We start from the raw sequence: 115,343 nt of genomic DNA, 5'->3' as shown, positions 1-115,343 counted from the left end.
GGTCGAGCGCGGCGCCGCCGAAGCGGTTCTCGCCCTCGCCGGCGGCGGCAGCAGCCCCACCACCGTCGGCAACCATCTGGGCGTCCTCGGGAAGCTTGAGCACGATCGGGTCGCGGGGCGCCATCGGGCTCTCGCCGCGCACGACGACGGTCTGGCGGAAGACCTGCTCAAGGATGCCGGCCATCTCGGGCTGCACGGCGGCCTGGCCCGAGATCACGCCGCGCAGGAACCAGCGCGGACCGTCGCAGCCGACGAAGCGCACCAGCTGCACGCCCTGGGTGCCGTCCGGGAGCTGCACCGGGACCTGAGCGCGGAGGTGCCAGCCCAGCGGGCCCTCCTCCTCGTCCACGATGCCGCCCTGCGAGGTGATGCCGTTGGCGATCTCCTCCCGGACCTCCCCCCAGATGCCCTCCGACTTCGGGGCCGCGAAGGCCTGGAGCTGGATGGCGCTGTTGCCGAGCACGAGGGTGGCGGCGACGATCGCGTCACCGGCGACCTCGACGCGCAGCTCCATACCCTCGACGCCGGGGACCAGCAGGCCCCCGAGGTCGACGCGGCCCTCCTCGGGGTTCTCCAGCTCGGAGTGGTCCCACGGGCCGTCCGGCCGCGGGGCCGGCGGCAGGCCGAACTTGTCGGCCGGGTCCAGCTCGGTCACGTTCTCGCTCTCGGCGGAACCTTCGACGTCATCGGCCGTCTCGTCGGCGCTGATGGCGTCGTCGGCGAGCTGCTCGACAGCGTCCTCGCTCTTCTGGCGACGACGGAACACGGTCACTGTCCTTCCCGGTCCAAGACCGATGCGAATACCTGCTCGGCTTCCTGCGAGGCCGCGGGAATGCTAGACCGCGGCGTGGCCGCCGGTCGACCCGAACCCGCCCTCGGCGCGTGCCGACCCGGGCAGCTCGGCCACCTCGTGGAAGCGGGCCTTCTCGACCTGCTGGATGACCAGCTGGGCGATCCGGTCCCCTCGGCGGAAGCTGACTCCCTCGCGCGGGTCCAGATTGACGACGATCACCTTGATCTCTCCACGGTACCCGGCATCGACCGTCCCCGGGGCGTTCACGAGCGCAACTCCGCAACGAGCTGCGAGCCCGGAGCGGGGATGGACGAAGGCCGCGTAGCCGTCCGGGAGGGCGATGGCGATGCCGGTGGGGAGCACCGCCCGCTCGCCGGGGGCCAGCTCGGCGTCGACGGTGGTGCGCAGATCGGCACCGGCGTCCCCGGGCTGCGCGTACTCGGGCAGCGGCAGCTCGGGGTCGACGCGCCTGATCAGGACGTCCAGCTGCGGGCGGGGGGTCTCGCTCAAGGGTTCACCTCAAAGGCTCGTGCGCGCTTCATCAGATCCGGGTCGTCGAGGACCTTCTCGATGTCCTCGGGGCGACCGTGCGTGGTGAAGTGTTCCAGCTTCACCTGGATGAAGAGCGCCTGAGCACGCACGGCGACCGGTCCGTCCGGGCCGCCGATCCGCGCCTCGGCGGCGCTGTAGATCTTGCGGCCGTGCACGCCGGTGACCCAGGCGCGCAGGTGCAGCACCGAGTCGACGGGCACCGGGCAGAGGAAGTCGGTCTCCAGCCGGCCGGTCACCGCGGGGGCGTGCAGCAGCCAGTTGAGCGTGCCGAGGGTCTCGTCCATCGCCGTCGTCAGCACGCCGCCGTGGGCCAACCCGGGGCCGCCCTGGTGAACGTCCCGGACGGTGAACTCGGCGGTGACGTCGAGTCCCTCGCCGGCGACCGCGTCGATCCGCAGGCCGCCGGGGTGCTGCGGGCCGCAGCCGAAGCAGTGCTCGTAGTGGGAGCCGAGCCGGGTGCCGGGGGCGGGCGCCTCGGCGGCCCGCGGCGGGAGGACGGCGTCCGGCGGCGGGGTGGTCGGGGTCGGCGGCAGCGCGGGCGCCGACCGGCCGGTGGGGGTGGTGGGGGGTGTCGTACCGGTCACGCCGACCCACCCTACCCAGGGGTAGCAAGGCCTCCGGTGGGGGTGGCGTCCCGCTCCGGGCGTCAGGGCGCCCACAATGGAGGGCATGTACGACGAACGCCTCACGGTGCCGCGCTCCTGGTGGCTGCTCCCGGTCGCAGTCGGCCTCACCCTCGCGCTGATCCTGATCCGGGTCAGCGGCCCGGCCGCGCTGGTCGGCCTGGTCGCCGGCATCGCCGCCGGCGCGGTGGCGATCAGCAGCTACGGCTCGGCCCGGATCCGCGTGGTCCAGGGCTCGCTGGTGGCGGGCCCCGCCCGGATCCCGGTGGAAGCGCTGGGCGCCGCCCACGCGCTGAGCCCCACCGAGGCCACGGCCTGGCGCGGCCCGAAGGCCGACCCCCGCGCCTTCATGCTGCTGCGCAGCTACGTCCCGACCGCGCTGCGGGTCGAGGTGGACGACCCGGCCGACCCGACGCCCTACCTCTACCTGTCGACCCGCTCGCCGATGAAGCTGGCCGACGCGCTCGAGGAGGCGCGGCGCGGCACCCGTACGTAAGGGACGCCGGGGCGAGGAGGCCGAGAAAACCGAGAGGGACGGTTCCGCTGTTGCGGGACCGTCCCTACGACTTTGTCCTGGCCGACGCCGTACTGGCTATTGCCATGGTTGCCAGTGCTGTACTGGCCGACGCGCCGCCGAACGACTCCGTCCTCCCGGGCCCGTCCCTGTGGACGGTCCGCGGACCTGCCGTCCGGCCCCGCTGCCCGGGGCCGGAAGGGGCGTTGTGCCGGTCCCGCGGGAACCACGGGTACCGGTCGCTGTCCGCTGCGGTGCTCAGGCGCCGCAGTCCCGGCAGATCGGGTTGCCGTTCTTCTCGCTGTAGAGCTGGCTGCGGTGGTGCACCAGGAAGCAGCTCATGCAGGTGAACTCGTCGGCCTGCTTCGGCAGCACGCGGACCGCGAGCTCCTCGCCCGAGAGGTCGGCTCCGGGGAGCTCCATGCCCTCGGCGGCCTCGAACTCGTCGACGTCGACCGAGCTGCCGCCCTTGTCGTTCCGCCGAGCCTTGAGTTCCTCGATGCTGTCTTCGTTGAGCTCGTCGTCGGTCTTGCGTGGGGTGTCGTAGTCCGTTGCCATTTTTCGCTCTCCCCCTCCGGGTTGTGCGGTGTGTGCGGTATCTCCAGCGCACGTAACGCATGGGAGGTCGGTCTTGTGCCCGACCCGAGGCGGAGATTTTGCCTTACTTCAAGCCCTGTTACTCAATCGACACTCAGCCAGGGCTCCGTTGGGGTGATCCCTCGGGGCTCCGGAGGCCTCACGCTGGGCCATCTCCGACCCGCCAAACGCCCGCCGGGTCGACGACGCTCTGTGAGGGAAGCCCGTACTGATGTCCGCCAAATCCCTTGCCCACCAGGGATGCCGACCAACCCTCCAGACCGTTGGCAGACCGGATTCCGGTCACGGACGGCGATCGGCACCCCCAATAGGGTGATCACTCTCCGGGTTCATGCGACGCCACGGAGCGACACAGTGTGAGCTTGGTCACGTTCAGAATATTCCGGGGCAAATCACGGAAAATCAACCCACTCCGCCCTCTCGACGACGAGCCGTCGCCGCGCCCTACTCGGCGCTGCGACGGGCCGCCCGGCGCGCCAGCATCGCGGCCTGGCGCTCATCGAACTTGCGCGCCTGGCCGTCCAGCCCGTCCAGGAACACGCCCAGCTCGTTCTGCGCCACCATGCCTTCCGGGCCGAGGCCCCCGATCTCCATCACGTGCAGTTTGCGCAGCACCGGCTGCAGCACGTCGTCGTGGTGGATGCGGAGGTTGTACACCCCGCCGAGGGCGATCTGCGCGGCGGCGCGCTCGAAGCCGGGGATCCCGTGGCCGGGCATCCGGAAGCCGGTGACCACGTCGGCGATGGCGCGCATGGCCTGGTCGGGGGCGATCTCCAGGGCGGCCTTCAGCAGGTTCCGGTAGAAGACCATGTGCAGGTTCTCGTCGTTGGCGATCTTCGCCAGCAGCTGCTCGCACAGCGGGTCGCCGGCGTACTTGCCGGTGTTGCGGTGCGCGATGCGGGTGGCCAGCTCCTGGAAGGCCACGTAGGCGATCGAGTGCAGCATGCTGTGCGCGTTGTCGGACTCGAAGCCCTCCGACATGTGGTTCATCCGGGCCCGCTCCAGCTCCACCGGGTCGACGGCCCGGGTGGCGAGCAGGAAGTCACGGATGGCTATCCCGTGTCGGCCCTCCTCGGCGGTCCAGCGGTGCACCCAGGTGCCCCAGGCACCCTCGCGGCCGAACATGGTCGCGATCTCGTGGTGGTAGCTGGGGAGGTTGTCCTCGGTCAGCAGGTTCACCACCAGCGACACCCGGCCGAGCGGGGTCACCTTCGACTGCTCGATGTTCCAGGCCTCGCCGCCCAGCACGCCGTCGAAGTCGCGGCCCTGGCTCCACGGGACGAACTCGTGCGGCATCCACTCCTTGGCCACGCCCAGGTGGCGGTTGAGCTCCTTCTCCACGACCTCTTCGAGGGCCAGGATCAGCCGCGTGTCGGTCCAGCCGCTCGATCCGAGCGAGGTACTGCTCTGCACAGGGGCGATGGTCACGGTCTTGCTCCTGGGGGACGGACACGCGCGGGACGGGCGCGTAGGGCGGGCACACGTCGTACGGAACCGTCGGCGGGACCCGCCGGCGGACGCACTTACGGCTGCGTAGGTTACGACACCGTAAGTTGCCCGGACCGCAAATGACAAGCCGCCCCCGCCAGGCCTTATGTCGTCTTGACAGGCTTGACGGGGGCGGCTGGGAACGGTCGCCCACGGGACGCGGCGCCCCAGGAGGTCCGTTACGGCTCGGGAACGGCCCAGGAGGCCGCTACGGCGTCGGGATGCGCACCCGCATGGTGAGGCCGCCGCCGGCGCGCGGGGTGGCCTCGATGGTGCCCCCGTGGGCGCGCACCACCGAGCGGACGATGGACAGGCCGAGCCCGACCCCCTTGTCGCTGCGGGTGCGGTCGGCGCCCTTGATCCGGCGGAACGGCTCGAAGATGTGCTCCAGCTCGTACCCGGGCACCACCGGGCCGGTGTTGGAGACCACCAGCTCGCCCCCGCCCGGCACCTCGCCGGTGGCCAGCTCGACCCAGCCGCCCGGGGTGTTGTAGCGGACGGCGTTCTGCAGCAGGTTGAGCGCGAGCCGCTCCAGCAGCACGCCGTTGCCCCCGACCACGGCCGGATCGAGCTTCGAGCGCAGCTCGACCTCGCGCTTGTCCGCCTCGGCCCGGGTCTGCTCCAGCGCCCGGGTGGCCACCTCGGACAGCTCCACCGGGCGGCGGTCGGTCAGCTCGTTCTCGCTGCGGGCGAGCAGCAGCAGGCCCTCGACCAGCTGCTCGCTGCGCTCGTTGGTGGCCAGCAGGGTCTTGCCGAGCTGCTGGAGGTCGGGCGAGGCCGCCGGGTCGGAGAGCTGGACCTCCAGCAGGGTGCGGTTGATCGCCAGCGGGGTGCGCAGCTCGTGCGAGGCGTTGGCGACGAAGCGGCGCTGGGAGTCGAAGGAGCGGTCCAGCCGGTCCAGCATGTCGTCGAAGGTGTCGGCGAGCTCCTTGAGCTCGTCGTCCGGCCCGTCCAGCTCGATCCGGCGGTGCAGGTCGGAGGAGGCGACGTCGCGGGCGGTGCGGGTGATCCGGCCGAGCGGGCGCAGCACCCGGCCGGCCATCGCGTAGCCGGCCGCGAAGGCGATCACGGCGAGGCAGACCAGGACGGTGAGCAGCTTGCGCAGCAGGTCGTTGAGGGCGGCGGCGGCCTGGATGGACTTGTAGTCGTTCAGCCACTGGTCCATCGTGGACTGGTTGGTGATGGTCAGGCCGTCCGGCGTCAGCACGGAGATGCCCTGCCCCTTGAGCACCAGGTGGGGCTGGCCGACCTGCTGGAGCGCCTGCTGGACGAAGAAGTACATCACCAGCAGCAGGACCACGCCGGCCATCAGGAACATCCCGCCGTAGAGCAGGGTGAGCCGCATCCGGATGGTCGGGCGGAAGGGGAGCCAGGCGAGCAGGCCGTCGCCGGGGACGTAGGTCTCGTGCTGGTTCGGCCGGGCCGGGCGCGGCGGGTGGACGGGCCTGGGCGGTACGGCGCGCGGGCCGCCGGCGGGCGCGCCGGAGGGCCCGCCGGCCGGGGGCGGGGTGGTCATGATGGTCCTCTCGGAGCGTCCGCGGGGCGGGCGCGGGGTGCGGCGGGGAGTCCTCGGGCGGGCTCCCGGGGGCGTGTTCCAGTCAGATCCGGTAGCCGGAACCGGGCACGGTGACGATCACCGGCGGGTCGCCGAGCTTGCGGCGCAGCGTCATCACGGTGACGCGCACCACGTTGGTGAACGGGTCGGTGTGCTCGTCCCAGGCCTTCTCCAGCAGCTGCTCGGCGGAGACGACGGCGCCGCCGGCCCGCATCAGCACCTCCAGGACGGCGAACTCCTTGGGGGCGAGCTGGACGGTGCGCCCCTCGCGGATCACCTCGCGGCGGCCGGGGTCGAGCGAGATGCCGGCCCGCTCCAGCACCGGGGGCAGCGGGATGGTCGCGCGGCGGCCCAGCGCCCGGACCCGGGCGACGAGTTCGCTGAAGGCGAACGGCTTCGGAAGGTAGTCGTCCGCGCCGATCTCCAGGCCCTCGACCCGGTCGCTGATGTCGCCGGAGGCGGTCAGCATGATCACCCGGGTGGCGAGGCCCTGTTCGACCACCTTGCGGCAGACGTCGTCGCCGTGCACCAGCGGGAGGTCGCGGTCCAGGACGACCACGTCGTAGTCGTTGACCGCGATGCGCTGGAGCGCGGCCTCCCCGTCGTACACCACGTCCACGGCCATCGCCTCGCGGCGCAGGCCGGTCGCGACGGCCTCGGCAAGCAGCTGCTCGTCCTCGACCACGAGAACCCGCACGGTCGTTGTCCCTTCTCCAGGCCGGCCCCGGAAGCGGACGCGCGGCTCCGACGGTGCCTCCATCCTGCCTGGTCCTGCGGTAAAGCAGCGATAAGCTGCCGCCCAGGCACGGAGCGCAGCCCCGCGGCGGTGACCGTTCGTACCGGGACCGCTCCGCTTGGACTGTGACACGGGCAACTTTCTCGTGGCGGGAGGTTTCCCCGGCCCCCGGGCGGGGAGGACAGCTGCACACCCGCGATCTGGCCGTTGGCCGATCGCACCCACCCGCCGTGCGTTCATCCGCGCCGGCCCTGGGGCTGGGATGTCACCGGGAGCGGCCGAAGGCCGTCTCCGCGCCCGACCGGAGATCCACCACCTGCCGGCCCGGACGCTTTCGCTGGCCAGACCTCCTCGGGGCGGAGAACGTACGACCGTGCACGTCCGACAAAGTAAGGGGGCCCGTATGGACGCCTTCAAGGCCGGAATCCTGCAGCGCATAGCCAACGCCGAGCAGGATCTGCACCGCGCGATCGAGGCCGGGGACGAGTTCCTCGCCGAGGTGGAGCAGTCCGAGCTGGACGACCTGCGTCGTCTGGCCGCCGAGCACGGTGTGGACACCGTGCTGGAGCGCCACCGCACCGCCGCCTGACCCGACGCCGGTCCTCCGGCACCTGCGGCCCTACGGGGGCCGTGCGAGACCCCAAGCCCTGGCATCCCCGTGTGCCAGGGCTCTTCGCATGTCCGGAGGGGTTTCGTCCCGGGGCTCCGTGGCGGCTTGCGCCGCCGGTCGCCCGGTCAGTCCGCCCAGGCGCGCAGCGCGGCCAGGCGCTCCTGCAGCGGCTCGTACACGCCCGGCGCGGCGGCCACGGTCAGCCGGCCGTCCGGGCCGTGCCCGGGGCGGCCGCCGACCAGCGCGCCGGCCTCGGCGGCGATCAGGCAGCCGGCCTCGTGGTCCCAGGGGGCGAGGCCGCGCTCGTAGTAGCCGTCCAGCCGCCCGGCGGCCACGTCGCACAGGTCCACCGCGGCCGCCCCGCCCCGGCGGACGTCCCGCACCTCGGGCATCAGGGCGAGCAGCACCTCGGCCTGGCGCACCCGCACCGACTGGACGTAGTTGAAGCCGGTGCCGATCAGCGCCTGGCCCCAGGGCGGGGCCGGGCGGGCCGAGACCGGACGGCCGTTGAGGCGGGCACCGCGGCCGAGGACGGCGTGGAACAGCTCGCCGCGCGCCGGGGCGTGGACGACCCCGACGACGGCGCGGCCGTCCACCTCCGCGGCCACGCTGACCGCCCAGGAGGGCAGCCCGTACAGGTAGTTGACCGTGCCGTCGAGCGGGTCGACGACCCAGCGCACCCCGCTGGTGCCGGGGCGCTCGGCGCCCTCCTCGCCGAGGTAGCCGTCCTCGGGACGGCGGTCGGCGATCAGCTCCACGAGGAGCTTCTCGGAGGCGAGGTCCATCTCGGTGACCACGTCGACCGGGCTGCTCTTGGTGCCGGCCACGCCGAGGTCGGCGGGACGGCCGTCGCGCAGCAGGGCGCCGGCCTGCCGGGCCGCGGCCAGGGCGACGTCGAGCAGGTCGTCGAGGAGCCGGTCGTCGGGCGGGGCGGGGGTGGACACGGGTTTCTCCTCCGGAGGGGGTCAGCGCTCGGCGGCGGCCGGGCGGGGCGCGCGCGGGTTGGGGCAGCAGGCCACCGCGCACACGTCGTGGCTGGGGCCGAGGAGGCCCAGCGCGCAGCGGGTCACGGTCTCGCCGCGCTCGGTGGCGGCCCGCTCCAGGACCAGCTCGCGCACGGCGGCGGTGAACCGCGGGTCGGCGCCGACGGTGGCGGCGCGGGCCACCGGCAGACCGAGTTCGGCGGCCTTGGCGACGGCCTCGGTGTCGAGGTCGTACTTGACCTCCATGTGGTCGGAGACGAAGCCGATCGGCACCATCACCACGGCCGGCGCGCCGTCGGCGTGCTGGGCCTCCAGGTGGTCGCAGATGTCGGGTTCCAGCCACGGGATGTGCGGGGCGCCGCTGCGGCTCTGGAACACCAGCTGCCACGGCCGGTCGGCCACGCCCGTGCGCTCGGCGACGGCCGCGGTGATCAGCCGGGCCACGTCCAGGTGCTGGGCGACGTACGCGCCGCCGGGCGTGCCGCGGGCCGGGTCGTCCGGGGCGCCGGCGGTCTCGGCCATCGCGTCCGGGATGGAGTGGGTGGTGAAGGCCAGCCGGGCGCCGGGGCGGACGTCCTCGGGCAGCTGCTCCAGGGCGGCCAGGGCGGCGTCGATCATCGGCTCGACGAAGCCGGGGTGGTTGTAGAAGTGCCGCAGCTTGTCGACGGTCAGCGCCGGGCTGCCCTCCTCGGCGAGGGTGGCGAGCGCGTCGGCCAGGTTCTCCCGGTACTGGCGGCAGCCCGAGTAGCCGGCGTAGGCGCTGGTGGCGAGCACGGCGATCCGGCGGTGGCCGTCGGCGGCCAGCTCCCGCAGGGTGTCCACCAGGTAGGGCGCCCAGTTCCGGTTGCCCCAGTAGACCGGCAGGTCCAGCCCGTGCTCGGCGAAGTCCTTCCGCAGGGCGGCGAGCAGCTCGCGGTTCTGCTCGTTGATCGGGCTGACCCCGCCGAACATGAAGTAGTGCTTGCCCACCTCCTTCAGGCGTTCCTTGGGGATGCCGCGGCCGCGGGTGACGTTCTCCAGGAACGGGACGACGTCCTCGGGGGCCTCGGGCCCGCCGAAGGAGAGCAGCAGCAGGGCGTCGTACGGGGCGGCGCCGGAGGGGGAGGGTTTGCGCGCGTCGGACATGGCACCGATCCTGCCACTGAGGGGGCAGGGCCCGGCGCCGGGGCCGCGCGGGTGTCCGGAAAATACCGTTTGCCAACGTGCGTAAGCTGTGTTCACCAGCCTTGTTCCTTACCCCCTGTCCGGAGCTCCCGTGCTGTCCAGCTACCGCCGAATATTCGCCCCCCCTGGCACCGCGGCCTTCTCCTCCGCCGGGTTCATCGCCCGTCTGCCGATCTCCATGGCCGGCATCGGCATCGTGACCATGCTCTCCCAGCTGACGGGGTCGTACGGGCTTGCGGGTGCGGTCTCGGCGACGATGGCGGTCGCCGCGGCGGCGCTCGGCCCGGCGGTCTCCTGGCTGGTCGACCGCCGCGGGCAACGCCGCATCGCCGTCCCGGCCACCGCGCTCACCGTCGCCGCCGCGACCGGGCTCCTGCTCTGCGCCCACTTCCACGCACCGTTCTGGACGCTGCTCCTCTTCGCCGTCGGCCTCGGCGTCATGCCCAGCGCCGGCGCCATGGTCCGCGCCCGCTGGGCCCACCTCTACCGCGACGACGCCGCCAAGCTGCACACCGCGTACTCCTTCGAGGCCGTCGTCGACGAGATCTGCTTCATCGTCGGCCCGATCCTCGCCATCGGCCTGGCCACCAACGTGTTCCCCGAGTCCGGCGTCCTCGTGGCCGTCGTCGCGCTCGCCGTCGGCATCGCCCTGTTCACCGCCCAGGGCCGCACCGAGCCGCCGGTCCATCCGGCCTCGGCCGACGGTGGCGGCAGCGCCATCCTCAACGGCGGCCTGATCGTCCTGGTACTGACCTTCGTCGCCACCGGCGCGATCTTCGGCTCGGTCGAGATCGTCACCGTCGCCTTCGCCGACGCCCAGGGGCACAAGGGGCTCTCCAGCGTCGTCCTGGCCGTCTGGGCCGTCGGCTCCGGCCTGGCCGGCGTCGTCTACGGAGCGCTCAAGCCCAGGAGCCCACTTTCCACCCGCTTCTTCGTCGGCGTGGTGATGATGGCGCTCAGCATGATCCCCGTCCTGCTCGTCGCCTCCACCATGCACGGCGTCGGCGGGCTGGTCGCGGCGGGCGCCGCCCTGTTGATCGCCGGCGTCGCCATCTCCCCCACCCTCATCTCCGCGATGGCCCTGGTCGAACGGCTCGTCCCGGCCGCCAAGCTCACCGAGGGCATGGCCTGGACCACCACCGGGCTCGCCCTCGGCGTGGCCTTCGGCTCCTCGGTCGGCGGCTGGGTGGTCGACGCCTCCGGCGCCTCGGCCGGCTACTGGGTTCCGCTGACCGCCGGCGCCCTCGGGGTGCTCGTCGCGCTGACCGGGCTCGGCCGCCTGCGCGCCGGAGTCGCCGCGACCGAGCCCGCGGAAGCGGTCCAACGACCCGTAGACGTCGAACGGTGAACTGACTAATCTCGCCCTACCCGTGGCCCTACCCGCGGGTAGGGCGGCCCACCGCCCCCCGGACCGCGCCGACCCGTTCGGCCACGGAGCAGGAGGCAGCGCCATGCCCCAGGCCAGTACCGCGACCCGCAGCCGGTGGACCAACTGGGCCGGGAACCAGAGCGCCCTCCCCAGCCGGACCGCCACCCCCGGCACCGCGGAGGAACTGGCCAAGGAGATCCTGCGCGCCGCCGACCAGGGCCGCACCGTCAAGGCCGTCGGCTCCGGCCACTCCTTCACCGCGATCGCCTCGGCCGGCGACGGCCTGCTGATCCGCCCGCACGCGCTCACCGCCGTCCGCGGGATCGACCGCACGGCCGGCACCGTCACCGTCGAATCCGGCCTCCCGCTGAACCGCCTCAACCGGCTCCTCGCCGCCGAGGGCCTCTCCCTCACCAACATGGGCGACATCGAGGTCCAGACCGTCGCCGGCGCCACCAGCACCGGCACCCACGGCACCGGCCGCGACTCCGGCTCGCTCGCCGCCCAGATCCGCGCCCTGGAGATCGTCCTCGCCGACGGCACCCTCAAGCACTGCTCCCCCACCGAGAACCCCCGGCTCTTCCAGGGCGCCCGCCTCGGCCTCGGAGCCCTCGGCGTGATCACCGCGCTCACCTTCGGCGTCGAACCCGCCTTCCTGCTCAGCGCGCACGAGCAGCCGATGGCCTTCGACGAGGTGCTGGAACGCCTCGACGACCTCACCGCCGTCAACGAGCACTTCGAGTTCTACTGGTTCCCGCACACCGACCGCTGCTCCACCAAGCGCAACAACCGCAGCCAGGGCCCGACCGCCCCGCTGCCCCGGTTCAAGGAGTGGCTGGAGGACGACTTCCTCTCCAACACCGTCTGGGAGGGCGCCTGCCGGATCGGCCGCCGCTTCCCCGGCTCCATCCCCTCGATCGCCGCGCTCGCCAGCCGCGCCTGGTCCGACCGCAGCTACACCGACACCGCGTACAAGGTGTTCACCAGCCCGCGCAAGGTCCGCTTCGTGGAGATGGAGTACGCCGTCCCGCGCGCGGCCGTCGCCGAGGTGCTGCGCGAACTGAAGGCCCTGCTCGAACGCTCCGACTGGAAGGTCAGCTTCCCCGTCGAGGTCCGCTTCGCCCCCGCCGACGACCTCTGGCTCTCCACCGCCTCCGGCCGGGACAGCGCCTACATCGCCGTCCACCTCTACCGGGGCACCGCCGACCAGGGCTACTTCACCGGTGTCGAACAGCTGATGACCGCCCATCAGGGCCGCCCGCACTGGGGCAAGCTACACACCCGCGACGCCGAGTACCTGGCCGGCGTCTACCCCCACTTCGGCGACTTCACCGCGCTGCGCGACGAGGTCGACCCGCAGCGCGTCTTCGGCAACGACTACCTGCGGCGGGTGCTGGGGGCCTAGGCCGCGGGGGTCCCGGCGGGCGGCGGGACGACCGTCGCGTCCGCCGGGGCGTTGCTCGGTGCGGGCGGCTGCGACGTGGCCTCACCGGCGGGCTTCCCGCCACCGCCCGCCGACGGCGAGGAACCGGCCGACGGGCTCGCGCTCGGACCCGCCGAGGGCGAGGCGCTCCCGCCCTGCCCGCCGACGCCGACGCTCGGGGTGGCGCTCGGCTCCCGGCTCGGCCGGGTCCTCGCCGGGGCCGAGGCACCGCCGGACGGCGTGACCTGCGAGCCGTGCCCGCCGCCCCCGGAGGACGGCCGCTCCGCCGGGGCGTCCTGCGGCGTCGAGGACTTGGGCGCCACCCCGCCACCGAACGACGTCCCGTTGCCGGACTCACCCTTCACCGTCGCCGACACCGGCTGCCCGGTGGCCAGCTCGAACGCCACGATCGGCGTCATCGCCAGGACGAACACCAGCCCGGACACCACCGCGTAGGTCTTCCAGGTCCACCGCCGGCGCGCCCGCACCACCTGCGGCTCGTTCCACTCCGAGGTGATCGCCGACGGCCCGGCCTGCCGCTCCGCGGGCTCCGCCGGATGCTCCGACCCAACCGGTACCTGGCGCAGCGTGTTCGCGGCCTGGTTCGGCCCCCGGTCCACCGCCTCGCGCAGCTGCTCGCCGGTCCGCCGGAAGACGTGCTGGAACACCGCACCGCCGGTGGTGGCCCCGATGCTCACCACGGCCGCGCCCATGATCGTGCCGTAGACGCCGAGTTCGGAGGCGAGCAGCGCGCCCACCACCGCGGCCAGCGCACTCGCCACGACCTGAGCCACACTCAGATCGATCCGCTTGCGCTCCTCCTTGCCGCCCTCCTCGGCGGGGCTCCACTCCGGCATCAACATCCCTCGGTCCGTACGACTGCTTCTCGAACAAGCCTCTCTATCTTGCCCAAAGAAGGACACAAGGGACGAAAATGCGGTTCTCCACTCCCCGATTGTGTGAAGATGATCACCGTTCATCCGACGGTGGTCCGCCATTGGGGGTGCGCGCTCTTGAGATTCCCGTGAATCGCGGGAGACTTGAGCGGCGAGCCGCCCCTCCGGATGCCACGAATGGAGTACTGTTCGTAAAGCCCGAGCCTTGGGTCGACTTGTCGACTGTGCCTACACCGACAGCTTGACGAAGAGCCACGGAACGGGCACGCACGGCGACGCCGGTCCCGGATCGTCGCGATCTCTGCTCGTGCGAGGACGGCCGGGACACCCAGGCGCGACGTCAACGGATGACGTGGCAAAAAGGCAACCGTGCCACAGCGGCGTGGCCGGGCGTGAGCCCGACACGCCGGGGAACTCAGCAAGGTTGTGGCCAGTCGCGAGTGGGCAGGCCACACTCAGTACGGGAGCAGCGACGCAGGTGACGTCGGCAGGCACCACCCGGGAGGTAACCGTGCCCGAACTGCGGGTTGTGGCCGTCAGCAACGACGGCACACGGCTGGTGCTCAAGGCTGCCGACAGCACGGAGTACACCCTCCCCATCGACGAGCGGCTGCGCGCCGCCATCCGCGGCGACCGGCCGCGCCTCGGCCAGATCGAGATCGAGGTCGAGAGCCATCTGCGCCCCCGGGACATCCAGGCCCGGATACGAGCCGGTGCCTCCGCCGAGGAGGTCGCCCAGGCCGCCGGGATCTCCGTCGACCGCGTCCGCCGCTTCGAGGGTCCGGTCCTCGCCGAGCGCGCCTTCATGGCCGAGCGCGCCCGCAAGACCGCCATCCGCCGCAACGGCGAGTCCCCCGGGCCGCAGCTCGGTGAGGCCGTAGCCGAGCGGCTCGCGCTGCGCGGCGCCGAGAAGGACACCGAGCGCTGGGACTCCTGGCGGCGCGACGACGGCACCTGGGAGGTCATCCTCTCCTACCGGGCCGACGGCGAGGGCCGCAGCGCGTCGTGGACGTACGACCCGCCCCGGCGCCTGGTCCAGCCCAACGACGACGAGGCCCGCGCGCTGATCGGCGAGACCGTCGAGCGCGAGGAGGACTCGGTCTTCCCGTTCATCCCGCGGATCGCCCGGCTCCCCCAGGACCGGCCGCCCCGCCCGATGATCGACCGCCCCTCCGCCGACCGCATCATGTCGGCCCGCGAGGTCCGCGAGTCACGGGAGGCCACCGCCGAGTCCCGGGACTCGCTGACCAGCCTGCTCGACGTGGTCCCCGCCTTCCGCGGTGACCTCGCCGTCAGCGGCCCCACCCCGATCGAACCGGTGCCCGCCGAGGTCGCCGAGGAGAGCGAGGGGCCGGCCGCGGCCGCCACCCCGGCGGTCGGCGCGGGCTCGGCCTACGCCGACATCCTGATGCCGCGGGCCGTCGCCCCGCACCGCGAGCGCCTGGTCGGCACCACCGACCGGCAGGCCGAGGCGGACGGCGTCCGGCCCGGTCGCCGGGCCACCGTGCCCAGCTGGGACGAGATCGTCTTCGGCAGCCGGCGCAAGAAGCAGGAGTAGGACGGACACCGAAGGGGCGGGAGGCCGAGCCTCCCGCCCCTTCGGTGCATCCGGAATCAGCCCGGCTGGTCCGTCACCGCGACCGGGCGGCTCTCGTCGCTCGACCACTCGCTCCACGAACCCGGGTACAGCGTGGCGTTCAGGCCCGCCACCTCCAGCGCCAGGATCTGGTGCGCCGCCGTCACGCCCGAACCGCAGTACACCGCGGTCTCCCGCTCGCCCGCGCCCAGCTCCCGGAACCGGGCCGCCAGCTCCGCGGCCGGCCGGAACCGCCCGTCCGGGCCCACGTTCTCCGCCGTCGGCGCCGACACCGCGCCCGGGATGTGGCCGGCCCGCGGGTCCACCGGCTCGGTCTCGCCCCGGTAGCGCTCCCCCGACCGGGCGTCCAGCAGCAGACCGGCGCGCGCCCAGGCCGCGGCGCCGTCCCCGTCCACCGTCGGCAGCTGCCCCGGGGCCGGCTCGAAGTCGCCCTCCCCCGGCTCCGGCGACTCCGCCGTCACCGGCAGACCGGCCGCCTGCCAGGCCGCGAAGCCGCCGTCCAGCACCCGGACGTCCCGGTGCCCGGCCCAGCGCAGCAGCCACCAGGCCCGGGCCGCCGCCATCGAGGCCGCGCCGTCGTACACCACGACCGGACGCTCCGTACTGACCCCGAAGCGGCGCATCGCGGCGCCGAACTCCTCCGGGTCCGGCAGCGGGTGGCGCCCGCCCCGGCCGGGGGCGCCGGGCGCGGCGGCGAGGTCCCGGTCCAACTCGACGAAGTGGGCATCGGGCAGGTGCCCCGCCCGGTACTCCTCGGCCGCGGTCGGGCCGCCCGGCACGGCGCCGACCAGCTGGTAGCGCACGTCCAGCAGCACCGGCGGACGCGCGGAGGCGAGCGCCTCCCGCAGCTCGGCCGCGGAGATCAGCGGGGAACCGTCGTTGTAGGTGGTCATGCCGGCCATTGTCGCGCAACGCACCCCGGGGCGGTTCCGGCGAATCCTTGCCGGACCCGCGACGCCGGCCCCGATCCGACAAAAACCACCGACACGCCCGAACCACCGCTCTTTGTGCGCTCTTTGCCGGATTTTCCGCGCGGCCCGAGGGTTGGGCGCGCGCCAGGGTGGAAGCATCACCCTCGCGCGCGAGGATTCCCGTGCGCCAACCACCCACGAGGAGGCCCGCATTGCCCGCGGTGGAACTCCGACTGGCCCAGGGCACGCCCTGCTGGGTCAGCCTGCTGACCGACGACCTGCCCGGCGCCCGCGCCTTCTACGGTGGGCTGCTCGGCTGGACGTACTCCCCCGGGCCGGGCCAACTCGGCGCCTACGTCCGGGCCGAGCTCGACGGGGAGCCCGTCGCCGGCCTCGGCGTCTCCACCGCCACCGGCTTCCCGGTGCAGTGGACCACCTACTTCGCCGTGGACGACGCCGACCGCACCACCCAACTGGTGCGCGAGTGCGGCGGTACCGTCGCCGTCGGGCCGCTGCAGGCCGAACGCGCCGGGCGGATGGCGATCGCCGCCGACGTCTCCGGCGCCGTCTTCGGCCTCTGGCAGGGCGAGGAGCACCTCGGCCACGAGGCCGGGGCGGAACCCGGCGGGCCCGCCTGGGCCGAACTGCTCACCCCGGACGCGGACGGCGCCGCCGTCTTCTACGCCGCCGTGCTCGACCGCCCGGTCCGGCCCGCCGACGGCGAGTCCGCGCTGCTGGTGCACGGGCGCCCGGTCGCGGGCATCCGCCACCACGCCGACCTGCGCGGCCACCCTTCGCGCTGGCGCACCCACTTCGCCGTCCGGGACACCGCGCTGACCGTCCATCACGCCGTCGAACTCGGCGGCCGCGTCCTGGTCGAACCGCACGACACCGCCCACGGCCGGGCCGCCCGGCTGGCCGACCCGCAGGGCGGGCACTTCTCAGTGCTCGAAACGCTGTGACTCGCCCACTCGCTGTGACGCGCCCGCTCGCCGGTCAGGCCTGCTGCTCCTCGAAGGGCAGCACGTCCGGGGAGAGCACCGAGGCGCGGGCGGTCGCGGCGGTCAGCCGACGACGGTGGTGCCGGCGGCACAGCACCTCGTAGCCGACCTCGTCCTCCTTCACCGAGATGTCGCCGATCACCACCTGGGCACCCTCGACGACCATCACCCCGCCGACCGTCCGGGCGTTGTGGGTCGCCCGGGCGCCGCACCAGCACAGGGCCTCGACCTGGAGCACCTCCACCCGGTCGGCCAGCTCGATCAGCCGCTGGGAACCGGGGAACAGCCGGGTGCGGAAGTCGGTGGTGATGCCGAAGGTGTAGACGTCGATGTCCAGCTCGTCCACCACCCGGGCCAGTTGGTCGACCTGCTCGGCGGCGAAGAACTGTGCCTCGTCGCAGATCAGGTAGTCCACCCGGCCGCCCGCCGACAGCCGCTGCACCACGTGCGCGTGGAAGTCGAAGTCGTCCGTCACCTCGACCGCGTCGGCGCGCAGGCCGAGGCGGCTGGAGATGGTCGCCGCGCCCGCGCGGTCGTTGCGGGTCAGGATGACGCCCTGCCGACCGCGCGCGGTGTGGTTGTGGTCCATCTGCAGCGCCAGCGTCGACTTGCCGCAGTCCATCGTGCCCGAGAAGAACACCAGTTCAGCCATGGGTGGAGCAAGGGCCTTTCACATCAGGGGGGTTCGGGCACAGGGAGGTCAAGGGACCGGATCAGCCGCGGACTTCGAGCAGCGGCACGAACTGCTCGACCGGGGTCATCGAGCCGTGCAGGCCGATCATCGCGGACTCGCCGGGTTCGTTGCGGGAGGCGGTGATCGCGATGTCGTCGCGGGCCGCGGCGACCACGTCGCCGATCCGCCGGTACACCCGCTCGTCCACGGTCGGGCCGAACCAGCCCGCCGCGATCGCCTGGTCCCGGGTGGCCACCCACATCCGGTCGCCCAGCACCTCGCTCCAGACCGCGTGCACATCGGCCGCGGCGCCCGGTACGGCGTACACGTGCCGGGCCCGGCCCTCGCCGCCGAGCAGGGCGACGCCCGCGCCGAGCTCCCAGTCCTCGTCGAAGTCGATCCGGCCCTCCGGCGCGATGTCGATCATGCCGTGGTCCGCGGTCACGTACATCGCCGAGCGCGGCGGCAGCTGCTCGGCCAGCCGGCGGGCCAGCCGGTCCACCGCGTCCAGCGTCATCCGCCACTCGTCGGAGTCCACGCCGAAGCGGTGGCCCGCGCCGTCCAGCTCGCTGACGTAGGTGTACACCAGCGCCCGGTCGTGCTCGGCCAGCCAGGAGGCGGCCAGGTCCATCCGCTCCTCGCCGGTGGTGCGGCCGAGGAAGGTGCCGCCGGAGAGCGCCACCTTGGTCAGCGGGGTCTGGGCGAACAGCGGGGAGGACACCTGGGCGGTCGCCACCCCGGCCCGGTGGGTACGGTCGAAGACCGTCGGGTACGGCTGCCAGGCCTGCGGGTCGGTGTGCGGCTGCCAGCGCAGCTGGTTCATCAGGTAGTCGGCGCCCGGTACCGCCACCGTGTACCCGGCCAGCCCGTGCAGGCCCGGCGGGGTGCCGGTGCCGACCGAGGCCAGCGAGGTCGCGGTGGTGGACGGGAAGCCCGCGGTCAGCGGACGGCCGGTGCCGCCCAGCGAGCTCCCGGCCAGCGAGGACAGGAAGGGCGCGTACTCCGGGTGGCGCAGCAGCAGCTCCCAGCCCAGGCCGTCCACCAGGAACACCACCGCCCGGTCGGCCGGGGCGATCGGCAGCGTCGCGGTGAACCCGGGGACGCCCAGACCCGCCGCCACCGAGGGCAGCAGGTCGCAGAGCGAGCCGCTGCCGTACGGGGGCGCGGGGGCCGCGGCCGGGTCGAGGATCTCGAAGGCGTCGTAGCCGTCGGAGGGTGCGAAGGACATGGAACCGGATTCGTAGCGGTCGGAAGCTGCGGAGCTCAGCGCGGGCCTGGCGGATCTCGTCGCGGACCCGGCGAGGATCCGCGGGGCGTGCCCTAGGGCCGTGGGCCGTTGTTGATCGTCGCGTCGGACAGCGCCCGGGCGAACACCAGCGCCTGGGCCACCGTCTCCGGGCCGTCGCCGGCCTCGCTCACCCGCAGTGAGAGGTCGTCAGCCGTCGCAGAACCGGTGTAGCCGTGGTCGGCCTCACAGTTCGGGTCCGAGCAGCCGGCCGGCTCCAGGTCCAGGCGCTGCACCGCACCCCAGCCGATCGTCAGCACCACCTCGCGGGGCAGCGTCCCCGGGGTGTACGTCTCCGGGTTGGCCACCATCCGGCTCACCACGACCGAGCCGATCCGGTCCAGCCGGACGCTCTCCGTCGAGGTCGTCGCGAACGGCACCGCGGGGCTGCCCTCGGCCCCCGACTGCTCGTCGGTGTGGCTCACCACGAACCGGGTCGCGGTCAGCACCAGCACCGTCACGTGCCGGCGCACCTCGTTGGAGTCGAAGGTCGTCTCCTGGTGCACCAGGTAGGAGCTGATCGGCTCCGGGCCCACCGCGGACTCCACCGCCTCGGACACCAGGGCCGGGTAGTAGCCGCTGCGCTCGATCGCCGAGCGCAGGTCCTGAGTGGTGGTGGTACCGGTCTTCGCCATAACTCCATCCTGGCATGGTCCGCCGACGAAGCGGGCGGCGCGGCGCCGAGCTTCGGACATCAGCGCCCACGGGCAGGCGCAACCAAGGAAGGTTACAGCGTGCTCATCGCGCGCGGGCCCAGATCGCTGCGGACGGGCAGTGGTGCGACCCGCACCCGCGCCCCCAGGATCGCCAGTCCGTGCGGGGCGACGACCACCGGTTCGAGGTCCACCGAGGCGATCTCCGGCACGTCGTCCACCAACTGGGACACCCGCAGCAGCAGCTCCTCCAGGGCGGCGGTGTCCACCGCCTCGGCCCCGCGCCAGCCGAACAGCAGCGGCGCCGCCCGGACCTCCCGGATCAGGCCCGCGACGTCCTGGTCGGTGGCCGGGACCAGGCGGTGGGCCACGTCACCCAGCAGTTCGGCCGGGGCTCCGGCCAGGCCGAAGGAGAGGATCGCGCCGACGGCCGGGTCCACCGTGGCGCCGATCACGGTGTCCACGCCGCGCGGGGCCATCCGCTGCACCACCAGCTCGGCCCCGGCCGCGCCGCCGAGCAGGGCGTCCAGCTCGCGGTGGGCGCGGCGCAGGCCCGGCTCGCCGGTCAGGTCGAGGCGGACGCTGCCCAGGTCGGGGCGGTGGCGAAGGTGCGGGGCGGTCGCCTTCAGGGCCACCGGGTAGCCGAGCTGCTCGGCGGCCTTGACGGCGCTCTTCTCGTCCGGGGCGGGCAGCGTGGGCGAGACGTCGATGCCGTAGCGCTCCAACAGCTCGTGGGTCTCGGCCTCGCTCAGGGTGATCCGGGCGCCGCCGGGCTGGGTGCGCGCGGCCACCGCGGCACGGGTGCTCAGCGCCGCCTCCACCAGGGTGCGGGCGCCGGGCTCGTCGATCCGGTCCAGCTCGGGGACGCGCGCGGTCTCCTCCGCCTCCGCGGTGCGGTGGCGCCACTGGGCGTAGTGCACGGCGTGCGCCAGGGCGCGCACGGCGCGCTCGGGCGCCGCGTAGGCCGGGATGCCGCCGGGGCGCAGCCGGGCCGGCAGGTCGGTCAGGGCCAGGTGGGCCAGCACCAGGGGCTTGCCCAACTCCCGTGCGCGCGTGCCCGCCTCGAGCAGGGCGGCGGCGATCTCCGGGTCGTCCGAGCCCATCTCGGGGTCGTCCGGGCCGGTCAGTCGGCCGCCCATGAAGGCGTGCGCGGAGGTGCCGATCGGCGGGATGGCGACAGCGATCACGGCGTCCACGGCGGGGTCGCTGAGCGCGACGTCCAGCGCGATCCGGAAGTTCTCGCCGGTCGCCGCCGTGGTGAGGTCGACCGGCGTGCGCGGGCGCAGGCCGGCGCTCAGGCAGGCGTCGTAGGTGAGCAGACCGAGCGAGTCGGAGTTGCCGACCACGGCGACCCGGTCGCCCGGCGGCAGCGGTTGCTGGGCGAGCAGTTCGCCGGTGTCGAAGAGCTCGGTGATGGTCGCCACCCTGGTCACGCCGGCCTGTTCGAACAGCGCGTCCACGGTGGCGTCGCGCAGGCCGGTGGCGGTGGCGGGGACGGCGTGGCCAGGCGGCAGGCTGCCGGTGTGCCGGGCGCCCTTGACCACGACGACCGGCTTGACGGCGGCCAGGCGGCGGGCGATCCGGGTGAACTTGCGGGGGTTGCCGAAGGACTCCAGGTAGAGCAGCACCACCTCGGTGGCCTCGTCCTCGGCCCAGTACTGGAGGAAGTCGTTGCCGGAGACGTCCGCGCGGTTGCCGACCGAGGCGAAGGAGGAGACTCCGAGGCCGCGCTTGTGGGCGGCCTCCAGCAGGGCCACGCCGATCGCACCGGATTGGCAGAAGATCCCGAAGCCGCCGCGGTCGGGCAGGTGCGGGGCTAGGGAGGCGTTCAGCGGGTGCCCGGGGTCGGTGTTGATCAGGCCGAAGGCGTTCGGGCCGACCACCCGCATGCCCGCCGCACGGGCCTGGCGGACCAGGGCGCGTTGACGGTCCCGGCCCTCCGGGCCGGTCTCCGCGTAGCCGGCGGTGACCACCACCAGGCCCTGCACCCCGCGCACGCCGCACTCGGCGACGGCCGCCGGGACGGCGCTCTCGGGGACGGCGATCACCGCGAGGTCGACCGGCCCGGGAATGTCCAGAATCGAACGGTGCACCGGGATGCCGTCCAGCTCGGTGCCGGGCGGGGCGTTGCGGTTCACCGCGTGGACGGCGCGCGGCTCGCCCTTGGGCTCGTACCGGCTCTCGAACTCGGTGTCGAAGCTGCCCAGCAGGTCGCGCAGGATGGCCCGGCCGACGGTCTGCGGGTTGCGGGAGACCCCGACCACGGCCACCGAGCGCGGGGTCAGCAGCCGCTGCACCGAGCGGGCCTCGGCGCGGTGCTCGCGGGCGCGCATCACGGCGAGCGAGCGGTCGGTCTGTTCGAGGTCGAACTCCAGGTGCACCACGCCGTCGGCGAAGCTGCGGTGCTGGGTGTAGCCGGCGTCGGTGAAGACCTTCACCATCTTGCGGTTCTCCGGCAGCACCTCGGCCTGGAAGCGGCGGATGCCGCGCTCCTGGGCGACGGCCGCGATGTGCTCCAGCAGGGCGGAGGCCACACCGCGGCCCTGGTGGGCGTCCTGGACCAGGAAGGCGACCTCGGCGTCCGTCCCCTGGTCGGAGGGTCGGCCGTCGGCGTCGATCCGGTCGTAGCGGACGGTGGCGATGAAGTGGTCCCGGACCACCACGGCGAGGCCGACCCGGTTCACGAAGTCGTGGTGGGTGAAGCGGCGGACGTCCTTGGCGGACAGACGCGGGTAGGGGGCGAAGAACCGGAAGTACTTGGACTGGTCCGAGACCTGCTCGTAGAACTCCACCAGCCGCCCGGCGTCGGCGGGGGTGATCGGCCGGATCCGGGCCGTGCCGCCGTCGCGCAGCAGGACGTCCGCTTCCCAGTGCTGCGGATAGTCGGGTTGCGCGGGGTTCGCCACCGCGGGGTCTTCCACATTCGTCAGGTTATCCGGCGGGGGGCCGAATGGCGCCGGTCGTGTGCTCGCGGCAGGGTGGACGGGGCCACCAGCCGGTCCTTATGCCCCGAAAAGAAACAATCACAACTCCCGAACGCGGCGGCTCGAAGGGGTTGCCTGCATGCAACACTGGTCTAGACAACACGGTCGTTTCCCCCGCTCCCCGAGCACGGCCGTGACCAGCTTCACCGGAAAGGCACGTCTCATGGCCGAGCGCCGCGTCACCATCGGTTGGGCCGAGGGCCTGCACGCCCGTCCCGCCTCCGTCTTCGTCCGGGCCGTCACGGCCACCGGCGTGCCGATCACCATCGCCAAGCCGGGCGGCAACCCGGTCAACGCCGCCTCCATGCTCGGCCTCCTCGCCCTGGGCGCCCAGGGCGGCGACGAGGTCATCCTCGCCTCCGACGCCCCGGGCGCCGACGAGGCCCTCGACCGCCTCGCCAAGCTCGTCCAGGAGGGCCTCGACGAGCTCCCGGCCGCGGCCTGAGCCCTCACGTCACACGCGAAGCGCCCGGCAGTGCCTCAGCACTGCCGGGCGCTTCTGTTCTCGGATTCGGTCGCATCCGCACCATTGAGCGAACTGGTGTGATCGCTCGACCCTCTCGAACGGTGGATCGCGCTGATGCTCGCGGCATGACGTTCTTCGACCTCGAACGACCCGAGCACGCCTATATGTTCGCCTTCCTCCAGGCGGATGGACACCTCACCGAGCAGTCGCGCAACCGCGGTCGGCTCTCGGTGGAACTCTCCGCGCGGGACGCCCCGATCCTTGAGGAGTTCCAGCGGCTCTGCCCGTACAACAGCACCATCAGCTACCGGACGCGGACGACGAACTTCAAGGCGGAGCACACGTCGGTGATTTGGACCGTCTGCGCCCGGGAGTTCCGCAAGGAACTGCAGGCGCTCGGCCTGCCGGTGGGACGCAAGTCCGAGATCGTCGCGCCGCCCACCGTGCCGTTTTCCGAACGCGACTACCTGCGCGGTCTTATCGACGCCGATGGCTCGGTGGGCCTCACATCCGATGGTCTGCCCTTCGTCAGTCTCACCACCAAGAGCGACGCCATGGCCTTGTTCTGTACCACCTACGCAGAACGGCTCTGCGGAGCCCAGCGCAAGCCCAACCGCAACAAGCGCGACAACATCTACAACATTCCCTTCCTCAACGAGGCCGGTGTGGCCCTGGCCACCGATCTCTACTACCCCGGCTGCCTGGCCCTGCCCCGTAAGCAGGCCAGCGCCGATCGGGCCGGCATCTGGGTCCGCCCGCCGACGATGCGATTCGCTCCCCCTCGGCGTAGCTGGAGCCAGGAAGAGGATGAAGTCATCCGCACTGCCGCAAGCATGGAGCTGGCATCCGAGCAACTGGGCAGAACGCTCAAGAGCTGCAAGATCCGCCACTGGCGACTCGTCGGCCCCAAACGCCCGAGAGTCCTGCCGCGCCGATGAGATGGCCCCCGACGTCGTCGGGGGCCATCTCATTCTGGTCGGTCAGCCCTTGATGCAGATGACCTGCTTGATCTGAGCGACAATCTCGACCAGGTCACGCTGCTGCTCCATGACCTTCTCGATCGACTTGTACGCACCGGGGATCTCGTCCACCACGCCGCTGTCCTTACGGCATTCCACCCCCCGGGTCTGCTCCTCCAAGTCGCGTACGGTGAAGCGCTTCTTGGCCGCCGTACGGCTCATCTTCCGGCCGGCGCCGTGCGAGGCCGAGTTGAAAGCCGCCGCGTTACCGAGGCCACGAACGATGAACGAACTGGTGCCCATCGAACCCGGGATGATTCCGTACTCACCCGTTCCGGCCCGGATCGCGCCCTTGCGGGTCACGAGCAGGTCGACGCCGTCGTAGCGCTCCTCCGCCACGTAGTTGTGGTGGCAGCTGATGATCTCGTCGAAGGCAACCTTCGCCTTGGGGAACTCGCGGCGGACAACATCCTGGAAGAGCGTCATCATGACGGCACGGTTGTGCTTGGCGTACTCCTGCGCCCAGTACAGGTCCGAGCGGTAGGCCGCCATCTGCGGCGTGTCGGAGATGAACACCGCGAGGTCACGATCGATCAAACCCTGGTTGTGCGGCAACGACCGGGCGACGCCCATGTGGTGCTCCGCCAGCTCCTTGCCGATGTTGCGCGAGCCGGAATGCAGCATCAGCCACACGGACCCGACTGTATCGATACATAGTTCGATCATGTGGTTCCCCGCTCCGAGCGTTCCCATCTGCTGCATGGCCCGTTCGCGACGCCATTTGACTGATTCCGCCACCCCGTCGAAGCGCTGCCAGAAGTCGTCCCAGCCCGCCGCGCGGAAGCCGTGCAGCTTGGTCGGGTCGACCGGGTCGGTGTGGAGGCCCCGGCCGACCGGGATGGCCTGCTCGATCTTGGAGCGCAGGCGGGACAGGTCGTCCGGGAGGTCCTTGGCGGTGAGCGAGGTCTTCACCGCGCTCATCCCGCAACCGATGTCGACGCCGACGGCCGCCGGGCAGACCGCGCCCTTCATGGCGATGACGGAGCCGACGGTCGCGCCCTTGCCCAGGTGGACGTCGGGCATCACGGCCAGGCCGTGCAGCCAGGGCAGGGAGCTGATGTTGCGCAGCTGCTGCATGGCCGCGCCCTCGACCGTCGCCGGGTCGGTCCACATCCGGATCGGTACCCGGATTCCGGGCACCTCGGTGTACGTCATGGTTGAACGACCTCCAGAGGTCGGATGGTTCAGGAAAGGAATCGCCGCGCAGATACGAATCCCGGTGCGGCTCGGGGAAGTTCAGAAACGGGTGCGCTCAGGCAGCCGGAGCGGAACAGGGGAGATACGGCCTTGGGGAGCGTCGTCGTATGGCTCGCTCGACCCGCATGGTGACCGCCTCCCTTCGTTCGTCGCAGTTCGCACGTGCTGTGCGTCGGGGAACATCTATCCACGGAATGAGCCGGGCCCGCAACGGATTTAAAAACACGTCCGGCCCGGCGGAGCGGGGAGCTCCACCGGGCCGGACGGAACGACAGCGGGCGTCAGCTGACGACGGTGACCTCGCCGATCCCGAGCGCCCGCACGTCCGCCTCGATCGCGGCGGCGTCGCCGACCAGTACGGTGACCAGGCGGTCCGGCGGGAAGGCCGCGACCACGGCCTCGGTGGCCGCGGCGGTGGGCAGTTCGGCGAGCTGCCGGTAGACCTCGGCCTGGTAGTCGTCGGCGAGCTGCTGCTCGACCTGGTCGGCCAGGGTGCCGGCGACCGAGCCCGCGGTCTCGTACTTCAGCGGCGCGACGCCGACCAGGAACTGCACGGCCTCGTCACGCTCGGCGTCGGTGAGGCCCTCGGCGGCGAGGGTACGCAGGATGGTCCAGGTGTCGGCGAGCGCGGGCGCGGTGGAGGCGGTGTCCACCGAGCCGCTGATGGCCAGCAGCGCGCGCCCGCTGCCGTCGGCGGCGGAGCGCAGCGGCTGGGCGAAGGCCCGCACGCCGTAGGTGTAGCCCTTCTCCTCGCGCAGGACGCGGTCGAGGCGGGAGGTGAGGGTGCCGCCGAGGCAGTAGGTGCCGAGGATCTGGGCGGCCCAGACCGGGTCGTGGCGGTCGGGCCCGATCCGGCCGATGAGCAGCTGGGTCTGGACGGAGCCGGGGCGGTCGACGATGACGACGCGGCCGCGGTCGTCGCCGGTGACGGGGGCGTGCGCTGAGGGCTCGGCGGCGGAGCCGGTCCAGGTGCCGAGGGTGCTCTCCAGCAGGGCGGGCAGCTCGACGCCGGTGAGGTCGCCGACCACGACGACGGTGCTGGTGGCCGGACGCACGTGGGCCTCGTAGAAGGCCTTGACGGCGGCGCGGTCGATCGGCTTGACGGTCTCGGCGATGCCGCTGCGGGGCCGGGAGAGGCGGTCGGCGGCGTCGAAGAGCTCGGCGTAGAGGGCCTTGGCGGCGCGCCGGGCGGGGTTGGCCTGCTCGTGGACGATCTCGTCCAGGCGGTTGGCGACCAGCCGCTCGATCTCCTCCGCGGGCAGGGCGGGGGCGCGCAGGGCATCGGCGAGCAGGGTGAGGCCGCGCTGGAGCCGGGAGGCGGGGACCTCCAGGGAGACCCGGATGCACGGGTGGTCGGCGTGGGCGTCGAGGGTGGCCCCGGCGCGCTCGAGTTCGGCGGCGAACTCCTCGGCGGTGAGGGTGTCGGTGCCCTCGTTGAGGGCGCGGGCGAGGATGGCGGCGATGCCGTCGAGGCCCTCGGGTTCGGCGGCGAGCGGGGCGTCGAGGAGGACCTCGACGGCGACCAGCTGCTGGCCGGGCCGGTGGCAGTGCAGGACGGTGATGCCGTTGCCGAGGGCGGAGCGCTCGGGGGCGGGGAACGCCCACGGGCTGGGGGTGCCCGGCCGGGGCTGGGGGTGGAAGGTCATCGCGGGGACGTAGTCGGTGCTCATACGGCGGCACCCTCCTCTTCGGAAGCGGCGTCGGAAGCGGCGGCGGTCGGCTCGTAGACGAGGACGGCCCGGTTGTCGGGGTGGAGCCGGGCCTTGGCGACGGCCTGGACCTCTTCGGCGGTGACGTCGAGGACCTTGGGGAGGGCGTCGTTCAGCAGCTTGGGGTCGCCGAACAGGACGGCGTAGCGGCAGAGTTCGTCGGCGCGGCCGGCGACGGTGGTGAGCCGGTCGAGCCACTCGCGCTCGATCTGGGCCTGGGCGCGCTCGAGCTCCTCCGGGGTGGGGCCCTCGGCGGCGAAGCGGGCGAGCTCCTCGTCCACGGCTGCGTCGATCTGCTGGAGGGTGGCGTCGCCGGAGGTCTTGACGTCGAGCCAGCCGAGGCTGGGGGCGCCGGCGAGGCGCAGCAGGCCGAAGCCGGCGGCGACGGCGGTGCGGTCGCGGCGGACGAGCCGGTTGTAGAGGCGGCTGGACTCGCCGCTGCCGAGGATGGTGAGCGCGAGGTCGGCGGCGTCGGCCTCCCGGGTGCCGTCGTGCGGCAGGCGGTAGGCGGCCATCAGGGCGCGGGAGGGGACGTCCTCGTGGATCTCCTCGCGCAGTTCGCGGCCGAAGGTGTCGGGGAGTTCGCCGGAGCGCGGGGGCTGCTTGCCGTCGTGGCCGGGGATGGAGCCGAAGTACTTCTCGACCCAGGCGATGGTCTGCTCGGGGTCGATGTCGCCGACGACGGACAGTACGGCGTTGTTGGGCGCGTAGTAGGTGCGGAAGAACGTGCGGGCGTCCTCCAGGGTGGCCGCGTCCAGGTCGGCCATGGAGCCGATCGGGGTGTGGTGGTACGGGTGGCCGTCGGGGAAGGACAGCGCGGTGAGCTTCTCGAAGGCGGTGCCGTACGGGACGTTGTCGTAGCGCTGACGGCGCTCGTTCTTGACGACGTCGCGCTGGTTCTCCATGGACGTCTCGTCGAGGGCGGCGAGCAGCGAGCCCATCCGATCGGCCTCCAGCCAGAGGGCGAGCTCCAGCTGGTGGGCGGGCATGGTCTCGAAGTAGTTGGTGCGCTCGAAGCTCGTCGTGCCGTTGAGCGAGCCGCCGGCGCCCTGGACGAGTTCGAAGTGGCCGTTGTTGGAGACGTTGGCGGAGCCCTGGAACATCAGGTGCTCGAAGAGGTGGGCGAGGCCGGTACGGCCCTTGACCTCGTGCCGGGAGCCCACGTCGTACCAGAGGCAGACCGCGGCGACCGGGGTCAGGTGGTCCTCGGAGAGGACGACGCGCAGGCCGTTGGCCAGGCGGTGCTCGGTGATGGCGATGCCTCGGCTGGAGGCGGGGGCCGGGTTGGCCATGCGCTCGGGTCCTTCCCGTCGTCGATGTCGGGGTTCGTGTGGCGTCCCCCATTGTGGTGCAACGCGCGGAAGGTGTGTTTGTGTCCGCGCGGACGGGGCGTTCGCCAGGGGCGGAAGAGGGCCGCTGACCGGGAGTGTCGGCGCGAGGGTCCACAATGGGGGCGCCGTGCCTTGTTGACGGCGCCCGGTTGACGGGTCCGACGGCAGGGCGGGGAGCAGGACGGCGACGCCCGTCCGACCGACCGACGACGGCCGACGACCGACCGTCGACGGACCGACGACACAGCCAGCGACACGTAAGGGAGCCCCGCCGCGATGGCCCGCCGCAGTTCGCAGACCCCGCCGCCCGGAGACTTCGAGGAGCGGATCCTCGATGTCGACGTCGTGGACGAGATGCAGGGCTCCTTCCTGGAGTACGCCTACTCGGTGATCTACTCGCGTGCGCTGCCGGACGCGCGGGACGGTCTGAAGCCGGTGCACCGCCGGATCCTGTACCAGGCCAACGAGATGGGCCTGCGTCCGGACCGCGCGCACGTGAAGTGCGCGCGCGTGGTGGGCGAGGTGATGGGCCGGCTGCACCCGCACGGCGACCAGTCGATCTACGACTCGGTGGTGCGCATGGCGCAGCCGTTCTCGATGCGGCTGCCGCTGATCGACGGGCACGGCAACTTCGGTTCGCTGGGCAACGACGACCCGCCGGCGGCGATGCGCTACACCGAGTCGCGGCTGACGGCGGCGTCGATGGCGATGGTGGAGTCGATCCACGAGGACACCGTCGACTTCGGGCCGAACTACGACGGCAGTGAGCAGGAGCCGCTGGCGCTGCCGGCCGCGTTCCCGAACCTGCTGGTGAACGGCGCGACGGGCATCGCTGTCGGTATGGCGACGAACATGCCGCCGCACAACCTGTCCGAGGTGGTGGCTGCGGCCCGGCACCTGATCAAGCACCCGAACGCGGACCTGGACACGCTGATGCGGTTCGTGCCCGGTCCGGACCTGCCGACGGGCGGGCGGATCGTGGGCCTGTCGGGGATCCGGGACGCGTACGAGTCGGGCCGCGGCACGTTCAAGATCCGGGCGACGGCGACGGTGGAGTCGGTGACGGCCCGTCGCAAGGGCATCGTGGTGACCGAGCTGCCGTTCAACGTCGGCCCGGAGAAGGTCATCTCGAAGATCAAGGACCTGGTCAACGCGAAGAAGCTGCAGGGCATCGCGGACGTCAAGGACCTGACCGACCGCGAGCACGGGCTGCGGCTGGTGATCGAGGTGAAGAACGGCTTCGTGCCGGAGGCGCTGCTGGAGCAGCTGTACAAGCTGACGCCGATGGAGGAGACCTTCGGCATCAACAACGTGGCGCTGGTGGACGGCCAGCCGCTGACGCTGGGGCTGAAGGAGCTGCTGGAGGTCTACGTCGACCACCGCTTCACCGTGGTGCGCCGGCGCAGCGACTTCCGCCGGCGCAAGCGCGAGGAGCGGCTGCACCTGGTCGAGGGTCTGCTGGTGGCGCTCGTCGACATCGACGAGGTCATCGCGATCATCCGGTCGAGTGACAACGCGCAGCAGGCGAAGGAGCGCCTGATGGAGCGCTTCTCGCTGTCGGAGACGCAGACGGCGTACATCCTGGACACCCCGCTGCGGCGGCTGACCCGGTTCGACCGGGTGGAGCTGGAGCAGGAGAAGGCGAAGCTGACCGCGGAGATCGCGGAGCTGACCGAGATCCTGGAGTCGGACACCCGGCTGCGCAGCGTGGTGTCGTCCGAACTGGGCGCGGTGTCCAAGCAGTTCGGCACGGAGCGGCGCACAGTCCTGCTGGAGGCGGGGGCGGCCCCGGCAGCGGCGCTGGCCGTGCCGCTGGAGGTCGCGGACGACCCGTGCCGGGTGCTGCTGTCCTCGACGGGGCTGCTGGCGCGCACGGCGGACGGCGAGCCGTTCGAGGTGTCGGAGAAGCGCTCCAAGCACGATGTGATCGTGTCGGCGGTGCACGCGACGGCGCGCGCGGACGTGGGTGTGGTGACGTCTGCGGGCCGGGTGCTGCGGCTGCCGGTGATCGACCTGCCGGCGCTGCCGCCGACACCGTCACCGACGCTGGCCGGCGGTGCGGCGGTGGACGAGTTCCTGCGGCTGGAGGCCGGGGAGCGGGTGCTCGGGCTGACCACGCTGGACGAGTCCTCGCCGGGCCTGGCGCTGGGCACGGTGCAGGGCGTGGTGAAGCGGGTGGTGCCGGAGTGGCCGGCGAACAAGGACGAGTTCGAGGTGATCGCCCTCAAGGAGGGTGACGAGCTGGTGGGCGCGGTCGAACTGCGCACCGGCGAGGAGGACCTGGTCTTCATCGCGTCGGACGCCCAGCTGCTGCGCTACCCGGCGAGCCAGGTCCGTCCGCAGGGCCGCCCGGCGGGTGGCATGGCGGGCATCAAGCTGTCGGACGGCGCCCGGGTGCTGTCGTTCACGGCGGTGGACCCGGCCGCGGACGCGGTGGTGGTCTCGGTGGCGGGGGCTTCGGGCACCCTCGCCGGTGGCGAGCAGACCAGCTGGAAGGTCACCCCGTTCGAGCAGTACCCGCGCAAGGGCCGCGCCACCGGCGGCGTCCGCTGCCAGCGCTTCCTGCGCGGCGAGGACGGCCTGGCCTTCGCCTGGGCCGGCGCCGCGCCGGCTCTCGCCGCCACGGCCAAGGGCGCCCCGGTCGACCTGCCGGAGCGTGACCCGCGCCGCGACGGCTCGGGCACCCCGGTGACCACTCCGATCGCCGTGGTCGCCGGCCCGGCGTAGCGGGAGAGAGCCCGAGGAGGGCGGGGTGCCTGCGGGCTCCCCGCCCTCCGGAGCACCCGGACCGGGCCGAAACGCTGAGGGTAGCCTTACGCGGGTGAGCACCTGTGCGACCGTGTCGCGTGAACTTTCGGAGCCGCTGACCGCCACGGCCGCGGTGGCGGCCACCTGGCTGCTGCTGGAGCAGAACGGCCCGTGGGGCGCGAAGGCGCTGCGGGAGAGCCACCTCGACCCCGCGACCGGACGCGCGCTGGAGGAGGCCACGGCGGGGACCGGGGTGCGGGTCGCGCTGATCCGGCGGCCGGGCCGGCACGCGGACTGCCTGCCGACGACGCGGCACGAGGTGGTCGTGGCGCACACGGTACCGGGCCGCAACTGGGTGCGCCGGGCGCAGGTGGCCGATCCGGCCGAGCTGCTGGAGCTGGACTTCGCGGCGCTGGGGGTCGGCGACCACACGGGTTTCGGGGCGGATCACGTCGGCGGGCCGCTGGCGCTGGTGTGCACCAACGGCCGCCGGGACCGCTGTTGCGCGCTGCTGGGCCGTCCGCTGGCGGCGGAGCTGGCGGCGGCCGGGCACAGCGAGGTGTGGGAGGTGACCCACCTGGGCGGGCATCGGTTCGCCCCGACGATGCTGGTGCTGCCGTACGGCTACGCGTACGGGCGGCTGACGGCGGAGACCGCCAAGGAGGTACTGGCGGCGACGGCGGCCGGGCACATGGTGCCGGAGTGGGCCCGGGGCTGCTCGGGCTGGGAGCGTCCGGGCCAGGCGGCGGAGCACGCGGTGCGGCTGGCGACCGGCGAGACCGGGGTGGACGCGCTGACCCTGACCCAGCGGCCGGACGGCGAGGGCCGCTGGCTGGTCCGGGTGATCCACCGGGACGGCCGGGCCTGGGAGGTGGACGTGATCGAGACGGTGAGCGAGCCGGCGCGTCCGGAGAGCTGCGGCAAGGCGGCGGGGACGCCGTCGCGGATGGACGTGCTGTCCGTACGGGGCGTGTAGCGGCCCCGCGCCCGTGGGGGTGAGCGCGGGACCGCGGCGGCGGCAGGGCCTCAGGCGGGCGGCAGGGCCTCAGCCGGTGGCCTTGCCGACGAACTCCGTGGTGTAGGTCTTGGACAGGTCGATCGTCCCCTCCTTGCCCTTGACGTCCGGGTGGAAGGCGGCGAGCACCGCGAGCACCGTCCTGGGGCCGTCGGCCGGCATCACCCCGTCGGTGGTGAACATCGGCAGGGTCGACTTGATCGCCGCCGCGTACTGCTCGGCGCCGCCCTGCGCGTAGTCGGCGGGCATCTTCGCGGCGATCTCCTCCGGGGTGTGGGTGGACATCCACTTGAGGGTCTTCACGAAGGCGTTGGTGAGCTTCTGGGTGGTGTCCTGGTTCTTCTCCACCCACTCGGTGTTCATGTACAGCGAGGACGAGGGGTAGAGCCCGCCGAGCGCCTGGCGCGAGCCCTCGGGGGTGCGCATGTCGTAGAGGATCTTGCCGAGGCCCTTGTCGAGGACGTTGGCGACGGTCGGGTCGGTGGTCATCCCGGCGTCGATGCTGCCCTGCTGGAGCGCGGCGATGAAGGTCTGGCCGGCGCCGACCGCGATCGGGCTGAAGTCGCTGACGGCGGCGCCGTTCTTGACCGCGAGGTACTTGGTGAGGAAGTCGGTGGAGGAACCGATGCTGGTGACACCGAGCTTCCTGCCCTTGAAGTCGGCGCCGGACTTGATCGCGTCGGCCTGCTTGGTGGAGACCAGCTCGACCTCGCCGGGCGCCTGGGCGAACTGCACCACGGACTCGACGTGCTTGCCCTTGGCCTGCAGGTCGATGGTGTGGTCGTAGAAGCCGACGGCTCCCTGGACGTCGCCGGCCAACAGGGCGGTGGTGGCGTTGACGCCGGCCGGCTCGCTCATCAGCTCGACGTTGACGCCGGCGTCGGCGAAGTAGCCGAGCCGCTGGGTGAGCATCGCGGGCAGGTAGATGACCTTGTCCAGGCCACCGACCATGATCTTGACCTTGGGCCCGTCGACCTGCCTGCCAGCCGGGGCGGCGGCGCCGTGGGTGGAGGTGGCAGCGTCGTTGGCGCAGGCGGAGAGCGGGAGGAGCAGCACGGCGGCGAGGGCGGCGACAGCCGCTCTGCCTGTCGGGTTCGGGCTCATGGGTGGGGTGCCTCTCTTACGGACGGGAAAGGGGGTCAGCGGCCGTCGCCCGCGTCCGCGGGCTTCCAGCGGAACAGCTTCTTCTCGGCATAGGTCAACAGCCCCTCGGTCACCAGGGCGACGACCGCGAGGATGGTCATGGCCGCGTACACCCCGGCCGCGTTGAAGGTGCCCTGGGCGGCGGCGACCATCAGGCCCAGGCCCTTGGTGGCGCCGATGTACTCGCCGACGATCGCGCCGATCAGCGCGAAGCCGAAGCTGACGTGCAGGCTGGTGAAGATCCAGGTGGTGGCGGCGGGGATGACCACCTGCAGGGTGACCTTGCGGTTGTCGGCGCCGAGGATGCGGGCGTTGGCGACGAGGTTGCGGTCCACCTCGCGGGCGCCCTGGAAGGCGTTGAAGAACACCGGGAAGAACACCAGCACCACCGCGGAGGCGACCTTGGAGGCCGGGCCGAGGCCGAACCAGATCAGGAAGATCGGGGCGAGCACGATCCGCGGGATGGCGTTGAGCACCTTGATGTACGGCCCGAACACATCGGCCAGGAAGCGGATCCGGCCGAGCGCGATGCCCAGCAGCACACCGCCGATGACGCCCAGCACCCAGCCGGTGAGGGCCTCGTACAGGGTGTAGCCGATCTGCTCGCCGAGCGAGCCCTGCGCGGTGCCGTGGGTGACCCACTGCCGGATCTGCTCCCAGATCCTCGACGGCTGCGAGAAGTTGAACGGGTCGATGACGTTCGTCCGGGCGCACACCTCCCACAGTCCGAGGAAGGCGATCAGCACCCCGATCCGGGCTCCGTAGACGCCCAGCTTCCGGTTGCGGGCGGCCCGTTCACGGGCCTCGGTTCTCGTCGTGACGGCCGCGGGCTTCCCCACCACGGCCGACGCGGTCTCAGACGCGGTCTCAAGCGGCACGACCCGCTCCTCTCTCCCGGGTGATGCGCACCTCTTCGCCGAGCGAGGCCCAGATCTCGCGGTACAGCTCGACGAACCTCGGTTCCAGCCGGACGGCCTCCACGGTGCGCGGTCGTGGCAGGTCGACGGTGAAGATCTCCTTGACGGTGGCCGGCCCGGCGGTCATCACCACGACGCGGTCGGCGAGCGCGATCGCCTCGTCCAGGTCGTGGGTGACGAAGATGACCGACGCCGCGTTTTCGGACGCTGCGTCCCTGGAAGAGCTCGTCCCCGCCCACAGCTCCAGCAGCTGGTCGGACATCAGGGCGCGGGTCTGCACGTCCAGCGCCGAGAACGGCTCGTCCATCAGCAGGATCGCCGGGTCGTTGACGAAGGTCTGGGCGAGCGCGACCCGCTTGCGCATGCCGCCGGAGAGCTGGTGCGGGTAGCGGTCCTCGAAGGCGGCCAGGCCGACCCGGCCCAGCCAGTCCCGGGCCCGCTCCCTGGCCTCGGCGGTCGGCACGCCGCGGAAGCGCGGGCCGGCCATGACGTTGGACAGCACGGTGCGCCAGGGGAAGACGGCGTCCTGCTGGAAGACGAACCCGACCTGGGAGTCGATCCCGCGCACGGGCTCGCCGTGCACCCGGACCTCGCCCTCGGTGGGCTCCTCCAGGCCGCTGACCAGGGTCAGCGTGGTGGACTTGCCGCAGCCGGTGGGGCCGACGACGGCGACGAACTCGCCCTGGGCGACGGTCAGATCGAGATCACGGACGGCGGTGTGCAGGGCCCCGGAGGGGGTGCGGAAGCGTTTCGTCGCGCCGGTCAGCTCGATCGCCGGGGTGTTTTTCATACTCTGCCTCCCGGGTCAGTGCTTGCCCCGGAAAGGTAGGAGCGGGCCCGGCCCCGGCGGGAGCCTTCTTCGCGTAGTGCGACTTCTCCGCATTGAGGGGTGTTCTGCTCGTTTTGCTTCCGCTACAACTGCGGGGACGCGGCTGACAGAAACACGGCGGAAACATAGGGTGTCCCAACCCCCCGCCCGCACCACCCCGCAGCCGCCGAGAGGAGGCCCGGATGAAGCTCCCCCACTGGCCCCGCCGGGTCTTCGCGCAACTGCTGCTGAGCCAGACCGTCGTCACCGTCGGCGTCACCACGGTGACGGCCGGGCTGTTCCTGGCCCCGGTCAGCAGTGAGCTGGACCACGACGCGATGCAGCGCGCGCTGTCCATCGCCCAGGCCACCGCCACCGACGAGACCATCGCCCAGGCCGCCGCCACACGCGACGTGGTCGCCGCCCAGCGCAACGCCGAGCAGGTCCGGCTGGCCACCGGCGCCAGCTTCGTGGTGGTCACCGACCTGGACGGGATCCGCCTCTCGCACACCGACCCGGGCCGGATCGGCCACCGGGTCAGCACCGACCCGGAGCCCGCCCTCAGCGGCCGCAGCGTCACCGCGATCCAGCAGGGCACCCTGGGCCGCACCGCCCGCGGCAAGGTGCCGCTGCGGACGGCGGACGGCCGGATCGTCGGCGAGGTGTCGGTCGGCATCAGCGACGACTCGATCCGCCGCCGCCTGCTGAAGATGCTCACCGGCATCCTGTTGTGCGCCGGCGCGGGCCTGGCTGCCGGCACCGTCGCCACCCTCGCGCTGGCCCGCCGGCTCAAGCGCCGCACCCACAACATCGCGCTCGCCGACATCTCCGCACTGCTGGTCGAACGCGAGGCGATGCTGCACGGGATCCGCGAGGGCATGGTGGCACTGGACGAGCGCGGCCGGATCCGGCTGGCCAACGACGAGGCCGTCCGGCTGCTCGGCCTGCCCGAGGACTGCACCGGCCGCCCGATCGCCGAGGTGCTGCCGCCAGGCCGGCTGGCCGACGTGCTGACCGGCCGGATCACCGGCACCGACCTGCCGGCCGTCCGGGACGACCGGGTGTTGGTGGTGAACCGGATGGCCACGGCCTCGGACGGGCCCGAGGGCGGCGCGGTGGTGACGCTGCGCGACCGCACCGAGCTGGAGTCGCTGGTCCGCGAGCTGGACACCACCCGTAGCCTGACCGAGGCGCTGCGCGCCCAGGACCACGAGCACGCCAACCGGATGCACACCCTGCTCGGCCTGCTGGAGCTCGGCCGCCACGAGCAGGCGGTCGCCTTCATCTCCGAGCAGTCCGGCTCGCACGCCGTGGTCGCCGCCAGGATCGCCGAACAGGTGCAGGACCCCCACGTGGCGGCCCTGCTGGCGGGCAAGACGGCGGTGGCCGGCGAGCGCGGGGTTCGGCTGGTGCTGGCCCCGGCGGCTCACCTGCCGGACGCGGTGGTGGACGCCCGGGCGCTGGTGACGGTGCTCGGCAACCTGGTCGACAACGCGGTGGACGCCCTGGCGCCCACCGGGGGCGGGCAGGTGGAGGTGACGCTGGCGGCAGCCGGCTCCACGCTGCTGCTGCAGGTCGCGGACAGCGGCCCGGGGGTACCGGAGGAGCTGCGCGAGCAGGTCTTCGAGGAGGGGTGGACCAGCAAGGAGGCACCCGCGCACCGTCCGCGCGGGCTGGGCCTGGCGATGGTGCGGCGGCTGGTCGAACGCACCGGCGGCCGGATCGTGCTCGACACCGGCCCGCTCGGCGGCGCCCGGTTCACCGTCGAGCTGCCCGAGGCCCTGCTCACCACTCAGCTCGTGGAGGCGTGATGATCGACGTACTCGTGGTCGACGACGACTTCCGGGTCGCGGACGTGCACGCCGCGTACGTGGCCAAGGTCCCGGGCTTCCGGGTCACGGGCACCGCGCACTCGGCCGGGGAGGCGCTGGCCGTGCTGGAGCGCCGCCCGGTGGACCTGTTGCTGCTCGACCACCACCTGCCGGACGAGACCGGCCTGGCCCTGGTCCGGCGGCTGCGGGAACGCCAGGTGGCCTGCGACGTGATGATGGTGACCGCGGCCCGGGACGTCTCCACCGTCCACGCCGCGATGCAGCACGGTGCACTGCAGTACCTGGTCAAGCCGTTCACCTTCGCCGGGCTGCGGGACAAGCTGGTCTCGTACGCCCAGCTGCGGCACGCACTGGCCGCACCGGCTCGGGAGGCCGGCCAGGACGAGGTGGACCGGCTGTTCGCGACCCTGCGCAGCGTCTCCGCCCCGGCCGGCGCGCTGCCGAAGGGGCACTCGGCGCCGACCACCGACCTGGTGCTGGGCGTGCTGCGCCGGGCGGGCCAGCCGCTGTCCGCCCAGGAGGTCGCTGACGCCACCGGGCTCAGCCGCTCGACGGCGCAGCGCTACCTCAAACAGCTGGAACGGGACAGCTGGCTGCGGCTGACCCTGCGCTACGGCGACACCGGCCGCCCGGAGCACCGCTACGGACTGGCCGCCAGGGCCTAGCCCGGCACGCGGACACGGGGGAACCCCGGCGGCCCCAGGCCCGCCGGGGTTCCCCGGGACGCGACGCTCAGGGCAAGCCCTAGGCCGCGCCCGTACCGGTGAGGGCACGCACCTCCAGCTCGGCGAAGCGGTCCGCGTCGGCTGGCTCGGGCGAGGTGAGCGTCCCGAGCCAGCCGGCCAGGAAGCCGAGCGGGATGGAGACGATGCCGGGGTTCTCCAGCGGGAACCAGTGGAAGTCGACGCCGGGGAACAGCGCCGCCTTGGAGCCGGACACCACCGGCGAGAAGAACACCAGCACGATCGCCGGGACCAGCCCGCCGTACACCGACCAGACCGCGCCCCGGGCGGTGAACCGCGACCAGAACAGGCTGTACAGCAGCACCGGCAGGTTGGAGGAGGCGGCCACCGCGAAGGCCAGGCCGACCAGGAAGGCGACGTTCAGCTGCTGGGCGTACAGGCTGATCACGATCGCGACCGCGCCGATCCCGGCGGCGGCGAACCGGGCGACCACCACCTCCTGCTGCTCGCTGGGCTTCTCCGTGACCTCGGCCGCACGGCCGCGACGCGGGCGGCCGCGCCAGGCGCCCGCCCAGATGTCGTGGGCGAAGGCCGCCGAGGAGGCCAGGGTCAGCCCGGCGACCACGGCGAGGATGGTGGCGAAGGCGATCGCCGAGATCAGAGCGAAGAGCACCACCCCGCCGGTACTGCCGTTGCCGCCGCCGAGCACCAGGGCGAGCAGCGGGACGGCGGTGTTCCCGGCCGAGTTGGCCTGCCGCACCTCGGCCGAGCCGACCAGCGCGGTGGCACCGAGGCCGAGCGCGATGGCCATCAGGTAGAAGCCGCCGACCAGCCCGATCGCCCACATCGTGGAGCGGCGGGCGGCCCGCGCGGTGGGCACGGTGTAGAAGCGGGACAGGATGTGCGGCAGGCCGGCGGTGCCCAGCACCAGCGCCAGGCCCAGGCTGAAGAAGTCCAGCCGGCTGGTGAAGGTGGCGCCGTACTTCAGGCCCGGTTCGAGGTAGCGGTGCCCGGCTCCGCTGTGCTGGGCGGCCTGGCGCATCAGCTCGAACAGGTCGCCGTGGAAGCGGACCACCAACAGCACGGTGAGCAGCACCGAGCCGACGATCAGCAGGAAGGCCTTGACGATCTGGATCCAGGTGGTGGCCCGCATCCCCCCGACCGTGACGTAGACGATCATCAGGGCGCCGACGGCGATGATGGTGCAGGTCCGGGCCTGGGCGCTGTCGGTGCCGAGCAGCAGGGCGACCAGCGAGCCGGCGCCGACCATCTGGGCGACCAGGTAGAGCAGGGTGACCACGACGCTGGCTCCGCCGGCGGCCGCGCGCACATTGGGGCGGCGCAGCCGCAGCGCGAGCACGTCGGCGAGGGTGTACCGGCCAGCGTTGCGGACGAGTTCGGCGACCAGCATCAGCACGACCAGCCAGGCGACCAGGAAGCCGACGCTGTAGAGCACGCCGTCGTAGCCGTACAGGGCGATCAGTCCGGCGACGCCGAGGAAGGAGGCGGCCGAGAGGTAGTCGCCGGAGAGGGCGAAGCCGTTCTGCAGCGGGGTGAAGTCGCGGCCGCCTGCGTAGAAGTCCTCGGCGGCGTTGCCCTGGCGGCCGACCCAGAGGGTGATACCCAGGGTGACCAGGACGATGACGGCGAACAGCACGATCGCCAGGTTGTGGTGGTCGCCGGTGGGGGCGACGGGCGGCGGGGTGGCGGCGGTCGTCACCGCGTTCATCGGGGTCGTCATCGCAGCTGGTCCTGGGTGTCCCAGCGCAGGCCCAGGGCGGCGCGGTCGCGCTTGGTCCGGGCGTTGCGGGCGTAGAGCCAGGTGAGCAGGAAGGTGGTGGCGAACTGCAGCAGGCCGAGCAGCCAGGCCACGTTGAGCGGGCCGGCCACCCGGCCGCGCATCGCGCCGGGGGCGACGGCCTCGGCGGCGACGAACATCAGGTACCAGCCGAGGAATGCGCCGCTGACCGGGAAGACGAACGCCCGGTAACTGCGGCGGATGTCCTGGAAGGCCGCGCTGGCCTGGACCGTCCGGTAGACCTCGGCGCTGTCGGTGGTGCTCGTCGGCGCCGACGGCTCCTGCGGCAGGACGGCCGGGGCGAGCGGCGGGGCCAGGGGCGCCGCCACCGGCTCGGGGGCGACGGCCGACCGGGCGACGGCCGTACGGGTGGGCACCGGCTGGGCCGGTACCGCCGTTCGGCGGGGTGCGGCAGCCGGCTCGGACGCGGTGGCGGCGGCCGGAGCGGCCCACCAGTCGAATCGCTGCCCCTGGCCGGGACTGCTGGTCTGCTGCTGTGGCACTGCTGCTCCTGGGCCGAGCCGGGCGTTCTGACCCGAACCATCATGGGGGCCACCGGACACCGCCCCTGACCATCACAGATGCGTTCACTCGATGAGGTGGTCGATCATCAGACGGACACTCATCCGACTACTGCTGCATACCGGTGATTCCGTGGCGGAAGGCGTACGCGACGGCCTGCGCCCGGTCCCGCACCGCGGTCTTGGCGAACAGGTTGTTGATGTGCGTCTTCACGGTGGCCTGGCTGACGAACAGCCGCTGGGCGATCTCGGCGTTGGAAAGCCCCTCGGCGATCAGCGCGAGCACTTCGGCCTCCCGCACGGTCAGCCCGTCCGGCAGCTCCCCGGACCGGGTGGCGGGCCGCTCGGCGGCCGGTGCGGGCCGGGCCGGCTTCTCCGAAAGTCGTTCCAGCAAGCGGAGTTGGACCTGCGGGGAGAGACCGGCCGCACCCGCGCGGACGTCTGCGATGGCCTTGGCGATCTCCTCACCGCCGGCGTCCTTGGTGAGGTAGCCGCGCGCACCGGCCTGCAGCGCCGGGAACAGCGAGTCGTCGTCGGCGTAGGTGGTGAGCACCACGACCTCGGTCTCCGGGTGGGCGGCTCGGATCCGCCTGGTCGCCTCGACACCGTCCACCCGCGGCATCCGCAGGTCCATCAGCACCACATCCGGGCGATGACGCTCCACCAGGGCGACGGCCTCCTCCCCGTCCGCCGCCGCGCCGACCACCTCGATGCCGGGCAGCAGCCCCAACAGCATCACGATGCCCTCGCGCACCACGGTCTGGTCGTCCGCCACCAACACCCTGGTGACCGCCCCGCTCATGCGCCCACCTCGCCGCGCTCGGCGGTCGCTTCGCGAAACGCGCACCCTTCGATGATGAGCTCGCCGCGCTCACTCATGCGCCCACCTCGCCGCGCTCGGCGGTCGCTTCGCGGAATCCGCACCTCCCGATGATGAGTTCGCCGCGCTCACTCATTCCGGCACCCGCAGCACCACGCGCCATCCTCCGTCCTCCGGGCCCGCCAGCAGGGTGCCGCCGAGCAGTTCCGCGCGTTCGCGCATCCCAAGCAGACCGTACCCGCTGCCGCTGTCGGCCAGCTCTCCGGAGGACTCGCCGCGCGGCGCCCGGGTGTTGCGCACCTCCAGCTCCACCGCCCCGTCCAGGTAGCGCAGTTCGACGGTGCACCGGGCCCCCGGCGCGTGCTTGCGGACGTTGGTCACCGCCTCCTGCGCGGTGCGCCGCACCGCCAGGCCGGCCTCGGCGGCCAGCGGCCGGGGCGTACCGGTGACGGTGAGCTCGGCCCGCTCGCGCTCGGTCAGCTCCACCAGGAACTCGCCGACCGCAGTGAACTCCCCGCGCAGCGCGGACAACGCCTGCCGGGTCTCGGCCAGGCCGTCCTGCGCCATCCGCCGGGCGGCGACGACCCGTTCACGGATCTGCTCGCGGTCGGTCCCGGCGTCCAGCATCAGCCGGGCCGCCTCCAGGTGGACCAGCTGCGCGGAGAGGCTGTGGGCGAGCACGTCGTGGATCTCCCGGGCGATCCTGGCCCGTTCGGCGAGCGCCGCGCTCTCCGCCTCGGCGGCCCGGGCCGCGCGCTCCTGCACCAGCAGCCGACGGGCGGTGCCGCGCGCCTCGATGTCCAGCCGCAGCAGGACGCCGACCAGGACGGAACCGCCGACGGTGGCGGCGATGCTGAGCCAGCTCGCCGGGGAGGCCGCCGTGTACGAGCCCAGCGCGGCTGCCGCGGCGAGCAGTGCGGGCGCGGGCGGCAGCCGGATCAGGGCCGTCACGGCCAGCCCGATCCAGAGGGTGTCGGCCAGCGTGTAGGCCAGACCCTGGTTGGCGAGCCAGCCGCCGCCGACCAGGGCGGCGGCCAGCAGGTAGGAGGCTGCCGGGCGCTGCTTCCGGGTGACCCTCAGGTACATCGCGCAGAGTGCGACGGCCGCGGTGAGTCCGGCCGTCGCGGCCGCCACCGCCCAGCCGGCGTACTTGCCGCCGGAGAAGGTGGCCCAGCCGATGACGACCAGCAGGACGGTCCGGCCGAACACGGTGAGGACCCGCCGCGGCTGGCTCTCGGCCTCGCGCTCCAGCCCTTCGCGGGACTGCCAGCGGGTCCAGTACCACCCGGGCAAGGGTTCCTCCTCGGTGCTCACGGCGGCGGATCAGTGCAGGACGGCGGTGGTCTGCGCGGGCTCCAGCGTCCGGGCCCTCCAGTTGACCACGAGCGAGCGGACCAGCAGCAGGACCGCCATGCCGAGCATCAGCGAGCTGCCGGCCTGGTGGACGCCCAGCGCCGAGCCGATCGCGTAGAGCCCGATCCGGATGGCGATCATCCCACCCCAGGCGGCCAGGGTGGCCTTGGTGCCCTTGAGCAGGACGGTGCCGTCCGCAGCCCGCCAGATCCGGACGGTCCAGCCCCAGACGGTGCCCATCGCGAGCACGGTGACCATTCCGGCGGCCAGCAGGGCGGCCGACAGCGCGGTGTGCTGGTGGTCGATGATCTGCGGATCGCGCAGCGCGAGCACGCCCAGGATCAGCGGCAGCAACCAGAAGCGGCGCTCGGTGTCCAGGCGTTGGACGCGCATCTGGCGCTGGACCACCAGGACCGTCACCGCGGCGATCACGAGGAGGTTGGCTACGGCAGTCATCGGATCATCCGTCCCGAGGAGAGGCTTGTTCTGACCTCTCCGACGCTACGGATCCGACTGCTCCCGCTGATCGGAGCCGGGGTGGACCCCGGGTGGAACCCGGAACGCGAGGGCCCTCCACCCGTGGGTGGAGGGCCCTCGCGGACTGCCGGGATCAGGCGTCGATGCGCGAGCGGTCCAGGGTGGCCGCCGAGTCCACGATGAACTCCTTGCGCGGGGCGACGTCGTTGCCCATCAGCAGGTCGAAGATCTTCTCGGCCTGCTCCAGGTCGCCCAGGTTGATCCGGCGCAGCGTGCGGTGGCGCGGGTCCATGGTGGTCTCGGCCAGCTGGTCGGCGTCCATCTCGCCCAGGCCCTTGTAGCGCTGCACCGGCTCCTTCCAGCGCATCCCCTTGCGCTGGAACTCCAGCAGGGTGGAGCGCAGTTCGGCGTCGGAGTAGGTGTAGTGGTACTTCTCCTGGCCGCGCTTGGGGCTGGTGAGCTCGATCCGGTGCAGCGGCGGCACGGCGGCGAAGACCCGGCCCTGCTCGACCATCGGCCGCATGTAGCGGTGGAAGAGGGTCAGCAGCAGGGTGCGGATGTGCGAGCCGTCGACATCGGCGTCGGCCATGAAGATGACCCGACCGTAGCGGGCCTGGTCGATGTCGAAGGTGCGGCCCGAGCCGGCTCCTATGACCTGGATGATCGCGGCGCACTCGGCGTTCTTGAGCATGTCGCTCACCGAGGCCTTCTGCACGTTGAGGATCTTGCCGCGGATCGGCAGCAGCGCCTGGAACTCGGAGTTGCGGGCGAGCTTGGCGGTGCCGAGCGCGGAGTCGCCCTCGACGATGAACAGTTCGCTGCGGTCGACGTCGTCGCTGCGGCAGTCGGCCAGCTTGGCGGGCAGCGAGCTGGTCTCCAGCGCGGTCTTCCGGCGCTGGGCCTCCTTGTGCTGGCGGGCGGCGACCCGGGTGCGGGCGGCCGCGACCACCTTCTCCAGCACGGCCCGGGCCTGCAGCTTCTGGTCCTTCTTGGCCGAGGTGAGGAAGGCCTTGAGCTCCTTGGCGACGACGGCGGCGACGATCCGGTTGGCCGCCGAGGTGCCCAGCACCTCCTTGGTCTGGCCCTCGAACTGCGGCTCGGCGAGCCGGACGGTGACCACCGCGGTGAGGCCCTCGGTGGCGTCGTCCTTGGTGATGTCGTCCTCGGCGACGCGCAACAGCTTGCTGGCGCGCAGCACCTCGTTGACGGTCTTGGCCAGCGAGCGCTCGAAGCCGGTGACGTGGGTGCCGCCCTTGGGGGTGGCGATGATGTTGACGAAGGAGCGCAGGGTGGTGTCGTAACCGGTGCCCCAGCGCAGCGCGATGTCCACCCCGAGATGGCGGGTGACCTCGGTGGGGGTCATGTGGCCGAGCTCGTCCAGGACGGGCACGGTCTCCTTGAAGGTGCCCTCGCCGTGCAGCCGCAGCACGTCGGAGACCGGCTTGTCGGGGGCCAGGAACTCGCAGAACTCGGCGATGCCGCCGTCGTAGTGGAAGACCGACTCCTCGACCTGCTCGCTCTCGGTGAGCCGCTCGTCACGCACGACGATGGTCAGGCCGGGGACCAGGAAGGCGGTCTGCCGGGCACGGTTGTGCAGGTTCTCCAGGGAGAGCTTGGCGTCCTTGAGGAAGATCTGCCGGTCGGCCCAGTAACGGATCCGGGTGCCGGTGCGGGTCTTCGGCACCTTGCGGCTCCTGCTGAGGCCGTTGGCCGGCTCGAACGGCGAGTCCGGACCGGCCTCGGTGAAGATGCCGGGGGTGCCGCGGCGGAAGCTGATCGCGTGGGTGTGGCCGCTGCGGTCGACCTCGACGTCCAGGCGCGCGGAGAGCGCGTTGACGACGGAGGCGCCGACACCGTGCAGACCGCCGGAGGCCGCGTAGGAGCCGCCGCCGAACTTGCCGCCGGCATGCAGCTTGGTCATCACGACCTCGACGCCGGACAACCCGGTCTTGGGCTCGACGTCGACCGGGATGCCGCGGCCGTTGTCGCGGACCTCGACCGAGGAGTCCGGGTGCAGCACGACCTCGATGTGGTCGCAGTGGCCGCCCAGCGCCTCGTCGACGGAGTTGTCGATGATCTCCCAGAGGCAGTGCATCAGGCCGCGGCTGTCGGTCGAGCCGATGTACATGCCGGGGCGCTTGCGGACCGCCTCCAGGCCCTCCAGGACGAGCAGGTGCCGCGCGGTGTAGTTGGAACCGTCGTCGCCGGCCAGCAGCGCGGACGGCACGGTCGTTTCGGCACTCACGCGGCACTCTCCTCGGTGAAGTTCTGTCTCATCGGTCACATCCGGACGCATCCGGACCAACCGCCAGTGCAGCACGCCGCACCGACAGTCGTCGCTCTATGTGCCCGCACCCTTGCGCCGGGTGCACAGCACGACGGGCCGGTCCCGCGCAGCTTGTACGCGCTGCGCGAACAAGGACCGCGCCCGGGTGTGGGCCCCGGGGGCGCCATCTCCTCCCGGTACCACCGGTCCTGGCGGATCGTGGGGTCCGGCGCAGCCCCCGGAACTGCCGTTATGCAGGCTACCGGGGCCCGGGACGGGGCTTATGCTCCAACCCGGCAGAGGATTATGCTACGCGGACCTCGCACCCGATCCCGATCGGGCGTTCGAGCGACGGGCGGATCCCGGAATTCGGCACGCATGAACCACCGACCCCCGGGGCACGTCCTCATCAACACAGCAGAATCCTCAGAGAAGAAAAGCCACGAGCGGGAACGTTTTCGGCCTGGTTGGATGTTGACCCTGGTACGACAGCTCGTCGAGCTAGAGAAGAGGCGACGTGACTACTGTTCTGACACCTGCGAGCCCGCTCACCGCGGCTGACCGCTGCGACCGCTGCGGCGCCCAGGCCTACCTGCGCGTCGTACTCGCGAGCGGCGGAGAGCTGCTCTTCTGCGCCCACCACGGCCGGAAGTTCGAGCCCGAGCTCAAGAAGATCGCCGTGGAGATACAGGACGAGAGCGGCCGTCTCACCAGCACCACCGCCACGGCCGCCGAAGACGAGCGCTGATCCCAGGCGCCGTAACCAGCAGCCAGCGTCGAGCTGTGTCCGGTCGCGCACCGCGCGCGACCGGTGAGCCGGGTGGCCGGGCCCTTCGGGGGCCGGCCACCCGGCTCAGCTGTTCTCCGAACGCTTCTCCCGCGTTCGCCCCTCGAAGCACCGCTGCGGGGTCGGCCGGACCCGAAATGGCGTCAGAACGTCGCCGTGCCATCACTCGCGGCGACGATCACAGCGCCGAGCGCACCACGTCCGTGACCGAGGACACCCGGGTGTAGACGCCGGGGTGACCCGCCGCGGCGCAGCCCGTCCCCCAGGAGACCAGGCCGGCCAGCCTGCCGCCGACGATCAGCGGGCCGCCGCTGTCGCCCTGGCAGGCGTCCTTGCCGCCCTTCTCCTCGCCCGCGCAGACCATGCCGCGGGCGTCGAACTTGCCGTCCGGCCCGCCCGGGTAGGCGTGCGCACAGGTCTGGTCCGAGACCATCGGCACGTCCACCCCGCGCAGCACCGGCGAGTAGTCGCTCCGCCCGCTGGTGTCGCCCCAGCCGTACACCTGCGCCCTGGTCCCGGCCGCGTACGGCGCGCTCTCGCCCTGGCCGACCAGCTCGACCACCGGTCGGGCGCCCTGGGAGTCGGCGAGGGTGACCACCGCGACATCGTTCATGTTCGCCGCGAAGTTGTAGTCGGGGTGGATCCAGACCGACTGGACGGCCACCTCGTGGCCGGCCGGGCCGCGCATGTCGTCCCGGCCGACGACCACCTTGAGCCCCGGCCGGTCCACACGCTCCCCCTTGGCCTCGTCGTAGAAGCAGTGGGCCGCCGTCACCACCTTGGTCGGGGCGACCAGCGCTCCCCCGCAGAACTGGCCGGAGCGCCCGCTGCCGAACTGCTGCCGGCTGGCCAGCGCCACGATCCACGGGTGGTCCGCGGTGCTCGCGGTGCTGCCGCCGACCACCCGGCGCTGCGCCTCGGCGGGGCCTGCCGCACCGAGGGCGACCAGCGGGACGGGCACGGCGGCGAGCAGCGCCAGCACGGCGGCCCGTCGGCGGCGACGGCCCGTCCGAGCGGCGGCCGGGTCGGCCCGGGGCGGGGCGGGGGTTGGCAGATCAGCGCGGTCCGGGTCGGTCAGCACCGTGACTCCAGAAGGCTCGGCAGCAGGCAACCGGCACAGCGTAGGTGATCAAATACGCTGAGCGACCGCTTCCGGTGACGCCGCCACCCGGACGAGCGACAAGCACCACTCGGACGCTGACGAAACCGGCGCCGAACAGCCCGAAGGCCCGGAACCGTACGGCTCCGGGCCTTCGTTGCGCGCTGTGCTCGCGGCGCTCGCCGTGGGCGAGCGCCGTCGTGCGGCCGATCAGTCCAGGTAGTCGCGCAACACCTGGGAACGCGACGGGTGGCGCAGCTTCGACATGGTCTTCGACTCGATCTGGCGGATGCGCTCACGGGTGACCCCGTACACCTTGCCGATCTCGTCGAGCGTCTTCGGCTGGCCGTCCGTCAGACCGAAGCGCATCGAGACCACGCCGGCCTCGCGCTCGGAGAGGGTGTCCAGCACCGAGTGCAGCTGCTCCTGGAGCAGGGTGAAGGAGACCGCGTCGGCCGGGACGACCGCCTCGGAGTCCTCGATCAGGTCACCGAACTCGCTGTCGCCGTCCTCGCCCAGCGGGGTGTGCAGCGAGATCGGCTCACGGCCGTACTTCTGGACCTCGATGACCTTCTCGGGGGTCATGTCGAGCTCCTTGGCCAGCTCCTCCGGGGTGGGCTCGCGGCCCAGGTCCTGGAGCATCTGGCGCTGGACGCGGGCCAGCTTGTTGATGACCTCGACCATGTGCACCGGGATGCGGATGGTGCGGGCCTGGTCGGCCATGGCGCGGGTGATCGCCTGACGGATCCACCAGGTGGCGTACGTCGAGAACTTGTAGCCCTTGGTGTAGTCGAACTTCTCGACCGCACGGATCAGACCGAGGTTGCCCTCCTGGATCAGGTCCAGGAAGAGCATGCCGCGACCGGTGTAGCGCTTGGCCAGCGAGACCACCAGGCGGAGGTTGGCCTCCAGCAGGTGGTTCTTGGCCCGGCGGCCGTCCTCGGCGATGATCTCCAGCTCGCGCTTGAGCTTCGGGGCGAGCTTGTCGGCGGCCGAGAGCTTGTCCTCGGCGAACAGGCCGGCCTCGATGCGCTTGGCGAGCTCGACCTCCTGCTCGGCGTTGAGCAGCGGGACCTTGCCGATCTGCTTCAGGTAGTCCTTGACCGGGTCGGCGGTGGCACCGGCGACGGCGACCTGCTGGGCCGGAGCGTCGTCCTCGTCGTCGTCGGAGAGGACGAAGCCCTCCGACTCCTCCTCCGGACCCTCGGCCTCGGCCTTGTCGCCCGGCAGCGCGACCTCTTCGAGCAGCTCCTCGTCGCCGAGCAGCTCCTCGTCGCCGCCCTTGCCGGCCTTGGCGGTGGTCTTCTTGGCGGCGGCCTTCTTGGCCGGCGCGGCGGTCTTCTTGGCCACGGTCTTCTTGGCCGGGACGGCCTTCTTCGCCGGAACCGCCTTCACCTCGGTGACCGAACCGGTCGCCTCATCGACGGTGATCTCGGCGGAGACCGTGGGGGCGGGGGCCGCGGCCGCGGCCGCGACGGCCGGAGCCGCGACGGGCGCGCCGGGGGCGATCCGCACGGGCGGCTTGGTCGGGGCCGACGGGGCGGCCGGGGTCCGGGTGGTGACAGCCTTGGTGGCGGTGCGCTTGGTGGGGCTCTTGGCAGCAACGCTCTTGCGCTTGGCGCCGGCCGGCTCGGCCGCGCTGACCATGAGGTCCACCCCCTCCTCAATCAGCACCTGGTTGAGGCTGCGCATGACGTTCTTCCACTTGGTGACCGGGATCTGGTCCGCCTCGAACGCCTGGCGCACGTCGTCACCGGCGATCTGCCCCTGGGCCTTGCCCCGCTCGATGAGCGCCAGCAGAGCCGCGGACTCGGCGATCTCGGGGGGAAGCGAACGGGATGTGCTGGCCGACACGAACAACCTCTCGGACGATGAGTGGACTCGAACCCGTACCGGCCGCCCGAGCGGGCGGGGAAGGAGATCGCGCGCCGGACGCGCGGTGTCGATTCCGACCGACTCGGGCTTGAGGACTGGGTTTGCAGGACGGCAGCAGCGCCGCGGACCAACACAGCATTCTGACATGTTGGAGTATTCCGGAGCTGCTTCCGCTCAGGACACATCGCTGCTACTCGTCAAGTGTTACGCATGGCCTTCGTGTCGCGGGTCACACCGCTCGGCGCCCACGGCCCCGGGGCCTGGATCCATCATCGCGCACTCGCTCCGCAATTGGTTGTCATGGACGGAGCATGTGGCGGTTGTCATGGACGGGCATGCGGCCGGGGGCTGCGACGACGCGGTACCGGGCTGTCCTCCCGCGGACCTGGACGGCAGAGCCGGGGCCGGGTGACCGTCGCGGGCTCTCGGGCCACCACCGCTGCGCAGAAGCCCTCCGGCTGCGCCGCGCGGTGCGGCCGGAGGGCCCTGCGGGAGCGGGCCGCGCCCGGCGCGCCCGCTCGTCGAGAACAGCCCGCTCAGTGCTCCCGGGGCGCGGGGACGGAGGGCTCCATCTCGGGGTGGACGGTGAGCAGCGCCCGCATCGCGGCCTCGCCCGCGGTGCCGTCGCCGGTGCCCAGCGCGTCGACCAGCCGGGCGTGCAGGCTGACCGAGGACTCGGAGGGCCGCTCGCAGGAGATCGCCGGGCCGCCCGAGACCTGCAGGGCGCAGGAGACGATCCCGGACAGGTGCTCCAGCATCCGGTTGCCGGCCATCTGCAGGACCAGGCCGTGCAGCTCGGCGTCGGCCCGGGTGTAGGTGGACAGGTCGGCCTGAGCGGCGGCATGGCCCATGATCTCGACCAGCTCGACCAGCCGCTGCTGGACGTCCTCCCGGCCGTGGCCGGCCGCGAGCCGGGCGGCCAGCGGCTCGATCGCCCAGCGGAGCTCGAACAGCTCCCGGCGCTGCTCGTCCCGCTGCGGGCCGAAGGCGCGCCACTCGATGATGTCCGGGTCCAGCAGGTTCCAGTCGCTGACCGGGCGGACCCGGGTGCCGACGTTCGGACGGGCGCTGACCAGGCCCTTGGCCTCCAGCACGCGCAGCGACTCGCGGACGACGGTCCGGGACACCTCGAACCGCTGGCCGATCTCCTCGGGCACGAGCGGACGATCGGCGCCGAGGTCGCCGGAGACGATCATCTGGCCGAGCTGCTGGACCAGCTGGCCGTGCAGACCGCGACCGCGGCTGCTGGTGGTCTTGCGGCCGACCCGGGCGATGTCGGACTCGGCGCCCTCCCAGCGGGGCGCCGGCGGCGTCGGCCGGTCGGCGTACGAGAAGCGGTCCAGGTCGCCGGAGCCGGGGATGGGCCCTTCGGCGGAACGGGCGGGGGTCATGGTGGGGTGCGCAAGGGTACTCACGCCTCCTTTGTCGGCGATCGGCAGGCGCAGCTTGAGAATTCTCGTGAAAAGCACACGAAAGGGTGATCGACCGTGACTGGATAATTGACTTCTTATCAGGAAGAACCGCACATTGCGGTCACTGCTGGTCGATCTTGGTGGTTCGGGGCGGCCTGCCGGTCGCCCACGGTGCCTGCGCCGCCCGCGGTCCCGCTTCAGGTACTACAGCGCGCGGCGGCGGGCCTGGACGAGCAGGGCCGCGAGCAGCAGGGCCGCCGGCGGGGCCGCGACCGCCGCGAGCAACGCCGGGTCCGTCAACGCCGGGCTGCCGGCCGCCGCCCCGCGCGCTGCCCCGTACACCAGGCCGTAGGCCCACTCGATGCCGGACTGGAACGGCAGCAGCTCGGCCGCCCGGCCCGGCCACGGGCGATCGGTCCAGCGCAGCAGCAGGGCCACGCCGGACTCCAGCAGCGGCGGCAGCGCACACAGCAGCAGCACCCCGGCGGCGGCACTGCGGGTCAGCGAGGCGGTCAGCACGCCGGTCCAGCCTGCCACCACGGTCAGCAGGACGAAGGCCAGCAGCGCGGCCGGCGCCCCGTGCCCGGCCACCAGCGCCAACGGGACGAACACGCCCGGCAGGTCACCGAGGGCGTTCAGCCCGGCGGCGGCCGGCGCCCCGGACGCATGCCCGGAGAGCGCGGCCGGGTCCGACCAGGCCGCCACCGTCACCCCGGCCGGCAGCGCGAGGTGCACGGCCACCGTGTCGAGCAGCAGGGTGGCCAGCGCCAACAGCGCCGCCACCGGGGCGACCACCAGCAGCTTGGCCAGCAACAGCCGCACCCGGCGCGAGTACGCCACCTGCGAGGCCGCCAGCCCCGGGTGGCGCACCTCGTGGCCGTACGAGAGCGCGCCCAGCACGCCGGCTCCGAACGCCGCGAAGGGCAGCGGGATCAGCGGGACGGCGGCGGTCAGCAGCCGCACCCCGGCCCGCCCGGCCAGCTGGCCGGGCGGGGCCTGGCTCGCCAGGACGGCGGCCACGACGGCATCGCAGAGCAGTACGGCGGCGAGCAGCAGCCAGGTGGAACTCAGGCCGCGCAGGCGGCGCAGCTCGTAGGCCAGGACACGCACGGTTCACTCGCTCCGGTGGTCGTCGGATGTGGTGGGGGCCTTGCTGGTGGTGAGGCGGCCGAGGCGGACGGTGTCGTCGGCGAGCAGGTCGGCGGCGCTCTGGCGCCGGCGCGGGGGCTGGGCCTCGGTGCGGGCGAAGTCGTCCGGCGGGGCGGCGGGGCCGGTCGGGGCGGCGGTGCTCGCCTGGGCGATGGCGTTTGCCGGGGCGGCGGTGCTCGCCTGGGCGGGCCGGTCGCGGACGAGCCGGTCCAGGGCGACGGTGGGGGCGAGGTCGGCCTGGTCGGCGGCGGACGTGCCGAGGGTCGGGAGGGCGGCCGTCACAGCGGCGACGGGCAGCGCGCGGGTGGGCAGGGAGGCGTCGTCCCGGGATCGGCCCTGAGTAGCTGACTCGGCGACCACGAGCTGGCGGGTCGGCTCGGGGTGCGGGTCCGAGTGCGGCTCCGGGTACCGGTCCGCACTGTGCTCGGGGCTCGGCTCCGCTTCGGGGGCCGCTTCGGCCGTCTGCTGGAGGCTGAGCCGGCCGGAGCGCCCGGAGGGGACCGGCAGGGCGGCCCGGGGAACCGGCTGCTCGACCACCCGGTCGGCCAACTCGTGCAGCAGGATCCCGTGGCGGTAGGCGAGTTCACCGATCTCGGTGCGCTCGATGCCCGCCACCGCGAGGCCCGCTCCGCCGTCCCGGCGCACCTCGGCGCCGTGGCTGACCAGCAGGTCGGCCAGCCGCCCCATCTGCGGCCCCCGGACGGCGACTTCGGGGCTGAGCCTGGTCCGGCAGAACTCCGAGACCGGCTGGTCGGCCACCAGACGGCCGCGGTCCAGGGTGACCACCCGGTCCGCCAGCCGCGCGGCCTCCTGCGGGGTGCGGGTGGTCACCAGGACCGTCCCGCCCGCGACCGCGAAGGAGCGCAGGAAGGAGTGGAACCACTCGACGTTGCGCGGCGACAGGCCCTCGGTCGGCGCGTCCAGCAGCAGCGCGCCAGGATCGCCGAGCAGCGCGGCGGCCAGGGCGAGCCTGCGGTGCATGCCAGGCGAGAAGGTACGCAGCCGCCGCCCGGCGACGGCGGCCAGCCGGGTCTGCTCCAGCAGCTCGTCGGCGCGCCGCGCGGGGACGCCGACGGCCGCGGCCAGCATCCGCAGGTGGCCGGACGCCTTGCGCCCCGGGTGCCCGGCCACCGCCGCGGCGCCCTCCCCCGGCCCGGGCAGCAGCACGCCGACCTCGCGCTCGGGGCGGCGGATCCGCCGGTAGGGGCGGCCGTTGAAGAGCGTGATGCCCTGGCCGCGTTCCAGCTCGAGCATCAGCCGCAGGGCCGTGGACTTGCCCGCCCCCTCGTCGCCGAGCAGAACGGTCACCATGCCGGGTCGGGCGTCGAAGGTCAGATCGAGTACGGCGGGCGGGGCGCCCTTGCGATACACCCTGGTCAGTCCGGTGATCTGGATCATCGCTGGCTGCTCCCATGCCCTCGGCCGACCTGCTCGACGCCAGCACATTAGGGGCCAGCACCGCCGATTCCGGGTATTACCGAACCGCCACGGGCCCACCGGCCGCCCGCCTCACCCGATCAGGGGACAATCCGATCCTGCGATTCACGGGCGCGCGTGTTCCGGGGACCGTCGGCGCCCCGGCCAGCGGCCGGTGCCGCGGCCGTCACAGGAAGGCCGCGGCTCCCGTCGGGAGCGGCTGGTCGACGCACTCCCCCTGGAACTCCTCGACGGCGGCCTTGCCCGCGACGGCGATCTCGGCCAACTGCTCCTGCTCGGCGCTCAGCGTCTCCTGCACGGAGGCGATCGTCGCCGGATCGGCATGCGCGGCCTTCAGGGCGGCCAACTGCTGCTCGGTTCTGGTGGTGGTCGCGATGAGACTCTTGCGGTCCGCCACCAAACTCTCGATGCCGGCTCGCCGTCTGGCACAGATGTCGTCGACGGCCATCACGGGGCTCCCTAGGTCCGAAGGGCTCTGGTCCGGCGACCGAAGCGTCCACCGACACTGTGCGCCGGCGGTACCGCATCGGCCTCCGGACCGGGGCCGTTCGGCGGCCCTGCGGAGACGGCTCCGGGGCCCCGGGGTGCTCAGGACTCCGGGCGGAGCATGGGCGGGTTGAGGACGGTAGCGCCGCCCGCTGTGAAGAGCTGGGCCGGGCGGCCGCCCTGACGGGTCGTCGTGCCGCCCGAGGGGAGCAGGAAGCCGGGGGTGCCGGTGACCTTGCGGTGGAAGTTGCGCGGGTCGAGGACCACGCCCCAGACGGCCTCGTAGACGCGGCGCAGCTCGCCGACGGTGAACTCGGTCGGGCAGAAGGCGGTCGCGAGCGAGGAGTACTCGATCTTGGAGCGGGCGCGCTCCACGCCGTCGGCCAGGATCAGCCCGTGGTCGAAGGCGAGCGGGACGCCGTCGACCGGGCTCTCGCCGAGGAGTTCGCCGACCGGGGCCCAGCGGGCGCTGCTGGCGTCACCGCCGGCCCGGGGGGTCGGGAGGTCGGGGGCGAGCACCAGGTAGGCGACGCTGACCACGCGCATCCGGGGGTCGCGCTGCGGGTGGCCGTAGGTGGCGAGCTGCTCCAGGTGGGCACCGGCCGCACCGGGGCCGACCGCGTCGTGGCCGGGGGCCGAGTGGGCACGCAGCCCGGTCTCCTCTGCCAGCTCGCGGGAGGCGGCTTCGGCCAGGCCCTCGCCCGGGCGGACGAATCCGCCGGGCAGCGCCCAGTACCCCTGGTAGGGCGGCTCGCCCCGTCTGACCAGCAGGGCGCAGAGCGAGTGGTCGCGCACCGTCAGCACCACCAGGTCAACCGTGACAGCGAACGGGGGGAAGGCCGACGGATCGTAACGCGACATGGCGACGATCATAGTCGTCTCTCTGACGATAAGCACAGGCCCGTGCACAGGGTGCGCAGCACCGGTGACCGCGCCCACCCGGACACGGTTCGCGCACGGGCGGGCGCCGTTGGTGGCGGGTGGGCGCGCGGTGCCGATGGGCAGGCCCGAGGCCGACGGGCGGGCGCGGTCGGGCCCGGTGTCACCGGGCCACCAGCTGAAGGTCCGCTGATGCCTCCTCCACCATCGCCACGCCGATCCGGCTGACCCGGACCGAGAAGGGCTCACCCGCCACCCGCAGACCGGTCAGCTCCAGTTCGCCGAGCGGGGCGGTGCTGGCCGGGCGGACCAACACCCGGCCGCCCGGGACGTCGGGCCGGACCCCGGCGAGCGCGAACACCGCGTGGACGGCTCCGGCCGCGGAAACCGCCGCCGGACGGCAGGCGGCGGGGTGCGGCACCGGCGGGCAGCCGGGGGCTCGCTGCTCCCCCGCGTACATCTCCGGCAGCCGGCCCTCGAGATGGGCGGACGCGGCGAGCAGGCCCTCCAGCAGAGTGCCGGCCTCGTTCTCGTGGCCGGCCTCGGCGAGTCCGGCGATCGCCAGCGCCGTCTCGTGGATCCGCACCGCGCCGCCGCGGTGGCCCAGCGGGTTGAAGCGGGGGGACTTGGCGCTGAGGGTGCGCAGGCCCCAGCCGCTGTCCAGCTCCGGCGCGACCAGGCGCTGGGCGAGCAGCCTGGTCTGCTCGCGGTCCAGCAGGCTCTCGTGCCGCCCGCCGCCGTCGGCGAGCCCGGTGTCGAGCAGGTGCACCAGGGAGGATGCGACGGCTGGCAGCGGCTGACCGCCCGGGGCCAGTCCGGCGGCGGGGCGGCCGCCGGAGAGGTCGTCGATCCAGAACCGCTCGCGGAAGCGGCCGCGCAGCCCGGCGGCCCAGCTCCGCCAGTCCTCGGCGCCCGGGCGGCCGAAGGCCTCCAGGAGCTCGGCGACGTGCAGGGCGGCGCGGTGGGCCTGCGCCTGGACCTCCGCGCGCGCGGCCACCGGGTGGGCGGCGCGGTCCTCCACCGGGCGGCTCAGGTCGGTGACGAAGCCGTCGACCAGACCCTCGCGCAGGGTGGCCAGGGCCCGCTCGGCGGCCGGGAGCAGTTCGGCGACCTCCCCTCGGGGCAGCCCCCAGCGCCAGGCCTCGGCCAGCACGGTGACGAACAGCAGGGTGGCCTCGGTGGCGGTGCAAGTGGGCGGCAGCTCCGGGCCGCCGTGTCGCAGGGCGCCGGGCAGCAGGCCCTCGACCCGCCCGGGGGCAGGGGCGAGCTGCTGACGGCGGGCCAGCGCGCGCAGGGTGCCGGCGGCGAGCCGGGTGCCGAGTGGGAGGGTCAGCCGGGCCGCCCAGAGCGCGTCGGCCGGGGCGAGGCCGAAGCGCCAGGGCGCTCCGGAGGCCGGGTAGAGGTCGGTCGGGCGGTCCGGGTCGGCGAACAGCAGCCCGCCGAGTGCGTCCAGCGAACGGGCGACCAGCAGGGCGGTCCGGGAGTCGTCGCTGCGCACCTCCGGTTCGGCCCAGGGCAGCGGGACGCCAGTACCGCGCCCACTCGGCGGGCGCGGGCCCCCGGGGGCGCTCTCCAGTTCGGCGCGCAGCTCGACCGACCAGCGGGCGCCGGGCTGGACCTCCAGGTCCCACCGGAGCACTCCGGCCCCGGCCAGGACGGCGTGCGGGGAGGGCTTGGCGCTGACCACGGCGCTGTGCACCGGGCCGGCCCAGCGCAGCCCGGCGGACTGCACCTGTCCCGGCAGGTCGGGCGGGCGGTGCCCGGCGGCGATCTCGGCGACCGGACCGAGGTCGGTGCCGAGGGCGATCTCCAGCGGCAGCCGGGCGGGTCGGGCGCCGGTGTTGCGCACGGTCACGGTCTCCACGCCGTCCGCGTGACGCAGCCGTTCGACGGTGAGCGCCGGGTCCGGGTCGAGGTCGCCGGGCAGGCGGACGGCGCCGAGGAAGCGGGCCTGGGCCGCACTGGTCTGGGTGCCCTGGAGCGGCAGTGGCTCCGCGCCGCCGAGCCGCAGCTCCATCCGGGCGACCACCCGGACGCCGTTGCGGTAGAAGCCGTGCAGTCCGTGGCCGCGCAGCTGGCCGTCGGGGCCGGAGGCGGCCATCGCGGGGGCGTTGACGCAGAGCACGGCATGGTGGACGGCCGGGGGCTGGGGGCGCGGCGGGGCCGCGGGCCGGCCCTGGGCGACGGGTGCGCCCGTCGGCCCGGACACCGGCATCTGCTCGGGCCGGCCGGCCGGTCTGGGCGCGCCGACCACGCTCTCGGCCGGCATGGCCTGTAGTGGCCTCATGGCGGTCACCGGACTCTCCTCCCCTCGGCGGTCCGGTGGCCGGTCAGGGCCGGTGGGCCGCGAGCATGCTCGATCGCGTGCTGATGGTGCCGGGCCGACGGGGATTCTCCCGCCGGCGGTGTTCCGTGTCTGGCCGTACCCGACGGTGGGCCGTGCCATGCGGCGTGCGGTACCGGGCCGGTACCGGCGCGCCGCGCCTCCGTGTCGGGCACGTCATCGTGCCCGGCCACGCCGGCAGGTCCGGTGCCCGGGCCTGCCGGTGACGCCCTGCCGGGGACGCCCCGATCGTGGCGCCCCCCGTGGCCCGCGCCCGTCGGGCCGGCGGTCTCGCTCGGCCGGTCCGCACCGCCGGGCGGGCCGACGGCTGCCCGGAACCGGGCGTCGGTCGGGCACCGTACGGGCGCAGGGCCCCCGGGGTGAACGCCGCACACCGCCGCCAGGTCACGCCCCGCCGTGGCGGTCGCCGGTCGCACCCGGCCCGCCGGTCCATCGCATCGCCTCCCCCGGCCTCCGCCGGGCCGTTGCTCAGGGCCTCGCCGCGGGCCCGTCACCGTCCATGAGCTGAGGCCGGCTCCGGTACCGCTCGGAGCGGGGCTCGGCCGCCGCAGGCTGCCCGACCGGGGGATGGTCGAACCGGTGCTCGACCGCCGCCAGGATACGGTGCGGGGGTCGCGGCGCCCGCACCCGGTGACCCCGTGAACCGCGACGCAACCGCTGTGACCAGCAGAGACCGAGGAGTTGCATGTCCACCGTCAGCCGGCTGCCCGGGATTGTCACGATCGACCACGTCTTCCAGGTCCCTCTCGACCACTCCGCCCCCGACGGTGAGCAGATCGAGGTGTACGCCCGCGAGGTGGTGGCCTGCGGCCGTGAGAAGGACGACCTGCCCTGGCTGGTCTTCCTCCAGGGCGGGCCCGGCGGCAAGGCCGCCCGCCCGCTCGGCCGGGACGCCTGGCTGGACCGCGCCCTGGACGACTACCGGGTGCTGCTGCTCGACCAGCGCGGTACCGGGCGGTCCACGCCCGCGACCCGGCAGACCCTCGCCCGCCGCGGCGGCCCGCAGGAACAGGCGGACTACCTGGCGCACTTCCGCGCGGACTCGATCGTGCGGGACGCCGAGCTGATCCGCCACCGGCTGCTCGGCGCCGACAAGCGCTGGAGCGTACTCGGCCAGAGCTTCGGCGGCTTCTGCACCCTCACCTACCTCTCCTTCGCTCCGGAGGGCCTGACCGAGGCCTTCATCACCGGCGGCCTCTCCGGCCTCGGCAGCTCGGCCGACGACGTCTACCGCGCCGCGTACCCTCGCGTCGTCAACAAGAACGAGGACCACTACGCCCGATTCCCGCAGGACGTCGAGGCCGTGCGGCGGATCGCCGCCCACCTCGCCGCCTCCCCCACCGCCCTGCCCGGTGGCGGGCTTCTGACCGTCGAGGCCTTCCAGTCGCTCGGACTCATGCTCGGCGGCGGCAGCGGCTCCGGCGCCCTGCACTACCTGCTGGAGGAGGCCTGGGTGGAGGGCCCGGCCGGGGCCGAGCTCTCCGACACCTTCCTGGCCAGCGTGCAGGCCCGGCTCTCCTTCGCCGAGGGCCCGCTCTACGCCGTGTTGCACGAGTCGATCTACGGCCAGCGCTCGGTGGACGAAGGCGGCACCGGCTGGTCGGCCGAGCGGGTCCGCAAGGAGTTCCCGCAGTTCGATGCCCGGGCCTCGCTGGAGTCCGGCGCCCCGGTGCTGTTCACCGGGGAGATGATCTACCCCTGGATGTTCGACACCGACCCGGCTCTGCGCCCGCTGAAGGAGACCGCGGACCTGCTCGCCGCCCGCACCGACTGGCCCGACCTGTACGACCCGGCCCGGCTGGTCGCCAACACCGTGCCGGTCGTGGCGGCGGTGTACCACGACGACATGTACGTGGACACCGCCGACTCGCTGGCGACCGCCCGCGCGGTGCGCGGCCTGCGGACCTGGATCACCAACGAGTGGGAGCACGACGGCCTGCGGGTGAGCGGCGGCAAGGTGCTGGACCGGCTGATCAAGATGGCCCACGGCGAGGTGTAGCAGCTCGGGGCCGGCGGGGCGGCGAGCGGCTCAGTGCGCACGGCGGTCCCCTCTCGCCGCCTGCCGGGTGCCCCGGCACCGATGGAGCCCGGCACCGGACCGGACGGCGGCCGACGCGCACGCCGTCGCCCGGCCGAGCCGCACACCCCGGGCGGGGCGCCGCCCGACCGCCGGACCGCCCCCTGACACCGGGCCACACCCCGACGCCGGGAGCAGAGCCACCGGCCCGGGCCCGCCCCCGTCCGACCCCGGCTCGGCGGAGCTGCCGAGGCTCCCGGGGCCACTGGGCCCGTCGGGGCCGCGATCGGTCCGGGCCGACGAGGTGGCCGCGCCCTTCCGGCGGGCGCCCCGTCGGCGTCGACGCCCGCCGCTGGCCGGTCCGGGCCGCTCCTCGGGGCGCTCGGGGGCCTCGCCCGCGCCCGTGCCCGGGGCTGGCCCCGGCCCAGGCGCTCCGTCCACAGCGGGATCGGGCTCGGTGGCCGGCTTGCCCGCGCGCTCCTCGCGCCGCCGTCGCTGGGCCTCGACGGCGGCCATCAGCGCCCCGGGCGTCATGCCGTCGTTCATCGATTCGTACAGCAGCTCGGCCAACAGGTAGCCCGGGGCGAGCCGCAGCACGTGGCCGAGCACCACCCGGGCGGTCGCCGTGTCCCCGGCGACCCAGGAGGCCCAGGCCAGCAGCGTGAGCGGGGCCACCGCACAGCCCTCGTACGGCGGCACGGCGCGCCGGGCGAGGAAGCGCCAGAGCCGCTCGGCGGGGGCGAGCTCGGCGGGCCGGACGTACTCGACGCCACGGTCCCGGGTGAGGCGGTCCCGCAGGGCGAGGAGCAGCCGGGCCGTCCGCTCCTCGTCGAGTTCCCGGGCGCCGGCCGCGAACTCGACGAAGGCCTGCTCCAACAGTTCGATTCCCTGCTCGCGGGAGACCGGGTCGACGGCGGCCTCGGCCCGGGCGAGCGCCTCGCGCTGGGCGGCGTCCTCCGGCGGGCCGACCGGGACGAGCCCGCCGATGATCGCCTTGCGGCTGCCGCGCGGCACCAGGCCCGCCACCGTCGCGGCGGCGGCCGCCGGGCCCGGATCGGGCCCGCGCCGCACCGGGTTGCCCGCCGGATCGCAGCACCCCTCACGGCCGCAGAGGAAGGACCACCAACGGCCGTCCGAGACGCACAGCGACTCCTTGACCGCCGCTCCCCTGCGCCCGAAGGCCGCCCGAAGGTGGTCGGCCAGCGGCCGCAGGCCCTCCACCACCGGCGGGGCGTACGCCGTCACCGGATCCTGGCAGAGGTAGAGGAGCACCTGGAGCGGGCGGCTGCCGTGGCGCTCGGAGAGGGCGACCAGCAGGGCGGCCGTCTCCTCCGCCGCCGCGGGCCAGTCCGCGGGCGAGGCCGGGAGGTCCGCCCGGATGACTCCGCCCTGGTGCAGGTCGGGGCCCTGGAGGCCGACCGCGACGATGCTGTCGTCGGGGTAGAACCCCAGGAGATAGGGCAACAGCTCGGCCATGTCGGCCGGACCGCGCATGACGACCGGCCGCTGCTCCGAAGCCGGGCCGAGGGACAGGATGACGTGTTCGTTGTTCATCGCGTTCATGGCCGCAAGAGTGGACGCAATCCGACAACGGCGCCGAACGTCTTTTTTTTCCTGTGGATAACTCGGCCCCCGAATTTCTCATCGCTCATTCGGAGCACACAACACCCACTCCGCCGAGTGGATTTTGACAACCGTTCAGCGGATCAACGGATGAAATCCACTCCGCCTTCCGCTCCCGTGCCTCACCCGCATTCGCCCCTTGTCGGCGCCATGGGGTTACATCGACGCCATGCAGCAGCCCGACATCCACACCACCGCCACCGCCGACCGCGACCAGGTCCGGGCGCGGGCCGAGACCGTCCTCCGTGAGCTGGCCGGCCCCGGCGCCGCCCTGCGCGAGGACCAGTGGACGGCCATCGAGGCCCTCGTGGTCGACCACCGCCGCGCACTGGTCGTCCAGCGCACCGGCTGGGGGAAGTCCGCGGTCTACTTCATCGCCACCGCCCTGCTCCGCGCCCGCGGCGCCGGGCCGACGGTGATCGTCTCCCCCTTGCTCGCCCTGATGCGCAACCAGGTCGAGTCGGCGGCCCGGGCCGGCATCCACGCCCGCACCATCAACTCGGCCAACACCGAGGAGTGGGACGAGATCCAGTCCGAGGTCGCCGCCGGGAAGGTCGACATCCTGCTGGTCAGCCCCGAGCGGCTGAACAACCCGGACTTCCGCGACCAGGTGCTGCCGAAGCTCGCCGCCTCCACCGGCCTGCTGGTGGTCGACGAGGCCCACTGCATCTCCGACTGGGGCCACGACTTCCGCCCCGACTACCGGCGGCTGCGCACCATGCTCGCGGACCTCCCGCCCGGGGTCCCGGTGCTGGCCACCACCGCCACCGCCAACGCCCGGGTCACCGCGGACGTCGCCGAGCAGCTCGGCACCGGCACCACCGACGAGCACGCCCTGGTGCTGCGCGGCCCGCTCGACCGGGAGAGCCTCACCCTGGGCGTGCTCGCCCTGCCCGACCCGGCGCACCGGCTGGCCTGGCTGGCCGACCACCTCGACCGGCTCCCCGGCTCGGGCATCGTCTACGCCCTGACGGTGGCCGCGGCCGAGGAGGTGACGGCCTTCCTGCGCGAGCGCGGCTTCCCGGTGGCCTCCTACTCCGGCCGCACCGAGGACGCCGAGCGCCGCACCGCCGAGGCCGACCTGCTGGCCAACCGGGTCAAGGCGCTGGTCGCCACCTCCGCGCTCGGCATGGGCTTCGACAAGCCCGACCTCGGCTTCGTCGTCCACCTCGGCTCGCCCAGCTCGCCGATCGCCTACTACCAGCAGGTCGGCCGGGCCGGGCGCGGGGTGGACCGCGCCGAGGTGCTGCTGCTGCCCGGGCGGGAGGACGAGGCGATCTGGCGCTACTTCGCCTCGCTGGCCTTCCCGCCGGAGGAGCAGGTGCGCCGCACCATCGACGCCCTGGCCGACGCCGGCCGCCCGCTCTCCACCGCCGCCCTGGAGCCCCGGGTGGACCTGCGCCGCGCCCGACTGGAGACCATGCTCAAGGTGCTGGACGTCGACGGCGCCGTCCGCCGGGTCAAGGGCGGCTGGACGGCCACCGGGCAGGGCTGGGAGTACGACACCGCCCGCTACGCCAAGGTGGCCGCCTCCCGGGAGGCGGAGCAGCGGGCGATGCGCGACTACGCGGCGGCCACCGGCTGCCGGATGGAGTTCCTGCGCCGCCAGCTGGACGACGAGCAGGCCGCGCCCTGCGGGCGGTGCGACAACTGCGCGGGCCCGCTGCACACCCCGGAGGTCTCGGCCGAGACGCTGGCCGCGGCCCGGGCCGCGCTCGGCCGCCCGGGCGTGAGCTTCGAGCCGCGCCGGCTCTGGCCCACCGGGATGGACGCGCTCGGGGTGCCGCTCAAGGGCCGGATCCCGGCGGGCGAGCAGGCGGAGACCGGACGGGCGCTGGGCCGGCTGTCCGACATCGGCTGGGGCAACCGGCTGCGCACCCTGCTCGCCGAGCAGGCGCCGGACGTGCCGGTGCCCGGCGAGGCGGTGGACGCGCTGGTGGCGGTGCTGGCCGACTGGGCGCGCGGCCCGGGCGGCTGGGCCGGGCCGGCGACGGCGGAGGGCACCCGGCTGGAGCGGCCGGTCGGCGTGGTGACCATGGCCTGCTCCACCCGCCCCCAGCTGGTCGGCAGCCTCGGCGCGCGGATCGCTGAGATCGGGCGGCTGCCACTGCTCGGGAGGATCGAGTACGCGGGCGGGCTGCCGCCGCACGGGGCCCGCAGCAACAGCGCCCAACGGCTGCACTCGCTGGCCGGGGCGCTCGTGCTGCCGCCGGAGCTGGAGCAGGCGGTGGCGGCGGCCGGCGGGCCGGTGCTGCTGGTGGACGACCTCGTGGACTCGGGGTGGACGGTCACCGTGGCCGCCCGGCTGCTGCGCCGGGCCGGGGCGAGCGCGGTGCTGCCCCTGGTCCTGGCCGTGCAGGGGTGAGCGAGCCGCGGCCGACCACTGCGGGTAGACCGTCTCCGGCCACGACCACCCTCACCCGAATGGCCTAACAGAAAGGAGTTGACAGGGCGATTTCGATCACATCGCGGACCGACCCGGGAAAGGAGTGCCGACCATACCGAACGTGCCTCACCATGCCCTTTGCGGGGTGTGGATCAAGGTCGGGCGCCGCCTCGGCAACACTCGGGCGGTCGTGGAACATATCCGGCAGATCATGGGCTTTCGGGTGGCGTTCATCATTTCATCGTTGCCGGTCCGCCCCCGTTGCCCCGAGAATTGGGGGGTACCCGAAATCCGGTCCGCTGGACCCGCCCTTCGGCGTACCCAGGCACCCGCCTGCCCACGGGCCAGGAAGGAGGATCGTGATCAACGGTATCGACCGAGGTCAACATCCCCTCTCCGGGAGTTCGTCGCCCAGACGGCTGCTCGACCTGGAGACCTGGACCGCCTCGGGGATCCCGTTGCTGCGCGATCCGCGCGAGTTCGTCCTGGAACTGCACCAGCGCCACCTGCCCCAGCCGGGCACGGTCGTGGTCGCGGTCCTGGACGCGCTCCACCACCTGGCCGCCACGGCCTCGTTCACGCCCTGGCCGCACGACACCGACGGCTGGCAGCACCGGAACGACCTGCTGGCCCACCTGCGCCGGATCATCCCGCACGACCTGCGCCAGCCCGAGCCGACCCGGACGGCCGTGCTGCTGCGCTGCCGCGAGGGCGCGCCCGGCTGGACGGAGCAGGACGGTGCCTGGATGTGGGCACTGCGGGACGCGTCCGTGCTGCACGGGCTGCGCTGCGGCTCGTACATCGGGCTCACCCCGGCGGGCTGGCAGATCCTCGGCGACGGGCGCAGCGGACGCAATCCGCATGCGGGTTCATGGACGGACGGGCCGGTGCACACCGTCACGGAGCTGCCGCCCCGGTCGGCGCTCGACGACGCCCCGCGCAGTCAGCGCGCCCGGCAGCAGGCGGCCGAGCAGGCCAAGCGCGTCGACGCTCCGCCGCGCTCCCACCCGTCCGAGCCCCCGTGGACCCCGGCGCGGGTCACGGCCGTCGAACCGAGCCGCCGCACTGGCACCCGCTGAACGGCGCCGACGGGCACCAACAGGCACCGGCAGGTGCGGCGTACGACGCCCGACCGGCACGCCCGACACGTCCGGTACACCCGCACGCCCGGTTCCGCGCCGACACGCGGCGGGGCGGGTCACCTCGGACGGACTCCGGGCCCGGCACCGTGAGGCGTCGGGCCCGGAGCGGGAGCGAATGTCAGGCCGTGACCGGGCGCCCCGGTGCGGCACCGGAAACCCCGGTGGCAGCCGGGCCGGCCTCCCCGCAGACCACCAGCAGGCCGGTCGCGCGGGCGAGCGCCTTGGTGTATGTCTCGGCGGCCCGGGTGGGCGAACCGCCGTTGACCACCAGAACGACCACCTCGCGGCGGACCGGACGGTTCAGCGCGGCGTCCGCGTAGAACACGTCCCCGCCCTCGGCGAGTTGCGCCCAGTAGCGCTCCTCGCCGAAGGAGAGTTCGTGCTGCTGCCAGGGATGCGCCCCGCCGACGGTCAGCACCAGGATGTTGCCCGGGTTGCGGCCGGAGTCCAGCAGCTGGTCGACCGCGTCGTCGGCGCGTTCCAACGCCTGGGCCGGGGTGGCGGCGATCCGCCGGACCTCGACCTGCGGCGTGGCAGCAGCCGGGCGGCGCGGCGCCGGTCCCGGCTTGGGGATCAGACGCGGCGAGCCCGAACGGTCGACGCGCGGCTGAGCCGGGCGTGGGGGCGCCGGACGGGGGCCGGGCACCGGGGCCGGTGCGGCGGTGACGGTGGTGGGTGCGGTGGCGGGCGCGCCGCCGGTGGCAGGCGCGTGGAGGGCTTGTGCGTCCGACTCGCGGGGGAAGGGAACGCCGGGGCCCGGGAGGCTCTCGTGAATCTCCGGCTCCTCGGGGAAGACAGGCATACCCGGATATCTATCAAATGCCGGTCGGGCGCGCACAGGCGCCCCACCCGCTGAGCACCGGACACCCGCCACCCACACCCGGGGCAATTTCAGACGGACCGTCAGAAACCGAGCGTCAACTGTTCGTCAGCGGATCCCTGAACCATGCCCGCGACGTCCCGGCCGCGCTTGAGGTGACGCCACTTCGGCAACGCGTCCATGTAGGCCCAGGAGAGCCGGTGGTGCTCGGTGGGGCCGTACTCCTCCAGCGCGGCGCGGTGCACCGGGGACGGATAGCCGGCGTTCTCCGCGAAGCCGTAATCCGGGTACGCCTCGCCCAGTTCGGCCATCATTCCGTCACGGTGGACCTTGGCCAGCACCGAGGCGGCGGAGACGCAGATGCAGGACTGGTCGCCCTTGATCACCGTGCGCACCCGCCAGGGGCCGCCCAGGTAGTCGTGCTTGCCGTCCAGGATCACCGCGTCGGGCTCGACCGGCAGTGCCTCCAGCGCGCGGACGGCGGCCAGCCGCAGTGCCGCCGTCATACCGAGCTCGTCGCACTCCTGAGGTGAGGCGTGCCCGAGCGCGTACGCGGTGACCCAGTCGGCGAGCACCGGCGCGAGTGCCTTGCGACGCAGCTCGGTGAGCAGTTTGGAGTCGGTCAGCCCCTTGGGCGCCTTGCGCAGTCCGGTGACGGCCGCGCCGACGGTGACCGGCCCGGCCCAGGCGCCGCGTCCCACCTCGTCCAGGCCCACCACGACCTTGGCGCCGGCCCGGCGGAGCGAGCGTTCGACGGAGTGCGTCGGCGGGACGATGGGCATCGCAGGGGCTCCGTTCGGCAAAGCAGCCCGTTCGAGTGGGCCAACCCCCAGCCTAAGCCCGCTGACTACCGCCTTGAACCGGGCCTGCACGGCTGCCCCGAGCCCGGCCCGCCCGAGCCCGGCCTGTGCGGCCACCCCGAACCAGCCCCGCGCGACCGCTCTACGACTGCCGGATCAGCGGGACCAGCACGTCGTCCACCAGCCGGACCGCGAAGTCGGGGGCCATCTCCCGGTCGTGGACCTTCACCCGGAACAACAGCATCGCCGGAATGACGTCGGCGACCAGCGGACTGACCGCGCCGGGCCGGACGTCGCCGCGCTCGACGCCGCGACGGAGGATGTCCAGGATGGTGTCCTTGGTCGGCTCCATCACCCGCTGCACGATGAAGCCCTTGAACACCTCGGCCTGCTGCTGGGAGAGCTCGCCCATCAGCACCTGCAGGGCGGCGCCCGCACTGGAGCCGATCGCCTCCGTGAACAGCTCGATGAGCTGCAGCAGTTCAGCCCGGGCGGACCCGAGGTCGGGCACCCCGTGCGGGCGTGGGAGAGTGGAATCCAGGGCGTCGATGACGAGTTCCATCTTGGACGCCCAACGCCGGTAGAGCGCGGCCTTCCCGGTCCGCGCCGCAGCGGCGACGCCCTCCATCGTCAGTCGCGCGTAGCCGCCGGAGGTGAGCTGGTCGAGCACGGCCGCGAAGATCGCGTTCTCCAACTCCTTCCCCCGGCGCCGCACCGGCCGGGCCAGCGCCTCCCGGGCGACCCGCACCGGGCAGCGGGGCTCCAACTCCCCGCCCGGCGACCCCGCGGGCGCCACCGACCCCACTGGCACCACCGACTCCCCGGACGCCCTGGGCCCCACCGGCGCCGCACGGCCTGCAGGCCCGGCCTGCGCCGCACCCGCTGCCGCAGCCACAGCCACAGTCGCCAGGGGCGACGGCACCGCATCCTCCGCCGGTCGGGCGGCCGCCCGACCGGACGCCCGGTCCGCCGTGAGGCGCCGCACCAACCGATCCATCGCCACCCTCCTTAAGGAACGCTTGCGTTCACTATCAAGCCCAGGATATCGTCCAGATTAGTGAACGGTACCGTTCCTTCCCAGCCCGCACCTGCACCGCCCGTCGTCGGCGCACAGCAGCACCCCGGGCCCGGCAGGTAGGCCGGACACCAAGCACCGAGTTACCGGGCACCAAGCACGTACCACCACCGCGCACCAGGCACCGAGCACGTAGCCAGCAGGGGGAAGATTCGTGGCCATCTCCGACACGCTCGACAAGAACTCACCACCGAAGGGCCGCGGAGGTCGGGGGAAGGGCATCACCCTGACCGTCATCGCGGCCACGCAGCTCATGGTCGTGCTCGACGCGACCATCGTGAACATCGCGCTGCCGCACATCAAGGACGCGCTGAACTTCTCGACCACCGACCTGTCCTGGGTCATCAACGCCTACACGCTGACCTTCGGCGGGCTGCTGCTGCTCGGCGGTCGCGCGGGCGACATCCTGGGCCGCCGCCGGGTGTTCATATTCGGCACCCTGCTGTTCGGCCTGGCCTCGCTGCTGGGCGGCTTCGCACAGGACAGCGGCCTGCTGCTGGCGGCCCGCGCGCTCCAGGGCATCGGCGGCGCGATCTGTTCACCGACCGCCTTCGCCCTGATCGCCACCAACTTCGACGAGGGACCGGAACGCAACAAGGCGTTCGGCGTGTTCTCGGCGGTGGCCGGCTCGGGCGCCGCGATCGGCCTGCTGGCCGGCGGTCTGCTCACCGAGTACCTGAACTGGCGCTGGGTGTTCTTCGTCAACGTGCCGATCGCGATCCTGATCGCGATCGCCGCGCCGCGCTACATCGCCGAGTCCGAGCGCCACCCGGGCCGCTTCGACGTGCCCGGCGCGCTCACCTCGACGCTCGGCCTGGTCGGCCTGGTCTACGGGTTCATCCGGGCCGCCTCGGACGGCTGGTCGGACAGCATCACGCTCGGCTCCTTCGCGGCCGGTGCGATCCTGCTGGCCGCCTTCTTCGTGATCGAGAAGCGCACCGACCAGCCGATCACCCCGCTGCACCTGTTCGCCAACCGCAACCGCACCGGCGGTCTGGTGATGATGCTCTGCCTGGCCGCGGCCATGTTCGGCATCTTCTTCTACGTCGTCCTGTTCGTGCAGGGACCGCTCGGCTACAGCCCGCTCATGGCCGGCGTCTCGTTCCTGCCGATCAGCGTCTCGATCATCATCGCCGCGCAGATCGCGTCCAACCTGCAGGCCAAGTACGGCCCGAAGCCGTTCATGGCGGGCGGCGCACTGCTGGTCACCGTCGGCCTCTCCTGGCTGACCCAGATGAGCAAGGACAGCGGCTACGTGGACGGGGTGCTCGGCCCCACGGTCGTCTTCGGCTTCGGCATGGGCCTGATCTTCGTCCCGGTGATGCTGCTCGCGGTCGCGGGCGTGCCGGGCGAGGAGACCGGTGCCGCCTCCGGCCTGCTCAACTCGATGCAGCAGATCGGCGGTTCACTCGGCCTGTCGATCCTGACCACGGTCTTCGCGCACTACGCGACCGCCGAGGCCAAGGTCCAGACGCCGATCTTCATGGAGAAGGCCACTCCGGAGCAGCTGGGCTACCTCCAGCAGCACCATGAGTTCCCCCAGGGCACCGACGCCGCCAACTCGGTGCTCACCCAGGGGATTTCGCACGGCTTCATCGTCGGCGCGGCGCTCGCCGGGGTCGCCCTGCTGATCTCGCTCTTCGCGATCAAGGCGAAGGCCAGCGACCTGCCGAGCGGCGACTCCGCCGGTGTCGCGATGCACTGAGCGATCGCAATGCACTGAGCGATCGCAATGCACTGAGCAATCGCGACGCACTGGGGCACCGCCACGCACTGCGGCACCGCCGCCGAACGGGCCCGCCGGGAGCAGCACGCTCCCGGCGGGCCCGCCGCGCACCCCGGCCGTCAGAAGTACGGGTCGATCCGCAGCCCCGCCCGCTCGCAGGCGTTCGTGCCGCCGAACCCGCCGTCGGCCAAGGGCCGTGCGGCCAGGATCCCGCGGGCCCGGTCGGCGGCGCGGCTGGTGGCGGGCCAGGCCGAGGGGTGGTCCGCCAGGTCGGTGCGGATCAGCTGCAGCGCGCAGGTCCGCTGCGGTTCGGGGAGCCGGTCCAGGGCGGGCACCGCGTCCGCGGAGAGCTCGCGGACGTTGCGCAGGTCGATCTGCTGCGAGCGCTCGTACCGGGCGACGTTCTGCTCCGCGACGATCGCGTCCGGCCCGATCAGCCCGTACACCGCGACGGTGACCACGCCGCTCAGGACCACGGTGCGTGGCAGCCAGCCGGCGCCGCGGGTGAGCCCGGCGGTGATCAGCAACAGGAAGACGACGCCCAGCCAGAGCTCGGCCACCAGCACCCACAGCCGCAGCCGGGTGAGCCCGGAGGCGTCCACGTAGAACCACATCCGGCCGAGCGCCGAGGCGACCACGACCAGCGCGAGCAGGCAGAGCAGGCCGAGCAGGATCCGCGCCACCCGGCGGTCGGCCGGCGTGGTGCGTGGGGCCCAGCGCTTGGCGACGGCCACCACGACCAGGGTCAGCACGGTGATCACGCTCAGCTGCCAGAAGCCCTGCCGGGCGTACTCGGAGCGGCTCATCCCGGTGCGGCTGAGCACGGCGTCCGCGCCGCCGAGCACCACCACGGCCTGGAGCACCGCGAAGGCGCCGAACATCAGGTCGAGCGCGACCAACGGCAGCGCCCACTCCAGCCGTCGCCGTTCCCGCCCCGGCCGGGCCGTCATGCGGTCCCAGCGGCGCGGGCCGGCCGCGATGTGCGCGAAGCCCAGTGCGGTAAGCCCGCCGAGCACGAACAGCATGGCACGCAGTGGCAGTTGACGGAGGTCGAAGCTGGGGTTGAGGCCGCTCAGCAGGTCCGCCATGGCGGCGTCGGCGCTGGCGAACAGCAGGCCGAAGACGGTCAGCAGGACGGCGGCGACCGCGAGCGCCTTGAGCACCGGGACGATCCGGCCGCGCCCGGGCAGCGGCCGGCCTTCCAAGCCGTTCCAGAGCCAGCCCACACCCGGCACCAGCTGCCAGACGGCGGCGGGCAGGGCGAACAACACGCCCGGCCAGCGGCGGCCGCCGTGCAGCGCGAGCGAGGCCAGGCCGAGCGCGCCCCCGACGGACAGCACGGTGGGCCAGCCGGCGTCCCACAGGGCCGGGACGGCGAGCAGGGCGAGCGCGAGCAGGCTCCAGATCACGGTCCAGGGCCGCACCCGGCGGCCCGCCGCGTGGGCGACGAGGCCGGCCCCGACGGCGGTGACGGCACCGCAGATCAGCAGGTTGACTCCCACGCCGTCGTACAGCAGCCAGGCCGTCAGCAGGCCGGTGAGCAGCGCGAACAGGAGGACTCGGGGTGTGGCCGCCGCCCGGCGCTCGGGGTCCGTACGGCGCAGCCATTCACCGCGCGAGGGCACGGGCGTGCCGGGCGACCGGTACGGCCCGTTCGGGCCGGGCGACCACTGCGGGCCCGGCGGGCGGCGGTCGGACGCGGGCGGCGGATCGGTCGGGGCAGGCGCGGACGGACCTGACATGAGTCCCCCTCAGTGGTCGGCGGGCATGCGGAAGCCGCCCTCGGGGCGGTCCGCCGGCGGCCGACGGGCGCGCCGGGCGCCTCGGCCGCTGCCGACTGTAGACCATTCTGAACAAGTTCAAAAGTTAGTTCTGAACGCGTTCAGAAAACTGCGACCACGGTCTACCCCTTGACCGACCCGGCCAGCAGCCCGCGGACGAAGTACCGCTGGAGGCTGAAGAAGACGATCAGCGGCACGATGATCGACAGGAACGCCCCGGCCGTGAGCAGTTCCCAGCGCCCGCCGAAGGAGCCGGACAGCTGGGCCAGCCGGACCGTCATCGGCGCCACGTCCGGTGTGCCGCCGGCGAAGGTGAGCGCGACCAGCAGGTCGTTCCAGGCCCACAGGAACTGGAAGATCGCGAACGAGGCCAGCGCCGGGGCGCACAGCGGCAGCACGATCGAGCGGAAGATCTTGAAGTGCGACGCGCCGTCCACCACCGCCGCCTCCATCAGGTCGCGCGGCAGCTGGGCGATGAAGTTGTGCAGCAGGAACACCGCCAGCGGCATCGCGAACATGGTGTGCGCCAGCCAGACCGGCGCGTAGCTGCCCTTCAGGTCCACCGCCGGGATCAACGTCAGCGGGCCCAGGTGCGCGCCGCTGGAGAAGAGCCGCAGCAGCGGGATCAGCGCCATCTGGAGCGGCACCACCTGGAGTGCGAACACCGTGAAGAACACCGCGTCGCTCCCCCGGAACCGCACCCAGGCCAGCGCATAGGCCGCCATCGCCGCCAGCACCAGCGGGAAGAGGGTGGCCGGGACGCTGATGGCCAGCGAGTTCACCAGAAAGGGCATCAGACCGGTGGAGACGCCGGAGCCCCCCTCGAACAGCACCGCGTGGTAGTTGCCGAGCCCGAAGTCCGGATGGAGCAGGGCGTTCCACCAGCCGTCGGCCGTCACGTCCTGCTTGGGACGCAGCGAGGTCACCAGCAGGCCGAGGGTCGGGATCGTCCAGAGCACCGTCATCGCGATCACGAACACCGAGGCCAGCGGGCTGCTGAAGGCCTTCCGCACGGGGTTCCCCTGAACCGGACGACGGTCGGCGGTCCGACGGTCAGCCGGACGACGAGCAGCCGGACGACGAGCAGCCGGACGGTCGACGGGCTTCCGATCGACGGGGCCCGCGCCGACCGCCTCCCCCTCAGGAGTGCTCACCGCACCTCACGCTCCTTCCGCAGCTGGACGATGTTGTAGGCCACCAGCGGCAGCACCGCGAGGAACAGCAGCACCGCGAGGGCGCTGCCCCGCCCGCCGTTGAACTGCACGAAGGACTGCGAGTACATCTCGTTGGCCAGCACCTGGGTGCCGAAGTTGCCGCCGGTCATGGTGCGGACGATGTCGAAGGCCTTCAGGGTGATGATCATGACGGTGGTCAGCACGACCATCACCGTGGTGCGGATCATCGGTACGGTGACCGACCAGAACAGCCGCAGCCCGGTCGCGCCGTCCAGCCGGGCCGCCTCGGTCACCTCGTCCGGGATCGCCTTGATCGCCGCCGACAGCACCACCATCGCGAAGCCGGTCTGCACCCAGACCATGACCGCCATCAGCAGGAAGGTGTTCAGCGGCTGGCTGAGCAGCCAGTTCGGCGGGTCCGACCAACCCACCGCGTGGGCGAGTTGGCTGAGCAGACCGATCTGCGGCTGGCCCTTGCCGCGCGCCTCGTAGACGAACTTGAAGATGATCGAGGCGCCGACCAGCGATATCGCCATCGGCATGAAGATCAGCGACTTGTACACCGCCTGACCGCGCATCCGGTCCACCAGCAGCGCCAGCGTCAGGCCCAGCCCGGTCGCCACCAGGGGCGCGACCACCAGCCACAGCAGGGTGTTGAGCAGCACCTCCCGGATCGAGTCGGTGGTGAACGCCCAGCCGAAGTTCTCACCGCCGACGAACCTGCTGCCGTCGGCGCTCTGCAGGCTCAGGTAGACGGTTCGGACCAGCGGCACCACCAGGCCGACCGCCAGCAGCAGCACGGCCGGCCCGAGGAACACCAGCACGGCCAGCGGTCGGGCCAGCCGGCCCCTGGCCCGGCCGGCCGCCAGGAAGACCAGCAGCAGGATGCCGAGGAAGCCCGCGATCGCGCCGATGCTGTTGCCGAACTTGACCGCCGCGTCGCCCCAGGCGCCGGCAGCCAGGGAGTCGACGGGAGGCAGGAAGTCGGCGGACGGCGGGGAGCCGGGTACGGGCATGGCTGTACGTCCCTTCGGGTCCGGTGATGGGAAGGGGGCAGGCGGTGCGGGTGGGTGGCCCCGCACCGCCCTCGACAGGTGGTCCTCGTCGCCCCGGGCTCTCGGGCGCGGGCCGCCCCGTGCCCGACGAGCCCGGGCGGGCTACTTCGGCCAGGCGGCGTCGATGTCGGCGGCGGCCTTCTGGATCGACTGTCCCTCGGCGAACCAGGCGGTCAGCGACTTCCACTCCTGCCCGGAGCCGACGGCCGCGGGCATCATGTCCGAGGCGTCGAAGCGGAAGGTCGCACTCGGGTCGGTCAGCGCCTCCGCCGAGAGCTTGTCGATCGGGTCGGTGTACAGGCTCTTGTCCACGCCCTGGTTGGCCGAGACCCAGCCGGTCGCGGTCTTCACCCGGCTGCTCGCCCAGTCCGAGCTGGACAGGTAGTTCTGCACCGCCTGCACCTCGGGCTTGCCGGAGAAGGCGGCCAGGAACTCGCCGCCGCCCTCGACCGGGTTGGCGATCGACGGGTTCACCGCGGGCAGGTGGAAGGCGAAGACGTCGCCGTCCGGGCCGACCTTGGTGCCCTTGGGCCACTGCGCCTCGTAGAAGGAGGCCTGCTGGAGCATCGCGCACTTGCCGGTGAGGATCGGCGCGCCCGCGTCCTGGAAGGTGGTGGTGGCGATCGACTTGACGTCACCGTAACCGCCGTTGACCCAGGCCGGGTTCTGCATCCAGTCGGCGACGGTCTTCATCGCCGTGGTGATCTTCGCGTCGGCGAACTTCACCTGGTGGCCCACCCACTGGTCGTACAGCTCGCCGCCGTAGCTGCCCAGCACCACCTCCTCCAGCCAGTCGGTGGCCGGCCAGCCGGTGGCCGTGCCGGAGGCGATGCCGCCGCACCAGGGCTTGGGGCCGCCCGCCTTGGCGATCCGGTCGCTGAGCGCCATCAGGTCCGCCCAGGTCTTCGGGACCTCGTAGCCGGCCGTCTTGAAGGCCTTCGGCGAGTACCAGACCAGCGACTTCATGTTGGCGCTCATCGGGGCCGCGTAGAAGGTGCCGTCGACCGAGCCGTAGGTCTTCCAGACCGGGCTCCACTTGTCCTGGTTGGCAACGGTCTGGGCGGGTGGCTTGACCACCTTGCCGCTCTTGACCATCTGCGCCAGCAGGCCGGGCTGCGGGATGATCGCGAAGTCCGGGGCGTTGCCGCCGGCCACCCGGACCGGCAGCTGGGACTCGAAGTCGTTGGACCCCTCGTAGCTGATCTTGATCCCGGTGCACTTGCTGAACTCGGACCAGGACTTCTCCAGGTTGTCCGACTCCGGGCTGAGGATGGAGGCGAACATCGTCACCGTGGTGCCCGAATGGCCCGCGTACGGCTGGTACTTGGCGCAGTCACCGGTCAGCGTCCGGGCCGCCGAGTCGCCGCCGCCCGAACCGCCGGAGCTGTTCGAGCAGGCCGCGGTCAGGGTCAGTGCCGCGAGCAGGACGGGTACGGCGGCCAGGCGACGACGGGAACTCCCGGACGGTGCGGTCGGGTTGAGGGTCAATGCGGTCCTCCTCGCCAGGGCGTGCTGCCGAAGGTTGGCTGAACGACATCGCGCTGTACGGGAGATGGGCGTGCAGAGGTCGCGGGCGAGCGGCGGGCCGAACCGATTCGACGACGTTAACGCAGCCGTCGGCCGCCGCCAAGGTCCGCGGTCGACCTTCACGGACCGGTGCCCACACCGGTGCCCCGACCGCGACCACCGGAAACCGACGATCACCCCCGAGCGCGCCCGAAGGAAGCCCGGAGGCACCCCAGAGGGGGCCTGGGGGGCGGAGGGAGCCCGAGGGAAGCCCCGAGGAAGGCCAACGGCCCCACCCGGAACCCCGGACAGGGCCAGCGGTTCCGGCGAACCGTCAGAACAGTCGGACGGGCAGCTCCAGCAGGCTGTTCACCACCAGCGACGGGCTCGGCCGCAGCCCGGCGTCCGGCACCGCCAGCGACAGCGCGGGGAAGCGCTCGAACAGCGCCGGCAGCGCGACCCCCGCCTCCAGCCGGGCCAGCGGCGAGCCCGGGCAGACGTGCGGGCCGTGGCCGAAGGACAGGTGCCGGGTCGGATCCCGGGTGATGTCGAACAGCTCCGCCGTCACCCCGTGCTGCAGCGGGTCCCGACCGATCGCGTTGTACGAGACCAGCACCGGCTCGCCCACCGGGATCACGACCCCGTCGACCTCGATGTCCTCCGCCGCGAAGCGGAACAGGAAGTTGCTGGTCGGCGGTGTCCAGCGGAGCGACTCCTCGACCACCGCGTCCCAGGAGACCTTCCCCGCGCGCACCAGCTCCAGCTGGTCCGGATGCGTCAGCAGCGCCCGCACCGCGTTGCCGATCAGGTTCACCGTGGTCTCGTGACCGGCCGCGATGATCACCCGCAGGGTGGCCGCCGCCTCCGCGTCGGTGAGCGCCCCGCCCTCGGTGTCCGCCGCCAGCAGCACGCTCGCCAGGTCCTCACCCGGGGCCGAACGGCGCTGCGCCACCAGGTCGTTGACGAAGGCGTTCAGTCCGGCGATGGTCGCCTGGATGCCGGCCGGATCGGGCTTGATGCCGAAGAACCGCTCGTACAGGTCGCGCAGCACCCCGTGGTCCGACTCCGGCACGCCCAGCAGCGAGCAGATCACCGTCATCGGCAGCGGGAAGGCGAAGGCCGTCTTGAGGTCGACCACCGGCTCCCCGGCCGCCAGGCCGTCCAGCAGCGCACGGGTGATCTCCTCCACCCGCGGACGCATCAGCTCGACCCGGCGCGGGGTGAAGGCCTGGGCGACCAGCGCCCGCAGCCGACGGTGCTCGGCGCCGTCCGTGGTCACCATGCTCGGCCCCGGCACCGCCAGGCCGATCAGCGGCCAGGTCTTCGGCACCTCGCCGCGCCGGTAGGCCGCCCAGTGCCCGGCGTCCTTCACCAGCCGGGCGTCGGTGAGCAGATCGCGCGCGGCCGCGTGCCGGGTCACAGCCCAGGCGGCCACACCGCCGGGCAGCACCACCGGCACCACCGGGCCGGCCGCCCGCAGCAGGGCGCCCTCGGCGGCGTTGTCGCGGGCCAGCGGGTCGAGGGCGATCGGGGCCGGGGCAGCGGTCATCGGCGTCAACTCTCCTAAAGCTAGAGGGACTTGGAACGATTGTGCACGTCCTGTGGATCTTGGCTGGCCCGGCGCGGATCCGCAAGACGCGCGCTGGGACACCTCCTCAGGCCGGGTGCCCCGGAGTGAACGAGACCGGCAGCGCGACCAGTCCGCGCACCCACGCCGAAGGCCGCCACACCAGCGCGTGCTCGGCCACCGCCAGCCGCAGGTCCGGCAGCCGGTCCAGCAGCACCTCGATCGCGGTGGTGGCGATCACCTCCGCCGCCTCCTGGGCCGGGAACGGGCAGCCGTGCTCGCCGTACGAGTAGCTCATGTGCGCCCGGTTGCCCTCCGCCGGACGGCCGTCGGCCTGCCGCACCGACGGGTCCGCGTTGGCCCCGGCGAAACCGAGCAGCAGCATGTCCCCCTCGGCGATCCGCTGGCCGCCCAGCTGGGTGTCCCGCACCGCCCAGCGGCCGGCGAAGATCTGCGTCGGGGTGTCCTCCCACAGCGCCTCGTTGAGCGCCTGGCTGATGCTGCGCCGACCGCCCGCCAGCGACGCGGCGAAGCGCTCGTCGGTGAGCATCAGCCGCAGCGCGTTGGAGATCCAGTACGAGCTCGGCTGGTGACCGGCGATCAGCAGCACTCGAAGGTCGCGCATCACCTCGTCGTGGGTCAGCCCCGCCGGGTGCTCCAGCATCCGCGAGGCCACGTCCGCGCCCGGGTGCTCGGTCTTCTCCTCCACCAGCGCGAGCATCAGCTCCAGCAGCCGCTGGGCTCCGGCCGGCGCGTCCGCGCCGCCGTCCAGCATCGCCAGCAGCGCCGCGATCAGCTGCGGCGCCTGCTCCTCGTCCAGGCCCAGCACCCGGCACAGCACCAGCAGCGGCATCCGGTGCGCGTACTCGGCCACCAGGTCGGCCTCGCCGCGCCCGGCGAACTCGTCGATCAGCCGGTCGGCGATCTCCTCGGAGTGCTTGCGCAGCTCGTACGGGTCGATCCCGGCCAGCGCGTCGGTGACCGCGCGGGAGCGGCGCACGTGCTCCTCGCCCTCGGCGTACAGGATCGACGGCACCGGCGCCATCATCGGCTTCAGCGGCCAGTCGGCGGGCAGCGTCGACCAGGCGTGCCAGCGGCTGGAGTCCCGGCCGAACAGCTGCGGCTGGCCGGTGACCTGCTGCAGCTCGCGGTAGCCGATCACCAGCCAGGCGGGCACGCCGCCGGCCAGCTCGACCGGGGCGACCGGGCCGTGCACGGCGCGCAGCTCGCGGTAGAGCTGGGCCGGGTCGGTCTGGAAGCGCGGCCCGTACAGCGGCGTGGCGCCGGCGTGCGCCGGGCAGCCCGGGGGCGGGGTGACGGCGGGCTGGGTCACGGGGTGCTCTCCTCGTAGATCGCGTCGGATGCTCCGGCGAGGGCGGCCAGGTGGTGGACCAGGTCGATCAGCACCCGCTTGCCGGACTCGCGGTCGCGGGCGTCGCAGTCCACCAGCGGCACCTCGGCCGGCAGGTCCAGGGCCTCGCGGACCTGCTCCAGGGTGTGGGTGGGCTCGCCGAAGTTGTTGCGGGCGACGATGAACGGGGTGCCGTGGTGCTCCAGCCGGTCGATCGCGTACCAGGAGTCCTCCAGCCGCCGGGTGTCCACCAGGACGACCGCGCCCAGGGCGCCGCTGAACAGGCGGTCCCAGAGGAACCAGAAGCGCTCCTGCCCGGGCGTGCCGAACAGGTAGAGCACCTGGCGCTCGGACAGGGTGATCCGGCCGAAGTCGAAGGCGACCGTGGTGGAGCGCTTGCCCCAGGTGCCGGCCGGGTCGATGCCCTCCCCCGCCCGGGTCATCACCTCCTCGGTGTTCAGCGGGCGGATCTCGCTGACCGAGCCGACCAGGGTGGTCTTGCCCACCCCGAAGCCGCCGACCACAACGATCTTCAGCGCGTTGTCGGCGGTCGCCCGCAGCGGGGTGCGCACCGCGGGCCGGGCGTCCTGGAGGTCAGAGCCGTTGGAGGCCATGCAGCACCTGCTTCAGCGTGTCGAGGTCGGGCAGCCGGGCCTTGTTCGGCGCGAACCTGGGGTGCCGGGCGGTGACCGCCCCGGACTCCAGCAGGTCGCCGAGCAGGATCTTCACCACCGAGACGGGCAGCGACAGCTCCGCCGCCACCTCCACGACGGCGGTCGGGGCCTCGCACATTCGCAGGATCCGGGCGTGCTCCGACTGCATCCCGGGCGTCGGCTCCCGCTCCGCGACGATCAGGGTGACCAGGTCGAAGGCGTTCTCCGGGGCGCGGCTGCGGCCCCCGGTGATGGTGTAGAGGCGGTCCGGGTCGTCGTCCCGGCCCGGCAGCACCGGCCCGCCGTTCATATCCCGGCGCTCTCTTGTGTGGCGGCTTCGTCGCTACGGGCGGGCGCGTTGAGGTGGACACCGATCTGCTCGATCAGGCCGTGCATGTTGTGGCCGACCACGCCCACGTCCGCGTCGTCGTCCGTGACCACCGCGAGGTGCGCGCCCTCACCGGCCGCCACGATGCACAGGATGCCGCCGTGGAACTCGGTCATCGACTGCCGCACACCGCCGCTGCCGTCGCCGAACTCGATCGAGGCGCCGTGCGCCAGGCTCTGCAGGCCGGAGGCGATCGCGGCCAGCTGGTCGGCCTGGTCGGCGCTCAGCCCGGCGGTGTGGCAGAGCTTGAGGCCGTCGGCGGAGAGAACCAGGGCGTGCCGGGTGCCGGGGGTTGCCGCCAGCAGGTTTTCCAACAGCCAGTCGAGGTCGCGGTCGGTGGCGCTGCTCATCAGGTGTCCTTCTCGGTGACGGGGGAGGCGTCGGGCGTGGTGTCGGTGTCCGCGGTCGGCGTCGCCGCGGGTACGGGCGTGGCGACCGGTGTCGGCACTGCGGCCGGTACGGGCACCGTCGGCTGGGCGGCCCGGCGGAAGGCGCCGAACCGGGCGGCGGCACCCGCCGCGTCGGTCCGTACGGCCTTCGCGGCCGGGGCCCCCGCGGGGGCGGTGGTGGACAGCGTCTGCCCGCGGCGGCGCTGCGGCAGGCCGCTGTCGGTCATCCGGGAGGGCGCGGCCGAGCTCTGGGCGGGGACGGCGGGCGCCGGAACCGCCGTGGCGGCCGGTACCGCGGCGGGTACCGCGATCGGGGCGGCACTCGGCGCGGCGGGCGCGGGCGGCAACGAGGCGGGCGCCGGGCGGGCAGGGGTGAGCGCGGGGCGCGCGGACTCGACCGCCGGCGCGGGGGTCTGGACGGGCGCCGGGGCCTGATGCGTGACCAGCTGCTGCGGGATCAGCATCACCACCCCGGTGCCGCCGCGCGCCGACGGCCGGAAGGAGATCTGCAGCCCGTGCTTGCGCGCCAGCATGCCGACCACCGCGAGGCCCAGCCGGGTACCGGCGGAGAGCGCGGTGAGGTCCTGCGGCTCGGCGGAGACGGCCCGTTCGGCGCGGCGCAGCCAACTGTCGCTCAGGCCCAGCCCGCTGTCCTCGACGGTGACCGCCAGACCGGCCGGCACCTCCTCGACGTAGACGTGCACCTCGGCCGGCGGGGCGGAGAAGTTGGTGGCGTTGTCCAGCAGTTCGGCCAGCGCGTGCATCACGCCCTCGGCCGCGTACCCGGCGACCGCGGCGGTGCTGGCGTTGTGCAGCCGCACCCGCTGGTAGGCGCCGATCCGGCCGAGTGCGCCGCGCAGCACCGACTCCACCGCGATCGGCTTGGCCCAGCGGCGGCCCGAACGGGCCCCGGTGAGCACCGCGATGCTGTCCGCCATCCTGCCCGCCTGGGCGGTCGAGTGGTCCAGGCGCAGCAGGTCGCCGAGGACCTCCTCGTTGTGCCGGTGCTGCATCTCGCGCAGCTCGGCATGCATGCTCGTGGCCAGCGCCTGCACCCGACCGGCGGCGGTCGCGCAGACCGCGAGCGCGGCGGCCCGCAGCCGCTCGCCCCGGCCGATCTCCTCGCCGACGGCGCGCAGCAGCGCGTACTGGGGGTGCTTGCGGTGGGCGGCCAGCGCACTGTCCACAGCCGCGCCCCCACGCAGCTTCTTCACCACTTCGGGCAGCACACCCTCGGGGATCCGGTCCAGCTCGGCGCGCTCGGCGGCGGCCCGCTCCCGGGCGGCCTCGGCATCGGCCCGCTCGGCGTCCAGCTCGGTCCGCAGCCGGGCCAGCTCGGCGCGCGCGGCGGTGACGTCCGCCTCGGCGCGGGCCTGCTCGGCGCGGGCGGCGTCCCGTTCCGTCTGCGCGGCGGTGGCGCGCTCCTTGGCGGCCGCCTCGGCCTGCCGGGCGCTGCCGGCCACGACCAGCGCCGTCATCGTCTCCCGCTGCTGCTCCTCCACCGCCTCGGCCAGCTGGCGGGAGCGCTCGGCGCCGCTCGCGGCCAGGCCGACCGCGATCAGCCAGAGCACCGCGACGGCGCCCACCGCAACGGCGGTGAGCGGCTGGTGCGCGCCCAGGGCCCGGCCGACGCCGACCGGTGCGGCGACCAGGGCCAGCAGGACGGCGGCCGCCGTGAGGGCGACGGTGCGCGGCGCGGGTCGGCGGCGCGGTCGACCGTCAGGGCTGGTGGCTTCTCTCATCGGGGCGGTCCTCGGCAACGTCGGCGGGCGGCGGCGCGGGCGGCGGATCGGCGACGGTTGCGGCCGCCGACAGCGGGTCGAGCGCATACGAGGCCGCCCGGCGACGTCGTGAAACGTCTCCGGGCGGCTGATCCGTTCACGCTTTCGGCCGATCATATCGATTCAGACATTGGCCTCAAGCCGCTAGTTGACGGTCAATCTCCTTCATTCACGCCTCGTACACCGGTCGGCGACACGACCCACGCCCCGCCGCAGGCTCCACCGGGGCCGGACTCAGGCCAGTTTGGCCTCCACCGCCCGCCGCACCGCCGCCGGGTCGAGTCCGTGGTCGGTGATCACCCGCGCCCCGAGCCCCTCCCCCTCGCGCAGCACCCCGAGCAGCAGGTGCCCCACCGCGATCTCCCCCGACTTCATCCGCAGCGACTCGCGCAGGGACAGTTCCAGGGCCTTCTTCGCCCGGGCCGCGAACGGGACGTGCCCGCCCGTGGCGCCGCCGGAGCGGAACCAGCCCCGGCGCTTGGGCTCCGCCTCGGGCGGGGCGTCCAGCGCGCCCTCGCCGAAGACCGACTCGACCGCCTCCCGCACCGAATCCAGGTCCACCCCGATCGAGGCGAGCACCCGCGCCTGGTCACCCTCCCCCAGCAGCCGGCGCACCGCCCGCAGGGCAGTGCCGTGGTCCAGCCCGGCCTCGGTGAGCACGGCGACCGCCGGGTCCTCCGGCCGCGCCAGGATCGCCAGCAGCAGGTGCTCCGTCCCGACGTAGCCGTGCCGCAGCCCCCTCGCCTCCTGCTGCGCGGTGACCACCACCTGCCGCGCCGTGTCGGTGAAACGCTCGAACATCGCTCAGCCTCCGTCCTGGTCGCCCCGGGTAGCGCGCTTCGCGTACTTCTTGTGCACCGCCTGCCTGGTCACCCCGAGGCAGACCGCGATGTCCTGCCAGGACCAGCCTTGCGACCGGGCGTTACCCACCTGCAGGGACTCCAGGCGGTCCGCCAGATCACGCAGGGCGCGGACCGCCCGGAGCCCCACGGCGGGGTCACGACTGCTCGCGGCGGCCGCGAGCTCTCCGCTCTCGCTCATGCCGTCAACTTTGGTTGACAGCCTCGAAAATGTCAACCCTGGTTGACGACTGCGGAACTCACCCGAACCGCCGCGCCAACGCCTCCTCGAAGGTCCCGCGCCCCACCGCCCGCTCCGGCACCGTGAGCCCGCCCGCCCGCAATGCCCGTCCCACCGCCCCCGGCACCCGCAGCGGCAGCAGCACCCGCCGACGGCCCGCCGCCCGCAGGTACGCCTCGGCCAGCTCCCGGTACGACCGCGTCTGAGGCCCGCCCACCTCCGGCGCGAACCCGGTCGGCTCCGCCCCCACCAGCTGCGCGACGTGCGCCGCCACCTCCCGGACGTCCACCGGCTGGATCCGGGCGCCGGTCACCACCGGGAACACCGGCAGCTTCGCGCTCACCCCGAAGACCTTGAACAGCAGGTCGTGGAACTGCGTCGCCCGCAGCACCGTCCACCCCAGCCCCGACTCCCGCACCGCCCGCTCACAGGCGAGCTTCGCCTTGTAGTACGCGATCGGCACCCGGTCGATCCCCACGATCGACACATACACCAGGTGCCGCACCCCGGCCCGCCCGGCCTCCGACACCAGCCGCTCCACCCCGGCCACGTCCTGCTTCCCCTGCGTGGTCGCGCAGTCCACCACCGTCTCGACCCCGGCGACCGCCTCCGCGATCCCGGCCCCGGTCACCAGGTCCCCGACCACCCACTCGACCCCGTCACCCCCGCCCCGCGCCCGTCGGCTCAACCCCCGCACCGCCACCCCGCGCGCCACCAGCAGCCGCACCACCTCCCGCCCCAACGTCCCTGTCGCCCCGGTCACCAGCACCGTCCCCGTCACCACACCACTCCTCTCGGGGAAAAGCCGTCACCCCCTACGGACCGGACACCGCCCGCATCCGTGACATCGGCATCCCTGGAACGCGAAAAGCGGGGCGAGGACCGTGAAGTCCTCGCCCCGCTTCAGCGGTTCACCTCACCGAGGTGAACACCGGGATCGTCAGCTGCAGCCGCTGGTGGAGCCGCAGCCCTCGCAGAGGTAGCAGCTGCCGGCGCGACGCATCTTGGTGCCGCAGGAGAAGCAGAGCGGCGCGTCGGCGTTGAGGCCGAGCTGGATCTCCATCAGCTCCGTGGAGTTGTGGGCCTGCTTCGGGGCCGCCTTGGGCGCCTCGACGACCGGGACCGGCTTGGCGGCGGCCACCGGGGCGGACTGGGCCAGCGACTCGGTGTCGAGCTCCTCGGCCTCCAGCGGCTCGTAGGAGCCCGTCTCCAGGTGGCGCGTGCGCTCCTCGACGGAGTGGATGCCGAGCGCCGAGCGGGTCTCGAACGGCAGGAAGTCCAGCGCCAGGCGGCGGAAGATGTAGTCGACGATCGACTGCGCCATCCGCACGTCCGGGTCGTCGGTCAGACCGGCCGGCTCGAAGCGCATGTTGGTGAACTTCGAGACGTAGGTCTCCAGCGGCACGCCGTACTGCAGGCCGACCGAGACGGCGATGGAGAAGGCGTCCATCATGCCCGCGAGGGTCGAACCCTGCTTGGACATCTTCAGGAAGACCTCGCCGAGGCCGTCGTCCGGGTAGGAGTTGGCGGTCATGTAACCCTCGGCGCCACCGACCGTGAAGGAGGTGGTGATGCCCGGGCGGCCCTTGGGCAGGCGCTTGCGGACCGGGCGGTACTCGACGACCTTCTCGACCACGGCGGCCGGGGTCTCCTCGGCCTTGGCCTCCGAGTCCTTCTTCTTGGCCGAGAGCGGCTGGCCGACCTTCGAGTTTTCGCGGTAGATGGCGAGCGCCTTGACGCCCATCTTCCACGCCTCGAAGTAGATCTCCTCGACGTCCTCGACGGTCGCGCTGGCCGGCATGTTGACCGTCTTGGAGATGGCGCCGGAGATCCACGGCTGGATCGCCGACATCATCCGCACGTGCCCCATCGGCGAGATGGAGCGCTCACCCATCGCGCAGTCGAACACCTCGTAGTGCTCGGTCTTCAGGCCCGGCGCGTCCACCACGTTGCCGTGCTCGGCGATGTGGGCGACGATCGCCTCGATCTGCTCGTCCTGGTAGCCGAGGCGCTTGAGGGCGCGCGGGACGGTGCCGTTGACGATCTGCATCGAGCCGCCGCCGACCAGCTTCTTGAACTTGACCAGAGCGAGGTCGGGCTCGACGCCGGTGGTGTCGCAGTCCATCATCAGGCCGATGGTGCCGGTCGGGGCGAGCACCGAGGCCTGGGCGTTGCGGAAACCGTTCTGCGCGCCGATGCGCAGCACGTCCTGCCAGGACTTGTTGGCCGCGAGCCAGACCGGCGCGTCCAGGTCGTCGAAGGAGACGGCGTCCAGCGAGGCGTCGGCGTGCTGCTTCATGACCTGCTGGTGGGCGGCCGAGTTGCGGGCGTAGCCGTCGTACGGGCCGACCACGCCGGCGAGTTCGGCGCCGCGGCGGTAGGCGGTGCCGGTCATCAGCGAGGTGATGGCGCCGGCCAGGGCGCGGCCGCCCTCGCTGTCGTAGGCGTGGCCGGTGGCCATCAGCAGGGCGCCGAGGTTGGCGTAGCCGATGCCGAGCTGGCGGTAGGCGCGGGTGGTCTCGCCGATCTTCTCGGTCGGGAAGTCGGCGAAGCAGATGGAGATGTCCATCGCGGTGATGACCAGCTCGACGACCTTGGCGAAGGTCTGGGCGTCGAACGAGTCGTCGTCGCGCAGGAACTTCATCAGGTTCAGCGAGGCGAGGTTGCAGCTGGAGTTGTCCAGGTGCATGTACTCCGAGCACGGGTTGGACGCGTTGATGCGGCCGGACTCCGGGCAGGTGTGCCAGCGGTTGATGGTCGTGTCGTACTGGATTCCGGGGTCGGCGCAGGCCCAGGCGGCCTCGGCCATCTTGCGGAACAGCTTCTTGGCGTCGACGGTCTCGATGACCTCGCCGGTCATCCGGGCGCGCAGGCCGAATTCGGTGCCGTTCTCGACGGCGGTCATGAATTCGTCGTTGACGCGGACCGAGTTGTTGGCGTTCTGGTACTGGACGGACGCGATGTCGTCGCCGCCGAGGTCCATGTCGAAGCCCGCGTCACGCAGGGCGCGGATCTTCTCCTCCTCCTTCACCTTGGTCTCGATGAAGGCCTCGACGTCCGGGTGGTCGACGTCCAGCACGACCATCTTGGCCGCGCGGCGGGTGGCGCCACCGGACTTGATGGTGCCGGCCGAGGCGTCGGCGCCGCGCATGAAGGAGACCGGGCCGGAGGCGTTGCCGCCGGAGGAGAGCAGTTCCTTGGAGGAGCGGATGCGGGAGAGGTTGAGGCCGGCACCGGAGCCGCCCTTGAAGATCATGCCCTCTTCCTTGTACCAGTCGAGGATCGACTCCATGGAGTCGTCGACGGACAGGATGAAGCAGGCGCTGACCTGCTGGGGCTGCTTGGTGCCGACGTTGAACCAGACCGGCGAGTTGAAGCTGAACACCTGGTGGAGGAGGGCGTGGGTCAGCTCGTGCTCGAAGACGTCGGCGTCGTCCTTGGTGGCGAAGTAGCCGTGCTTCTCGCCGGCCGCGCGGTAGGTGAGGACCACGCGGTCGATGATCTGCTTGAGGCTCCACTCGCGCTGCGGGGTGCCGACGGCGCCGCGGAAGTACTTGGACGTGACGATGTTGACGGCGTTGACCGACCAGAAGTCGGGGAACTCGACACCACGCTGCTCGAAGTTGATCGAGCCGTCGCGCCAGTTGGTCATGACGACGTCGCGCCGCTCCCAGCGGACCTCGTCATACGGGTGCACGCCAGGGGTGGTGTAGATGCGCTCCATCCGGAGACCGCCCTTCGGGGCCTTGGCGCCCTTGGCCACGGCCTTCTCGGACTTCGACCCGCGTGCGGAACCGCTCGTGGTGTCTGTCACTTCTCGCTCCTCCTCCTGGGCAAACGCCCGAAGTGCCCCGAAAAATCCGGGCACCGCTGGTTCGTTCTTCCGGTGTGCGGGCAGGCGAAGACCTCGCCCGCTTACGCACGGTTTGTAGTGTTCTGTGCCCCGTTTTCGGGCACGCGTGGGCCCCGTGGGGCCATGTGGTGCTGGCTGGAGGGCCCTCGTGGGGCCCGGCGCCGCCTAGGGCGCGGTGGCGGGAACGGGCACGGGGGTGCCGTCCGCCTCGGGGACGGGCCGCTCGGCGCGGAGTTCCGCGATGGCGGCCTCGAAGTCTTCGAGTCCGTCGTACGCCTGGTACACGCTGGCGAAGCGCAGGTAGGCGACCACGTCGAGTTCCTTGAGCGGGCCGAGTATGGCCAGCCCGACGTCGTGGGTGGTCAGCTCGGCGTTGCCGCTGGCGCGCACGCACTCCTCGACCCGCTGGCCGAGCTGGGCGAGGGCGTCCTCGGTGACCGGGCGGCCCTGGCAGGCCTTGCGGACACCGGTGATGACCTTCTGCCGGGAGAACGGCTCGGTGACGCCGCTGCGCTTGATGACCATGAGCGCGGCCGTCTCCACGGTGGTGAAACGGCGGCCACAGTCCGGGCACTGACGACGACGGCGGATGCAGCTGCCGTCCTCGGTGGTCCGACTGTCGACGACGCGGCTGTCGGAGTGCCGGCAGAAGGGGCAGTGCACCTGGGGATCCCTCCCTGGCAGGACGTGCGGACTTGTCGAGTCTAAGCGATGCGCCCCCGGCCTCGGCAAGCTGATCATGCGACGCGACCACTAGTACTGGGCACGGAGAGGACTCTAGCCACTACATGTAGGCCTCAGAGGGAAGTGACACCCCTGGCGTGTCGGCGCCGATTAGACTTCCGGAGTCGACATCCGGTCGAACATTTACTCGATGTACAACAAAGCCTTGATCGAGTCAGCCAACTCCCGAATAATTCACTCGAACGTGTGTTTGGCGCAACCTTTCGATAGGAGGTGCGTTGGGCTGGAAAAGGGAGAGGACAGCCGTCGAGAGGGGCCGCCGTGAACACCATCGAAACCAACACCATCCCGGTGCAGGAACACTCCCAGTTCAAGGTGGGGCAGCGCACCACGAATCAGCAGAGTGTGGACATCAGCATGGACCGTAGCGAAGACCACCGCCCTTCCGGCGCGGCCCTTTCCACCGTGAGCCGCGTTCCCGACCAGCCGATCGAACACTCCCCAGCCATGGACGACACCCACTCCTCCCCCGCCCGCGCGATGCCCGGCCGCCCCCCCGGCATCCGCACCGACGAGGCCGGACTCACCGAGCGCCAGCGCCGGGTGATCGAGGTCATCCGCGACTCCGTCCAGCGCCGCGGCTACCCGCCGTCCATGCGCGAGATCGGCCAGGCCGTCGGCCTGTCCAGCACCTCCTCCGTGGCCCACCAGCTGATGGCCCTGGAGCGCAAGGGCTTCCTCCGCCGGGACCCGCACCGCCCGCGCGCCTACGAGGTCCGCGGCGTCGAGGTGGCCCGCCCCAACACCGCCGAGACGGCCGGCCGCCCGTCCACCTCCTACGTGCCACTGGTCGGCCGGATCGCCGCCGGCGGTCCGATCCTGGCCGAGCAGACGGTCGAGGACGTCTTCCCGCTGCCCCGCCAGCTGGTCGGCGAGGGCGAGCTGTTCGCGCTCACCGTGCGCGGCGACTCGATGATCGAGGCGGCCATCTGCGACGGCGACTGGGTCACCGTCCGCCGCCAGCCGGTCGCCGAGAACGGCGACATCGTGGCCGCGATGATCGACGGCGAGGCCACCGTGAAGCGGCTCAAGCGCGAGGACGGGCGCATCTGGCTGATGCCGCACAACCCGGCGTACGAGCCGATCAACGGCGACAACGCGACCATCCTGGGCAAGGTCGTCGCGGTCCTGCGCCGCCTCTGACGCGCCCCCGGGCACGGAATGGGAAGGGGCTCCACCGCGTCAGCGGGGAGCCCCTCCGTCGATGGCGGGTGAACGCGGCGGCAGCGGCCCTCAGCCCCGCTTGACCACCGGCCGCACCGGCGCCGCCGAGGCGTCGATCGCCGCCAGCGAGCGGCGCACCTGGTTGCGGTCCGTGGTGTACCAGAACTCCGGCATCGAGGACCGGAAGAAGCCCCCGTACCGCTTGGTCTCCACCCGCGGGTCGAGCACCGCCACCACGCCCCGGTCGTCCGCCGCCCGCACCAGCCGACCGGCGCCCTGTGCCATCAGCAGCGCCGCGTGCGTCGCCGCGACCGCCATGAACCCGTTCCCGCCGTGCTGTTCGACGTCCTTCTGTCGGGCGCTCATCAGCGGGTCGTCCGGTCGCGGGAAGGGGATCCGGTCCATCACGACCAGCTGGCAGGCCGAGCCGGGCACGTCCACGCCCTGCCAGAGCGAGAGGGTGCCGAACAGACAGGTGGTCGCGTCCGAGGCGAACTCGCGGATCAACTCGCCCAGGGTGTCCTCCCCCTGGAGCAGGATCCGGTTGTCGAGCCGCTCCCGCAGCGCCTCCGCGGCCGTCTGGGCGCCGCGCATCGAGGAGAACAGGCCTAGCGTCCGGCCGCCGGCCGCGCCGATCAGCTCGGCCAACTCGTCCAGCATGTCCGGGCGTTCGGGGTCGCGCCCGGGGTCCGCGAGATGCTTGGCGACGTACAGGATGCCCTGCTTGGGGTACTTGAACGGCGAGCCGACGTCGATGCCCCGCCAGTGCGGGACGGCGTCCTCCCCGAAGCCGGGCTCCGGGTTGTCGCCGGGCGTGCGCTCGTCCGGCAGTCGGGTCTCCTTGGGCAGGCCGAGCGAGCCGGCCACACCGTTGAAGTCCCCGCCGAGCTTGAGCGTGGCCGAGGTGAGGACGACCGAGCGCTCCTTGTACAGCCCCTCGCGCAGCAGTCCGGAGACGCTGAGCGGGGCGACCCGGAGCGAGGCGGTGCCCAGCCCGTAGCGGTCGCTGCGCTCGATCCAGACCACGTCGTACTCGGAGTCCTCCAGCAGCCGGTCGGCCGTCTCGTGGAGCGTCTCGGCCGAGGCCATCGCCTGCTTGCGGACCGCGTCCTCGTCGCTGAGCCCCTTGTCCCGGGTCTCTCCGAGCGAGGTGATCACCTGCCGAGCGGCGTCCCGGATCGCGGTGACCGCGTACGCCAGGTACTCGGGCAGTTCCTCCACCCGGCCCGGCTGGGCGGTCTCCATCAGGCCGTGGTAGTTCTCGGCGGCGGCCTGCAGCGCGTCCACGGCCTTCTCGTTGGCCAGCCGGGCCGCCCGCTTCACCGCCCGGTTGACCGCGCCGACGGTCAGCTCGGCGGTGGCCGCGCCGGTGACCCGGTTGACCAGCTCGTGCGCCTCGTCCACGATCAGCAGCCCGTGCTCGGGCAGCACCGGCGCGCCCTCGATCGCGTCGATCGCGAGCATCGCGTGGTTGGTGACCACGACGTCCGCCAGCTTGGCCCGCTCCCGCGCCTTCTCCGCGAAGCACTCCTGCCCGTACGCGCAGCGGGTCGCGCCCAGGCACTCCTTGGAGGTGACCGACAGCTGGGCCCAGGCCTTGTCCGAGACACCGGGGCTGAGATCGTCGCGGTCCCCGGTCTCGGTCTCGTCCGCCCACTCCCGCAGCCGCAGCACCTCCTGCCCGAGCTTGCCGGTCGGCCCGCCGAGCGCGTCCACCGGGTCGAACAGGCCCTCGCCCTCGTCGCTCGGGGTGCCCTCGTTGGCCCGGTGCAGGCACAGGTAGTTGGAGCGGCCCTTGAGCATCGCGAACAGCGGGCGGCGGCGCAGCACCGGGTGCAGCGCGTCGACCGTGCGCGGCAAGTCCCGCTCCACCAGCTGGCGTTGCAGCGCCAGGGTGGCGGTGGCGACCACCACGCGGTCCCCGTGGGCGAGCGCCGGCACCAGGTAGGCCAGGGACTTCCCGGTGCCGGTGCCGGCCTGGACGAGCAGGTGCTCGCTGTGGTCGACGGCGTCGGCGACGGCCTCGGCCATCCGCATCTGGCCGGGGCGCTCCACGCCGCCGACGGCCGCCACCGCGGCGTGCAGCAGTTCGGGGATCCGCGAGCGCGGGACGGCGACGGCTTCCTCGGCCTCGTCGCCGAGGTCCGTCGCGGGCAGGGGTTCGGAGTCGTTCGTCATGGCCCTTCCACCCTACGGGGCGGGGGTGACAATCCGGTCCCGCCCAGCCGGAAGGCGCACGTCCACGGCGACCAGCGCGTTCGGCACCGTCCCGTGCCGGGCCGCGTGCGGGCGGTACGGGCGGTCCTGGTAGCCGTCCAGCAACAGCCGGTTGCGGTTGAGGCAGAGCCGGGTGATCCGGGGCCGGAACAGGTCGAACAGCTCGAAGCGCTCGCGCAGCTCGGGGAAGCGGTCCTGGTAGCGGTGGATCTCGGCGCGCAGCAGGGCCCAGAACTCGGTCTCGGGCAGTCCGGTCTGCGCCTCCAGCAGCGGGGCGAGGTAGCGGAAGACGCCGATGAACAGCCCGGAGTGGATGAACTGGCAGAGCCCCTGCGGGCTGTCCCGCAGCAGCACGTCGGCGACCTCGGCCGGCAGGTCGCGCAGCTCGGGCAGGTCCTGGTCGCTGAGGTTGACGTCGTCGACGAAGTCCTTGACCGCGAGCCGGGTCGGGGTGCCGCGGTCGTCGAAGACCACGATGGCGTTCTCGCCGTGCGGGGAGAAGACCAGCCCGTAGCGGTAGAGGAAGTGCAGCAGCGGCGGCAGCATCGCGGCGAACAGCCGGCCGGTCCACTCGGCGGGGGTGAGACCGGAGCGGGCGATCAGCTCGGCGGCCAGCGCCCGCCCGTCCGAGCCGGTCTGCAGCAGCGCGGCCAGGGTGCGGGCGCGCTCGTCCCCGGCGAGGAAGGGGCCGAGCGGTTCGCGCCAGATCGCGCCCAGCAGCTCCTTGTACTGGTACGGCGATTCGGGCATCTCCCGGTAGACCGGGTGGTCGACGGTGACGGAGGCGATCTCGCCGAGCAGGATCACCCGGCACTCGTCCCGCAGGTACGGGTCGGCCTCGCGCAGCCCGTGCAGCCACGCGGTGACGGCGGGCGCGGCGAGGGTGCGCTCGACCGGCAGGCCGCGCCAGACCAGGGTGTTGAGGATGGACAGCGGCAGCTTGACGGTGCAGCGCTCGGGGTGGGCGGTGTTGAAGAAGGAGCGGATGGACTGCTGGGGCAGCCGTGGGTCGCCGTCGGAGGGCAGCGGGACGATCTCGCCGGAGGCGATCCAGGGCGCGAACAGCGGCAGGACCGTCTCGTCCCACTGCCAGGGGTGGACGGGCAGCAGCAGGTAGTCGTCGGCGTCCGCGCCGAGCGGGGCGCGCAGCGCGTCCGGGTCGTCCAGCTCGCGGGCGTACAGCTGCTCGGGATGTTCCAGGCCGGGCACGCCGCGGTACTGGGCGAGCCGGCGGTGGACGGCGATCCAGGGCAGCGGGCGCGGGCTGCGGGCCTCCGGGGCCCAGCGGGCGGTGTCGGCGCCGGAGAAGCCGATCCGGCCCTTGTTGGGGACGATCCACGGGTGGCCGCCCTGCCGCCCCTCCAGCGCCGGGTGGTCGAGCTCGGCGAGTTCGGCGGCGGTGAGCGCGGTGGCGAGCTGTCGGGCGTCGGCGGTCAGGGTGGCGGAGAGTTCGCGGATCAGGTGGGCGGTGGTCTCGCCGCGCATCCCGAGGGTCTGCCAGGCGTACGGGAGGAAGCGCAGCGGGTCCAGGCCGTCCTGGCGGGAGCACCGGATGGACTCCGGGTCGACCTGCCAGCTGCCGTAGGCGCCGCGGCGGGCGGTGAAGCGGTACTCGGCCTCGGGCAGCTTCAGCAGGTACTCGCCGTCGAGGGACCCGGGGACGGGCGTGAGCAGTTCCTCGTAGGCGAACTCGCCGAACATCTTGGCCAGCAGGGCGCGGCCGGCCCGCTGCCAGTGCCCGGCGGTGAGGTGCGGGGGCAGGTAGAGCGGCGGTTCAGCGGCCGACGGTTGCGGCACGGGTCAGCTCCTGGGGACGGGGGACGACGGGGTTGGGCTGTGCGGCGCGACCGGCGGGGGCGGGTGGCGCGAAGCCGGTCCAGGCGGTGCGGTCGGGCAGTCGGTGGAGGGTGCGACCGGTGACGGCGTTGAGGATGACGGCGGCGCGGTGGGCGCCGAGGCCCAGGTCGGGGGTGCCGACGCCGTGGGTGTGCAGTTCGGCGTTCTGGACGTAGAGGCCGCCGGTGAGCTCGGGCCGGGTGGCGACCCGGTGGTCGAGGTCGACCCGGTAGCGCCCGGTCCCGTCCCAGTCGATCAGGTGGGCGAGCGGTTCGAGCGCGGCCGGTCGGGCGGCGCGGTAGCCGGTGGCGAGGACCACCGCGTCGGTGCGCAGCAGGTGCTCGGTGCCGGAGTCGGTGTGCCGGCAGTTCAGTTCGAGGCCGCCGCAGGGGCCTGGGCGGGCGTCGGTGACGGCGGTGCCGGGGGTGATCTCGACCGGGGCGGCGTCGATCGGGCGACCGATGGTGCGCTCGTAGAGGTGGTCGTGGATCTCGGCGAGGGTCTCGGCGCTGGCGGCCTTGTGCAGCTGCCACTGGGCGGTGACCAGGGCGTCCCGCACGGGCCCGGGCAGGCCGTGGAAGTAGCGGGTGTAGTCGGGGGTGAAGTGCTCCAGTCCGAGCTTGGAGTACTCCATGGGAGCGAGCGCCCGGGTGCGGGTGAGCCAGCGCAGCCGGACGCCGTCGTCCTCGTGGCGGCGGAGCAGGTCGAGGAAGACCTCGGCGCCGGACTGCCCGCTGCCGACCACGGTGATGTCCCGGGCGCCGGCCAGGTCGGCGCGGCGGTCGAGGTACTCGGCGGAGTGGAAGGCCGTCGGCCGGCCGGCCAGCCCCGCGAAGGCCTCGGGCAGTACGGGCCGGGTGCCGACGCCGAGCGCGAGGTTGCGGGCCCGTACGGCGGAGCGCCGGCCGGTCGCGGTGTCGGTCAACTCGACCCGGAAGCAGGGATCCTCCCAGTGCAGTGCGGTGACCTCGGTGCCGAAGCGGCAGTTGGCCAGCCGCTCGGCGGCCCAGCGGCAGTAGTGGTCGTACTCGCGGCGGGGCAGCTGGAAGCGCTCGGCGAAGTAGAACGGGAACAGCCGGTCCTGGGCGCGCAGGTAGTTGAGGAAGGACCACGGGTTGGTCGGGTCGACCAGGGAGACCAAGTCGGCGAGGAAGGGCACCTGCATCCGGGCCCCGTCCACCAGCATCCCGTGGTGCCAGCGGAACTCCGGGCGCTGGTCGCAGAAAAGCGTGCGCAGGCCGGGTACGGGTTCGGCGAGGGCGGCGAGCGAGAGGTTGAACGGGCCGATGCCGACGCCGAGCAGGTCGTAGGGCGGGGGTGTCGAGGTGTCCACAGGGGTGTCCTAGGCAGGAGTCGAGTCTCGGTCGCGGACCATCAGGACGGCGCGCTTGTCGGGCAGGTGGAGTTCGGCGGTGGCCCGGAATCCGGCCCGCTCGAAGGCCCGGACCGAGCGCAGGTTGCGGATGTCCGGTTCGGCCACCACTCGTTCGCAGTCATGTCGTTGACTGAAGATCAGGTCGGCCGTGGCGGCCAGCAGGTGACCGCCCAGGCCCCGGCCGCGGCTGGCGACGGGGCCGAGCAGCAGGTGCACGCCGGTGTCGTGCGACCGGGCCGGGTAGTGCCCGGCGAGCGGGTCGAGGTCGGCGCGGTAGACCTCCCAGTAGCTCATCGGCGCACCGTCGAGCAGGCCCAGGCAGGGCACGCTGCGGCCGTCGCCGTCGAGTTGGGCCCGGACGTGCCGTTCGGTGACGGCGGGCGGCCCGGCGAGCTCCCAGAACTCGTCGACCTCGGGGTCGTTCATCCAGGCGGCGAGCAGGTCCAGGTCGGCGGGCAGCCGTACCGGGCGGAGCCGGAACTCGCCGGCCGGGGTGGGGGCTTCGCCCCACCCGGGCAGGTAGTCCGACATCAGGCCCCCGCCACCGGGTTGGGGATGTCCACGTACACGGACTGGGTGGCGACCGGCCCGACCAGCTCGTCCAGGCCGTTGATCCGGGTGAGCAGGTTGGCCTTGCAGGGCAGGGTGGGCGCGTCCAGCAGCAGCGCGGGCAGTGCCGAGCCGGTGGCGGTCGCCTGCGGGCCGGCCAGGAACCGGCGCAGCGCGGCCAGCAGCACCGTCTCGTCGGCCAGCCCCTGGGAGCCGAGGGCGCCGATCAGGCCGAGGACGTGGTTGATCCCGAGGTAGTAGGCGAAGTGGTGGTCGATCACCGGGTCCGGCAGGAAGGTGTCGCTCTCCGTGCCGAGCCCGGGCAGCCGGGCGGTGAGCCGCTCGGCGGCGCTCTCCCGGTAGTAGTAGCCCTGGTTGTCGCGGTAGCGGCCGCCGCAGGGCCAGCCCTCGGCGTCCAGCAGCACGATGCTGTTCTGCTGGTGCGCCTCCAGGGCGATGCCGCCCCGGCCGTCCAGCCACAGGACGGGCAGCACGACGGCGTCCAGGTAGCGCAGGAACCATTCGGCGGCCACCGTGCGCAGCGGGCGGCCGGTGTGGGCGGCGAGCGAGCGCAGGGTGTCGCCGAGCCGGGACGGCACGGTGGCGCCGGTGCCGAGCGGCTGTTCGGCGACCAGGCCGGCCACGCACAGCGCCCGGTCGGTGGGCGCGAAGGGCTGGGCGCGCAGCACGGTGTCCAGTCCGCCGGGGTCGCCGAGGTCGGGGTGGTCGACGCCGATCCAGGCCGGGTCGCGGACGATGTCGAAGCCGGGGTGGGCGGCGCGCCACTCGGCGGCCAGCCCGCTCTCCAGCAGCCGGTGCATCTCCAGGCCGCGATGCAGCTCCTTGCGCAGGTTCTCCCGGCGGGAGTTGGTGATCCGCAGGCCGAGCGAGAGCTTGAGCATCCACGGCGTGCCGGGGCGGTAGACGGTGCGCACCGAGGAGGTGGGGTGCCAGGGCTCGCCGACCGGCCCGAGGTCGTGCAGCAGCCCGTCGGCGAGGAGGGCGGCGACGGCCGGGCGGTGGGCGAGTTCGCGGGCCTGCCACGGGTGCAGCGGCAGGGCGGCGGTGCCGGACGGCAGGGCGGTGCGGCCGCCGAGCAGGGCGGCGGTGATCCGGTCGGCACTGTCGGCGACGGCGGAGCCGGCCGCGAGCAGTTCGCGGTCGACCGCGTACCAGTGCAGCTGGAAGGAGCCGTGCAGTTCGGGCGAGTAGGCGGCGCTCTGGGCCGGGCCGAGGCCGTCGCGGCTCTTCGGGGTGGGGTGCAGCGGGTGGCCGAGCAGCAGGGACTGTTCAGCGGCGAGGAAGTGCGAGCGCTCCGGCCCGCCGGGTTCGGCGGCGGTACGGCGGTGGGCGAGGATCTCGGCGGTGCGCACCACCGAGTCGGCCACCCGGGCGGCGAGGTCGGCGACCTGCCCGGGGTCGGGCCGTTCGGCGGCCGCGGCGGCGAGCAGCGCGGCGGCGGTGACGGCGTCCACCGGGGCCTCGGCCCCCTCCCCCACGACACCGCCCTCCCCGGCCGAGAGCGTGGCCGGGCCGAACCGGTGCCAGCCGCCGGACGACCAGTAGCGGACCGGCGCGGTGAGCCGGGCGGCGCCGCCGAGGACGTCGATCCGCAGCCGCCCGTCCGGCCCGGGCCGGGCGTCGGTCTCCCGCGTCCAGCAGCGCAGCAGGCCCTCCAGGGCGGCCTGTTCGGCGGCGACGGCGGGATCCGGGTGCAGCAGCGGGTCGGGCCCGAGGGGCTGGTCCATGAACAGCGGCGATTCGGGCGGGGCTCCGGTGAGGGCGGTGCTCAAGGCTGCTCCTTGGTGCGCGTGGGGGTGCGGACGCGCGCTGGTGGTGGAGAGGGTCGGCGGGCGCTCGCACCGTCGCGTCAGGTAAGGGTTACCTATCCCTGACGGGTGATCACAAGGACGGATAGCTCGTCCGGGTGAAGATCGGGGATTGTCCACCCCGGGGCCGGAAGGCCCTGCTGCGCCGAAGAGCCGCCTGGTCGCGCGTCACGGATCGGTGACCTCCGGTCGACTCCGCAACCCCGGGGGCGGCCGCGGCCGTCCTGTGCGGCGATGGAAGACTCCAGGGCGGTGATCCGCCACACCGAAGTCCGACCGAGCACAGGGGGAAGCGCACAGATGCCATCGATCCACCGGTCAGCCCTGGCCGCCGCTTTGGTCACCGGAACGCTGCTCGCCGCGAGCGCCTGCGGACCGGACGGCCCGGCCGGCGACGGCGGGAAGACCGCCGCGCCGCCGCCCGATGTCACCGCGGCGAGCGGCGCGGCCGCCCCGGGCGGCGGCGTCATCGGCGGGATCACCCTGCCCTCCGGCCTGCCGACCAGCCTGCTGGACGGCCTGCCGAAGAACTGGGACGACCTGAAGAAGTGGAAGTTCGACGACTGGGACAAGTGGGCGTCCAAGCACGTCTTCAACAACCCGGTGGTGAAGGACTTCTGGGACCCGGACAAGATGGGCGACGCCAAGCCCGCCGACCCGGCCCCGCCCACCGCCAAGCCGGCCCCCGCCACCCCCAAGCCCTCCACCGACGACGGCGTGACCGACCCGGAGCCCCCGGTGGTCAAGGCCGTGCAGGTGCCCCGCCCGTACCTCAAGCAGCCCTCCGGCAAGGTGTTCTTCTCCGCCCAGGGCGGCCGGGGCAACTGCTCGGCCACGGTGGTCGCCGACCCGCAGCACCCGGGCAAGAGCAACCTGGTCTGGACGGCCGCCCACTGCGTGCACGAGGGCAAGGGCGGCAACTTCTACAAGGACCTGGTCTTCGTCCCCGCCTACAACAACTCCGGTGCCTCCAGCGGCGGCAAGAAGGCCCCGCTGTCCGAGCTGGCCCCGCTCGGCACCTGGTGGGCCGAGCAGGTCACCACCTCCCCGCAGTGGATGGTCGAGGGCGGCCAGACCGGTGACGCCGCCAACCAGTACGACTTCGCGGTGATGCGCGTGCACAACCAGAACGACACCGGCAAGTCCCTTGAGGAGACGGTCGGTTCGGCCGTCCCGGTGTGGTTCGACGCGCCCCGCGACCAGCTCAGGGTCTCGGCCGTCGGCTATCCGCTGGTCAAGCCGTTCGACGGCCAGGAGCTCTACCAGTGCGACGGCGGCAAGCCGACCCGGCTGTCCTTCGACGCCAAGCGCCCGACGATGCTGACCATCGGCTGCAACATGACCCAGGGCGCCAGCGGCGGCGGCTGGTTCGCCACCATGCCGGACGGGAAGACCGCCCTGGTCAGCAACACCTCGATCGGCACCCAGGAGCACACCTCGCTGAGCGGCCCGTACCTGGAGTCGGTCGCCAGGCAGGCCCTGGACTGGATCTCCAGGAAGCAGTGACCGGTACCACCACGGGGGACGAACCAGCTTGCGCACGATCAGCAGCAGTGGGCGCCGGGCCGCGACGGCCGGCGCCGCGCTGCTCGCCGCCCTGACGATCACCGCGGCCGCCTGCGGGCCGGACGGCCCCGCCGCCCCGGCCACGCCGCCCGCCGCGCTGCCCAAGGCCGCGCCGACCAGCCTGGGCGACCTGAGCGGCTGGAAGCTGGAGGACTGGGCCCGGTACGTGACCGACAGCGGCTTCGCCAACCCGGTGGTCCCGGGCTACTGGTCGCCCTCCCGGATGGAGGCCGCCAAGGCCAGGCCCGCCCCGGAGTACTCGCTGACCGCCACCGCGCCGGGCACCGTCCAGCGCGACGCCCCGCCGGCCGCCGTCCAGGCCAGGCCGCAGCAGCACCCGTACGGCCCGGACTCCGCCGTGGTCGGCAAGCTGCTGATGACCACGCCCCAGGGCGACGCGGTCTGCTCCGGCACGGTGGTCTCCGACCCGGTCAACCCGGGCCGCAGCAACCTGGTCTACACCGCCGCCCACTGCCTGACCGACGGCAAGGGCGGCGGCTGGGTGAGGAACCTGGTCTTCGTGCCCGGCTTCAACCGGGACGGCCGGGCGAGCCGCGGCAAGCCGTACGACGACCAGCAGGCCGCCCCGTACGGCCGGTGGACGGCGGTACGCGCGCTGGTGTCGCCGACCTGGCTGCAGGAGGGCGGCGTCGGCGCCCACAGCCAGTACGACTATGCGATAGTCCGGGTGCGCGGTGGGTCGGACTCCGGTCCGTCCCTGGAGGAGACGGTCGGCGGTTCCGTCCCGGTCTGGTTCAACGCCCCGCGCGAGCAGGTCGGCTCTGCCGTCGCGTACGGCTACCCGGTCGAGCGGCCCTTCGACGGCATGGAGCTGAACCGCTGCGACTCCCCCGCCGTGCCGGGCTCGCTCTCCTTCGACCGCAGCCGCCCGCCGATGTACGTGATCGGCTGCACCATGACGGGCGGGGCGGGCGGCGGCGGCTGGTTCATCACCAAGGACGGCAAGCCCAACCTGGTCAGCGTCAGCGCGATCGGCAACCGCAACCCGGCCGGGTACCTGGCCGGGCCCTCGCTGCAGGACCAGGCGAAGCAGGCCTTCGACTACTTCACCAAGAACGTGAGGTAACGCGCCCCGGGAAGCGCGGAGGGCCCCCGGACGTGATCGTCCGGGGGCCCTCCGACGGAACCGGTCAGCCCTGCAGGGCCACCGCGAAGTGCTCCAGCTCCGCGGCCAGCTCGGCCGGCACCTTGGCGTGCAGCAGCGTGCCCTCGCCGGTGTGCTCGGTGGCGAGCAGCTCGCCCTCCTTGTGCACCCGGGAGACCAGGGCGCCCTGGGTGTAGGGCACCAGGGCCCGCACCTCGACGGCCGGGCGCGGCAGCTCGTCGTCGATGAGCTTCAGCAGCTCGTCGATGCCCGCGCCGCTGCGGGCCGACACCACGATGGCGTGCGGCTCGCGGCGCAGCAGGCGCTGCAGCACGTGCGGGTCGGCGGCGTCCGCCTTGTTGATCACCACGATCTCCGGCACGTTCTGTGCCTCGACCGAGACGATGACCTCGCGGACGGCGGCCAGCTGCGTCTCCGGCTCGGGGTGCGAGCCGTCGACCACGTGCAGGATGAGGTCCGCGTCGGCGACCTCCTCCATGGTCGAGCGGAAGGCCTCGACCAGGTGGTGCGGCAGGTGCCGGACGAAGCCGACGGTGTCGGCCAGGGTGTAGAGCCGCCCGCTCGGGGTCTGGGCCCGGCGCACGGTCGGGTCCAGGGTGGCGAACAGCGCGTTCTCCACCAGCACGCCCGCCCCGGTGAGCCGGTTGAGCAGGGACGACTTGCCGGCGTTGGTGTACCCGGCGATGGCCACGGACGGCACCTGGTGGCGCTTGCGCTCCTGGCGCTTGGTGTCGCGGCCCTTCTTCATGTCGGCGATCTCCCTGCGGAGCTTCGCCATCTTCTCGCGGATCCGACGACGGTCGGTCTCGATCTTGGTCTCACCGGGACCACGGGTGGCCATGCCGCCGCCCGAGGAGCCGGAGCCACCGCCACCCATCTGCCGGGACAGCGACTGACCCCAGCCGCGCAGGCGCGGCAGCATGTACTGCATCTGCGCGAGCGAGACCTGAGCCTTGCCCTCCCGGGACTTGGCGTGCTGGGCGAAGATGTCCAGGATCAGGGCCGTCCGGTCGACGACCTTGACCTTGACCACGTCCTCCAGGTGGATCAGCTGGCCGGGGGTGAGCTCACCGTCGCAGACCACGGTGTCGGCGCCGCTGGAGGCGACGATGTCCCGCAGCTCCTGCGCCTTGCCGGAGCCGATGTAGGTGGCCGCGTCGGGCTTGTCGCGCCGCTGGATGACGCCGTCCAGCACCTCGGAGCCGGCCGTCTCGGCGAGCGCGGCGAGCTCGGCCATCGAGTTCTCCGCCTCCTCCAGCGTGCCGTCGGTCCAGACACCGACCAGCACCACGCGCTCCAGGCGAAGCTGGCGGTACTCGACCTCGGTGACGTCTTCGAGTTCGGTGGAGAGGCCGGCGACCCGGCGCAGGGCTGCACGCTCGCTGCGGTCGTACTGGTCGCCGTCGTAGCTGTGGCCGAGGTCCTCGTCGATGGCCGCGAGGTCCTCGTCCATGAGGGCTTCCGCCCGCAGACCGCCGATGCGGCGCGGGGCGTCGGCGTGGTCGCGGGTGTCGAACGTGGAGGTCATTCTGTCCTTTGGTCGCTGTGAGGCTGCGGTGTGGACCCTCGGCTGTCACCGGGGCCCCTGTGCCCTGTGAACGCCGTGGACCGGTCGTGAATTCCCCACGATGTTCGCACGCCCGGCGCGGGCCGGTCACCCCCATTTCCCCCGGAGTGCCGGGGCCGGGCCCCCGCCGGGGCGTGCGGGCGGCTCACGTCGTACACCCCGGAGACCTTGAGCATCGCCCGCATCAGCGCCGGCAGCGCGCCCGGCTCGGGCAGTTCGACGGTGTAGGTGTGCCGTACCCGCAGTTCCTGCGGCGGCTCGACCTCGGCCGAGACGATGCCGACGCCCTCGGCGGAGATCGCCGCGGTGAGGTCGGCGAGCAGCCGGGGCCGGTTCAGCGCCTCGGCCAGCAGGGTGACCCGGTGCCCGGCCGCCGGGGCGTCCCCTGGCCGCCAGCGGACCTCCAGCTCGGCGCGGCCGTCCGCGCGCAGCCGCTGCCCGGCGGGGCAGCCGGTGCGGTGCACGGCGACCGCGCCGCCGCGGATCGGGTAGCCGACCACCTCGTCCGGCGGGACGGGCGTGCAGCAGCGGGCCAGCCGCACCGGCGCGCCGGGCCGCCCGGCCACCGTGACCGGGGCGACCCGGCGCTCGCCGGCCCGGTGCGCGGGCGGGGCGGGCTGGCCGCCCGCCGGGCCGGTGCGCACCACCGGCAGCCGGGCCGGGTGGTCGGCCAGCCAGCGCTCGATGGCCAGCCGGGCGGCGGGGGTACGGACGTGCGCCAGCCACTCCGGCGAGGGGCCGGACGGCTGGCTGCCACCCGCCGGGAGGTTCTCGGTGAGCACCGCGAGCACGTCCCCGTCCTGCAGGACGGTGGACAGCGCGGTGAGCCGGCCGTTGACCCGGGCGCCGATACATCGGTGGCCGGTCTCCTCGCCGAGCAGGTAGGCCGCGTCCACACAGCTGGCCCCGGCCCTCAGCTGAAGCGTTTCGCCGATCTCCGTCACCACGGTGATCTCGCGGTCGCCGGCCAGGTCGGCGGTGAGGGCGGACCAGAAGGCGTCCGGGTCGGGCGTCTCCTGCTGCCACTCCAGCAGCCGGCTGAGCCAACCGGGCCGGGCCGGGTCGGTACGGTCCAGCTCGTCGGCGTCCTGGGCGCTGCCGACCGGGGTCGGGTCGCCGAGCGCGACCACCCCGGTCTCGGCCACCTCGTGCATCCGCCGGGTCCGGACCAGCACCTCGACCACCGCGCGGCCCTCCAGCGCCACGGCGGTGTGCAGCGACTGGTAGAGGTTGAACTTGGGGGCGGCCACGAAGTCCTTGAACTCCCCGGGCAGCGGCGTCCAGCAGGTGTGCAGCTCGCCGAGCACGGCGTAGCAGTCGGCGTTCTCCTCGACCACCACCAGCAGCCGCCCGAAATCGGCCGGCTGCGGCCCCTGCGGCCGCCCGTCCGGCCCGGGCGCGGCGGCCCGTTCCAGCAGCACCCGGTGCAGCGAGACGCAGTGCCGGGGCCGGACGGTCACCTCGGCGGCGACCCCGGTCTCGGCCAGCTGGCGGGCCAGCTGCCGGGCGAACGGCTCCAGCAGGGTGTCCGGCTCCGCCTCGTGACCGGCCATCAGGGCCCGGGTGCGGGCGTGCTCCTCGGGGTGCAGGGTGGCGAAGACGATGTCCTCCAGCTCCGCCTTGAGCACCTGGATGCCGAGCCGTTCGGCCAGCGGGATGAGCACGTCCCGGGTGACCTTGGCGATCCGCACCTGGCTGGCCGGCTTCATGTGCCGGATGGTGCGCATGTTGTGCAGGCGGTCGGCGAGCTTGATCACCATCACCCGGACGTCGTCCCCGGTGGCGACCAGCATCTTGCGGAAGGTCTCGGCCTCGGCGGCGGCGCCGAAGTCGACCTTCTCCAGTTTCGTCACCCCGTCGACCAGGTAGGCGACTTCGGGCCCGAACCCGGCGCCCACCTGGTCGAGCGTCAGATCGGTGTCCTCGACGGTGTCGTGGAGCAGCGAGGCGACCAGGGTGGTGGTCCCGGCGCCGAGTTGGGCCAGGATCATGGTGACGGCCAGCGGGTGGGTGATGTACGGCTCGCCGCTCTTGCGCTTCTGGCCGCGGTGGCTGGCCTCGGCCAGCCGGTACGCCCGGGCGAGCAGCCCGAGGTCGGCCTGCGGGTGATGTCGGCGGTGGACCCGGACGAGCGGTTCGAGGGCGTCCGGCACGGGCGGCCGGCCGGTGGCAAGTAACGCGGCCCGCCCGGCCCGGCCGAGGGCGGCCCGGCCGAGCTCTCCCAGGGGCCGCCTGGCCCCGGCCTGCCGTGCGGTCGTCGGCTGCCCCGCGAGGGACTGCCCGGCTTCGATGGTCATCGGCGCACCTCCGGCAACGGTCGCCGGGCGCTACCCCTCCCGAGGGAGGGTGATCTTGCCGCCCCTCCCAGGGGATCGACCCGGTGGTCCATGCTACCGAGCGGAGCACGTTCTGCGATGCCGCGATTCCCGTCCGCGACCGGTATCACCCGATCGGGGGGATTCGCCACCGTACGAAATGGGCAAACCGGTCCCTCAGCCGCGGCGCAGCGACTCCCACCAGCGCGCGTCGAGCCGCCCCTCGGCCACGATCACCGCGGGTCCGGTCATCTCCACCCGGCCGTCCGGGTGCTCGGTGATGACCAGTCGGCCGCCCAGCACGTCCACGGTGTACGCGACCGCCTCGCCGGTGGTCGCCGGGTCCAGGCCGTCCCGGCGGATCGCCGCCACGGCGACGGCGCAGGCGCCGGTGCCGCAGGAGCGGGTCTCGCCGGAGCCGCGCTCGTGCACCCGCATCGCGACGTGCCGCGGGCCGCGGTCCACCACGAACTCGACGTTGACGCCCTCCGGGTAGACGCCCTCGGGGCTGGTCAGCGGCGCGGTGCGCAGTTCGCCGGCGTGGTCCAGGCTCTCGACGAAGGCCACCGCGTGCGGGTTGCCCATGTTGACGTTCAGGGCGGGCCAGCGCCGCTCGCCGACCGTCACCTCGATGCCGTCCGGTCCGGGCAGCCGGGCGCGGCCCATGTCGATGGTGACGTCCCCGGGGGTGCCGTCCCCGGCGTCCTCGGCGACCTTCGCGGTGAGCACCCCGGAGCGGGTGGCGATCGCCTGCTCGCCGGGCTTGGCCAGGCCGGCCTCGATCAGGAAGCGGGCGAAGACCCGCAGGCCGTTGCCGCACATCTCGGCGATGCTGCCGTCGGAGTTGCGGTAGTCCATGAACCACTCGGCCCGGTCGGCCAGGTGGGCGGCAGCCGGTTCGGCGGCGGCGCGCACCACGCGCAGCAGCCCGTCCGCGCCGATGCCGGCCCGCCGGTCGCACAGCGCGGCGACGGCCTCCGGGCCGATCTCCAGCACGCCGTCCGGGTCCGGCACGATCACGAAGTCGTTCTGGGTGCCGTGCCCCTTGAAGAAGGGGAGACCGGCCTGCCGAGGAGAGGATGCGCTCACCCCTCCGATGGTACTGATTGTCGCCCGCTCGCCTCCGGGCGCTCCTGACCCGGCGCCGACGGTCGGCACTCCCTCGCTCCTGTGTCGCTCCCTCGCGCTCTCCCTTTCGGCGCCGGCGCGCCCTTCGGCTCGGGGCGGGAAAGGGTGCGCGGCCGGCTCAGCGCGATCAGCGACCTGCTCAGCGCAGGTAGGCGACCCGCCAGACCGCGAGCGCGCAGGCGGCCAGCGCGATCAGGGTGTAGACCACGATCGCCTTCCAGCCGGCCCGCTTCCCGGAGCCCCGGCGCGGCAGCCCCGGCCACTTGTAGCCGGCGTGCCGGGCGGCCATCGCGCCCCAGCCGACCGAGGCGGCGGTGAACAGCAGCCCGAGCATCCCGACCATGGTGGCGCGCGCGCCGGCCGAGCCGAAGGCGAGCGGGAAGGCGAACATCAGCGAGCCGAGGGTGCCCAGCAGGGCGATCGGCAGGGTCTGCCACCAGCGCAGCCGGCGCAGCGGCCGGATCTCCCGCTCGTGCACCGCGGCGTCCGGCGGGGTGCGGGTGTCCAGCGCGGGCACCGCGGCCGCGTACGAGGTCGGCGCCTCCAGGCCGGTCAGCACCGGAAGGTCCCCCATCGTCGACTCGTCGAACTCCTCGGCCGGTGCGGTGACACTCCCGCCCTGACCGGGTTCGGGGCCGGTACCCGTTGACACACGGCCTCCCCTGACAGTTCGACACGAGCGGACTCGCGGCCGGGCACGGTCGGCCCGCACGGGCCGATCCCTATGGCATCGATGATGGCATGTCCAGAGGGGCCGTTCGGGACGTGACCGGGGTCCTCGGGTGATCCGTGGCCATCACGTGATCGGGCCGTGACCCCCGATTCGTCCTGCACGGTCACCTGCGCGCGCAGGTGCACCGCCGAATTGGCCAAAACCACTCCTACGCGGCCGGAACTCCCTGACGCCAGATCAGTTCGAGGGATCGTTCCAGCAGCTCGACCGGGTCGGTGCCGGCCGGGCGGGAGAGCCAGTGGATCCGGTCGTCCCGGCGGAACCAGGACTCCTGACGGCGGGCGAAGCGCTTGGTGGCCCGTACGGTTTCGGCCCGCGCCTCGTCCTCGGTGCACTCGCCGGCGAAGTGGTCGAGCACCTGCTGGTAGCCGAGCGCCCGGGAGGCGGTCCTCCCCTCGCGCAGTCCGACCTTCTCCAGCTCCCGCACCTCGTCCAGCAGTCCGGCCTCCCACATCCGGTCGACCCGCAGGGTGATCCGCTCGTCCAGTTCGGGGCGCGGCACCGCGACGCCGATCTGCACCGCCTCGTACACGGCGGTGTTGCTCGGCAGGTTGGCGGTGAACGGCTGCCCGGTGATCTCGATGACCTCCAGCGCCCGGACGATCCGCCGCCCGTTGCTCGTCAGGATCGCCTCGGCGGCCGCCGGGTCCAGCTCGGCCAGCCGCCGGTGCAGCGCGTACGGGCCGTGCTGCTCCAGCTCGGCCTCCAGCCGGGCGCGCACCGCCGGGTCGGTGCCGGGGAACTCCATCTCGTCGATCGCCGCCCGGACGTACAGCCCGGAGCCGCCGACCAGGACGGGCGCGCGCCCGGCCGCGAGCAGCCGGTCGATCTCGGCCCGGGCGAGCCGCTGGTACTCGGCGACGCTGGCGGCCTCGGTGACCTCCCAGACGTCCATCAGGTGGTGCGGCACTCCGCCGCGCTCGTCCGTGGTGAGCTTCGCGGTGCCGATGTCCATGCCCCGGTACAGCTGCATCGAGTCGGTGTTGATCACCTCGCCACCGAGGGTGCGGGCGATGGCGACGGCCAGGTCGGACTTGCCGGCGGCGGTCGCGCCGACGATCGATACGACGCGCGGGGTACGGGAGCTGCTCACCGCTCCAGTCTCGCAAAACCGTTGGAGCAGCGGAGACCGGGCTGCCGCTCACCCCCGACTGCGCGAGGATATGACTGTCCGAGGACTGCTTCCGTGACTGTTTCCGGCCGCCCGGTCAGCCGGGGCCGTTTTTGCGAACGCTTTACCGGTCGCAGGCGTTGTGCAGGGGACAGGGAGAGAAGGAGATCGCCATGGGTCTGATGGACAACCTCAAGGGCAAGGCCGAGGAGCTCAAGGAGAAGGCCAGCGAGCTCGCCGGCAAGCACAGCGACCAGATCGATCAGATGGTGGACAAGGCCGGCGGCGCGATCGACAAGGCGACCAAGGGCAAGTACAGCGAGAAGATCGAGCACGGCGCCAGCAGGGCCAAGGACGCGGTGGACGACTTCGCCCACAAGCCGAAGCCGGGCGAGGGGGGCGAGACCCCCCGGTCGTGAGGGTCAGCTCCAGGACGCCACGAAGTACCCGACCCCGTACGGCGCGTCCTGGTAGCCCAGCCGCGCGGTGAGGCCGGCGCCCTCGGCGGCGCCGGCCAGCACCTGCCAGGGCGCCCGGCCCTCGGCCTTGAGCTCGGCGGCGAGCACGGCGTCCAGGGCCGCGAGTGCGGGCAGGTCGGCCGAGCCCAGGGCGGCGGCCAGCGCCGCGTCGAAGCCCTCGGCCCGCTCGTCCAGGTAGCCGGGCGCCTTCACCGAGCGGCAGGCGCTGCCGTCACCCACCACCAGCAGGGCGACCCGGTCGGCGAGCCCGGCCAGGCCCTGGCCGAGCCCGAGCATCCGGTCGGCGGGGGCGTCGGCGGGCACCGCGCAGGCGTGCGTGGGCAGGGTGACCCCGGCGCGCTCCAGCAGCCAGGCCCCGACGGTCAGCGAGGGCGCCAGCTCCGGCCCCTCCACCCGGCCGCCGGGCAGCTTGGCGACCAGCGGCACCCCGTACCGCTGGAAGGACCCGGCCCCGCCCTCGGTCCACACCTCGGCCTCCGGCCCGGCACCGACCACCACGACCAGCTGCGGCTCGGCCGCGACCAGCGCCGCCAGCGCCTCGTCGCAGGCGGCGCGCAGTTCATCCAGCTCGGGCGCGGCCCCGGCAGCGACCTCGGGGACGAGCAGCGGCGGACAGGGGCACACGGCGGCGGCTACCAGCATGTGGATCACTCTAAGGCCTGGAAGACCGACGGCCCGGCGGGAGCTGCAATTCGCGCGCTCGCCTCCGGGGCGCTCTGACCCGGCGCCGACGGTCGTCGCTCCGGCGCCCGTCCCTCGCTTGTCGCTCCTCACTTTCGGCACCGTCGTGCCCCTTCGGCTCGGCGCGGTTCCCACCGGGCCGCACCGAAGGGGCACGTCGTGTCAGTCCCCGCAGCAGGCGCCGCCCGCCGGCGCGGCCAGCGGCAGCTCGGCCGGGGCGCCGATCTTCGGCAGGCCGAGCAGCACGCCGGCCGGCTTGTCGGCGGGCTTGGCCTGGCGCTTCTCCCAGGCGTCGCCGGCCCGGGTGCGGCGCACCGCCAGCGTCGGGCCCTCGGCCAGCAGGTGGTGCGGGGCGGCGTAGGTGATCTCGACGGTCACCATGTCGCCCGGGCGCACCGGCTCGTCCGGCTTGGTGAAGTGGACCAGCCGGTTGTCGGGCGCGCGCCCGGACAGCCGCTGGGTCTGGTCGTCCTTCTTGCCCTCGCCCTCGGCGACGAGGACCTCCAGGGTGCGGCCGACCTGCTTCTTGTTCTCCTCCCAGGAGATCTCCTCCTGGAGGGCGATCAGCCGGTCGTAGCGGGCCTGGACGACCTCCTTCGGAATCTGGTCCGCCATCTCGGCGGCCGGGGTGCCGGGGCGCTTGGAGTACTGGAAGGTGAAGGCGTTGGTGAAGCGGGCCTCGCGGACGACGTGCATCGTCTCCTCGAAGTCCTCCTCGGTCTCGCCGGGGAAGCCCACGATGATGTCGGTGGAGATGGCCGCGTCCGGCATCGCCTCGCGGACCTTGCGGATGATCCCGAGGAAACGGTCCTGCCGGTAGGAGCGGCGCATCGCCTTGAGCACGCGGTCCGAGCCGGACTGCAGCGGCATGTGCAGCTGGTGCATCACGCTCGGGGTCTCGGCCATCGCGGCGATCACGTCGTCGGTGAAGTCGCGCGGGTGCGGCGAGGTGAAGCGGATCCGCTCCAGGCCCTCGATCTGGCCGGCGGCGCGCAGCAGCTTGGAGAAGGCCTCGCGGTCGCCCAGGTCGGAGCCGTAGGCGTTGACGTTCTGGCCGAGCAGGGTGACCTCGATGACGCCCTCGTCCACCAGCGCCTCGATCTCGGCGAGGACGTCGCCGGGCCGGCGGTCCTCCTCCTTGCCGCGCAGCGCGGGGACGATGCAGAAGGTGCAGGTGTTGTTGCAGCCGACCGAGATGGCGACCCAGGCGGCGTACGCGGACTCACGGCGGGTGGGCAGCGTGGAGGGGAAGGTCTCCAGTGACTCCAGGATCTCGACCTGGGCCTTGCGCTCGACCGCGGCCCGCTCCAGCAGGGCCGGCAGGTGACCGATGTTGTGGGTGCCGAACACCACGTCGACCCAGGGGGCGCGCTTGACGATGGTCTCGCGGTCCTTCTGGGCCAGGCAGCCGCCGACGGCGATCTGCATGCCCTGGTGGCGGCTCTTGACCGGCGCGAGCTGGCCGAGGTTGCCGTACAGCTTGTTGTCGGCGTTCTCCCGCACCGCGCAGGTGTTGAACACGACCAGGTCCGGGTCGCCCTCCGGCCCGGCCTTGACGTAGCCCGCGTCCTCCAGCAGGCCGGACAGCCGCTCGGAGTCGTGGACGTTCATCTGACAGCCGTGCGTGACGACCTTGTAGCTCTTCAATCCGCTCTCACCGCTCACCAGACCAGGGTACGGGCAGCCGCGAGCCGGTTTTCCCGGCCGTGTTCGCGACTCGCCTCCGGGGCGCTCGGACCCGGCGCCGACGCTCGCCGCGTCGGCGCGGGTGCCGTTACCCCTCCCGTTCGGCCGGAGCGCCTGGCAGTATCCCTGCATGGCCCCCACCAATCCGTCACGTCTCGGCGCCGCCGTCCGCCGCGCGGCCCGCAGCCCACTGTGGCGGACGGTGCTGGTGCTGGTGCTGCTGGTCGCCGGATTGGGCGGCTGGTGGCTGTCGGAGGGCCGCGCGCCCGGCTACCCGCGCGGGGAGACCCGCTTCGCGACCGGTGTGCAGCGCGGCGTCTACGACCGGTACGGGCAGCTGCTGCAGGCCCACGTCTCCCGGACCATGCCGGGGGTGCGGCTGGCCCTGGACAACACCGAGGGCTCGATAGACAACCTCACCCGGGTGATCACCGGGCAGGACACCTTCGCGATAGCCACCGCCGACGCGGTCGCCGACTACCAGGGCCCCGGCAAGGACAGGCTGCGGGCGATCGCCCGGCTGTACGACGACTACCTGCAGCTGATCGTCCCGGCCTCCTCGACCGTGCGCCGCACCGCCGACCTCAAGGGCCTGCGGGTGGGCGTGGGCCTGCCGCAGTCCGGGGTGAACCTGGTGACCAAACGACTGCTTGCCGCGGCCGGCCTGGACCCGGACCACGACATCACCCCGGTGATGGCCGGCGTCGGCGACGCCGCCGACCAGCTGCGCGAGGGCAAGCTGGACGCCTTCTTCTGGTCCGGCGGCCTGCCGACCAGCGCGCTCACCGACCTCTCCGACCACGTCAGGATCCGGCTCGTCCCGCTGAGCGACCTGTCCGAGGCCCTGCACAAGGCCGAGGGCGGCGGCACCGACGCCTACCGGGCGGCCACCATGCCCAAGGGCACCTACCCGAACGCCGAGCCCAAGGACGCCGTCGCCACCGTCGCCGTGCCCAACCTGCTGATCACCCGGGACGACGTGAACCCGGAACTGGTCGAGGGCATGACCCGGGCGGTGATCGACAGCCGCGACCAGATCGGCGCCCAGGTGCACGCCGCCCAGCTGGTCGACCTGCGCACCGCCGTCTACACCGACCCGCTCCCACTGCACGAGGGCGCCGCGCGCTACTACCGCTCGGTGAAGCCCTGAGGAGCCACCGCTAGCTCTTCTCCGGCCGCGGCACCGCCAATGTCACCGCGAGCCCGCTCGGATTGACCGGGGCGAAGCCGAGCGAGCCGCCGCCGGCCGCCAGCAGGGTGCGGGCGATGGACAGGCCCAGCCCGGAGCCGTCCACGTTCTGGTGCCGCGGGCTGCGCCAGAACCGGTCGCCGGCCCGGGACAGCTCGTCCTCGGTCAGGCCCGGCCCGGCGTCGGTGACGGTCACCGCGACCTCGTCCCGGCGCACCGCGACCCGCAGCCGCACCCGGCTGCCGGACGGGCTGAACTTGAGCGCGTTGTCCAGGACGGCGTCCAGCGCGGAGCCGAAGCCGATCGGGTCCGCCATGCCGATCGCCAGCGCCGGGCCGTCCCAGCGCAGCTCGATCCCGCACTGCTCGGCCACCGGCTGCCAGCCGTCCACCCGGGCCAGGGTCAGCTGGGTGAGGTCGGTCTGCTCCGGTTCGGGGCGGGCGTGCTCGGCGGTGGCCAGCCCGAGCAGGTCGTCCAGCACCCGGGCCAGCCGGGTGCCCTCCTCCCGGACGCCGCTGAGCTCCTCCTCGTGGCCCTCGGGCAGTTCCAGGCCGAGCACCTCGACCCGCAGCAGCAGTGCCGACAGCGGGTTGCGCAGCTGGTGCGAGGCGTCCGCGACGAAGGCCTTCTGCTGGTCCATGGCGTGCACCACGTGGTCCGCCATCTCGTTGAACGAGCGCGCCAGCCGCTGGAGTTCGGGCGGTCCGCCGCCGGGCGCGACCCGGGCGGCCATCCGGCCGGTGGCGATGTCGTGGGTGGCCCGGTCCAGGGTGCGCACCGGGCGCAGCACCCACTCGGTGAGCCGGACGGCCAGCAGCACGGCGACGATCATCGCGACCGCCTCGCCGCCGGCCACCACCAGCCACTTGTGCAGCACCCGGGTGCGCAGCGCCCCGGTCGGGGACTCGCTCAGCACCACCGCGACCACGTCGCCGTCGCGCACCACCGGGGTGGCCACGGTGATCGTGCGGTCCTCGGTCCACGGCCACACCTGCGGCGGGTTGTGGCTGCGCCGCCCGTCCAAGGCCTCCTGGAAGGCCTGGGCGCCCCAGCCGACGGCGGGAACCCGCCAGTCCTTGGGGGCGACCGATATCGGCATGCCGTCGCGCTGGAAGATGCCCAGCCGCACGCCGTACAGGTCGAAGTAGCGCCGGACCTCGGCGTCGATCGCGTGCCTGCGGCTGAGGTCGCCGGGGGCGGGCTCCGGGTCGCCCTTGAGGGCGGAGTCCAGCGAGGCGGCGCCGGAGGTGGGCAGGTCCTGGGCGAAGCGGGCGGCGTCGTCGAGCCGGTCGACGACCACCTTGCTCTGCTCGGCCGCCGCGAACGCCGCCGCGAGCGGCAGCCCCAGGGCGGCCAGGACACAGAGCATGAGGGCGATCAGGATGCCGAGCAGGCGGGTGCGCACGTGCGGTCAGTGCTCCGCGGGGGCGGGCGGGGCCTGGTCGGCCGCGGTGGAGGTCGGGCAGTCGGGGATCAGCCGGTAGCCGACGCCGCGGACGGCCTCGACCAGGCCGGGCAGCGCGAGCTTGTTGCGCAGCGAGCCGATGTGCACCTCCAGGGTGCGGCCGTTGCCCTCCCAGCCGCTGCGCCAGACCTCGCTGAAGATCTGCTCGCGCCGGTAGACCACGCCGGGGCTCTGGGCGAGCAGGGCCAGCAGGTCGAACTCCTTGCGGGTGAGCGGCACGTCGCGGCCGTCCACGCTGACCCGGCGGCGCTCCCGGTCGATCCGGATGCCGCGGGACTCCAACGGGCCGCGCCGCTGCGGTACGGCGTCGGGCGCGGGCGCCGCCACCGAGGAGGGCGGGGCGCCGCGGCGGGCGACGGCGTGGATGCGGGCGAGCAGCTCGCCCATGTCGTACGGCTTGGTGACGTAGTCGTCCGCGCCCAGATTGAGGCCGTGGATCCGGGAACGGATGTCGGCGCGGGCGGTCACCATGATCACCGGCACTCCGCTGCCGGCCCTGATCCGGCTGCACACCTCGAAGCCGTCGCGGTCGGGCAGCCCGAGGTCGAGCAGCACCACCCGGTACGGCTCGTTGCCGTCCGGCACCAGGGCGTCCAGTGCCTCGTGCCCGCTGCGGGCGTGCCGCACCTGGAAGCCGTGCCGACCCAGCACCGCGACCAGCGCCGCGGCCACGCGTTCGTCGTCCTCGACGAGCAGCAGTCGCATCCTGTTCTCCTCCTCTCCCCACGTGGTCTCCGGGCCCGATCGGTCGGGGCCCGGCTCCTGCGCAGTATGGGCCAGCGGGCGGCCCGGCGCCAGGTTCGACCGTGCACCGGGCCCGTGGGGGACGGGGAGCACCGGCGCGGATTCCCGCTGTGACATGCCCCGCGGGCGCCTTCGCGAACAGCGCGTACCCACCGTGTGGCCGTTTTGTGATCCTCAAGTTCCGCTCAGATCGGCTGACGGGGCACCGTCAGCGCTCCTAAGGTCGCCCCACCGGGGGCTGCGGCTCCGCCGGTCGCGGCTCCCGGATTCGTACCACCATTGCCGCCCAAGGGAGTTGATTACTTCTCGGGTAGGCACGATCCAACACAGAGGGAGCAGGCGCGATGACCGAGAGCCCTGTCGAGGACTCCACCCCCGCAGCCGCCCCGCTGGTCGTGCTGAACAGCGTCAACAAGCACTACGGCGCACTGCACGTGCTGCAGGACATCAACCTCGAGATCCACCAGGGCGAGGTGGTCGTCCTGATCGGCCCGTCCGGCTCCGGCAAGTCCACGCTCTGCCGGACGATCAACCGGCTGGAGACCATCGACTCCGGCAGGATCACCGTCGACGGCCGCCCGCTGCCCGCCGAGGGCAAGGAGCTGGCCCGGCTTCGCGCCGAGGTCGGCATGGTGTTCCAGAGCTTCAACCTGTTCGCGCACAAGACCGTGCTGGAGAACGTGGTCATCGGCCAGGTCAAGGTGCGCAAGGTGATCCGCTCGCACGCCGAGAAGACCGCCCGCGAGCTGCTGGAGCGGGTCGGCCTCGCGGCGCACGCCGCCAAGTACCCGGCCCAGCTCTCCGGCGGCCAGCAGCAGCGGGTGGCGATCGCCCGGGCGCTGGCAATGAAGCCCAAGGTGATGCTCTTCGACGAGCCGACCTCGGCGCTCGACCCGGAGATGGTCAACGAGGTGCTGGAGGTCATGCGCCAGCTGGCCGCCGACGGCATGACGATGGTCGTGGTCACCCACGAGATGGGCTTCGCCCGCTCCGCCGCCAACCGCGTGCTGTTCATGGCCGACGGCAAGATCGTCGAACAGAACACCCCGGACGCCTTCTTCACCGCGCCGCGCTCCGAGCGCGCCAAGGACTTCCTCTCGAAGATCCTGCACCACTGACGCTTCGAGACCACGCGGGGCCGCCCCCGGCAACCGCACCGGTCAGCCCTGCCCGCGCACAACTTCCAGACGCCAGAGCCCGGTCGAAACCGTGGCCCAGCCCCAGGAGAACAACCCTCATGAGGACTTCTCGCACCCTCGCCGTAGCGCTCTGTGCCGTCGCGCTCACCGCCACCGCCGCCTGCGGCAAGGACGGCTCCCCCGGCGGCTCGACCGCCGCGAGCGCGAGCGACGCCCCGGCGCTGCCGACCTACACGGTCAAGACCGACGTCAAGATCGACTCCGCGATACTGGCCGAGGCCAAGAAGCGCGGCCAGCTGATCATCGGCGCCAAGGCCGACCAGCCGTTCCTCGGCTGGGAGGACGTCGCCAGCGGCGACCGCAGCGGCTTCGACATCGAGATCGCCAAGATGATCGCCGCCGACCTCGGCTTCACCCCGCAGCAGATCAAGTGGCAGACCCTGGTCTCCTCGCAGCGCGAGCCGGCCATCGCCAAGGGCCAGATCGACTTCTACGTCGGCACCTACAGCATCAACGACGAGCGCAAGAAGACGGTCTCCTTCGCCGGCCCGTACTACATCGCCGGCCAGGACCTGCTGGTGAAGAACGACAACACCTCGATCACCGGCCCGGAGAGCACCAGCGGCAAGAACGTCTGCACCGCCACCGGCTCGACCTCGATCCAGAACATCAAGCAGTACAACCCGAAGATCACGCAGTTCGACACCTACTCGGCCTGCGTCGAGAAGCTGATGTCCGGCGAGGTCGACGCGGTCACCACCGACGACGCGATCCTCAAGGGCTACGCCTCCAAGTACAAGGGCAAGCTCAAGGTCGTCGGCAAGCCGTTCACCAAGGAGAACTACGGCGTCGGCCTCAACAAGGACGACAAGGCGCTGCGCGACGCGATCAGCGACGCCCTCAAGGCCCACGAGGACAACGGCGACTGGAAGAAGGCCTACGACGCGACCCTGGGCCTCTCCGGCTCCGCCGCGCCCGAGATCCCGACCCTCGATCGCTACTGATCCGACCGCCGTACCCGACCACCCGTTCTGACCATCTGTGAGAGGAGGGCCGCCGGATGGGGTTCCTGTTCGAGCAGGACAACTTCGCGTTGTTCCGCGACGGCTTCCTGCAGACGATCGAGCTGAGCGCGCTCAGCGCCCTGCTCGCCCTGCTGCTGGGCACCCTGCTGGCGGCCTTCCGGGTCTCCCCGGTGCCGGTCCTGCGCGCCTTCGGCACCACCTGGGTGACGCTGTTCCGCAACACCCCGCTGACCCTGCTGTTCTTCGCCGTCACCTTCGGCCTGCCGCCGCTGGGCGTGCACTTCAGCCACCTGGTCTTCGCGGTGCTGGCGCTCGGCGGGTACACCGCCTCGTTCGTCTGCGAGGTGATCCGCTCCGGCATCAACACCGTGCCGCTCGGCCAGGCCGAGGCGGCCCGCAGCCTGGGCATGACCTTCAGCCAGACCCTCACCCTGGTCGTCCTGCCGCAGGCCGGCCGGACCGTGCTGGCCCCGATGAGCAGCGTGTTCATCGCGCTGCCGAGGAACTCGGCGATCGCCGGCGCGTTCAGCGTCCCCGAGCTGTACAGCGCCCAGCAGACCTTCTCCGAGCGCGGCTACTCGATCTTCGCGATCTTCTTCTGGGTGGCCTGCGCCTACCTGCTGATCAGCACGGTGGTCGCCACCCTCTTCCGCTTCCTGGAATCCCGACTGGCGGTGGTCCGATGAACGTCTTCCAGCGCCCCGCCTCGGCCAGCGTCCTCTACGACGCCCCCGGCCCGAAGGCCCGCGCCCGCTACCGCCTGTTCGGCGTCCTCGCGCTGATCGGCGTCGCCGGACTGCTCTGGTACGTCGTCTCCACGCTGGCCGACAACGGCCAGTTCGACGCCGACCTCTGGGACCCGTTCCAGTACAACGCCGTCCAGCAGATGATCGTGGACGGCCTGCTGGCCACCCTGAAGGCCTTCGGCCTGGCCGCCGTCTTCTCGCTCTCCCTGGGCGCACTGCTGGCCTCCGGCCAGCTGTCCGACCACAAGCCGGTCCGCTGGGCCTGCACCGCCGTCGTCCAGTTCTTCCGGGCGATGCCGCTGCTGATCCTGATCGTCGCGCTCTACTACGCGTTCTTCGCCAAGGACCCGATGTGGGCGCTGGTGCTCGGCCTCACCCTCTACAACGGCTCGGTCCAGGCCGAGATCATCCGCAGCGGCGTCAACGCCGTCCCGCGCGGCCAGGGCGAGGCGGCGTACGCCCTCGGGATGCGCAAGACCCAGGTGATGTCCTCCATCCTGGTGCCGCAGGCCGTACGCTCGATGCTGCCGTCGATGATCGGCCAGCTGGTCGTCACCCTCAAGGACACCTCGCTCGGCTACATCATCACGTACAACGAGCTGCTGTTCATGGGCAAGAAGATCGCCAGCCAGCCGCTGAACGCCGCGGGTTTCCCCTACATCCCCGTAGTACTGGTGATCGGGCCGATCTACATCGCCCTGTGCCTGCTGCTGACCGCGCTCGCGCGGTGGATCGAGGCACGCGGCCGCCGCGGCGCGAACCGGCGCACTTCATCTGCTGCTTGACGGACACGCAGGTGAACTGTTGCATTGCTCTTCGTGACACCTCCCGGGAGCATCCACGCGGCATATGCGGCAGCGGTAACTGACGCCGGCCCATGGGCCGGTTCGCGCCCGGAGGTCCCCGCATGGACCCGGTGATCGTGGTCGGGGCCGGACCGGTCGGTCTGGCCCTGGCCCTCGCGCTGGCCCGGCACGAGGTGCCGACCGTCGTCCTGGACGAGGGCTCCGGGCTCTGCCCCGAGGGCCCTCGCAGCGTCGTCCTCGGGGCCGACACCGCCGCCTTCCTGACCCGGATCGGCTACTCCCGGGCCGTCTCCGACTCGGCCCTGTGGGACTCCTTCGCCATCTGGCGGCGCCGCCAGGAGGTGCTGCGGCTCGACCTCACCGACTCCCCCACCTTCCACCTGCCCCAGCACCGCCTCCAGCGCGGTCTGCGCGACGCCCTCACCGGCACCCCGCTGGTCAAGCTGGTCCCGCTGAACCGGGTCGTCGAACTCGAACAGGACCGCGACGGCGTCAGCGTCCGCACCCACGGCACCCAGGACGGCTCCGCCACCTGGTGGCGCGGCAGCCACCTGGTCGGCTGCGACGGCGCCCGCTCCACCGTCCGCAAGCTGCTGAAGATCCGCTTCCCCGGCCGCCCGGCGGTCGACCGCAACGCCATCGCCACCGTCCGGGTCGACCTGCCCTTCGACGGGGCCCGGCTGCACCGCGAACCCCCGTGGCGCGGCGACCGCGAGGCCTCCGCCCGTCCGCTGCCGGACGGCATCTGGCGGCTCGACTGGCGGCTTCCCCCCGGCCGGCCCGCCCCCACCGAACAGGTCGACCCGCACGCCACCTGGCCCGGCATCGTCACCGGCGACACCCTGCTCACCCGGGTCACCTCCACCCTCACCGGCTGGTGCGGCGAGCTGCCCCGCTTCGAACTGCTCGCCGCCGCCGACCACACCGCCCAGCAGCGTCTGGCCGCCCGCTTCCGCAGCGGCCGCTGCTTCCTGGCTGGCGACGCCGCCCACCTGCACGGCGCACTCGGCATGCAGAACCTGGCCGACGGGCTGCGCGACGCCGACAACCTCGCCTGGCGGCTCGCTCTCGCCTGGCACCTCCACTCCGGCGGCCCCCAGCCCGGCGGCTCGCTGCTGGACGGCTACGAGACCGAGCGGCGCGGCGCGGTCGGCGCCCGGCTGCGCGCCGTCGACCAGTCCATGCCGCTGCTGCGCCCGCTGCGCGGCTGGCAGCAGACCCGGCGCTCGCTGCTGGTCGGCGGCTTCCGCAAGCACGCCCCGCTGCTCGCCGACGGCCAGCTGGGTACCGGCCGCTTCGGCGGCGCACCCGCCTACCCGGCGGCGCCCTCCGGCGTCCCCGGCCGGGTGCCGGCGCAGCGCGGCGCGCGCAGCACCACCTCGCTCAGCGAGCTGCTGCCCGCCACCGCCCCCGGGGTGCTCGTCCCGGACCTGCCGGTGCTCGCCGCCGACGGCACCCCGGACCACCTGCACGCCCGGCTCGGTGCCACCTTCCTGCTGCTGCTGGTCGCCCCCGGCACCGCCGTCTGGTCCTCCGAGCACTGGCTCGGCGCCGGGCTGATGCCCCGGCTCGCCGAGGTCGCCGCCGCACTGCCGGTACCGGCCGAGGTGCTGGTCACCGAGGAGTACCCGGGCGCCGGGCCGCACACCGTGCTGCTGATCCGGCCGGACGGCCACCTGGTCGGCGTCACCCAGGGCGCGGCCGCCGAGGACCTGCTGTTGCTCGCCGACCGGGCCCGCGGCGGCCCGGCCCCGATCGCCGGCGCGCCGGAGCCCGCGCCCGAGGCGTCGCCTGAGCCCGCTCCCGAGCCTCAGCAGGTGGACTCGGCGAGTTAGGGCCGGTCTCCTGGACCCCCGCCGGGTCCGCCGGACCCCAGGGGCGAGGCCCTGATATGTAGGGCGTTTTGTCAAGCGGTGCAGGGCTGGTCACACCCTCGTCGGGACGGGGTGTGACCAGTGAAGCGATGGGGCTGGTGGG

94 protein-coding genes and 1 pseudogene (1 of these 95 running past the window's edge) are annotated in these 115,343 nt (G+C 72.9%); 27 read left to right on the top strand and 68 right to left on the bottom strand.

Features of this window, described 5'->3' with window-relative positions:
• The 3 genes and pseudogenes from ACFQ87_RS19455 to ACFQ87_RS19445 all read right to left on the bottom strand — a co-directional run.
• Positions 1-766 carry the 5' portion of a DUF3710 domain-containing protein gene (locus ACFQ87_RS19455; RefSeq protein ID WP_380612005.1) on the bottom strand. It extends 38 nt beyond the left edge of the window, so only the first 766 of its 804 coding nucleotides appear in the window; its start codon is at positions 764-766; its stop codon lies off the left edge, out of view.
• Positions 767-768: 2 nt separating this feature from the next.
• A pseudogene (gene dut, locus ACFQ87_RS19450) lies at positions 769-1,303 on the bottom strand (dUTP diphosphatase).
• On the bottom strand, positions 1,300-1,878 hold the full coding sequence (locus tag ACFQ87_RS19445) for a PaaI family thioesterase (RefSeq protein ID WP_380612011.1): 579 nt from the start codon (positions 1,876-1,878) through the stop codon (positions 1,300-1,302). Before ACFQ87_RS19445 ends, dut begins: the two are co-directional and overlap by 4 nt.
• Positions 1,879-2,014: 136 nt before the next feature.
• Here ACFQ87_RS19445 and ACFQ87_RS19440 point away from each other — a divergent pair, with 136 nt between their 5' ends.
• Positions 2,015-2,464: a DUF3093 domain-containing protein gene (locus ACFQ87_RS19440; RefSeq protein ID WP_380612004.1), complete on the top strand. Its 450-nt coding sequence runs from the start codon at positions 2,015-2,017 to the stop codon at positions 2,462-2,464.
• Between the two features lie 276 nt (positions 2,465-2,740).
• On the opposite strand, the gene ACFQ87_RS19435 is transcribed toward ACFQ87_RS19440, so the two are convergent.
• The 4 genes from ACFQ87_RS19435 to ACFQ87_RS19420 all read right to left on the bottom strand — a co-directional run bounded on the left by ACFQ87_RS19435 (position 2,741) and on the right by ACFQ87_RS19420 (position 6,819).
• A complete protein-coding gene (locus tag ACFQ87_RS19435) occupies positions 2,741-3,040 on the bottom strand; it encodes a DUF4193 domain-containing protein (RefSeq protein WP_350745462.1) in 300 nt (99 codons plus the stop codon).
• A 483-nt stretch (positions 3,041-3,523) separates the two neighbouring features.
• Entirely contained in the window at positions 3,524-4,507 is a 984-nt protein-coding gene (locus ACFQ87_RS19430; protein WP_380612003.1) for an acyl-ACP desaturase, read from the bottom strand.
• 268 nt (positions 4,508-4,775) lie between these two features.
• Complete coding sequence (locus ACFQ87_RS19425; RefSeq protein WP_380612002.1) at positions 4,776-6,083, bottom strand: sensor histidine kinase; 1,308 nt, start codon at positions 6,081-6,083, stop codon at positions 4,776-4,778.
• 82 nt (positions 6,084-6,165) lie between these two features.
• Positions 6,166-6,819, bottom strand: coding sequence for a response regulator transcription factor (locus ACFQ87_RS19420; RefSeq protein ID WP_030285473.1), 654 nt, complete (start codon positions 6,817-6,819; stop codon positions 6,166-6,168).
• 442 nt (positions 6,820-7,261) lie between these two features.
• Here ACFQ87_RS19420 and ACFQ87_RS19415 point away from each other — a divergent pair, with 442 nt between their 5' ends.
• Positions 7,262-7,447, top strand: coding sequence for a hypothetical protein (locus ACFQ87_RS19415; RefSeq protein WP_030057688.1), 186 nt, complete (start codon positions 7,262-7,264; stop codon positions 7,445-7,447).
• Positions 7,448-7,593: 146 nt separating this feature from the next.
• Here ACFQ87_RS19415 and ACFQ87_RS19410 read toward each other — a convergent pair whose 3' ends face one another.
• On the bottom strand, positions 7,594-8,412 hold the full coding sequence (locus ACFQ87_RS19410) for an inositol monophosphatase family protein (RefSeq protein WP_380612001.1): 819 nt from the start codon (positions 8,410-8,412) through the stop codon (positions 7,594-7,596).
• Between the two features lie 21 nt (positions 8,413-8,433).
• On the bottom strand, positions 8,434-9,576 hold the full coding sequence (locus ACFQ87_RS19405) for a ferrochelatase (protein WP_380612000.1): 1,143 nt from the start codon (positions 9,574-9,576) through the stop codon (positions 8,434-8,436).
• A gap of 130 nt (positions 9,577-9,706) precedes the next feature.
• On the opposite strand from ACFQ87_RS19405, the gene ACFQ87_RS19400 reads away from it, so the two are divergent.
• Positions 9,707-10,963, top strand: coding sequence for an MFS transporter (locus tag ACFQ87_RS19400; protein ID WP_380611999.1), 1,257 nt, complete (start codon positions 9,707-9,709; stop codon positions 10,961-10,963).
• 103 nt (positions 10,964-11,066) lie between these two features.
• Positions 11,067-12,389, top strand: coding sequence for a D-arabinono-1,4-lactone oxidase (locus tag ACFQ87_RS19395; RefSeq protein WP_380611998.1), 1,323 nt, complete (start codon positions 11,067-11,069; stop codon positions 12,387-12,389).
• On the opposite strand, the gene ACFQ87_RS19390 is transcribed toward ACFQ87_RS19395, so the two are convergent.
• On the bottom strand, positions 12,386-13,264 hold the full coding sequence (locus ACFQ87_RS19390) for a hypothetical protein (RefSeq protein WP_380611997.1): 879 nt from the start codon (positions 13,262-13,264) through the stop codon (positions 12,386-12,388). The two genes, ACFQ87_RS19395 and ACFQ87_RS19390, sit on opposite strands and share 4 nt — an antisense overlap.
• 517 nt (positions 13,265-13,781) lie before the next feature.
• On the opposite strand from ACFQ87_RS19390, the gene sepH reads away from it, so the two are divergent.
• Positions 13,782-14,861: a septation protein SepH gene (gene sepH, locus ACFQ87_RS19385; protein WP_380611996.1), complete on the top strand. Its 1,080-nt coding sequence runs from the start codon at positions 13,782-13,784 to the stop codon at positions 14,859-14,861.
• Positions 14,862-14,917: 56 nt separating this feature from the next.
• Here the strand turns inward: sepH and ACFQ87_RS19380 are convergent, their stop codons facing one another.
• The gene (locus tag ACFQ87_RS19380) at positions 14,918-15,793 is read right to left on the bottom strand and encodes a sulfurtransferase (protein WP_380611995.1); all 876 of its coding nucleotides are present in this window, start codon (positions 15,791-15,793) and stop codon (positions 14,918-14,920) included.
• Between the two features lie 239 nt (positions 15,794-16,032).
• Here ACFQ87_RS19380 and ACFQ87_RS19375 point away from each other — a divergent pair, with 239 nt between their 5' ends.
• Positions 16,033-16,773 carry a VOC family protein gene (locus tag ACFQ87_RS19375; RefSeq protein ID WP_380612010.1) on the top strand — a complete coding sequence of 247 codons (741 nt, stop codon included), beginning with the start codon at positions 16,033-16,035 and terminating at the stop codon, positions 16,771-16,773.
• 34 nt (positions 16,774-16,807) lie between these two features.
• On the opposite strand, the gene ACFQ87_RS19370 is transcribed toward ACFQ87_RS19375, so the two are convergent.
• The 4 genes from ACFQ87_RS19370 to ACFQ87_RS19355 all read right to left on the bottom strand — a co-directional run bounded on the left by ACFQ87_RS19370 (position 16,808) and on the right by ACFQ87_RS19355 (position 22,344).
• A complete protein-coding gene (locus tag ACFQ87_RS19370) occupies positions 16,808-17,464 on the bottom strand; it encodes a thymidine kinase (RefSeq protein WP_380611994.1) in 657 nt (218 codons plus the stop codon).
• Between the two features lie 61 nt (positions 17,465-17,525).
• Positions 17,526-18,713: an alkaline phosphatase family protein gene (locus ACFQ87_RS19365; protein ID WP_380611993.1), complete on the bottom strand. Its 1,188-nt coding sequence runs from the start codon at positions 18,711-18,713 to the stop codon at positions 17,526-17,528.
• 92 nt (positions 18,714-18,805) lie between these two features.
• Positions 18,806-19,405 carry a DUF5998 family protein gene (locus ACFQ87_RS19360; protein ID WP_380611992.1) on the bottom strand — a complete coding sequence of 200 codons (600 nt, stop codon included), beginning with the start codon at positions 19,403-19,405 and terminating at the stop codon, positions 18,806-18,808.
• Positions 19,406-19,497: 92 nt separating this feature from the next.
• Positions 19,498-22,344, bottom strand: coding sequence for a GNAT family N-acetyltransferase (locus ACFQ87_RS19355; protein ID WP_380611991.1), 2,847 nt, complete (start codon positions 22,342-22,344; stop codon positions 19,498-19,500).
• A 226-nt stretch (positions 22,345-22,570) separates the two neighbouring features.
• On the opposite strand from ACFQ87_RS19355, the gene ACFQ87_RS19350 reads away from it, so the two are divergent.
• Together ACFQ87_RS19350 and ACFQ87_RS19345 are read left to right on the top strand one after the other, a co-directional pair.
• Positions 22,571-22,852: an HPr family phosphocarrier protein gene (locus ACFQ87_RS19350; protein WP_380611990.1), complete on the top strand. Its 282-nt coding sequence runs from the start codon at positions 22,571-22,573 to the stop codon at positions 22,850-22,852.
• A gap of 146 nt (positions 22,853-22,998) precedes the next feature.
• Positions 22,999-23,811 carry an LAGLIDADG family homing endonuclease gene (locus ACFQ87_RS19345; RefSeq protein ID WP_380611989.1) on the top strand — a complete coding sequence of 271 codons (813 nt, stop codon included), beginning with the start codon at positions 22,999-23,001 and terminating at the stop codon, positions 23,809-23,811.
• Positions 23,812-23,853: 42 nt separating this feature from the next.
• Here ACFQ87_RS19345 and ACFQ87_RS19340 read toward each other — a convergent pair whose 3' ends face one another.
• From ACFQ87_RS19340 to ACFQ87_RS19330, 3 genes are all read right to left on the bottom strand, one after another.
• Positions 23,854-25,047 carry an RtcB family protein gene (locus ACFQ87_RS19340; protein ID WP_380611988.1) on the bottom strand — a complete coding sequence of 398 codons (1,194 nt, stop codon included), beginning with the start codon at positions 25,045-25,047 and terminating at the stop codon, positions 23,854-23,856.
• A gap of 323 nt (positions 25,048-25,370) precedes the next feature.
• Entirely contained in the window at positions 25,371-26,735 is a 1,365-nt protein-coding gene (locus tag ACFQ87_RS19335) for a M16 family metallopeptidase (RefSeq protein ID WP_380612009.1), read from the bottom strand.
• Between the two features lie 20 nt (positions 26,736-26,755).
• Positions 26,756-28,090, bottom strand: a complete 1,335-nt coding sequence (locus tag ACFQ87_RS19330; protein ID WP_380611987.1) for a M16 family metallopeptidase — start codon at positions 28,088-28,090, stop codon at positions 26,756-26,758.
• Between the two features lie 315 nt (positions 28,091-28,405).
• Here ACFQ87_RS19330 and ACFQ87_RS19325 point away from each other — a divergent pair, with 315 nt between their 5' ends.
• Both ACFQ87_RS19325 and ACFQ87_RS19320 read left to right on the top strand, forming a co-directional pair.
• Positions 28,406-30,856, top strand: coding sequence for a DNA topoisomerase (ATP-hydrolyzing) subunit A (locus ACFQ87_RS19325; RefSeq protein WP_380611986.1), 2,451 nt, complete (start codon positions 28,406-28,408; stop codon positions 30,854-30,856).
• Positions 30,857-30,950: 94 nt separating this feature from the next.
• Positions 30,951-31,853, top strand: coding sequence for a sucrase ferredoxin (locus tag ACFQ87_RS19320; protein WP_380611985.1), 903 nt, complete (start codon positions 30,951-30,953; stop codon positions 31,851-31,853).
• 69 nt (positions 31,854-31,922) lie between these two features.
• Here ACFQ87_RS19320 and ACFQ87_RS19315 read toward each other — a convergent pair whose 3' ends face one another.
• From ACFQ87_RS19315 to ACFQ87_RS19305, 3 genes are read right to left on the bottom strand one after another with little or no spacing between them, the layout of a single operon-like run.
• Positions 31,923-32,996 carry an ABC transporter substrate-binding protein gene (locus ACFQ87_RS19315; RefSeq protein WP_380611984.1) on the bottom strand — a complete coding sequence of 358 codons (1,074 nt, stop codon included), beginning with the start codon at positions 32,994-32,996 and terminating at the stop codon, positions 31,923-31,925.
• 35 nt (positions 32,997-33,031) lie between these two features.
• Positions 33,032-33,913: an ABC transporter permease gene (locus ACFQ87_RS19310; RefSeq protein WP_380611983.1), complete on the bottom strand. Its 882-nt coding sequence runs from the start codon at positions 33,911-33,913 to the stop codon at positions 33,032-33,034.
• The gene (locus ACFQ87_RS19305; RefSeq protein ID WP_380611982.1) at positions 33,903-34,742 is read right to left on the bottom strand and encodes an ABC transporter ATP-binding protein; all 840 of its coding nucleotides are present in this window, start codon (positions 34,740-34,742) and stop codon (positions 33,903-33,905) included. The genes ACFQ87_RS19310 and ACFQ87_RS19305 overlap by 11 nt, the downstream gene beginning before the upstream one ends.
• A 221-nt stretch (positions 34,743-34,963) precedes the next feature.
• Between ACFQ87_RS19305 and ACFQ87_RS19300 the strand changes: the two genes are divergently transcribed.
• On the top strand, positions 34,964-36,571 hold the full coding sequence (locus tag ACFQ87_RS19300) for an ATP-binding protein (protein ID WP_380611981.1): 1,608 nt from the start codon (positions 34,964-34,966) through the stop codon (positions 36,569-36,571).
• A complete protein-coding gene (locus ACFQ87_RS19295) occupies positions 36,571-37,257 on the top strand; it encodes a response regulator (RefSeq protein WP_380611980.1) in 687 nt (228 codons plus the stop codon). Before ACFQ87_RS19300 ends, ACFQ87_RS19295 begins: the two co-directional genes overlap by 1 nt.
• Before the next feature lie 79 nt (positions 37,258-37,336).
• On the opposite strand, the gene ACFQ87_RS19290 is transcribed toward ACFQ87_RS19295, so the two are convergent.
• The 6 genes from ACFQ87_RS19290 to ACFQ87_RS19265 all read right to left on the bottom strand — a co-directional run bounded on the left by ACFQ87_RS19290 (position 37,337) and on the right by ACFQ87_RS19265 (position 44,489).
• On the bottom strand, positions 37,337-39,016 hold the full coding sequence (locus ACFQ87_RS19290; protein ID WP_380611979.1) for a cation acetate symporter: 1,680 nt from the start codon (positions 39,014-39,016) through the stop codon (positions 37,337-37,339).
• Complete coding sequence (locus tag ACFQ87_RS19285) at positions 39,013-39,576, bottom strand: DUF485 domain-containing protein (protein WP_380611978.1); 564 nt, start codon at positions 39,574-39,576, stop codon at positions 39,013-39,015. Before ACFQ87_RS19285 ends, ACFQ87_RS19290 begins: the two co-directional genes overlap by 4 nt.
• Positions 39,577-39,703: 127 nt before the next feature.
• On the bottom strand, positions 39,704-40,396 hold the full coding sequence (locus ACFQ87_RS19280) for a response regulator (RefSeq protein ID WP_380611977.1): 693 nt from the start codon (positions 40,394-40,396) through the stop codon (positions 39,704-39,706).
• 150 nt (positions 40,397-40,546) lie between these two features.
• A complete protein-coding gene (locus ACFQ87_RS19275; RefSeq protein ID WP_380611976.1) occupies positions 40,547-41,707 on the bottom strand; it encodes a sensor histidine kinase in 1,161 nt (386 codons plus the stop codon).
• A gap of 30 nt (positions 41,708-41,737) precedes the next feature.
• Positions 41,738-42,223: a DUF1453 domain-containing protein gene (locus ACFQ87_RS19270; RefSeq protein ID WP_380611975.1), complete on the bottom strand. Its 486-nt coding sequence runs from the start codon at positions 42,221-42,223 to the stop codon at positions 41,738-41,740.
• 154 nt (positions 42,224-42,377) lie between these two features.
• Positions 42,378-44,489 carry a type IIA DNA topoisomerase subunit B gene (locus tag ACFQ87_RS19265; RefSeq protein WP_380611974.1) on the bottom strand — a complete coding sequence of 704 codons (2,112 nt, stop codon included), beginning with the start codon at positions 44,487-44,489 and terminating at the stop codon, positions 42,378-42,380.
• A 538-nt stretch (positions 44,490-45,027) separates the two neighbouring features.
• On the opposite strand from ACFQ87_RS19265, the gene ACFQ87_RS19260 reads away from it, so the two are divergent.
• Positions 45,028-45,258 carry a hypothetical protein gene (locus ACFQ87_RS19260; protein ID WP_380611973.1) on the top strand — a complete coding sequence of 77 codons (231 nt, stop codon included), beginning with the start codon at positions 45,028-45,030 and terminating at the stop codon, positions 45,256-45,258.
• A 217-nt stretch (positions 45,259-45,475) separates the two neighbouring features.
• Here ACFQ87_RS19260 and ACFQ87_RS19255 read toward each other — a convergent pair whose 3' ends face one another.
• The 8 genes from ACFQ87_RS19255 to ACFQ87_RS19220 form a co-directional block, all read right to left on the bottom strand.
• Positions 45,476-46,408: a S1 family peptidase gene (locus tag ACFQ87_RS19255; RefSeq protein WP_380611972.1), complete on the bottom strand. Its 933-nt coding sequence runs from the start codon at positions 46,406-46,408 to the stop codon at positions 45,476-45,478.
• Between the two features lie 198 nt (positions 46,409-46,606).
• On the bottom strand, positions 46,607-48,256 hold the full coding sequence (locus ACFQ87_RS19250) for an RNA polymerase sigma factor (RefSeq protein WP_380611971.1): 1,650 nt from the start codon (positions 48,254-48,256) through the stop codon (positions 46,607-46,609).
• A 551-nt stretch (positions 48,257-48,807) separates the two neighbouring features.
• Complete coding sequence (locus tag ACFQ87_RS19245) at positions 48,808-49,740, bottom strand: FadR/GntR family transcriptional regulator (RefSeq protein ID WP_380611970.1); 933 nt, start codon at positions 49,738-49,740, stop codon at positions 48,808-48,810.
• 147 nt (positions 49,741-49,887) lie between these two features.
• Positions 49,888-50,793 carry a hypothetical protein gene (locus ACFQ87_RS19240; protein WP_380611969.1) on the bottom strand — a complete coding sequence of 302 codons (906 nt, stop codon included), beginning with the start codon at positions 50,791-50,793 and terminating at the stop codon, positions 49,888-49,890.
• A 3-nt stretch (positions 50,794-50,796) separates the two neighbouring features.
• A complete protein-coding gene (locus ACFQ87_RS19235; protein WP_380611968.1) occupies positions 50,797-52,230 on the bottom strand; it encodes an ATP-binding cassette domain-containing protein in 1,434 nt (477 codons plus the stop codon).
• 205 nt (positions 52,231-52,435) lie between these two features.
• A complete protein-coding gene (locus tag ACFQ87_RS19230; RefSeq protein ID WP_380611967.1) occupies positions 52,436-52,717 on the bottom strand; it encodes a hypothetical protein in 282 nt (93 codons plus the stop codon).
• A 140-nt stretch (positions 52,718-52,857) separates the two neighbouring features.
• Positions 52,858-53,616: an NUDIX domain-containing protein gene (locus ACFQ87_RS19225; RefSeq protein ID WP_380611966.1), complete on the bottom strand. Its 759-nt coding sequence runs from the start codon at positions 53,614-53,616 to the stop codon at positions 52,858-52,860.
• A gap of 181 nt (positions 53,617-53,797) precedes the next feature.
• Positions 53,798-55,921, bottom strand: coding sequence for a glycogen debranching N-terminal domain-containing protein (locus ACFQ87_RS19220; RefSeq protein WP_380612008.1), 2,124 nt, complete (start codon positions 55,919-55,921; stop codon positions 53,798-53,800).
• Between the two features lie 742 nt (positions 55,922-56,663).
• On the opposite strand from ACFQ87_RS19220, the gene ACFQ87_RS19215 reads away from it, so the two are divergent.
• On the top strand, positions 56,664-57,977 hold the full coding sequence (locus tag ACFQ87_RS19215; RefSeq protein WP_380611965.1) for an alpha/beta fold hydrolase: 1,314 nt from the start codon (positions 56,664-56,666) through the stop codon (positions 57,975-57,977).
• 30 nt (positions 57,978-58,007) lie between these two features.
• On the opposite strand, the gene ACFQ87_RS19210 is transcribed toward ACFQ87_RS19215, so the two are convergent.
• Positions 58,008-59,558, bottom strand: coding sequence for a DUF4192 domain-containing protein (locus ACFQ87_RS19210; protein ID WP_380611964.1), 1,551 nt, complete (start codon positions 59,556-59,558; stop codon positions 58,008-58,010).
• Between the two features lie 229 nt (positions 59,559-59,787).
• Here ACFQ87_RS19210 and ACFQ87_RS19205 point away from each other — a divergent pair, with 229 nt between their 5' ends.
• Entirely contained in the window at positions 59,788-61,983 is a 2,196-nt protein-coding gene (locus tag ACFQ87_RS19205) for a RecQ family ATP-dependent DNA helicase (RefSeq protein WP_380611963.1), read from the top strand.
• A 380-nt stretch (positions 61,984-62,363) separates the two neighbouring features.
• Positions 62,364-63,083 carry a hypothetical protein gene (locus tag ACFQ87_RS19200; RefSeq protein WP_380611962.1) on the top strand — a complete coding sequence of 240 codons (720 nt, stop codon included), beginning with the start codon at positions 62,364-62,366 and terminating at the stop codon, positions 63,081-63,083.
• Between the two features lie 181 nt (positions 63,084-63,264).
• Here the strand turns inward: ACFQ87_RS19200 and ACFQ87_RS19195 are convergent, their stop codons facing one another.
• The 3 genes from ACFQ87_RS19195 to ACFQ87_RS19185 all read right to left on the bottom strand — a co-directional run bounded on the left by ACFQ87_RS19195 (position 63,265) and on the right by ACFQ87_RS19185 (position 65,577).
• A complete protein-coding gene (locus tag ACFQ87_RS19195; RefSeq protein ID WP_380611961.1) occupies positions 63,265-63,948 on the bottom strand; it encodes a hypothetical protein in 684 nt (227 codons plus the stop codon).
• A 101-nt stretch (positions 63,949-64,049) separates the two neighbouring features.
• Positions 64,050-64,748 (bottom strand): ribonuclease HII, encoded by a 699-nt coding sequence (locus ACFQ87_RS19190; protein ID WP_380611960.1) that lies wholly within the window; start codon positions 64,746-64,748, stop codon positions 64,050-64,052.
• Between the two features lie 160 nt (positions 64,749-64,908).
• The gene (locus ACFQ87_RS19185; RefSeq protein WP_380611959.1) at positions 64,909-65,577 is read right to left on the bottom strand and encodes a TetR-like C-terminal domain-containing protein; all 669 of its coding nucleotides are present in this window, start codon (positions 65,575-65,577) and stop codon (positions 64,909-64,911) included.
• Between the two features lie 418 nt (positions 65,578-65,995).
• Between ACFQ87_RS19185 and ACFQ87_RS19180 the strand changes: the two genes are divergently transcribed.
• A complete protein-coding gene (locus ACFQ87_RS19180; RefSeq protein WP_380611958.1) occupies positions 65,996-67,546 on the top strand; it encodes an MFS transporter in 1,551 nt (516 codons plus the stop codon).
• A gap of 140 nt (positions 67,547-67,686) precedes the next feature.
• Here the strand turns inward: ACFQ87_RS19180 and ACFQ87_RS19175 are convergent, their stop codons facing one another.
• From ACFQ87_RS19175 to nrdR, 15 genes are all read right to left on the bottom strand, one after another.
• Complete coding sequence (locus ACFQ87_RS19175) at positions 67,687-69,309, bottom strand: DUF4153 domain-containing protein (RefSeq protein ID WP_380611957.1); 1,623 nt, start codon at positions 69,307-69,309, stop codon at positions 67,687-67,689.
• A gap of 161 nt (positions 69,310-69,470) precedes the next feature.
• Positions 69,471-70,361 (bottom strand): carbohydrate ABC transporter permease, encoded by an 891-nt coding sequence (locus ACFQ87_RS19170; RefSeq protein ID WP_380611956.1) that lies wholly within the window; start codon positions 70,359-70,361, stop codon positions 69,471-69,473.
• 137 nt (positions 70,362-70,498) lie between these two features.
• Complete coding sequence (locus ACFQ87_RS19165) at positions 70,499-71,539, bottom strand: carbohydrate ABC transporter permease (protein WP_380611955.1); 1,041 nt, start codon at positions 71,537-71,539, stop codon at positions 70,499-70,501.
• A 141-nt stretch (positions 71,540-71,680) separates the two neighbouring features.
• Positions 71,681-73,066, bottom strand: coding sequence for an ABC transporter substrate-binding protein (locus ACFQ87_RS19160; protein WP_380611954.1), 1,386 nt, complete (start codon positions 73,064-73,066; stop codon positions 71,681-71,683).
• Positions 73,067-73,418: 352 nt separating this feature from the next.
• Positions 73,419-74,633: a cytochrome P450 gene (locus ACFQ87_RS19155; RefSeq protein WP_380611953.1), complete on the bottom strand. Its 1,215-nt coding sequence runs from the start codon at positions 74,631-74,633 to the stop codon at positions 73,419-73,421.
• 106 nt (positions 74,634-74,739) lie between these two features.
• A complete protein-coding gene (locus tag ACFQ87_RS19150; RefSeq protein ID WP_380611952.1) occupies positions 74,740-75,984 on the bottom strand; it encodes a cytochrome P450 in 1,245 nt (414 codons plus the stop codon).
• On the bottom strand, positions 75,981-76,616 hold the full coding sequence (locus tag ACFQ87_RS19145; protein WP_380611951.1) for an ATP/GTP-binding protein: 636 nt from the start codon (positions 76,614-76,616) through the stop codon (positions 75,981-75,983). Before ACFQ87_RS19145 ends, ACFQ87_RS19150 begins: the two co-directional genes overlap by 4 nt.
• Positions 76,597-76,965, bottom strand: a complete 369-nt coding sequence (locus ACFQ87_RS19140) for a DUF742 domain-containing protein (RefSeq protein ID WP_380611950.1) — start codon at positions 76,963-76,965, stop codon at positions 76,597-76,599. The genes ACFQ87_RS19145 and ACFQ87_RS19140 overlap by 20 nt, the downstream gene beginning before the upstream one ends.
• Positions 76,962-77,393, bottom strand: a complete 432-nt coding sequence (locus ACFQ87_RS19135) for a roadblock/LC7 domain-containing protein (RefSeq protein WP_380611949.1) — start codon at positions 77,391-77,393, stop codon at positions 76,962-76,964. Before ACFQ87_RS19135 ends, ACFQ87_RS19140 begins: the two co-directional genes overlap by 4 nt.
• Positions 77,393-79,174 carry a sensor histidine kinase gene (locus ACFQ87_RS19130; protein ID WP_380611948.1) on the bottom strand — a complete coding sequence of 594 codons (1,782 nt, stop codon included), beginning with the start codon at positions 79,172-79,174 and terminating at the stop codon, positions 77,393-77,395. The genes ACFQ87_RS19135 and ACFQ87_RS19130 overlap by 1 nt, the downstream gene beginning before the upstream one ends.
• Positions 79,175-79,447: 273 nt before the next feature.
• Positions 79,448-80,014 (bottom strand): Clp protease N-terminal domain-containing protein, encoded by a 567-nt coding sequence (locus ACFQ87_RS19125; protein WP_380611947.1) that lies wholly within the window; start codon positions 80,012-80,014, stop codon positions 79,448-79,450.
• A gap of 3 nt (positions 80,015-80,017) precedes the next feature.
• Complete coding sequence (locus ACFQ87_RS19120; RefSeq protein ID WP_380611946.1) at positions 80,018-80,254, bottom strand: RNA polymerase subunit sigma-70; 237 nt, start codon at positions 80,252-80,254, stop codon at positions 80,018-80,020.
• Between the two features lie 58 nt (positions 80,255-80,312).
• Complete coding sequence (locus tag ACFQ87_RS19115) at positions 80,313-81,074, bottom strand: SDR family oxidoreductase (protein ID WP_380611945.1); 762 nt, start codon at positions 81,072-81,074, stop codon at positions 80,313-80,315.
• Between the two features lie 159 nt (positions 81,075-81,233).
• Positions 81,234-84,107, bottom strand: coding sequence for a vitamin B12-dependent ribonucleotide reductase (locus ACFQ87_RS19110; protein WP_380611944.1), 2,874 nt, complete (start codon positions 84,105-84,107; stop codon positions 81,234-81,236).
• 204 nt (positions 84,108-84,311) lie between these two features.
• On the bottom strand, positions 84,312-84,809 hold the full coding sequence (gene nrdR / locus ACFQ87_RS19105; RefSeq protein WP_380611943.1) for a transcriptional regulator NrdR: 498 nt from the start codon (positions 84,807-84,809) through the stop codon (positions 84,312-84,314).
• 438 nt (positions 84,810-85,247) lie between these two features.
• Between nrdR and lexA the strand changes: the two genes are divergently transcribed.
• Positions 85,248-86,033, top strand: a complete 786-nt coding sequence (lexA, locus tag ACFQ87_RS19100) for a transcriptional repressor LexA (protein ID WP_380612007.1) — start codon at positions 85,248-85,250, stop codon at positions 86,031-86,033.
• Positions 86,034-86,123: 90 nt separating this feature from the next.
• Here the strand turns inward: lexA and ACFQ87_RS19095 are convergent, their stop codons facing one another.
• The 5 genes from ACFQ87_RS19095 to ACFQ87_RS19075 are packed head-to-tail and all read right to left on the bottom strand — an operon-like array spanning position 86,124 to position 93,824.
• Positions 86,124-88,232, bottom strand: a complete 2,109-nt coding sequence (locus tag ACFQ87_RS19095) for an ATP-dependent DNA helicase (RefSeq protein WP_380611942.1) — start codon at positions 88,230-88,232, stop codon at positions 86,124-86,126.
• A 12-nt stretch (positions 88,233-88,244) separates the two neighbouring features.
• On the bottom strand, positions 88,245-90,068 hold the full coding sequence (locus ACFQ87_RS19090; RefSeq protein WP_380611941.1) for an IucA/IucC family protein: 1,824 nt from the start codon (positions 90,066-90,068) through the stop codon (positions 88,245-88,247).
• Positions 90,046-91,440 carry a lysine N(6)-hydroxylase/L-ornithine N(5)-oxygenase family protein gene (locus tag ACFQ87_RS19085; RefSeq protein WP_380611940.1) on the bottom strand — a complete coding sequence of 465 codons (1,395 nt, stop codon included), beginning with the start codon at positions 91,438-91,440 and terminating at the stop codon, positions 90,046-90,048. The genes ACFQ87_RS19090 and ACFQ87_RS19085 overlap by 23 nt, the downstream gene beginning before the upstream one ends.
• Positions 91,441-91,449: 9 nt before the next feature.
• Positions 91,450-92,121: a GNAT family N-acetyltransferase gene (locus ACFQ87_RS19080; RefSeq protein WP_380612006.1), complete on the bottom strand. Its 672-nt coding sequence runs from the start codon at positions 92,119-92,121 to the stop codon at positions 91,450-91,452.
• The gene (locus tag ACFQ87_RS19075) at positions 92,013-93,824 is read right to left on the bottom strand and encodes an IucA/IucC family protein (protein WP_380611939.1); all 1,812 of its coding nucleotides are present in this window, start codon (positions 93,822-93,824) and stop codon (positions 92,013-92,015) included. Before ACFQ87_RS19075 ends, ACFQ87_RS19080 begins: the two co-directional genes overlap by 109 nt.
• Before the next feature lie 336 nt (positions 93,825-94,160).
• On the opposite strand from ACFQ87_RS19075, the gene ACFQ87_RS19070 reads away from it, so the two are divergent.
• Together ACFQ87_RS19070 and ACFQ87_RS19065 are read left to right on the top strand one after the other, a co-directional pair.
• The gene (locus tag ACFQ87_RS19070; protein ID WP_380611938.1) at positions 94,161-95,366 is read left to right on the top strand and encodes a trypsin-like serine peptidase; all 1,206 of its coding nucleotides are present in this window, start codon (positions 94,161-94,163) and stop codon (positions 95,364-95,366) included.
• A 28-nt stretch (positions 95,367-95,394) separates the two neighbouring features.
• Entirely contained in the window at positions 95,395-96,513 is a 1,119-nt protein-coding gene (locus ACFQ87_RS19065; protein WP_380611937.1) for a trypsin-like serine peptidase, read from the top strand.
• A 64-nt stretch (positions 96,514-96,577) separates the two neighbouring features.
• On the opposite strand, the gene hflX is transcribed toward ACFQ87_RS19065, so the two are convergent.
• From hflX to miaA, 5 genes are all read right to left on the bottom strand, one after another.
• Positions 96,578-98,080, bottom strand: a complete 1,503-nt coding sequence (gene hflX / locus ACFQ87_RS19060) for a GTPase HflX (RefSeq protein WP_380611936.1) — start codon at positions 98,078-98,080, stop codon at positions 96,578-96,580.
• The gene (locus ACFQ87_RS19055; protein WP_380611935.1) at positions 98,077-100,416 is read right to left on the bottom strand and encodes a RelA/SpoT family protein; all 2,340 of its coding nucleotides are present in this window, start codon (positions 100,414-100,416) and stop codon (positions 98,077-98,079) included. The genes hflX and ACFQ87_RS19055 overlap by 4 nt, the downstream gene beginning before the upstream one ends.
• A 195-nt stretch (positions 100,417-100,611) precedes the next feature.
• Positions 100,612-101,523 (bottom strand): diaminopimelate epimerase, encoded by a 912-nt coding sequence (dapF, locus tag ACFQ87_RS19050; protein WP_380611934.1) that lies wholly within the window; start codon positions 101,521-101,523, stop codon positions 100,612-100,614.
• A gap of 178 nt (positions 101,524-101,701) precedes the next feature.
• On the bottom strand, positions 101,702-102,214 hold the full coding sequence (locus tag ACFQ87_RS19045; protein ID WP_380611933.1) for a hypothetical protein: 513 nt from the start codon (positions 102,212-102,214) through the stop codon (positions 101,702-101,704).
• Between the two features lie 229 nt (positions 102,215-102,443).
• Positions 102,444-103,388, bottom strand: coding sequence for a tRNA (adenosine(37)-N6)-dimethylallyltransferase MiaA (gene miaA, locus ACFQ87_RS19040; RefSeq protein WP_380611932.1), 945 nt, complete (start codon positions 103,386-103,388; stop codon positions 102,444-102,446).
• 191 nt (positions 103,389-103,579) lie between these two features.
• On the opposite strand from miaA, the gene ACFQ87_RS19035 reads away from it, so the two are divergent.
• The gene (locus ACFQ87_RS19035; protein ID WP_380611931.1) at positions 103,580-103,825 is read left to right on the top strand and encodes an antitoxin; all 246 of its coding nucleotides are present in this window, start codon (positions 103,580-103,582) and stop codon (positions 103,823-103,825) included.
• Positions 103,826-103,828: 3 nt separating this feature from the next.
• Here the strand turns inward: ACFQ87_RS19035 and ACFQ87_RS19030 are convergent, their stop codons facing one another.
• The gene (locus tag ACFQ87_RS19030) at positions 103,829-104,527 is read right to left on the bottom strand and encodes a hypothetical protein (protein WP_380611930.1); all 699 of its coding nucleotides are present in this window, start codon (positions 104,525-104,527) and stop codon (positions 103,829-103,831) included.
• Between the two features lie 201 nt (positions 104,528-104,728).
• The gene (gene miaB / locus ACFQ87_RS19025; RefSeq protein ID WP_380611929.1) at positions 104,729-106,231 is read right to left on the bottom strand and encodes a tRNA (N6-isopentenyl adenosine(37)-C2)-methylthiotransferase MiaB; all 1,503 of its coding nucleotides are present in this window, start codon (positions 106,229-106,231) and stop codon (positions 104,729-104,731) included.
• Between the two features lie 151 nt (positions 106,232-106,382).
• Here miaB and ACFQ87_RS19020 point away from each other — a divergent pair, with 151 nt between their 5' ends.
• Entirely contained in the window at positions 106,383-107,402 is a 1,020-nt protein-coding gene (locus ACFQ87_RS19020) for a TAXI family TRAP transporter solute-binding subunit (protein WP_380611928.1), read from the top strand.
• A 10-nt stretch (positions 107,403-107,412) separates the two neighbouring features.
• Here ACFQ87_RS19020 and ACFQ87_RS19015 read toward each other — a convergent pair whose 3' ends face one another.
• Both ACFQ87_RS19015 and ACFQ87_RS19010 read right to left on the bottom strand, forming a co-directional pair.
• Positions 107,413-108,846: a sensor histidine kinase gene (locus ACFQ87_RS19015; RefSeq protein ID WP_380611927.1), complete on the bottom strand. Its 1,434-nt coding sequence runs from the start codon at positions 108,844-108,846 to the stop codon at positions 107,413-107,415.
• 6 nt (positions 108,847-108,852) lie between these two features.
• Positions 108,853-109,611: a response regulator transcription factor gene (locus ACFQ87_RS19010; protein ID WP_380611926.1), complete on the bottom strand. Its 759-nt coding sequence runs from the start codon at positions 109,609-109,611 to the stop codon at positions 108,853-108,855.
• Between the two features lie 383 nt (positions 109,612-109,994).
• Between ACFQ87_RS19010 and ACFQ87_RS19005 the strand changes: the two genes are divergently transcribed.
• From ACFQ87_RS19005 to ACFQ87_RS18985, 5 genes are all read left to right on the top strand, one after another.
• Positions 109,995-110,768, top strand: a complete 774-nt coding sequence (locus ACFQ87_RS19005; RefSeq protein WP_380611925.1) for an amino acid ABC transporter ATP-binding protein — start codon at positions 109,995-109,997, stop codon at positions 110,766-110,768.
• A 119-nt stretch (positions 110,769-110,887) separates the two neighbouring features.
• Entirely contained in the window at positions 110,888-111,793 is a 906-nt protein-coding gene (locus ACFQ87_RS19000) for a glutamate ABC transporter substrate-binding protein (protein WP_380611924.1), read from the top strand.
• Between the two features lie 56 nt (positions 111,794-111,849).
• A complete protein-coding gene (locus ACFQ87_RS18995) occupies positions 111,850-112,500 on the top strand; it encodes an amino acid ABC transporter permease (protein ID WP_380611923.1) in 651 nt (216 codons plus the stop codon).
• Entirely contained in the window at positions 112,497-113,345 is an 849-nt protein-coding gene (locus tag ACFQ87_RS18990) for an amino acid ABC transporter permease (protein ID WP_380611922.1), read from the top strand. The genes ACFQ87_RS18995 and ACFQ87_RS18990 overlap by 4 nt, the downstream gene beginning before the upstream one ends.
• A gap of 122 nt (positions 113,346-113,467) precedes the next feature.
• Positions 113,468-115,201, top strand: a complete 1,734-nt coding sequence (locus ACFQ87_RS18985; protein ID WP_380611921.1) for an FAD-dependent monooxygenase — start codon at positions 113,468-113,470, stop codon at positions 115,199-115,201.
• Positions 115,202-115,343 lie beyond the last annotated feature (142 nt).

The organism is Kitasatospora sp. NPDC056531 (genome assembly GCF_042794375.1).
Classification (GTDB): domain Bacteria; phylum Actinomycetota; class Actinomycetes; order Streptomycetales; family Streptomycetaceae; genus Kitasatospora.
This window is presented reverse-complemented; position numbering and strand designations above follow the sequence as displayed.

What these genes read in the sequence shown, in the direction of transcription:
- ACFQ87_RS19350 (WP_380611990.1), top strand. Translation starts at nt 22,571, where the DNA reads ATGGCCGAGCGCCGCGTCACCATCGGTTGGGCCGAGGGCCTGCACGCC.
- ACFQ87_RS19135 (WP_380611949.1), bottom strand. Translation starts at nt 77,393, where the DNA reads ATGAGCAGCGCCACCGACCGCGACCTCGACTGGCTGTTGGAAAACCTG.
- ACFQ87_RS19175 (WP_380611957.1), bottom strand. Translation starts at nt 69,309, where the DNA reads ATGTCAGGTCCGTCCGCGCCTGCCCCGACCGATCCGCCGCCCGCGTCC.
- ACFQ87_RS19120 (WP_380611946.1), bottom strand. Translation starts at nt 80,254, where the DNA reads ATGAGCGAGAGCGGAGAGCTCGCGGCCGCCGCGAGCAGTCGTGACCCC.
- lexA (WP_380612007.1), top strand. Translation starts at nt 85,248, where the DNA reads ATGGACCGTAGCGAAGACCACCGCCCTTCCGGCGCGGCCCTTTCCACC.
- ACFQ87_RS19300 (WP_380611981.1), top strand. Translation starts at nt 34,964, where the DNA reads ATGAAGCTCCCCCACTGGCCCCGCCGGGTCTTCGCGCAACTGCTGCTG.
- ACFQ87_RS19405 (WP_380612000.1), bottom strand. Translation starts at nt 9,576, where the DNA reads ATGTCCGACGCGCGCAAACCCTCCCCCTCCGGCGCCGCCCCGTACGAC.
- ACFQ87_RS19340 (WP_380611988.1), bottom strand. Translation starts at nt 25,047, where the DNA reads ATGACGTACACCGAGGTGCCCGGAATCCGGGTACCGATCCGGATGTGG.
- ACFQ87_RS19125 (WP_380611947.1), bottom strand. Translation starts at nt 80,014, where the DNA reads ATGTTCGAGCGTTTCACCGACACGGCGCGGCAGGTGGTGGTCACCGCG.
- ACFQ87_RS19370 (WP_380611994.1), bottom strand. Translation starts at nt 17,464, where the DNA reads ATGGCTGAACTGGTGTTCTTCTCGGGCACGATGGACTGCGGCAAGTCG.
- ACFQ87_RS18985 (WP_380611921.1), top strand. Translation starts at nt 113,468, where the DNA reads ATGGACCCGGTGATCGTGGTCGGGGCCGGACCGGTCGGTCTGGCCCTG.
- ACFQ87_RS19330 (WP_380611987.1), bottom strand. Translation starts at nt 28,090, where the DNA reads ATGGCCAACCCGGCCCCCGCCTCCAGCCGAGGCATCGCCATCACCGAG.
- ACFQ87_RS19335 (WP_380612009.1), bottom strand. Translation starts at nt 26,735, where the DNA reads ATGACCTTCCACCCCCAGCCCCGGCCGGGCACCCCCAGCCCGTGGGCG.
- ACFQ87_RS19030 (WP_380611930.1), bottom strand. Translation starts at nt 104,527, where the DNA reads ATGCTGGTAGCCGCCGCCGTGTGCCCCTGTCCGCCGCTGCTCGTCCCC.
- hflX (WP_380611936.1), bottom strand. Translation starts at nt 98,080, where the DNA reads ATGACCTCCACGTTCGACACCCGCGACCACGCCGACGCCCCGCGCCGC.
- ACFQ87_RS19280 (WP_380611977.1), bottom strand. Translation starts at nt 40,396, where the DNA reads ATGAGCGGGGCGGTCACCAGGGTGTTGGTGGCGGACGACCAGACCGTG.
- ACFQ87_RS19000 (WP_380611924.1), top strand. Translation starts at nt 110,888, where the DNA reads ATGAGGACTTCTCGCACCCTCGCCGTAGCGCTCTGTGCCGTCGCGCTC.
- ACFQ87_RS19325 (WP_380611986.1), top strand. Translation starts at nt 28,406, where the DNA reads ATGGCCCGCCGCAGTTCGCAGACCCCGCCGCCCGGAGACTTCGAGGAG.
- ACFQ87_RS19235 (WP_380611968.1), bottom strand. Translation starts at nt 52,230, where the DNA reads ATGATCCAGATCACCGGACTGACCAGGGTGTATCGCAAGGGCGCCCCG.
- ACFQ87_RS19140 (WP_380611950.1), bottom strand. Translation starts at nt 76,965, where the DNA reads ATGAACGGCGGGCCGGTGCTGCCGGGCCGGGACGACGACCCGGACCGC.
- ACFQ87_RS19290 (WP_380611979.1), bottom strand. Translation starts at nt 39,016, where the DNA reads ATGACGACCCCGATGAACGCGGTGACGACCGCCGCCACCCCGCCGCCC.
- ACFQ87_RS19145 (WP_380611951.1), bottom strand. Translation starts at nt 76,616, where the DNA reads ATGGCCTCCAACGGCTCTGACCTCCAGGACGCCCGGCCCGCGGTGCGC.
- ACFQ87_RS19390 (WP_380611997.1), bottom strand. Translation starts at nt 13,264, where the DNA reads ATGCCGGAGTGGAGCCCCGCCGAGGAGGGCGGCAAGGAGGAGCGCAAG.
- ACFQ87_RS19220 (WP_380612008.1), bottom strand. Translation starts at nt 55,921, where the DNA reads ATGAGGCCACTACAGGCCATGCCGGCCGAGAGCGTGGTCGGCGCGCCC.
- ACFQ87_RS19005 (WP_380611925.1), top strand. Translation starts at nt 109,995, where the DNA reads ATGACCGAGAGCCCTGTCGAGGACTCCACCCCCGCAGCCGCCCCGCTG.
- ACFQ87_RS19165 (WP_380611955.1), bottom strand. Translation starts at nt 71,539, where the DNA reads ATGCCCGTACCCGGCTCCCCGCCGTCCGCCGACTTCCTGCCTCCCGTC.
- ACFQ87_RS18995 (WP_380611923.1), top strand. Translation starts at nt 111,850, where the DNA reads ATGGGGTTCCTGTTCGAGCAGGACAACTTCGCGTTGTTCCGCGACGGC.
- ACFQ87_RS19230 (WP_380611967.1), bottom strand. Translation starts at nt 52,717, where the DNA reads ATGGCCGTCGACGACATCTGTGCCAGACGGCGAGCCGGCATCGAGAGT.
- ACFQ87_RS19055 (WP_380611935.1), bottom strand. Translation starts at nt 100,416, where the DNA reads ATGACCATCGAAGCCGGGCAGTCCCTCGCGGGGCAGCCGACGACCGCA.
- ACFQ87_RS19095 (WP_380611942.1), bottom strand. Translation starts at nt 88,232, where the DNA reads ATGACGAACGACTCCGAACCCCTGCCCGCGACGGACCTCGGCGACGAG.
- ACFQ87_RS19035 (WP_380611931.1), top strand. Translation starts at nt 103,580, where the DNA reads ATGGGTCTGATGGACAACCTCAAGGGCAAGGCCGAGGAGCTCAAGGAG.
- ACFQ87_RS19315 (WP_380611984.1), bottom strand. Translation starts at nt 32,996, where the DNA reads ATGAGCCCGAACCCGACAGGCAGAGCGGCTGTCGCCGCCCTCGCCGCC.
- ACFQ87_RS19270 (WP_380611975.1), bottom strand. Translation starts at nt 42,223, where the DNA reads ATGACTGCCGTAGCCAACCTCCTCGTGATCGCCGCGGTGACGGTCCTG.
- ACFQ87_RS19210 (WP_380611964.1), bottom strand. Translation starts at nt 59,558, where the DNA reads ATGAACGCGATGAACAACGAACACGTCATCCTGTCCCTCGGCCCGGCT.
- ACFQ87_RS19435 (WP_350745462.1), bottom strand. Translation starts at nt 3,040, where the DNA reads ATGGCAACGGACTACGACACCCCACGCAAGACCGACGACGAGCTCAAC.
- ACFQ87_RS19020 (WP_380611928.1), top strand. Translation starts at nt 106,383, where the DNA reads ATGGCCCCCACCAATCCGTCACGTCTCGGCGCCGCCGTCCGCCGCGCG.
- ACFQ87_RS19345 (WP_380611989.1), top strand. Translation starts at nt 22,999, where the DNA reads ATGACGTTCTTCGACCTCGAACGACCCGAGCACGCCTATATGTTCGCC.
- ACFQ87_RS19415 (WP_030057688.1), top strand. Translation starts at nt 7,262, where the DNA reads ATGGACGCCTTCAAGGCCGGAATCCTGCAGCGCATAGCCAACGCCGAG.
- ACFQ87_RS19305 (WP_380611982.1), bottom strand. Translation starts at nt 34,742, where the DNA reads ATGAAAAACACCCCGGCGATCGAGCTGACCGGCGCGACGAAACGCTTC.
- ACFQ87_RS19215 (WP_380611965.1), top strand. Translation starts at nt 56,664, where the DNA reads ATGTCCACCGTCAGCCGGCTGCCCGGGATTGTCACGATCGACCACGTC.
- ACFQ87_RS18990 (WP_380611922.1), top strand. Translation starts at nt 112,497, where the DNA reads ATGAACGTCTTCCAGCGCCCCGCCTCGGCCAGCGTCCTCTACGACGCC.
- ACFQ87_RS19225 (WP_380611966.1), bottom strand. Translation starts at nt 53,616, where the DNA reads ATGTCGCGTTACGATCCGTCGGCCTTCCCCCCGTTCGCTGTCACGGTT.
- ACFQ87_RS19195 (WP_380611961.1), bottom strand. Translation starts at nt 63,948, where the DNA reads ATGCCTGTCTTCCCCGAGGAGCCGGAGATTCACGAGAGCCTCCCGGGC.
- ACFQ87_RS19155 (WP_380611953.1), bottom strand. Translation starts at nt 74,633, where the DNA reads ATGACCGCTGCCCCGGCCCCGATCGCCCTCGACCCGCTGGCCCGCGAC.
- ACFQ87_RS19365 (WP_380611993.1), bottom strand. Translation starts at nt 18,713, where the DNA reads ATGTCCTTCGCACCCTCCGACGGCTACGACGCCTTCGAGATCCTCGAC.
- ACFQ87_RS19295 (WP_380611980.1), top strand. Translation starts at nt 36,571, where the DNA reads ATGATCGACGTACTCGTGGTCGACGACGACTTCCGGGTCGCGGACGTG.
- ACFQ87_RS19070 (WP_380611938.1), top strand. Translation starts at nt 94,161, where the DNA reads ATGCCATCGATCCACCGGTCAGCCCTGGCCGCCGCTTTGGTCACCGGA.
- ACFQ87_RS19130 (WP_380611948.1), bottom strand. Translation starts at nt 79,174, where the DNA reads ATGAGAGAAGCCACCAGCCCTGACGGTCGACCGCGCCGCCGACCCGCG.
- ACFQ87_RS19440 (WP_380612004.1), top strand. Translation starts at nt 2,015, where the DNA reads ATGTACGACGAACGCCTCACGGTGCCGCGCTCCTGGTGGCTGCTCCCG.
- ACFQ87_RS19395 (WP_380611998.1), top strand. Translation starts at nt 11,067, where the DNA reads ATGCCCCAGGCCAGTACCGCGACCCGCAGCCGGTGGACCAACTGGGCC.
- ACFQ87_RS19190 (WP_380611960.1), bottom strand. Translation starts at nt 64,748, where the DNA reads ATGCCCATCGTCCCGCCGACGCACTCCGTCGAACGCTCGCTCCGCCGG.
- ACFQ87_RS19010 (WP_380611926.1), bottom strand. Translation starts at nt 109,611, where the DNA reads ATGCGACTGCTGCTCGTCGAGGACGACGAACGCGTGGCCGCGGCGCTG.
- ACFQ87_RS19360 (WP_380611992.1), bottom strand. Translation starts at nt 19,405, where the DNA reads ATGGCGAAGACCGGTACCACCACCACTCAGGACCTGCGCTCGGCGATC.
- ACFQ87_RS19380 (WP_380611995.1), bottom strand. Translation starts at nt 15,793, where the DNA reads ATGACCACCTACAACGACGGTTCCCCGCTGATCTCCGCGGCCGAGCTG.
- ACFQ87_RS19205 (WP_380611963.1), top strand. Translation starts at nt 59,788, where the DNA reads ATGCAGCAGCCCGACATCCACACCACCGCCACCGCCGACCGCGACCAG.
- ACFQ87_RS19425 (WP_380612002.1), bottom strand. Translation starts at nt 6,083, where the DNA reads ATGACCACCCCGCCCCCGGCCGGCGGGCCCTCCGGCGCGCCCGCCGGC.